General features: G+C 75.5%; 112 protein-coding genes, 1 pseudogene and 1 riboswitch (2 of these 114 cut by a window edge). Of the genes and pseudogenes, 69 read left to right on the top strand and 44 right to left on the bottom strand.

Annotation, left to right across the window (positions count from 1 at the left end; all coding sequences use genetic code 11):
* Window positions 1-324, bottom strand: partial view of a DUF2306 domain-containing protein gene (locus tag HL189_RS11595; RefSeq protein WP_369133851.1) — the start only. The gene continues 405 nt to the left of window position 1, outside the view; the window shows 324 of its 729 coding nt (coding positions 1-324); it begins with the start codon at window positions 322-324; the stop codon falls past the left edge of the window.
* Window positions 325-517: 193 nt separating this feature from the next.
* Between HL189_RS11595 and HL189_RS11600 the strand changes: the two genes are divergently transcribed.
* Together HL189_RS11600 and HL189_RS11605 are read left to right on the top strand one after the other, a co-directional pair.
* Window positions 518-799, top strand: coding sequence for an isoamylase early set domain-containing protein (locus HL189_RS11600; protein WP_369133852.1), 282 nt, complete (start codon window positions 518-520; stop codon window positions 797-799).
* 219 nt (window positions 800-1,018) lie between these two features.
* The gene (locus HL189_RS11605) at window positions 1,019-1,831 is read left to right on the top strand and encodes a hypothetical protein (RefSeq protein WP_369133853.1); all 813 of its coding nucleotides are present in this window, start codon (window positions 1,019-1,021) and stop codon (window positions 1,829-1,831) included.
* Window positions 1,832-1,862: 31 nt separating this feature from the next.
* On the opposite strand, the gene HL189_RS11610 is transcribed toward HL189_RS11605, so the two are convergent.
* Window positions 1,863-2,174 (bottom strand): YdhR family protein, encoded by a 312-nt coding sequence (locus tag HL189_RS11610; RefSeq protein WP_369133854.1) that lies wholly within the window; start codon window positions 2,172-2,174, stop codon window positions 1,863-1,865.
* Between the two features lie 154 nt (window positions 2,175-2,328).
* Here HL189_RS11610 and HL189_RS11615 point away from each other — a divergent pair, with 154 nt between their 5' ends.
* Window positions 2,329-3,522 carry an acyl-CoA dehydrogenase family protein gene (locus tag HL189_RS11615; RefSeq protein WP_369133855.1) on the top strand — a complete coding sequence of 398 codons (1,194 nt, stop codon included), beginning with the start codon at window positions 2,329-2,331 and terminating at the stop codon, window positions 3,520-3,522.
* 3 nt (window positions 3,523-3,525) lie between these two features.
* Here the strand turns inward: HL189_RS11615 and HL189_RS11620 are convergent, their stop codons facing one another.
* A complete protein-coding gene (locus HL189_RS11620) occupies window positions 3,526-5,415 on the bottom strand; it encodes a LuxR C-terminal-related transcriptional regulator (RefSeq protein ID WP_369133856.1) in 1,890 nt (629 codons plus the stop codon).
* Window positions 5,416-5,462: 47 nt separating this feature from the next.
* Window positions 5,463-6,407, bottom strand: coding sequence for an NAD-dependent epimerase/dehydratase family protein (locus tag HL189_RS11625; RefSeq protein WP_369133857.1), 945 nt, complete (start codon window positions 6,405-6,407; stop codon window positions 5,463-5,465).
* A gap of 99 nt (window positions 6,408-6,506) precedes the next feature.
* Between HL189_RS11625 and HL189_RS11630 the strand changes: the two genes are divergently transcribed.
* Window positions 6,507-7,067 carry a hypothetical protein gene (locus HL189_RS11630; RefSeq protein ID WP_369133858.1) on the top strand — a complete coding sequence of 187 codons (561 nt, stop codon included), beginning with the start codon at window positions 6,507-6,509 and terminating at the stop codon, window positions 7,065-7,067.
* Here the strand turns inward: HL189_RS11630 and HL189_RS11635 are convergent.
* Window positions 7,008-9,719: an AAA family ATPase gene (locus tag HL189_RS11635; RefSeq protein WP_369133859.1), complete on the bottom strand. Its 2,712-nt coding sequence runs from the start codon at window positions 9,717-9,719 to the stop codon at window positions 7,008-7,010. The genes HL189_RS11630 and HL189_RS11635 overlap by 60 nt on opposite strands.
* 125 nt (window positions 9,720-9,844) lie before the next feature.
* Between HL189_RS11635 and HL189_RS11640 the strand changes: the two genes are divergently transcribed.
* The 9 genes from HL189_RS11640 (at window position 9,845) to HL189_RS11680 (ending at window position 19,908) form a co-directional block, all read left to right on the top strand.
* Window positions 9,845-11,500, top strand: a complete 1,656-nt coding sequence (locus HL189_RS11640; RefSeq protein WP_369133860.1) for an FAD-dependent monooxygenase — start codon at window positions 9,845-9,847, stop codon at window positions 11,498-11,500.
* 38 nt (window positions 11,501-11,538) lie between these two features.
* Complete coding sequence (locus HL189_RS11645) at window positions 11,539-12,522, top strand: NAD-dependent epimerase/dehydratase family protein (protein WP_369133861.1); 984 nt, start codon at window positions 11,539-11,541, stop codon at window positions 12,520-12,522.
* 129 nt (window positions 12,523-12,651) lie between these two features.
* Window positions 12,652-13,593 (top strand): phosphoglycerate dehydrogenase, encoded by a 942-nt coding sequence (locus HL189_RS11650; RefSeq protein ID WP_369133862.1) that lies wholly within the window; start codon window positions 12,652-12,654, stop codon window positions 13,591-13,593.
* A complete protein-coding gene (eda, locus tag HL189_RS11655) occupies window positions 13,590-14,231 on the top strand; it encodes a bifunctional 4-hydroxy-2-oxoglutarate aldolase/2-dehydro-3-deoxy-phosphogluconate aldolase (protein ID WP_369133863.1) in 642 nt (213 codons plus the stop codon). Before HL189_RS11650 ends, eda begins: the two co-directional genes overlap by 4 nt.
* Before the next feature lie 37 nt (window positions 14,232-14,268).
* Complete coding sequence (locus tag HL189_RS11660) at window positions 14,269-15,552, top strand: alpha-hydroxy acid oxidase (protein WP_369133864.1); 1,284 nt, start codon at window positions 14,269-14,271, stop codon at window positions 15,550-15,552.
* Between the two features lie 98 nt (window positions 15,553-15,650).
* Complete coding sequence (locus HL189_RS11665; protein ID WP_369133865.1) at window positions 15,651-17,096, top strand: Nramp family divalent metal transporter; 1,446 nt, start codon at window positions 15,651-15,653, stop codon at window positions 17,094-17,096.
* Complete coding sequence (locus HL189_RS11670; RefSeq protein ID WP_369133866.1) at window positions 17,089-18,054, top strand: sugar kinase; 966 nt, start codon at window positions 17,089-17,091, stop codon at window positions 18,052-18,054. The genes HL189_RS11665 and HL189_RS11670 overlap by 8 nt, the downstream gene beginning before the upstream one ends.
* Before the next feature lie 2 nt (window positions 18,055-18,056).
* Window positions 18,057-18,944 carry a dihydrodipicolinate synthase family protein gene (locus HL189_RS11675; RefSeq protein ID WP_369133867.1) on the top strand — a complete coding sequence of 296 codons (888 nt, stop codon included), beginning with the start codon at window positions 18,057-18,059 and terminating at the stop codon, window positions 18,942-18,944.
* Window positions 18,945-18,954: 10 nt separating this feature from the next.
* Window positions 18,955-19,908: a C-terminal binding protein gene (locus HL189_RS11680; RefSeq protein ID WP_369133868.1), complete on the top strand. Its 954-nt coding sequence runs from the start codon at window positions 18,955-18,957 to the stop codon at window positions 19,906-19,908.
* 34 nt (window positions 19,909-19,942) lie between these two features.
* Here the strand turns inward: HL189_RS11680 and HL189_RS11685 are convergent, their stop codons facing one another.
* Window positions 19,943-20,590, bottom strand: coding sequence for a maleylpyruvate isomerase family mycothiol-dependent enzyme (locus HL189_RS11685; RefSeq protein ID WP_369133869.1), 648 nt, complete (start codon window positions 20,588-20,590; stop codon window positions 19,943-19,945).
* Between the two features lie 76 nt (window positions 20,591-20,666).
* A complete protein-coding gene (locus HL189_RS11690; protein ID WP_369133870.1) occupies window positions 20,667-21,236 on the bottom strand; it encodes a hypothetical protein in 570 nt (189 codons plus the stop codon).
* Window positions 21,237-21,387: 151 nt separating this feature from the next.
* Here HL189_RS11690 and HL189_RS11695 point away from each other — a divergent pair, with 151 nt between their 5' ends.
* Window positions 21,388-22,332 (top strand): quinone oxidoreductase, encoded by a 945-nt coding sequence (locus HL189_RS11695; protein WP_369133871.1) that lies wholly within the window; start codon window positions 21,388-21,390, stop codon window positions 22,330-22,332.
* A 76-nt stretch (window positions 22,333-22,408) separates the two neighbouring features.
* Entirely contained in the window at window positions 22,409-23,404 is a 996-nt protein-coding gene (locus HL189_RS11700; protein WP_369133872.1) for a hypothetical protein, read from the top strand.
* A gap of 39 nt (window positions 23,405-23,443) precedes the next feature.
* Here HL189_RS11700 and HL189_RS11705 read toward each other — a convergent pair whose 3' ends face one another.
* Window positions 23,444-26,296, bottom strand: a complete 2,853-nt coding sequence (locus HL189_RS11705; RefSeq protein ID WP_369133873.1) for an FAD-binding and (Fe-S)-binding domain-containing protein — start codon at window positions 26,294-26,296, stop codon at window positions 23,444-23,446.
* Window positions 26,283-27,995 (bottom strand): IlvD/Edd family dehydratase, encoded by a 1,713-nt coding sequence (locus tag HL189_RS11710; protein WP_369133874.1) that lies wholly within the window; start codon window positions 27,993-27,995, stop codon window positions 26,283-26,285. The genes HL189_RS11705 and HL189_RS11710 overlap by 14 nt, the downstream gene beginning before the upstream one ends.
* A 148-nt stretch (window positions 27,996-28,143) precedes the next feature.
* Between HL189_RS11710 and HL189_RS11715 the strand changes: the two genes are divergently transcribed.
* The gene (locus tag HL189_RS11715; protein ID WP_369133875.1) at window positions 28,144-29,175 is read left to right on the top strand and encodes a zinc-binding dehydrogenase; all 1,032 of its coding nucleotides are present in this window, start codon (window positions 28,144-28,146) and stop codon (window positions 29,173-29,175) included.
* A gap of 33 nt (window positions 29,176-29,208) precedes the next feature.
* On the opposite strand, the gene HL189_RS11720 is transcribed toward HL189_RS11715, so the two are convergent.
* Window positions 29,209-30,054 carry an SDR family oxidoreductase gene (locus HL189_RS11720; RefSeq protein WP_369133876.1) on the bottom strand — a complete coding sequence of 282 codons (846 nt, stop codon included), beginning with the start codon at window positions 30,052-30,054 and terminating at the stop codon, window positions 29,209-29,211.
* A 39-nt stretch (window positions 30,055-30,093) separates the two neighbouring features.
* Between HL189_RS11720 and HL189_RS11725 the strand changes: the two genes are divergently transcribed.
* From HL189_RS11725 to HL189_RS11735, 3 genes are all read left to right on the top strand, one after another.
* On the top strand, window positions 30,094-30,783 hold the full coding sequence (locus HL189_RS11725; protein ID WP_369133877.1) for a class I SAM-dependent methyltransferase: 690 nt from the start codon (window positions 30,094-30,096) through the stop codon (window positions 30,781-30,783).
* 236 nt (window positions 30,784-31,019) lie between these two features.
* Window positions 31,020-32,237 carry an aldose epimerase family protein gene (locus tag HL189_RS11730; protein WP_369133878.1) on the top strand — a complete coding sequence of 406 codons (1,218 nt, stop codon included), beginning with the start codon at window positions 31,020-31,022 and terminating at the stop codon, window positions 32,235-32,237.
* Window positions 32,238-32,538: 301 nt separating this feature from the next.
* On the top strand, window positions 32,539-33,423 hold the full coding sequence (locus HL189_RS11735) for a hypothetical protein (protein WP_369133879.1): 885 nt from the start codon (window positions 32,539-32,541) through the stop codon (window positions 33,421-33,423).
* Window positions 33,424-33,440: 17 nt separating this feature from the next.
* On the opposite strand, the gene HL189_RS11740 is transcribed toward HL189_RS11735, so the two are convergent.
* The 3 genes from HL189_RS11740 to HL189_RS11750 form a co-directional block, all read right to left on the bottom strand.
* On the bottom strand, window positions 33,441-33,734 hold the full coding sequence (locus HL189_RS11740; protein WP_369133880.1) for a hypothetical protein: 294 nt from the start codon (window positions 33,732-33,734) through the stop codon (window positions 33,441-33,443).
* 71 nt (window positions 33,735-33,805) lie between these two features.
* Complete coding sequence (locus tag HL189_RS11745) at window positions 33,806-35,065, bottom strand: FAD-dependent oxidoreductase (RefSeq protein WP_369133881.1); 1,260 nt, start codon at window positions 35,063-35,065, stop codon at window positions 33,806-33,808.
* Entirely contained in the window at window positions 35,062-35,562 is a 501-nt protein-coding gene (locus tag HL189_RS11750; protein ID WP_369133882.1) for a thioesterase family protein, read from the bottom strand. The genes HL189_RS11745 and HL189_RS11750 overlap by 4 nt, the downstream gene beginning before the upstream one ends.
* 128 nt (window positions 35,563-35,690) lie before the next feature.
* On the opposite strand from HL189_RS11750, the gene HL189_RS11755 reads away from it, so the two are divergent.
* The 6 genes from HL189_RS11755 (at window position 35,691) to HL189_RS11780 (ending at window position 40,419) form a co-directional block, all read left to right on the top strand.
* Window positions 35,691-36,155: a RidA family protein gene (locus HL189_RS11755; RefSeq protein ID WP_369133883.1), complete on the top strand. Its 465-nt coding sequence runs from the start codon at window positions 35,691-35,693 to the stop codon at window positions 36,153-36,155.
* Window positions 36,152-36,928, top strand: a complete 777-nt coding sequence (locus HL189_RS11760) for a creatininase family protein (protein ID WP_369133884.1) — start codon at window positions 36,152-36,154, stop codon at window positions 36,926-36,928. The genes HL189_RS11755 and HL189_RS11760 overlap by 4 nt, the downstream gene beginning before the upstream one ends.
* 127 nt (window positions 36,929-37,055) lie before the next feature.
* Window positions 37,056-37,826, top strand: a complete 771-nt coding sequence (locus tag HL189_RS11765) for a PIG-L deacetylase family protein (protein ID WP_369133885.1) — start codon at window positions 37,056-37,058, stop codon at window positions 37,824-37,826.
* Between the two features lie 65 nt (window positions 37,827-37,891).
* Complete coding sequence (locus HL189_RS11770; protein WP_369133886.1) at window positions 37,892-38,473, top strand: DUF6529 family protein; 582 nt, start codon at window positions 37,892-37,894, stop codon at window positions 38,471-38,473.
* 325 nt (window positions 38,474-38,798) lie between these two features.
* Window positions 38,799-39,410: an MFS transporter gene (locus HL189_RS11775; protein WP_369133887.1), complete on the top strand. Its 612-nt coding sequence runs from the start codon at window positions 38,799-38,801 to the stop codon at window positions 39,408-39,410.
* The gene (locus HL189_RS11780; protein ID WP_369133888.1) at window positions 39,403-40,419 is read left to right on the top strand and encodes a ribokinase; all 1,017 of its coding nucleotides are present in this window, start codon (window positions 39,403-39,405) and stop codon (window positions 40,417-40,419) included. The genes HL189_RS11775 and HL189_RS11780 overlap by 8 nt, the downstream gene beginning before the upstream one ends.
* 53 nt (window positions 40,420-40,472) lie before the next feature.
* Here HL189_RS11780 and HL189_RS11785 read toward each other — a convergent pair whose 3' ends face one another.
* Window positions 40,473-40,769, bottom strand: a complete 297-nt coding sequence (locus tag HL189_RS11785; RefSeq protein WP_369133889.1) for a hypothetical protein — start codon at window positions 40,767-40,769, stop codon at window positions 40,473-40,475.
* Between the two features lie 421 nt (window positions 40,770-41,190).
* Window positions 41,191-41,607, bottom strand: a complete 417-nt coding sequence (locus HL189_RS11790; protein WP_369133890.1) for an HPP family protein — start codon at window positions 41,605-41,607, stop codon at window positions 41,191-41,193.
* A gap of 476 nt (window positions 41,608-42,083) precedes the next feature.
* On the opposite strand from HL189_RS11790, the gene HL189_RS11795 reads away from it, so the two are divergent.
* A complete protein-coding gene (locus tag HL189_RS11795) occupies window positions 42,084-42,689 on the top strand; it encodes a dihydrofolate reductase family protein (protein ID WP_369133891.1) in 606 nt (201 codons plus the stop codon).
* A 134-nt stretch (window positions 42,690-42,823) separates the two neighbouring features.
* Here HL189_RS11795 and HL189_RS11800 read toward each other — a convergent pair whose 3' ends face one another.
* Both HL189_RS11800 and HL189_RS11805 read right to left on the bottom strand, forming a co-directional pair.
* A complete protein-coding gene (locus HL189_RS11800; protein ID WP_369133892.1) occupies window positions 42,824-43,081 on the bottom strand; it encodes a hypothetical protein in 258 nt (85 codons plus the stop codon).
* Window positions 43,082-43,227: 146 nt separating this feature from the next.
* Window positions 43,228-46,065, bottom strand: a complete 2,838-nt coding sequence (locus HL189_RS11805; RefSeq protein WP_369133893.1) for a BTAD domain-containing putative transcriptional regulator — start codon at window positions 46,063-46,065, stop codon at window positions 43,228-43,230.
* Window positions 46,066-46,222: 157 nt separating this feature from the next.
* Here HL189_RS11805 and HL189_RS11810 point away from each other — a divergent pair, with 157 nt between their 5' ends.
* The 5 genes from HL189_RS11810 to HL189_RS11830 all read left to right on the top strand — a co-directional run bounded on the left by HL189_RS11810 (window position 46,223) and on the right by HL189_RS11830 (window position 51,261).
* Window positions 46,223-47,269, top strand: coding sequence for a class I SAM-dependent methyltransferase (locus HL189_RS11810; protein ID WP_369133894.1), 1,047 nt, complete (start codon window positions 46,223-46,225; stop codon window positions 47,267-47,269).
* Between the two features lie 147 nt (window positions 47,270-47,416).
* Window positions 47,417-47,992, top strand: a complete 576-nt coding sequence (locus HL189_RS11815; RefSeq protein WP_369133895.1) for an OsmC family protein — start codon at window positions 47,417-47,419, stop codon at window positions 47,990-47,992.
* Between the two features lie 48 nt (window positions 47,993-48,040).
* Window positions 48,041-49,306 (top strand): NAD(P)-binding domain-containing protein, encoded by a 1,266-nt coding sequence (locus HL189_RS11820; RefSeq protein WP_369133896.1) that lies wholly within the window; start codon window positions 48,041-48,043, stop codon window positions 49,304-49,306.
* Window positions 49,303-50,472, top strand: coding sequence for an NAD(P)/FAD-dependent oxidoreductase (locus tag HL189_RS11825; protein WP_369133897.1), 1,170 nt, complete (start codon window positions 49,303-49,305; stop codon window positions 50,470-50,472). Before HL189_RS11820 ends, HL189_RS11825 begins: the two co-directional genes overlap by 4 nt.
* 168 nt (window positions 50,473-50,640) lie before the next feature.
* Complete coding sequence (locus tag HL189_RS11830; RefSeq protein WP_369133898.1) at window positions 50,641-51,261, top strand: hypothetical protein; 621 nt, start codon at window positions 50,641-50,643, stop codon at window positions 51,259-51,261.
* A 19-nt stretch (window positions 51,262-51,280) separates the two neighbouring features.
* On the opposite strand, the gene HL189_RS11835 is transcribed toward HL189_RS11830, so the two are convergent.
* Window positions 51,281-51,988 (bottom strand): class I SAM-dependent methyltransferase, encoded by a 708-nt coding sequence (locus HL189_RS11835; RefSeq protein ID WP_369133899.1) that lies wholly within the window; start codon window positions 51,986-51,988, stop codon window positions 51,281-51,283.
* 146 nt (window positions 51,989-52,134) lie between these two features.
* Between HL189_RS11835 and HL189_RS11840 the strand changes: the two genes are divergently transcribed.
* Entirely contained in the window at window positions 52,135-52,500 is a 366-nt protein-coding gene (locus HL189_RS11840; protein ID WP_369133900.1) for a cupin domain-containing protein, read from the top strand.
* Between the two features lie 40 nt (window positions 52,501-52,540).
* Here the strand turns inward: HL189_RS11840 and HL189_RS11845 are convergent, their stop codons facing one another.
* Window positions 52,541-52,726, bottom strand: a complete 186-nt coding sequence (locus HL189_RS11845; RefSeq protein ID WP_369133901.1) for a hypothetical protein — start codon at window positions 52,724-52,726, stop codon at window positions 52,541-52,543.
* Window positions 52,727-52,969: 243 nt separating this feature from the next.
* On the opposite strand from HL189_RS11845, the gene HL189_RS11850 reads away from it, so the two are divergent.
* Window positions 52,970-53,140 carry a hypothetical protein gene (locus HL189_RS11850; RefSeq protein WP_369133902.1) on the top strand — a complete coding sequence of 57 codons (171 nt, stop codon included), beginning with the start codon at window positions 52,970-52,972 and terminating at the stop codon, window positions 53,138-53,140.
* 4 nt (window positions 53,141-53,144) lie between these two features.
* On the opposite strand, the gene HL189_RS11855 is transcribed toward HL189_RS11850, so the two are convergent.
* The 3 genes from HL189_RS11855 to HL189_RS11865 form a co-directional block, all read right to left on the bottom strand.
* Window positions 53,145-54,608, bottom strand: coding sequence for a YdiU family protein (locus HL189_RS11855; protein ID WP_369133903.1), 1,464 nt, complete (start codon window positions 54,606-54,608; stop codon window positions 53,145-53,147).
* A 90-nt stretch (window positions 54,609-54,698) separates the two neighbouring features.
* Window positions 54,699-55,265 carry a hemerythrin domain-containing protein gene (locus tag HL189_RS11860; protein ID WP_369133904.1) on the bottom strand — a complete coding sequence of 189 codons (567 nt, stop codon included), beginning with the start codon at window positions 55,263-55,265 and terminating at the stop codon, window positions 54,699-54,701.
* Between the two features lie 71 nt (window positions 55,266-55,336).
* Complete coding sequence (locus tag HL189_RS11865; protein WP_369133905.1) at window positions 55,337-55,609, bottom strand: YciI-like protein; 273 nt, start codon at window positions 55,607-55,609, stop codon at window positions 55,337-55,339.
* A gap of 136 nt (window positions 55,610-55,745) precedes the next feature.
* Between HL189_RS11865 and HL189_RS11870 the strand changes: the two genes are divergently transcribed.
* The 3 genes from HL189_RS11870 to HL189_RS11880 all read left to right on the top strand — a co-directional run bounded on the left by HL189_RS11870 (window position 55,746) and on the right by HL189_RS11880 (window position 58,468).
* On the top strand, window positions 55,746-56,930 hold the full coding sequence (locus HL189_RS11870) for a cytochrome D1 domain-containing protein (RefSeq protein ID WP_369133906.1): 1,185 nt from the start codon (window positions 55,746-55,748) through the stop codon (window positions 56,928-56,930).
* Between the two features lie 180 nt (window positions 56,931-57,110).
* On the top strand, window positions 57,111-58,163 hold the full coding sequence (locus HL189_RS11875; RefSeq protein ID WP_369133907.1) for a YihY/virulence factor BrkB family protein: 1,053 nt from the start codon (window positions 57,111-57,113) through the stop codon (window positions 58,161-58,163).
* Window positions 58,164-58,276: 113 nt separating this feature from the next.
* Window positions 58,277-58,468, top strand: a complete 192-nt coding sequence (locus HL189_RS11880) for a hypothetical protein (protein WP_369133908.1) — start codon at window positions 58,277-58,279, stop codon at window positions 58,466-58,468.
* Window positions 58,469-58,474: 6 nt separating this feature from the next.
* On the opposite strand, the gene HL189_RS11885 is transcribed toward HL189_RS11880, so the two are convergent.
* Window positions 58,475-59,197 (bottom strand): PIG-L deacetylase family protein, encoded by a 723-nt coding sequence (locus tag HL189_RS11885; protein WP_369133909.1) that lies wholly within the window; start codon window positions 59,195-59,197, stop codon window positions 58,475-58,477.
* Between the two features lie 117 nt (window positions 59,198-59,314).
* Window positions 59,315-62,479 (bottom strand): AAA family ATPase, encoded by a 3,165-nt coding sequence (locus tag HL189_RS11890; RefSeq protein WP_369133910.1) that lies wholly within the window; start codon window positions 62,477-62,479, stop codon window positions 59,315-59,317.
* Between the two features lie 198 nt (window positions 62,480-62,677).
* Here HL189_RS11890 and HL189_RS11895 point away from each other — a divergent pair, with 198 nt between their 5' ends.
* The 8 genes from HL189_RS11895 (at window position 62,678) to HL189_RS11930 (ending at window position 70,298) form a co-directional block, all read left to right on the top strand.
* Window positions 62,678-63,172, top strand: coding sequence for a MaoC family dehydratase (locus HL189_RS11895; protein ID WP_369133911.1), 495 nt, complete (start codon window positions 62,678-62,680; stop codon window positions 63,170-63,172).
* On the top strand, window positions 63,169-63,600 hold the full coding sequence (locus HL189_RS11900; RefSeq protein WP_369133912.1) for a VOC family protein: 432 nt from the start codon (window positions 63,169-63,171) through the stop codon (window positions 63,598-63,600). Before HL189_RS11895 ends, HL189_RS11900 begins: the two co-directional genes overlap by 4 nt.
* A gap of 203 nt (window positions 63,601-63,803) precedes the next feature.
* Window positions 63,804-65,204 (top strand): TonB-dependent receptor, encoded by a 1,401-nt coding sequence (locus HL189_RS11905; RefSeq protein ID WP_369133913.1) that lies wholly within the window; start codon window positions 63,804-63,806, stop codon window positions 65,202-65,204.
* Between the two features lie 93 nt (window positions 65,205-65,297).
* Entirely contained in the window at window positions 65,298-66,521 is a 1,224-nt protein-coding gene (locus HL189_RS11910; RefSeq protein WP_369133914.1) for a cytochrome P450, read from the top strand.
* Between the two features lie 53 nt (window positions 66,522-66,574).
* A complete protein-coding gene (locus HL189_RS11915) occupies window positions 66,575-67,210 on the top strand; it encodes a hypothetical protein (RefSeq protein WP_369133915.1) in 636 nt (211 codons plus the stop codon).
* A gap of 40 nt (window positions 67,211-67,250) precedes the next feature.
* Entirely contained in the window at window positions 67,251-68,027 is a 777-nt protein-coding gene (locus HL189_RS11920; protein ID WP_369133916.1) for a cyclase family protein, read from the top strand.
* Complete coding sequence (locus HL189_RS11925; RefSeq protein WP_369133917.1) at window positions 68,024-69,655, top strand: thiamine pyrophosphate-binding protein; 1,632 nt, start codon at window positions 68,024-68,026, stop codon at window positions 69,653-69,655. The genes HL189_RS11920 and HL189_RS11925 overlap by 4 nt, the downstream gene beginning before the upstream one ends.
* A 421-nt stretch (window positions 69,656-70,076) precedes the next feature.
* Complete coding sequence (locus HL189_RS11930) at window positions 70,077-70,298, top strand: hypothetical protein (RefSeq protein WP_369133918.1); 222 nt, start codon at window positions 70,077-70,079, stop codon at window positions 70,296-70,298.
* Between the two features lie 42 nt (window positions 70,299-70,340).
* Here the strand turns inward: HL189_RS11930 and HL189_RS11935 are convergent, their stop codons facing one another.
* Window positions 70,341-70,484 (bottom strand): RGCVC family protein, encoded by a 144-nt coding sequence (locus tag HL189_RS11935; protein WP_369133919.1) that lies wholly within the window; start codon window positions 70,482-70,484, stop codon window positions 70,341-70,343.
* A 252-nt stretch (window positions 70,485-70,736) separates the two neighbouring features.
* Between HL189_RS11935 and HL189_RS11940 the strand changes: the two genes are divergently transcribed.
* The 5 genes from HL189_RS11940 to HL189_RS11960 all read left to right on the top strand — a co-directional run bounded on the left by HL189_RS11940 (window position 70,737) and on the right by HL189_RS11960 (window position 76,115).
* Window positions 70,737-71,720, top strand: a complete 984-nt coding sequence (locus HL189_RS11940) for a universal stress protein (RefSeq protein WP_369133920.1) — start codon at window positions 70,737-70,739, stop codon at window positions 71,718-71,720.
* Between the two features lie 35 nt (window positions 71,721-71,755).
* On the top strand, window positions 71,756-72,235 hold the full coding sequence (locus HL189_RS11945; RefSeq protein WP_369133921.1) for a hypothetical protein: 480 nt from the start codon (window positions 71,756-71,758) through the stop codon (window positions 72,233-72,235).
* A 234-nt stretch (window positions 72,236-72,469) separates the two neighbouring features.
* On the top strand, window positions 72,470-73,021 hold the full coding sequence (locus tag HL189_RS11950) for a CPBP family intramembrane glutamic endopeptidase (protein WP_369133922.1): 552 nt from the start codon (window positions 72,470-72,472) through the stop codon (window positions 73,019-73,021).
* A gap of 109 nt (window positions 73,022-73,130) precedes the next feature.
* Window positions 73,131-73,409, top strand: a complete 279-nt coding sequence (locus tag HL189_RS11955; RefSeq protein ID WP_369133923.1) for a hypothetical protein — start codon at window positions 73,131-73,133, stop codon at window positions 73,407-73,409.
* Window positions 73,410-73,463: 54 nt separating this feature from the next.
* A complete protein-coding gene (locus HL189_RS11960) occupies window positions 73,464-76,115 on the top strand; it encodes a PEP/pyruvate-binding domain-containing protein (protein ID WP_369133924.1) in 2,652 nt (883 codons plus the stop codon).
* 59 nt (window positions 76,116-76,174) lie between these two features.
* Here HL189_RS11960 and HL189_RS11965 read toward each other — a convergent pair whose 3' ends face one another.
* Entirely contained in the window at window positions 76,175-76,378 is a 204-nt protein-coding gene (locus HL189_RS11965) for a cold-shock protein (protein WP_222263130.1), read from the bottom strand.
* A gap of 225 nt (window positions 76,379-76,603) precedes the next feature.
* On the opposite strand from HL189_RS11965, the gene HL189_RS11970 reads away from it, so the two are divergent.
* From HL189_RS11970 to HL189_RS11990, 5 genes are all read left to right on the top strand, one after another.
* Complete coding sequence (locus tag HL189_RS11970; protein WP_369133925.1) at window positions 76,604-76,861, top strand: hypothetical protein; 258 nt, start codon at window positions 76,604-76,606, stop codon at window positions 76,859-76,861.
* A gap of 59 nt (window positions 76,862-76,920) precedes the next feature.
* A riboswitch (SAM riboswitch) is annotated at window positions 76,921-77,015 on the top strand.
* A 6-nt stretch (window positions 77,016-77,021) separates the two neighbouring features.
* The gene (locus HL189_RS11975) at window positions 77,022-77,096 is read left to right on the top strand and encodes a putative leader peptide (RefSeq protein ID WP_368858512.1); all 75 of its coding nucleotides are present in this window, start codon (window positions 77,022-77,024) and stop codon (window positions 77,094-77,096) included.
* 197 nt (window positions 77,097-77,293) lie between these two features.
* Window positions 77,294-78,322: a methionine ABC transporter ATP-binding protein gene (locus HL189_RS11980; RefSeq protein ID WP_369133926.1), complete on the top strand. Its 1,029-nt coding sequence runs from the start codon at window positions 77,294-77,296 to the stop codon at window positions 78,320-78,322.
* Complete coding sequence (locus HL189_RS11985; protein WP_369133927.1) at window positions 78,319-78,978, top strand: methionine ABC transporter permease; 660 nt, start codon at window positions 78,319-78,321, stop codon at window positions 78,976-78,978. Before HL189_RS11980 ends, HL189_RS11985 begins: the two co-directional genes overlap by 4 nt.
* A gap of 72 nt (window positions 78,979-79,050) precedes the next feature.
* Window positions 79,051-79,869 carry a MetQ/NlpA family ABC transporter substrate-binding protein gene (locus HL189_RS11990; protein ID WP_369133928.1) on the top strand — a complete coding sequence of 273 codons (819 nt, stop codon included), beginning with the start codon at window positions 79,051-79,053 and terminating at the stop codon, window positions 79,867-79,869.
* A gap of 48 nt (window positions 79,870-79,917) precedes the next feature.
* Here the strand turns inward: HL189_RS11990 and HL189_RS11995 are convergent, their stop codons facing one another.
* From HL189_RS11995 to HL189_RS12020, 6 genes are all read right to left on the bottom strand, one after another.
* A complete protein-coding gene (locus HL189_RS11995; RefSeq protein WP_369133929.1) occupies window positions 79,918-80,859 on the bottom strand; it encodes a DUF6625 family protein in 942 nt (313 codons plus the stop codon).
* On the bottom strand, window positions 80,856-81,611 hold the full coding sequence (locus tag HL189_RS12000; protein ID WP_369133930.1) for a succinate dehydrogenase/fumarate reductase iron-sulfur subunit: 756 nt from the start codon (window positions 81,609-81,611) through the stop codon (window positions 80,856-80,858). Before HL189_RS12000 ends, HL189_RS11995 begins: the two co-directional genes overlap by 4 nt.
* Window positions 81,608-83,404, bottom strand: a complete 1,797-nt coding sequence (locus HL189_RS12005) for a fumarate reductase/succinate dehydrogenase flavoprotein subunit (RefSeq protein ID WP_369133931.1) — start codon at window positions 83,402-83,404, stop codon at window positions 81,608-81,610. Before HL189_RS12005 ends, HL189_RS12000 begins: the two co-directional genes overlap by 4 nt.
* Entirely contained in the window at window positions 83,404-84,228 is an 825-nt protein-coding gene (locus tag HL189_RS12010; RefSeq protein WP_369133932.1) for a hypothetical protein, read from the bottom strand. Before HL189_RS12010 ends, HL189_RS12005 begins: the two co-directional genes overlap by 1 nt.
* On the bottom strand, window positions 84,225-84,476 hold the full coding sequence (locus tag HL189_RS12015; RefSeq protein WP_369133933.1) for a hypothetical protein: 252 nt from the start codon (window positions 84,474-84,476) through the stop codon (window positions 84,225-84,227). Before HL189_RS12015 ends, HL189_RS12010 begins: the two co-directional genes overlap by 4 nt.
* A gap of 95 nt (window positions 84,477-84,571) precedes the next feature.
* On the bottom strand, window positions 84,572-84,808 hold the full coding sequence (locus tag HL189_RS12020) for a PLDc N-terminal domain-containing protein (RefSeq protein WP_369133934.1): 237 nt from the start codon (window positions 84,806-84,808) through the stop codon (window positions 84,572-84,574).
* Between the two features lie 204 nt (window positions 84,809-85,012).
* Here HL189_RS12020 and HL189_RS12025 point away from each other — a divergent pair, with 204 nt between their 5' ends.
* Window positions 85,013-85,837 (top strand): sulfite exporter TauE/SafE family protein, encoded by an 825-nt coding sequence (locus tag HL189_RS12025; RefSeq protein WP_369133935.1) that lies wholly within the window; start codon window positions 85,013-85,015, stop codon window positions 85,835-85,837.
* Window positions 85,838-85,846: 9 nt separating this feature from the next.
* Here the strand turns inward: HL189_RS12025 and HL189_RS12030 are convergent, their stop codons facing one another.
* From HL189_RS12030 to HL189_RS12040, 3 genes are read right to left on the bottom strand one after another with little or no spacing between them, the layout of a single operon-like run.
* Window positions 85,847-86,803: an FkbM family methyltransferase gene (locus tag HL189_RS12030; protein ID WP_369133936.1), complete on the bottom strand. Its 957-nt coding sequence runs from the start codon at window positions 86,801-86,803 to the stop codon at window positions 85,847-85,849.
* A gap of 41 nt (window positions 86,804-86,844) precedes the next feature.
* Window positions 86,845-87,219: a 6-pyruvoyl tetrahydropterin synthase family protein gene (locus tag HL189_RS12035; RefSeq protein ID WP_369133937.1), complete on the bottom strand. Its 375-nt coding sequence runs from the start codon at window positions 87,217-87,219 to the stop codon at window positions 86,845-86,847.
* A 4-nt stretch (window positions 87,220-87,223) separates the two neighbouring features.
* A complete protein-coding gene (locus tag HL189_RS12040; protein WP_369133938.1) occupies window positions 87,224-88,207 on the bottom strand; it encodes a zinc-binding dehydrogenase in 984 nt (327 codons plus the stop codon).
* Between the two features lie 93 nt (window positions 88,208-88,300).
* Here HL189_RS12040 and HL189_RS12045 point away from each other — a divergent pair, with 93 nt between their 5' ends.
* Window positions 88,301-89,062, top strand: a complete 762-nt coding sequence (locus tag HL189_RS12045) for a RibD family protein (protein WP_369133939.1) — start codon at window positions 88,301-88,303, stop codon at window positions 89,060-89,062.
* Between the two features lie 81 nt (window positions 89,063-89,143).
* On the opposite strand, the pseudogene HL189_RS12050 reads toward HL189_RS12045, so the two are convergent.
* Window positions 89,144-90,013: pseudogene (locus HL189_RS12050) on the bottom strand (lysylphosphatidylglycerol synthase transmembrane domain-containing protein); the annotation flags it as partial.
* The gene (locus HL189_RS12055) at window positions 90,010-91,071 is read right to left on the bottom strand and encodes a glycosyltransferase family 4 protein (RefSeq protein WP_369133940.1); all 1,062 of its coding nucleotides are present in this window, start codon (window positions 91,069-91,071) and stop codon (window positions 90,010-90,012) included. The gene HL189_RS12055 and the pseudogene HL189_RS12050, both read right to left, overlap by 4 nt.
* 152 nt (window positions 91,072-91,223) lie before the next feature.
* On the opposite strand from HL189_RS12055, the gene HL189_RS12060 reads away from it, so the two are divergent.
* Both HL189_RS12060 and HL189_RS12065 read left to right on the top strand, forming a co-directional pair.
* On the top strand, window positions 91,224-91,964 hold the full coding sequence (locus HL189_RS12060; RefSeq protein WP_369133941.1) for a CDP-alcohol phosphatidyltransferase family protein: 741 nt from the start codon (window positions 91,224-91,226) through the stop codon (window positions 91,962-91,964).
* Complete coding sequence (locus tag HL189_RS12065) at window positions 91,957-93,606, top strand: sulfatase-like hydrolase/transferase (protein WP_369133942.1); 1,650 nt, start codon at window positions 91,957-91,959, stop codon at window positions 93,604-93,606. The genes HL189_RS12060 and HL189_RS12065 overlap by 8 nt, the downstream gene beginning before the upstream one ends.
* A gap of 279 nt (window positions 93,607-93,885) precedes the next feature.
* Here the strand turns inward: HL189_RS12065 and HL189_RS12070 are convergent, their stop codons facing one another.
* The gene (locus HL189_RS12070; protein ID WP_369133943.1) at window positions 93,886-94,575 is read right to left on the bottom strand and encodes a hypothetical protein; all 690 of its coding nucleotides are present in this window, start codon (window positions 94,573-94,575) and stop codon (window positions 93,886-93,888) included.
* 924 nt (window positions 94,576-95,499) lie between these two features.
* Here HL189_RS12070 and HL189_RS12075 point away from each other — a divergent pair.
* The 3 genes from HL189_RS12075 (at window position 95,500) to HL189_RS12085 (ending at window position 98,709) form a co-directional block, all read left to right on the top strand.
* Entirely contained in the window at window positions 95,500-95,655 is a 156-nt protein-coding gene (locus HL189_RS12075) for a hypothetical protein (RefSeq protein WP_369133944.1), read from the top strand.
* Between the two features lie 298 nt (window positions 95,656-95,953).
* The gene (gene gdhA / locus HL189_RS12080; RefSeq protein WP_369133945.1) at window positions 95,954-97,303 is read left to right on the top strand and encodes an NADP-specific glutamate dehydrogenase; all 1,350 of its coding nucleotides are present in this window, start codon (window positions 95,954-95,956) and stop codon (window positions 97,301-97,303) included.
* Between the two features lie 83 nt (window positions 97,304-97,386).
* Complete coding sequence (locus tag HL189_RS12085; protein ID WP_369133946.1) at window positions 97,387-98,709, top strand: ATP-dependent 6-phosphofructokinase; 1,323 nt, start codon at window positions 97,387-97,389, stop codon at window positions 98,707-98,709.
* A gap of 12 nt (window positions 98,710-98,721) precedes the next feature.
* On the opposite strand, the gene HL189_RS12090 is transcribed toward HL189_RS12085, so the two are convergent.
* Window positions 98,722-99,723: an NAD(P)H-dependent glycerol-3-phosphate dehydrogenase gene (locus HL189_RS12090; protein ID WP_369133947.1), complete on the bottom strand. Its 1,002-nt coding sequence runs from the start codon at window positions 99,721-99,723 to the stop codon at window positions 98,722-98,724.
* A 234-nt stretch (window positions 99,724-99,957) separates the two neighbouring features.
* Here HL189_RS12090 and HL189_RS12095 point away from each other — a divergent pair, with 234 nt between their 5' ends.
* The gene (locus HL189_RS12095; protein ID WP_369133948.1) at window positions 99,958-100,590 is read left to right on the top strand and encodes a superoxide dismutase family protein; all 633 of its coding nucleotides are present in this window, start codon (window positions 99,958-99,960) and stop codon (window positions 100,588-100,590) included.
* 19 nt (window positions 100,591-100,609) lie between these two features.
* Here the strand turns inward: HL189_RS12095 and HL189_RS12100 are convergent, their stop codons facing one another.
* Entirely contained in the window at window positions 100,610-101,407 is a 798-nt protein-coding gene (locus HL189_RS12100) for a hypothetical protein (protein ID WP_369133949.1), read from the bottom strand.
* Window positions 101,408-101,499: 92 nt separating this feature from the next.
* Between HL189_RS12100 and HL189_RS12105 the strand changes: the two genes are divergently transcribed.
* Together HL189_RS12105 and HL189_RS12110 are read left to right on the top strand one after the other, a co-directional pair.
* Window positions 101,500-104,352 (top strand): BTAD domain-containing putative transcriptional regulator, encoded by a 2,853-nt coding sequence (locus tag HL189_RS12105; RefSeq protein ID WP_369133950.1) that lies wholly within the window; start codon window positions 101,500-101,502, stop codon window positions 104,350-104,352.
* 117 nt (window positions 104,353-104,469) lie between these two features.
* Window positions 104,470-105,081, top strand: coding sequence for a GNAT family N-acetyltransferase (locus HL189_RS12110; protein WP_369133951.1), 612 nt, complete (start codon window positions 104,470-104,472; stop codon window positions 105,079-105,081).
* A 434-nt stretch (window positions 105,082-105,515) separates the two neighbouring features.
* Here the strand turns inward: HL189_RS12110 and HL189_RS12115 are convergent, their stop codons facing one another.
* The 4 genes from HL189_RS12115 to HL189_RS12130 all read right to left on the bottom strand — a co-directional run bounded on the left by HL189_RS12115 (window position 105,516) and on the right by HL189_RS12130 (window position 107,171).
* Window positions 105,516-105,869: a hypothetical protein gene (locus tag HL189_RS12115; RefSeq protein WP_369133952.1), complete on the bottom strand. Its 354-nt coding sequence runs from the start codon at window positions 105,867-105,869 to the stop codon at window positions 105,516-105,518.
* A 125-nt stretch (window positions 105,870-105,994) separates the two neighbouring features.
* The gene (locus HL189_RS12120; protein WP_369133953.1) at window positions 105,995-106,546 is read right to left on the bottom strand and encodes a DsbA family protein; all 552 of its coding nucleotides are present in this window, start codon (window positions 106,544-106,546) and stop codon (window positions 105,995-105,997) included.
* A gap of 44 nt (window positions 106,547-106,590) precedes the next feature.
* Window positions 106,591-106,788 (bottom strand): DUF6186 family protein, encoded by a 198-nt coding sequence (locus tag HL189_RS12125; protein ID WP_369133954.1) that lies wholly within the window; start codon window positions 106,786-106,788, stop codon window positions 106,591-106,593.
* Window positions 106,785-107,171: a hypothetical protein gene (locus HL189_RS12130; protein ID WP_369133955.1), complete on the bottom strand. Its 387-nt coding sequence runs from the start codon at window positions 107,169-107,171 to the stop codon at window positions 106,785-106,787. Before HL189_RS12130 ends, HL189_RS12125 begins: the two co-directional genes overlap by 4 nt.
* Before the next feature lie 86 nt (window positions 107,172-107,257).
* On the opposite strand from HL189_RS12130, the gene HL189_RS12135 reads away from it, so the two are divergent.
* The 5 genes from HL189_RS12135 to HL189_RS12155 form a co-directional block, all read left to right on the top strand.
* Window positions 107,258-107,890 (top strand): CPBP family intramembrane glutamic endopeptidase, encoded by a 633-nt coding sequence (locus tag HL189_RS12135; RefSeq protein WP_369133956.1) that lies wholly within the window; start codon window positions 107,258-107,260, stop codon window positions 107,888-107,890.
* A 36-nt stretch (window positions 107,891-107,926) separates the two neighbouring features.
* Window positions 107,927-108,634 (top strand): GDSL-type esterase/lipase family protein, encoded by a 708-nt coding sequence (locus HL189_RS12140; RefSeq protein WP_369133957.1) that lies wholly within the window; start codon window positions 107,927-107,929, stop codon window positions 108,632-108,634.
* Window positions 108,635-108,749: 115 nt separating this feature from the next.
* Window positions 108,750-110,123 carry an ABC transporter substrate-binding protein gene (locus tag HL189_RS12145; RefSeq protein ID WP_369133958.1) on the top strand — a complete coding sequence of 458 codons (1,374 nt, stop codon included), beginning with the start codon at window positions 108,750-108,752 and terminating at the stop codon, window positions 110,121-110,123.
* 11 nt (window positions 110,124-110,134) lie between these two features.
* A complete protein-coding gene (locus tag HL189_RS12150; RefSeq protein ID WP_369133959.1) occupies window positions 110,135-111,088 on the top strand; it encodes a carbohydrate ABC transporter permease in 954 nt (317 codons plus the stop codon).
* On the top strand, window positions 111,088-111,152 hold the beginning of the coding sequence (locus HL189_RS12155) for a carbohydrate ABC transporter permease (protein WP_369133960.1). Its footprint extends 883 nt past the window's final position; the window shows 65 of its 948 coding nt (coding positions 1-65); its start codon is at window positions 111,088-111,090; its stop codon lies beyond the right edge, outside the window. The genes HL189_RS12150 and HL189_RS12155 overlap by 1 nt, the downstream gene beginning before the upstream one ends.

The following is a 111,152-nucleotide window of genomic DNA, read 5'->3' on the forward strand; positions in this document are numbered from 1 at the left end:
CCCCAGGACGACGCGGCCGACCGCCCGGTGCGCGGCGACGGCGCGGATGCGCAGCCGGGTGGCGAACTGCAGCGGGGACAGCAGCAGGGCGATGCCCCCGCAGGTGATGTGCAGGTAGAAGGCCAGTTGGACGGCGGACGACCGGCCGGCGTAGTTGGTGGCCAGCTGCTGGTCCTGGGCGGCGAGGTCGGTCAGGGAGGTCAGCGCGTACGGCAGCGGGGCGAGGACGGCGATCGCGAGCGCGCTCAACGCGATCCACCAGAACGCGGCGCGCGTGCGCCAGGTGCGGGGCCGGATCGCCGTCGTGGGGTCGGTCAGCGTCATGCCGGAACTCCGAACTCCCCGTGCGGATCCGAGGCTCCTCCGCCGGCGATGGAGCCCACAAGCCTGGGGGTGACGATGCTCATGGCCGGGGGGTGCTGCATCGGCCCCGGTCCGGCGCGTCGCGCCGCTACCCTGCGGCGCAACCGCAGAGCGGCCGGACGGCCGACCTGCCCGGGCACCGATCACCGGAGACATGAGCATGATCCGCCGCAAGAAGGCCGCCACCGGCGTCAACGTCACCTTCGTCCTGGACCAGGACACCAGCCCCGGGCACGTCTCGGTCGTGGGTGACTTCAACGACTGGACGCCGGGGACGCACGTGCTGCGCAAGCGCAGCAACGGCACCCGCAGCGTGTCGATCACCCTGCCGGTGGGCCACCGCACCCACTTCCGCTACCTCGGCGAGGGCGGCCACTGGTTCGACGACCCGCAGGTCGACGGCCACGACGCGCAGGGCGCGTACCTGGTCCCGTGACCCGTCCCGTCGGCTGACGGGTGGGGCACCGGTCGCGGAGGCCGGGGTGCGGACGACGCCCCCGGCCTCCGCGCTGGGTGCGGCCGCGTCGGAACGTCTCGGGGTGGTGACGCAGGGGGACGGGATTGCCGTCCGCGGCCGCGGGGTGGGTCCCGAACGGCGCAGCGACCGGGACACTGCGTGAACTGCCGACCGCCGGCCGAACGCAGGAGGCGCCCGATGATCACCGCCGACGCTGGGCCCCGGACACGCGACCGCTCTGGGCCGGGGAAGGCGCTGGTACTGACCGCGGCGCTCCTGGGCTTCCTCATCCACCCGCTGGCCTCGCCGGCCCGGGCCGACACGATGTTCGGGCACGACATCTCCTGGCCGCAGTGCTCCTCGGCCGACGGCGGCTACGGACTGCCCATGCCGCCGGAGGAGACCGACTTCGTGATCGTCGGCCTGACCCGCGGGCGGGCGTTCACCGAGAACCCGTGCCTCGCCGATCAGGTCCGCTGGGTGCGCGACCACGACAAGCCGAACCACGCCTACGCGATGGGCACGTTCCCCACGCCGGCCCAGTTGGAGGCCCACGGCGACGACGGGCCCTGGGAGACGACGCGGGCGGGGCAGCTGCGCAACGTCGGGTACGCCGCGGCGGAGTTCGCCGTGGAGTCGATGGACGATCTCGACTGGCGCCCGCCGATGGTGTGGATCGACGTCGAGGCGCAGCGGGCCCAGCCCTGGCCCATGGGATCACCGGCGCGCGAGGAGGAGAACCGCTTCGTGCTCGAGGGCCTCATGCGTGGGCTGGAGGACAACGGCTTCGCCTACGGCCTCTACTCGTACAGCGCCGGGTGGCGGGAGATCACCGGCGGCTGGGACCTCCCGACCGTCCCGGTGTGGGCGACGGCCGGGAGGGTGCAGCACCCGGACGAGGCGCTCGAGCGCTGCTCGCAGCCCAGCTTCTCGGGCGGTCCCGTCCACATCGCGCAGTGGTACGACGACACCCGCGACTACGACCGCACCTGCAGCGGGTTCTCCTTCTGACCGCTGTAGACCCGGGCGGGCACGCCAAGGGTCACGCCGCCCGGAGGCTCGGCGCGGTCACGGCGGTCGGTGCGTCCAGGACGTCGAACTCCCGCACGGTGACCTCGCGCAGCGCCGGGTCGGCCGCCATGCCCCGGAACACCTCGGTGTCCCGGGACCGGTCGGCGTCCTCCCGCGAGGCGAAGAGGTACACGCCGCCGTAGGTGCCGGACGCGGCGTCACCGAGCCACCACTTGGCCAGCAGGCCGGGCCACTCGGCGAACGCGGGCGCGACGGCGACGGCCGCGCGGGCGTAGTCCTCGGCCGGGACGGACAGGCCGAAGGTGACGATGCGGACGTACATGACGGTCCCTCCTCGCAGTCGGTGCTGACGGGACCGACGCTAGGAACACCTCCCCGGCCCGCTCATCGGCCGGACGCTCCATGCGTGGATGGAGCGGAGGATGGAGCGTCCGCCGGATGAGGGCGGGTGGGCGCCGCTCCTAGCGTCGCCGGCCATGGACACCACCGCTCGCACCCCGACCCGCACGAGGACCCGCTCGCTGCCCGAGGAGATGCTGCTCCGGCTGCAGGAGCGCTCCGCGGACGCCGACGCCGACGGCATCTACCCGGCCGAGGACCTCGCGGACCTGCGGGCCGCCGACTGGTTCCGGGCCGCGCTGCCCGAGGACCTCGGCGGCCTCGGCCTCGACCTGGCCGGCCTGGCCGGGGAGCAGCGCCGGATGGCGCGCTACTCGCCGGCCACCGCGCTGTCGACGTGCATGCACCACTACTGGGTGGGCCTGGCCGCCGACCTGCACCGGATGGGCGTGCCCGGCGCGGAGCTCATCGCGGGGTACGTGGCCGGCGGCGAGCTGCTCGCCTCCGGGCACGCCGAGGCCGGCAACGACGTCCCGGTGGCACTGTCCACCGCGTCCGCCCGCAAGGTGGCGGGCGGCTGGCGGATCACCGGCCGCAAGATGTTCGGCTCGCTGGGCGACCACTGGGACCGCCTGGGGTTCCACGCCATGGACTCCGCCGACCCGGCCGGGCCCGTCGTGGTGCACGGGTTCGTCCCCCGTGCGGCCCCCGGTGTCACGACGGTCCGCAACTGGGACGCCCAGGGCATGCGGGCCACCGAGAGCCACGACACCGTCCTCGACGACGTCTTCGTCCCGGACTCCGACGTGCTCTGCGTCGTCCCGGCCGGCCCGGCCGCGCACCCGGCGGTCGCGGTCATGCAGGTCTGGGCGCTCACCCTGATCGCCAACGTGTACGTCGGCATCGCCGAGCGCGCGCTGGAGATCGCCCTCGCGCAGGCGGCCCGGCGCACGTCCATCGCGATCCCGCGCGGCACCTTCGCGCACCACCCCCTGGTCCACTCCCAGGTCGCGGACATGTACCTGGCGCTGGACGCGGCCCGCGGCTGCGTCGACGCGGTGGCCCGGGATTGGGTGGCGGGCGTCGACCACGGTCCGCTGTGGGGCCCGAAGGTGCTGGCGGCCAAGTGGCAGGCCACGGTCGCCGCCAACCGGGTGGTGGACCTGGCCTGCGAGGTCGTCGGCGGCGCGTCGTACCGGCGGGGGACCGAGCTGGAGCGGCTGTCCCGGGACGTGCGCGCGGCGCGGTTCCACCCGGGCAGCGACGCGTTCACCCACGAGGTGATCGGCAAGGCGCTGTTGGGCGTGGACCCGGCCGGGCCCCGCTGGTGACGGTCAGCCGACCAGCCCCGCGGCCACCGCCGCCCGCGCCGCCTGGGTGCGGTTGTGCACCCCCAGCTTGGTGAAGATGTTGCTGACGTGCCGGTTGGCGGTGCGCTCGCTGATGAAGAGCGTGTCCGCCAGCTGCACGTTGGTCATCCCGTCCGCGAGCAGGGCGAGGACCTCCTGCTCCCGGGCGGTGAGGGTCAGCACCGACGGCCGGGCCCGCCCCTGCGGGCTCCCGGAGGAGGGCGTGGCCTGCTCGGCCAGCACGTGGCGGCCGATCCAGCCGTCCACCCCACCGGCGCCGAGGTCCAGGCAAGCCAGGACGAGGCGCCGGTTCCCGACGGCGACCTCACCGACGACGTCGAAGCCCATGACCCGCAGCACCGGGGCGGCGGCCGTCCAGTCGGCGACGACGGAGTACACCCGGCGCAGCGTGGCCCGCATCTGCAGGTAGGTGCGCTTGAGGTCGACGACGAGCGTGCCCACCTCCGGGCTGCTCCGCTCACCGGCCCGGCGGCCCAGCGCCCACCGGAACACGATGGCGTCCGCCCCCGGCGGCATCGGCTCACGGCGCAGGTGCGCCACGGCGGCGGCGACCACGGGGTCCTGCTCCAGCTCGCCCTGGTGGGCGCCGAGCACCGCGGTGGCCGAGAACGCGGCGACACCGCCGTCCGCCCCGCGGACGACCGCGAACGCGTCCCGCCGGGCACGCCACCACCGCTCGGCGAGCCGGGCGGACTCCGGCCCCTCGAACCGGCCGGCGATCGCGATGACCGCGTCGTGGTCCTCGGCGCGGGCCTGCTCGGCGGGGTGCTGCAGCAGCCCGGGCGGCGCGTACGCGTTGCGCACCAGGGGGTTCTGCACCAGGTGCAGCAGGTCGGCGGTGCCCTCCCAGTCCGGGGCGGAGGCGAGGCCGGCCAGGATGGTCCGGGCGGCGCGGGCCCGCAGCGCCCGGACCCGGACGGGGTCCCGCAGCTCGAGCGCCTCCAGCAGCACGGTCGCAGCCACCCCGGCGAACTCCAGGCCGGTGCGGGTGACCGTGGTGAAGGGGAGCGACCGCAGCGTCCGCCAGGCCTCCTGCGCGTCCTGCCCGTCGACCACCGCGGCGAGCAGCGGCAGGGTCACCCGCCGCAGGACCGCCGCGGCCTCCACCGTGGCCCGCTCCTCGGGCCCGAGGTCGTCGAGCAGGACGGCGAACAGCTCCTCGACCACCTCGGCCGGCGCGCCGGACCCGAGCGGCAGCCCGGGGCGTCGGGCCAGTGCCTCGGCGGCCACGACGGCGGCAAGGGGGTGCCCGCGGGCGAAGCGCCGGATCCGCGCGGCGTCCTCGCCCACCACGCCGCGGGCGGCCAGGAGGTCGCCGACGTCCCCGGGCGGCAGCGGCCCGATGGCGAGCTCGGCCAGCAGGGGGCGCCAGCCGGGTGCGGTGCGCCAGGCGACGTTGGGGCCGCGCCGGCCCACCAGCAGGACCGTCACCCCGGCGGGCAGGGCAGCGGCCAGGTCGTTGCGGATCCAGCCGTCGAGCAGGTTGAGCCGCTCGAAGGCGTCGATCGCGAGGACGTCGACCCCCGCACCGGCGATCGCGTCGACGGCCGCGGCGACCGACGGAGGGGTGGGCCCGCCGAGCGCCGTGCCGAGTGCGGCCAGCGCCCCCGGGACGGTCGGTTCGGTGTGCCTGCCGTCGAGGTGCACCGCGTGCAGGGGGAGCGCCGCCAGGGTCGACTCGACCAGGAACGTCTTCCCGATGCCGCCGGGGCCGTGGACGAACACCGCCGCCGGCCCGTCCGGCCGGAGCAGCTCGGCCAGGCGGGCGCGCTCGTCGGCGCGGCCGACCAGCGCGGTGGCCGCGGCAGCCGCGAGCCGGTCGGAGACGGACCCCCGGGGCGGCAGGACGCCCATCCGGCGATGCTAGGGCGGCGGCCGTGGCGGGGGAACGCGCCGCTGGCTCAGCGGTTCGGAAGCGCCTGGCACCCCATGACCGCCGCGCGGGCGAGCGGCAGCCCCTCCCGGGCGCTCTGCACCCGCGGCGCCCAGCCGGTCGCGTCGCTGAACCGCTGGTGGGACACCCGCTGGCTGCGGAGGAAGAACTCGAGCCGGTGCCCCAGCACCAGCCGGACGAGCGGGGTCGGCGGTCGGCGCACCCGCTCCCGGCCCACCGCGGCGGCCAGTGCCGCGGCCAGCTGCGCCCGGGTGAGGGGCTCGTCGTCGACGACGTCGAAGGTGCCGGACAGACCCGGCGTCTCGACGGCGGCGACGAGCGCGGCCGCGGCGTCCTCGTCCCACACCAACGGCTGGAAGGCGCCGGCGGGCCCGACGAAGCCCGAGATGCCCCGCTCGGCGAGGGCGAGCACGTCCCGCGTCGCCGCCGAGTGCGGCCCGTAGACCCCGGCCATCCGCAGCACGACGCCGTGGCCGCCCGCCGCGGTGGCGCGGGCCACCTCCTGCTCGGCGACCACCGTGGACCGCAGGACGTCGGTCGGCGCGACCGGGGAGCCGGCGGAGAGCCAGGTCGCCCCGCCGTCCGCGTAGACCGGCGCGAAGCTCGGGTACACCAGCACCCCCACCCCCTGGGCCAGCGCGGCGTCGACCAGCAGCCGCGTCCCGTCCGCCCGCAGGCGGTCGTTCTCCGCCCAGGCGGAGCGCCGTCGCGCCCTGGACAGCGGCGCGATCCGCGTCGCGAGGTGCAGCACCGCGTCGGCTCCGGCCACGCCGGCGGTGAGCACCTGCGGGTCGAACAGCGAGCCCTGGACCGGCGTGGCCCCCGTGGCCCGCAGCCTGGCCGCCGAGGCGGACGTGGTGGCGAGGGCGCGCACCTCGTGCCCCCGCTCGCGGAGCAGGGCGACGGTGGGCGTCCCCAGGGCGCCGGTCCCGCCGGTCACGAACGTCAACACGGGGTCCTCCTCGCGGCTGCCTTCCCGTTGCCCGACGGGGCCGACGGTAGGGGCCGAGGGACCGGTGCGCCCCGGCGAGATCGCCGGGTCCGGGAGCCGGTGGAGTCGCGGATCCCGGCGATCCTGCCGGTCCACCGGAGCAGCGTCCTGGGCCATCCTGCGGGCGTCCCCGACGACGAGGAGGCACCCGCGATGCGCCGCACGGTCACCGTCCTGCTCGGCTGGTTCACGTTCTTCGGCCTGGGCGCCGGGATCTGGCAGATGGCCGCGCCCGAGTCGTTCTACCGGGACTTCCCGGGCTGGGGCCGGCACTGGGTCAGCGTCGACGGCCCCTACAACGAGCACCTGCTCCGCGACGTCGGGCAGGGGAACATCGCCTTCGGGGTGGTGGCCCTGGTGGCGCTGCTGACCGGGGGCGTGTGGCTGGCCCGGGCGACCGGTCTCGCCGCCGTCGCGGCCAACCTGCCGCACCACGTCTACCACCAGGGGAACCTGCACGTCCTGGAGAGCACCACCGACCAGGTCCTGCAGACCGTCACCCTGAGCCTGGTCTCGGTCACCGCCGTCGCGCTGGCCGTGCTGGCCTTCCGCCTGCCCACCTCACCCCGAGCGGGTCGCGGCCAGCCGGTCGAGGGGCAGGTGGGCCAGCTCCGTGCGTGAGGCGATGCCGAGCTTCGCGAAGACGTTGCGCATGTGGAAGTCGACGGTCCGCTGGGAGATGAAGAGCAGCGCCGCCACGTCCCGGTTGGAGCGGCCGAGGGCGGCGTACCGGGCGACCTGCAGCTCCTGCGGGGTCAACCGCGCGTTCGGGCCGGGCTGCTCGGTCCGGATCGACCGTCCGGCGGCGCGGAGCTCGCGCCGGGCCCGGTCGGCCCACCGATCGGCACCCAGCGCGCCGAACCCCTCGACCGCCACCTCCAGCGGCCCCCGGGCGTCCACCCGGCGGCCGTGCCGGCGCAGCAGCTCCCCGGCGGCGAGGGCCGCCCGGGCCCGGTCCAGCGGACGGCCCGGCGTGTCCGGCCGGCAGGCGTAGGCCAGGTAGCGCTCGGCCTCGGCGGGGTCGCCGACGAGCGCCCGGGCGTGGGCCTGGGCGGTGGACAGGTCGGCCGACGCCGGCTCACCTCGCGGGACCACGGCGTCGACCCACCGCAGGGCGAGTTCCGCCTCGCCGCCGTGCACAGCGGCCTCGACCCGGTCGACGAGCGAGGCGGCCAGGACGGCGGGATGGCCGATCGCCCGCATCGCCACCACCGCCTCCGCGGCGCGGCCCTCGGACAGCCGGAGGTGTCCCCGGGCCCAGGCCACCTGCTCCTGCGGCAGGACCAGCCCGCGGGGCCCGGCCACCCGCCCGAACTCGTCCGAGAGCGACAGCAGAGCCGGCTCGTCGCCACGGAAGGCGGCCAGCTGCGCGAGGCCGCCGAGGAGGTGGCCGACCACCTCCTCCTGCCCGGTCGCGCGGGCCAGCTCCAGCGCCTCCTCGTAGTAGGCGGTCGCCGAGCCCCACCGTCCGGCCGCCACCTCGCAGGCCGCCAGCCGGTTGAGCGAGTACGGCAGCAGGCCCGGCTGCCCCGCGTCCCGGGCGACCTGCACCGACCGCTCGAACAGCGTCTGCGCCGTCCCCTCCTCGCCCAGGTACCACGCCGCGCGACCCGCCTGCGCCAGGGGCACCGCCCCGGCCAGGGACCGTCCGGCGTCGACGACCCGGCGGAGCAGGGGGGCCGCGCGGTCCCGGTCGCCGGCCAGGAACGCCCCCATGCCGACGACGAGATCGCGGAGCACCCCGTCGTCCGGCTCCGGCGGCGGGCCGCGGCGGCCGGCGATCGAGGCTGCCTCCACGCACCCGGCGACGTCGCCGGCGATGGAGGCCGCCTCGGCGGCCTCGGCGAGCAGGCGCACGGCCTGCCCGTCGTCCTCGACCTGCTCGGCGGCCCGGACGAGGACGCCGAAGGCCTCCGCCGGGCGACCGCAGCGGAACTCGATCGTCCCGGCGAGCCGGTCGAGCTCGCGGCGCTGCGGCCCCGTCGCCCGGGTCCGCGCCCGCGCGGCCAGCTCCCGCGCGCGACCGGTCTGCCCGGCCAGCCAGGCGTCCACGGCGGCCCGCACGAGGTGGCCGCTGCGGTCGCCCGCGGCGGCGAGGCCGGCCGCCCGCTCGGTCGCCGCGGAGGCCGCGTCGAAGGCGCCGCGGGCCCGGGCGCGCGCGGCCGTCGCCACCAGCTCCGCCACCGCCCCCGGGTCCGGGGGCACCGCGGCACCGGCGCGGTGCCAGGCGCTGCGGTCGGGGTCCCCGGCCAGGGCTCCGGCCAGCGCCCGGTGGGCCGCGCGCCGGTCCGCGGACGCGGCGTCGCGCAGGATCGCCGACCGGACCAGCGGATGCCGGAACGCCAGCCGGTCCTCGGCCACCGTCACCAGCCCGCTGTCCTCCGCGGGGCCCAGCGCGTCCGGGGCGACCCCCAGCGTGCGGCTCGCGGCCAGCGCGGTGCCGGCGCTGCCCGTGTCGTCGGCCGCGGCGACCAGCAGGAGGGTGCGGGTCGCGTCCGGCAGCCGGCGGAACTGCTCGAGGACCAGGCCCACGAGGTCGTCGGTCAGCGGCAGGGCGACCGGGAGCGGAGCGACCCCCCGCAGCGCCGCTGCCGGGAGGACGGACCGCAGCTCCAGCAGCGCGAAGGGGCTGCCGCCGGTCGCCCGGACCAGGCGGGCGGCCACCTCCGGGGGCGCGGCGGTGCCCAGCGGCTCGCCGAGCAGGGCGGCGGCCGCGGCGGGGTCCAGGCCGGCCAGCCGGTGCTCGGGCAGCCCGCCTCGGGGGAAGCGGCGCCGGTCGCCGTCCCGCGCCGCGAACAGCACCGCGATCCGCTCGGCCCGCAGGCGCCGGGCGGCGAAGACCAGGGCGTCGGCCGAGGCGACGTCGAGCCAGTGCGCGTCGTCCACCAGGCAGAGCACCGGCCGTTCCTCGGCGGCCTCGGCGAGGAGGCCGAGCACGCCGACCGAGACGAGGAAACGGTCCACCGGACCGCCCCGCGCCAGCCCGAGCGCGCTGCGCAGCTCGTCGGCCTGGGGCGGGGGGAGGCCGGGCAGGTGGGCGAGCACGCCGCGCAGCAGTTGGTGCAGCCCGGCGAAGGCCAGCTCCGACTCCGACTCGATGCCCTGGGCGCAGAGCACGGTCATGTCCCCGGCCCGCTGCCGTGCGGCGGCCAGCAGCGCGGACTTGCCCATCCCGGCGGGGCCGCGCAGGACCAGCGCCCGGCCGGTGGAGCGACGCGCGTCGTCCAGCAGCCGGTCGATCAGGGCCAGCTCTCCCGCCCTGCCCGCGAGCACGGCGCCACGCTAGCGAGATCGGCGCAGGAGGACCGGCCGGACGAACCCGGCGATCCTGCCGGTCCGCGGGCCCCCCTCCGGGTGCAGGGTGGCGCGGCGAGGACGGCGGACCGAGGGAGGCTGCGATGGGGACCACCGACGTCCAGGTGCTCGTCGTGGGAGCCGGCCCGACCGGCCTGACCCTCGCCTGCGACCTGCTCCGGCGCGGGGTCGGCTGCCGCGTCGTCGACCGCGCGGTCGCGTTCCACCGGCGGTCCCGCGGCAAGGGCCTCCAACCGCGGACCCTCGAGGTCTTCGACGACCTGGGCGTCGCGGAGCAGGTGCTCGCGGTCGGCCGCCGGGCCCACCGGCTGCGCCTGTACGCCGGGGGCAGGCAGGTCGCCGACCTGTCGATCCCGCCGCGGCCGCCGCGCCCCGGCGTCCCGTACCCCGACCTCGTCGTCCTCCCGCAGTGGCGGACCGAGGAGCTGCTGCGGAACCGGCTCGCCGCGCTCGGCGGGGTCGTGGAGCGCGGACGCGAGCTGGTGGCCCTGTCGCAGGACGACGACGGGGTCACGGTGACGGTCGCCTCGGGAGGCGCGGCCGAGGTCGTGCGGGCCGGGTACGTCGTCGGGTGCGACGGCGGGCACAGCCGGGTGCGCGAGCTCCTCGGCCTGGTGTTGCGGGGGGAGGGCAGGCAGGAGCGCTTCGTGCTGGGGGACGTCGAGGTCGACGGGCTGGAGCCCGGGGTCGCCGTCGCCTGGTTCGACGGACGCGAGTACCTGGCGGCCGATCCGCTCGACGGCCGCGGGACCTGGCAGGTGCAGGCCCGCGTCCCCTCCGACGGCCGGCCTGAGCCGGTCACCGTCGAGCTGCTCCAGCGGCTGTTCTCCGAGCGCGGCTTCCCGGGCGTGCGCCTGCACGACCCCACCTGGCTGTCCGAGTTCGCCCCGCGGGCGGCCCTGGTGGACAGGTACCGAGCCGGTCGCGTGCTGCTGGCCGGCGACGCGGCCCACGTGCACAGCCCCGCCGGCGGGCAGGGGCTGAACACCGGCGTGCAGGACGCCTACAACCTGGGCTGGAAGCTCGGGCTGGTCGTGGCCGGCGCGGCGCCGGGGGACCTGCTCGACACGTACCAGGAGGAGCGGCTGCCGGTCGCCCGGGCGGTGCTGGCGGGCAGCGACCGGGGGCACACCGTCGTCTTCTCCGCGCACCCGGTCGTGCGGCGGCTGCGCGAGCGGGTGCTCGCCCCGCTGCTCCGGCTCGACGCCGTCCAGCGGGCGGTGCTCGACCGGTCCGCGGAGCTGGCCATCTCCTACCGGGGGAGCTCGCTGTCCGGGGGGCGCGTCGGCCCCGCCGGCCGGCTCCGCTCCCGGCGCGGGCCGCACGCCGGGGACCGGGCACCGGACGCCCGGTGCCGGGCCGCGGACGGCAGCGGCCCGATGCGGCTGTTCGACCTCTTCCGCGGCCCGCACGCCACCCTGCTGCTGTTCGCCGGCCGGGCGGCACACCGGGAGCGGCTGGCCGCGCTGGCGCGCGAGGTCGGCGAGCGCCATGGCGACGACGTCCGGCCGGCGATCGTCGTCCCGGCCGACCGGGTGCCCGTAGGGCTGGACGCCGGTGCCGCGGTGCTCGACCCGGACGGGGAGGCGCACCGGCTCTACGGGGCCGACGCCGGGGCGCTGGTCCTCGTGCGGCCGGACGGGTACATCGGGCACCGGTCGACCCCGGCCGACGCGGTGGCGCTGCGGGAGCACCTCGGCGCCGTGTTCCCCGGGCGGGGCCGCACGGTGGTCCACTGACGCCCCGCGCCTGTCCGTACCGAGTCGAGGAGGTCCAGATGTCACGAGCGCCGGGAGCCGGCCGGGACGGCGTCCACGTGGTGGTGGGCGCCGGGGGAGCGGTCGGCCGGCTGGTCGTCGCCCACCTGTCCGCGGCCGGGCTCCCGGTCCGCGCCGTGACCCGGGACGGGCGGGACGTCGGCACCCCGGGCGTCGAGGCCGTGTCGGCGGACGCGGCCGACGCCGCGGCGCTGACCGCGGCCTGCCGCGGGGCGGTCGCCGTCCACCACTGCGCCATGCCCCCGCTCCTGCGGTGGACCCGGGACTTCCCGGCGCTCACCGATGCCCTGGTCGACGCCGCGAGCACGGTCGGTGCCCGGCTGGTCTACGCCGACGACACCTGGATGTACGGCCGGGTCGAGGGCGCGATGACCGAGGACACCCCGTGGCGGCCGGTCAGCCCCCTGGGTGTCCTGCGTGCCTGGCTCGCCGAGCGGATGCTGCACGCGGCCGCCGCCGGGCGCCTGCAGGTCAGCATCGCCCGCGCCGGGGAGCTGTACGGGCCCGGCGTGCGGTCCCTCATCGCCGGCAACGTCTTCGGCTCGGCGCTGCGGGGGCGTCCCGTGCACTGGGTCGGCGACCCCGACCTCCCGCTGACCCCCACCTTCGTGGACGACTTCGCCCGGACCGTCGCCGCGCTCGGCATGGCGGACACGTCGGACGCCGCGGTCTGGCACGTGCCCCACCCCGCGCCCACCACGGGCCGGGCGCTGGCGGCGGAGGCGTGCCGGCAGGCCGGCACGCGGCTGTGGCTGCTGCGGCACGGGACGAGCCGGCTGCGGGCCGTCGGCCGGGTCGTCCCGCTCGTCCGGGCGGGTGCCGAGCTGGTGTACCAGTTCGAGCAGCCGTTCGTGGTCGACGGCAGCCGGGCGGGGAGGGCCTTCGGGCTGACCCCGACCACCTACGAGGAGGGGGTGCGCAGGACGCTGTCCGCCCTGCGCACCCCGTCCGCGGACCGCCCGGACGCCGCCCGGGTCCGGTGAGGGGCGGACGAGACGCGTGGCCGACGGGGACGTGCGCCGTGGACGGACGCCGTACCGGTCCCCGGGTTGCTTCCCGGCGCGGGTCGCGGTTCGGTCGGCACATCCCCACGACGGAGGCGGACACCTGCGATGAAGCTGCTGCTCCCGGACTCCCTCCCGCTGGAGCCGGCGCTGCCCGACGGCGTGCGGGCGGTGGTCTACGACGCCTCCGCCCCGGTGCCCGAGGAGCACCGGGACGCCGAGGCGCTGGTGGTGTGGGGCAGCTCCGGTGACGACCTCGCCGCCGTCGCCGGACGGATGCCACGGCTGCGCTGGGTGCAGACCCTCGCGGCCGGGCCGGACGTGGTGCTCGCCGCGGGGTTCCCCGAGCACGTCGTCGTCACCGCCGGGATCGGGCTGCACGACCGGCCGGTCACCGAGCACGCCCTGGCGCTGGTCCTCGCCCTGGTGCGCCGGCTGCCCGCCGCCGCGCGGGCGCAGGCCGAGCACCGCTGGGACGGTGAGCTCGGCGGGCTCCAACCGCTGCACCCGCCCGGGCAGGTCACCACCCTCCTCGGCGCCCGCGTGCTCGTCTGGGGCTTCGGGAACATCGGGCAGACGCTCGCGCCGTTCCTGCAGCACCTCGGCGCGGAGGTGCGGGGCGTGGCACGGCGAGCCGGGGAGCGGTCCGGCTTCCCCGTGGTCGCGGAGGACGAACTGGACGCCGAGCTCGCGCGGACCGACGTCCTGGTGATGATCCTGCCCTCGACGCCGGCCACGGCGAACGCGCTGGACGCCGGCCGGCTGGCGTGCCTGCCCCCGCACGCCCAGGTGGTCAACGTCGGGCGGGGCTCCACGGTCGACGAGGCGGCGCTGGTCGACGCCCTGGCCGGCGGGCGCCTGGCCGGGGCAGCGCTCGACGTCACCCAGACCGAGCCGCTGCCGGCCGGCTCGCCGCTGTGGGAGGCGCCGAACCTGCTGCTGACCCCGCACGCCGCGGGCGGGCGGCCGGTCGGCGCCGACGCGCTGATCGCCCGGAACCTCACCGCGCTGCTGGCCGGCGGCGAGCTCACGAACGTGGTGCAGCGGTGACGACGTCCGACGTCGCGGCTGCGCTGGGGCGGGCCCGCCTGGTCCCGGTCGTCGTCCTCGACGACGCGGCCGACGCCGGGCCGCTGGCCGACGCCCTCGTGGCCGGGGGGCTCCCCGTCGCCGAGGTAACCTTCCGCACCGCGGCCGCCGCCGACGCCATCCGGGTGATGGCCGACCGGGGGGACCTGCTGCTCGGCGCCGGCACCGTGCTGACCCCGGCCCAGGTCGACCAGGCCGTCGCCGCCGGGGCCCGCTACGTCGTCTCCCCGGGCCTGAGCCGGGCCGTGGTCGAGCGGTGCGCCGAGCACGGCGTGCTCGCGCTGCCCGGGGCGGTGACCGCGACCGAGGTGCAGGCCGCGCTCGAGCTCGGCCTGGGCACCGTGAAGTTCTTCCCGGCCGGCACGTCCGGCGGGGCGCCCGCGATCGCCGCGCTGACCGCACCGTTCGCGGACGTCCGGTTCATCCCGACCGGCGGCATCGGTCCGGCTGACCTGGCCGACTACCTGCGCATCGACGCCGTCGTCGCGGTCGGCGGCTCGTGGATGGTGCCCCGCGACCGGATCCGGGCCGGGGACTTCGCGGCCGTGCGCCGGCTGACCGCCGAGGCGGTCGCCCTGGCGCGGGCGGACCAGGGCTGACGACGTGCCCGACACCGGAGGAGGGGGAACCAGGGCCATGACGGACAGGGCGCCGCTCACGCCGGTCACCACCGCCCGGCAGGTACCGCGGTGGTCGGAGCTGCGGGACGTCGTGCAGTTCAAGAAGCCGCAGCTGAACCGCACCGCGCGACGCCTGACCAACGCGCTCTCGGTGCGCGACCTCCGCGAGGCGGCGCGGCACACGACCCCGCGGGCGGTGTTCGACTACGTGGACGGCGCGGCCGAGGAGGAGATCACCGCGGCGCGGAACGTCGCCGCGTACCGGCGGGTCACGTTCCACCCGGACGCGCTGCGCTCGGTGGCCGAGCCCGACCCGGGTGTCGAGCTGCTGGGCCGGCGGATCGCCCTGCCGCTGGTCTTCGCGCCCACCGGCTACACCCGGATGATGCACCACCACGGGGAGCAGGCCGTGGCCTCCGTGGCCCAGCACGTCGGCATCCCGTACGCGCTGTCGACGGTCGGCTCCACCTCGATCGAGGACGTCCGGGCCGCGGCGCCCGACGGCGACCTGTGGTTCCAGCTGTTCTTCACCGGCGACCTGCGGGTGAACGAGGACCTGCTGGCCCGGGCCGAGGCGGCCGGGTACTCGACGGTGCTGCTCACCGTCGACACCACGGTCTCCGGGATGCGGCTGCGGGACGTCGTCAACGGCCTCACGATCCCGCCGACCCTCACCGCCCGCACGGTGCTCAACATGTCCCGGTTCCCGGGGTGGTGGTTCAACAAGCTGACCACCGGGGGGATGACCTTCGCCTCGCTCGCCGACGTCCCCGGCAACCCGACCCCGGGCGAGGTGGCGAGCATGATGTTCGACCCCGGCCTGGACCTGACCTCGCTGGACTGGCTGCGCGACCGGTGGCCGGGGCGGCTGGTCGTCAAGGGCGTGACGACGCCCGGGTCGGCCCGCGAGGTGATGGAGCACGGCGCCGACGGCGTGGTGGTCTCCAACCACGGTGGCCGCCAGCTGGACCGCTCGGCCGCCACCCTCGACGTCCTCCCCGCCATCCGGGCCGCGGTCGGCCAGCAGGCCACCGTGCTCATCGACGGCGGGATCCTGCACGGCCAGGACGTCCTGGCCGCCCGCGCGCTCGGCGCGGACGCGGCGATGATCGGCCGCGCCTACCTGTACGGCCTCATGGCCGGCGGCCGGGACGGCGTGCTGCGGACCTACGACATCCTCGCCGAGGAGTACCTGCGGTCGATGCAGCTGCTCGGCGTGCGCCGCAGCGAGGACCTCACCGACCGGCACGTGGCCTTCACCCCGCACGGCACCGGCGACTACCCGAACGTCTCGGTCTGATCGCGCCGCCCTGTTGGTCTTGCGGGGCGGGCCGGGACGGTGGAGTAATCCCTGTACTGCCCCCAGCAGTGACGCAGCTCACAGACGAAGGAGGCGCCATGGTCAGCACCCGTCAGCCGGGAGGCAACAGCTCCTCGGTGGTGGACCTGTTCCCGACCAAGCACCTGGAAGCGCCCAAGGTGCGGGACATGCCCGAGGCCCCGGCCCGCTTCCGGAGCGTCATCGGCCCGGGGATCATCGCGGCCGGCGTCGGCATGGCCAGCGGTGAGTTCATCCTCTACCCCTACATCGCCTCGCAGGTCGGGCTGGTCTTCGTCTGGGCCGCCTTCGTGGGTCTGGCCACCCAGTACTTCCTCAACATGGAGATCGAGCGCTACACGCTCGCCACCGGCGAGACGGCGTTGACCGGCTTCAGCCGGTACTGGCGGCACTGGGGCCTGGTCTTCGCGATCCTGGCCTACTTCGCCAACATCTGGCCGGGCTGGGCCACCAGCTCGGCGACCCTGATCACCTACCTGGTCGGCGGGAGCGTGCCGCCGATAGCGATCGGCATCCTGCTGCTGATCGGCGTCATCCTGACCATGGCCCCGGTGGTCTACCAGGCCCTCGAGAAGATCGAGATGGTCAAGGTCGCCGCCGTCCTGCTGCTCATCGTCGTCGCCTCGTTCGCCGCGATCAGCGCCTCCACCTGGGCCGACGTCCCGCACATCGTCACCAGGGCCGGGCTGCCGTACCAGGAGCTCGGGTTCGCGCTGCTGATGGGCGCGCTGGCGTTCGCCGGCGCCGGCGGCGGCCAGAACCTGTGCCAGAGCAACTGGATCCGGGACAAGCGGTTCGGCATGGGCGCCTACGTCCCGCGGATCGTCAGCCCGGTCACCGGCCACCCGGAGGCAGCGCCGTCGACCGGCTTCGTGTTCGAGCCCACCCCGGAGAACCTGGGCCGGTGGCGGCGCTGGTGGAAGTTCGCCAACATCGAGCAGCTGAGCACCTTCGTGGCGATCAGCTTCCTCACCATCCTGTTCACCTCGCTGCTGGCCTACGCCACGGTCTTCGGGCAGGAGGGGCTGGCCAGCGACATCTCCTTCCTCGAGGCGGAGGGGAACGCGCTCAACGAGACCGTCGGCGGCTGGTTCGGCACGTTCTTCTGGATCATCGGTGCGTTCTCGCTGTTCGCCGCGGCGCTCGGGATCGTCGACTACACCAGCCGGTTGGGCGCCGACGTGCTGAAGACCGCGTACCTGAAGGGCGCGAACGAGAGCAAGATCTACTTCGCGCTGGTCTGGGGCCTGGTGGTGATCGGCATCATCGTGATCCTGTCCGGGCTGTCGCAGCCGCTGGTACTGCTGGTCATCTCCGCGGTCACCGGCGGGCTGATGATGTTCATCTACTCGGCGCTGCTGCTGCTGGTGAACAAGCGGGTGCTGCCCAAGGAGATCCGTCCGGGCATCGGCCGGGTGGCCGCCCTGATCTGGGCGTTCCTGCTGTTCGGCTTCCTGTCCGTGCTGACCTTCAACCAGCAGCTGCAGAACCTGCTCGGTGGCTGAGCGGGGCGGGGGCTCCCTGCCGCGGGTCGTCACCGCCGGGGAGACGATGGTGCTGGTCGTCCCGCCGTCGCCGGGCCGGCTCCGGCACGCCGGGGCGGTGACCATGTCCATCGGCGGGGCGGAGAGCAACGTGGCGATCGGGCTGTCCCGGCTCGGCGTCCCGGCCAGCTGGGTGAGCGTCCTGGGGGAGGACGAGCTCGGCGAGCTGGTCCTGCACCGGATCCGCGCGGAGGGCGTGGACACCAGCGCCGTGCGCCGGGTCGCCGACCGGCCCACCGGCCTCTACCTGCGGGAGCAGGTCGCCGGCGCGCTGCGGGTGTACTACTACCGCCGGGGGTCGGCGGCTTCGACCCTGGCGCCGGGTGCTTTCGACCCGGCGGTCCTCGACGGCGCCGCCTTCCTGCACCTGACCGGGATCACCGGGGCGCTGTCGCCGGAGTCGGCCGAGTTCCTCACCTGGGCGGCGCGGGCCGCTCGGGCGGCCGGCGTCCGGGTGAGCTACGACGTCAACTACCGGAGCCGGCTGTGGGAGCCGGCGGCGGCCCGGGCCGCCAGCGAGGCGATGCTGCCGCACGTCGACGTCCTGCTGGTCGGGGACGAGGAGGCCCGCGCCCTGTGGGGCTGGGACGACGACACCGTCCTGGACCGCCTCGCCGACGCCGGACCCGCCGAGGTGGTGCTGAAGCTCGGGGCGCGCGGCTGCGCGGCGGTGGTGGACGGCGAACGGCTCACCTCACCGGGGTTCCCGGCCCGCCAGGTCGACCCGATCGGGGCGGGGGACGCGTTCGCCGCCGGCTACCTGGCCGCGACCCTCGAGGGGCAGGACCCGGCGGGCCGGCTCCGGACGGCGAACGCCATGGGTGCGTTCTGCGTGCAGAACCTCGGCGACTACGAGGGCCTGCCCAGCCGCCGCGAGCTCACCGCGTTCCTCGACGATGCCGTCGACCTCGGGAGGTGACGATGCAGCAGCCGCAGGACCCGGCCGGCGTCCTGGAGGGCGTCTACGTCGCGAACGTGACGCCGTTCCGCGACGACGAGCGCTTCAGCATCGACGTGGACGCCTACCTCGGCCACGTCCGCTGGCTGGCCGAGCAGGGGGTCACCGGCGTCATCCCGTTCGGGACCAACGGGGAGGGGCCCTCGGTCACCACCCGGGAGAAGACGGCGGTCCTCGACGCGCTCGTCCCCGCGTCGGGGTCGCTGCACGTCGTCCCGACGGTCGCCGAGGGGAACCTGCCGGACACCCTCGACCTGCTCGCGTACCTGGACGACCAGCCGGTGGACGCGGTCATGGTGCTGCCGCCCTACTTCTTCAGGCCGGTGTCCCCCGAGGGGCTGCGGCTGTTCTACGACCGCGTCCTGGCCGCCACCCGGCACCCGGTGGTGCTCTACCACATCCCGAAGTACGCGGTCCCGCTGCCGACCGAGCTGGTGACGGGCCTGCCGGTGTGGGGGGTGAAGGACTCCGGGGGAGAGGCGGGCTACGCGGCGGCGGTGCACGCCGCCGGGAAGGGGGTGCTCGTCGGGACGGAGGACGACCTGCCCGGCCGGCTGATGACGGCGCACGGGTCGATCTCCGCGCTGGCCAACATCGTCCCCGAACACGTGGTCGCGCTCTACGGGCACGTCCGCGAGGGGCGGTCCGCGAAGGCGGCCGCGCTCTCCGCGCACCTGCTCCAGGTGCGGGCGATGACCAAGCAGTACGCAGCCCCCGGGGTGCTCAAGAAGGTCGCCGAGCAGCGGCACGGGCACCCGATGGGCACCGTGCGCCCGCCGCTGACACCCGTTCCGCCGTCGTTCGACGCCGCGGCCGCGGCCGCGCGCGCCGTCGCCGGTCCGACCAGGTGAGGAGGTCCCGATGCGGGTGCTGGTGACCGACGCCGACTACGGCGCGCTCGACCTGGAGGAGGAGGTGCTCCGCGCCGCCGGGCACGAGCTGCTCACCGCCCGGTGCCGGACGGCGGCGGAGGTGATCGAGGCCGCCCGGGACGTCGACGCCGTCCTCGTGCAGTACGCCCCGATCACCGCGGAGGTGCTGGACGCGCTGCCCCGGCTGCGGCTGGTGAGCCGCTACGGCGTGGGGGTGGACGTGGTCGACCTGGACGCCGCCCGGGCGCGGGGCGTCTGGGTGTGCAACGTCCCCGACTACGGCACCGCCGAGGTCGCCCTGCACGCCGTGGCGATGCTGCTCGCGCTGATGCGCAACCTGATCGGGCACGACCGCGAGGTGCACGCCGGGCGCTGGGACCACCGGCTCGGGGGACGCCTGCCGCGGCCCGGCGGGCTGACCCTCGGCGTGGTCGGCCTCGGCCGGATCGGGCGGACGACGATGGAGGGGGCCGCGCCGTGGTTCGGCGGCGTGGTGGGCTACGACCCGTACCTGCCCGACGACGCCTGGCCCGCCGGGGTGGAGCGGCTCGGGCTGGAGGAGCTGTTCACCCGGAGCAACGCGGTGACGCTGCACCTGCCGCTGACGCCGGAGACCCAGGGCCTGGTGGGGGCGGACCTGCTGGCCCGGATGCCGGCCGGGTCGTTCCTGGTCAACACCGCCCGGGGCGGGCTGGTCCAGCTCGACGCCGTCGCGCAGGCGCTGGCGGACGGCCGGCTCGCCGGGGTCGGCCTCGACGTGCTCCCGCAGGAGCCCCCGCCGGCGGACCACCCGCTGCTCGCCCACCCGCGGGCGCTGCTCACGCCGCACGTCGCCTGGTACTCGGAGGAGGCAGAGGTGGAGCTGCGGCGCAAGGCGGCGCGCAACGTCGTCAGCTGGGCGGAGACCGGCCGGCCGGACCACGTCGTCGTCGAGGGGCGCTGACCTCCCGCGCGCACGTGCTGCCTGGCGGTGCAGATCAGGACGGCGTGCAGCGGGCGCGCAGGGTGGGCACGCCCGGGCCGGTCAGGTCGTCGCAGTAGGCGCGGCGGCCGGCCATCGCCATGGTCAGCGCCAGCGTCGTCCCGCGGACCTCGGGCCCGGATCCCGTGCCGAAGGGGCCGTCGGTCGCCTCCAGGCGCAGTCCGTCGACCGCGCTGCGGCTGGGCACGGTGAAGTCCCGCCGGGCGAAGGACCGGGCGACCTCGGTGACCGCCTCCACCGAGGGTGTGCCCGGGAGCCCGAGGGGGCGACGGACGTCCTGGGCGTGCACGACGACCTTCCCGAGCCAGGCCGCGGTGGAGCCGGACGCCGCCGTCGTGCTGCCGATCGCCTGCCGGAACCGGTCGAGGGTCTCGGCGGGGGTGGCGCCCCGCTGCTCGGCCAGCCGCCGCTCGTTGTGGAGATCGAAGTCGAACCGGGCACCCACGACGCTGGCGATCCACCGCCACCGGCCCACGCTCGCTGCCGCCGTCAGGTGGGCGACGACGTCCTGGACCACCCACCGGCCGCACAGCGACGGCTGCGCCCACTGGACGTCGTCCAGGTCGGCGAGGTCGTCGGCGAGTGAGGCGCGCTCGGCGTGGGTGAGCGACCACAGGGTCTGGCGGGTGGGGGCGTCGTCCACGGGCACCTCCGGTCGGCAGGGAGCTGGCGCCGATCAGACTGCCCGGGCCGGTGCGACTCATCGGTCCCTCCGCGGGCTACTGCTCCCCGCGTTGCTCCTCGATCCGCGCGAGCACCGTCCTCCGCCCCTTGCCGAGCTGCTCCTCGGCCCGTTCGGCCCGGTCCAGCTGCGCCTCGCCGTGCATCTCCGCGACCCGGGTGCGCGCCTCGGGGGCAGGGACGTCGATCAGCTCGGCGGCCCTCCTCGCCTCCCGGGCCGCCTCGGTGTTCGGCACGTGCTGGCCGTCGCCGGTCCGCTTCTGGTGGTCGGCGGCCCGTCGTTCCTCCGCGCTGAGCAGCTCCCACGCCGCGTCCGGGAGGTACCGGGCCGTCTCGTCACCGTCGCGTGCGTCTGCGCCGCCGTCGGCGGTGCGCCAGTCCTGCCTCGTCCACTCGCGGAGGTGCTGCTGCGACCCGGTCCGCTCACCCTCGTGCCGGTAGCCGCCCCCCTGCGCCTCGTACTCGCGCGTGAGGAGCTGGCTCTTGCGGGCGCTCCACTGACCCGGTCGGCCACCGCGGTCCCCGGCCTTGATCTGCTCCTCGAGCCGAGCGCGCAGCTCGGGATCCGTGTAGTCGTCCTCGTAGTCCTCCGCCGACTTGCCGCTCATGCCGTCGGCGGTACCCCTGGAGCCGGCGTGCACGCGGGGGATGCCCCACGACCGGTCAGCGGGCGAGGACGTGAGGCCCAGGTAGACCGCCGCGGAGCGCCGTCCCCGGCCGCGTGGTCAGATGTCCAGACGGCCGACGACGGGAGTGAACGTGCAGGCAGTGGTCTACGAGCGCACCGGCGGACCCGAGGTGCTGACGGTCCGCGAGGTCCCCGACCCGGAACCGGGGGAGGGGGCGCTGCTGGTCGACGTCGAGGCCGCGGGCGTCAACTTCCGGGACGTGTACGAGCGGGAGGGCCGCCGCCCCTACACCGCGACCCCACCCGCGGTGATCGGGGTCGAGGGCGCGGGCACCGTCGCCGGCACCGGGGAGCGCGTCGCCTGGCTCGACGTCCGGGGCAGCTACGCCACCCGGGTCGCGGCGCCGCGCGACAAGGTGGTGCCGGTGCCCGACGGGGTCGACACCGACGTCGCCGCGGCCGCCATGCTGCAGGGCTGCACCGCCCAGTACCTGGTCTCCGAGTCCTACCCCGTCGCCGAGGGCGACTGGGTGGTCGTGCACGCCGGGGCCGGTGGGGTGGGCCTGCTGCTCACCCAGCTGGTGCGCGCCCGTGGCGGCCACGTGCTGGCCACGACCTCGACCGGGGAGAAGGCGGAGCTCGCCCGCGCCGCCGGCGCGGATGAGGTCGTGGTGGGTTACGAGGGGTTCCCCGAGCGGGTCCGCGAGCTGTCCGGCGGGGTGGGCGCGGCCGTCGTCTACGACGGGGTGGGGCGGACGACGTTCGCCGCGGGGCTGACCGCGCTGCGACCCACCGGGCGGATGATCCTGTACGGCGCCGCCAGCGGGCAGCCCGAGCCCCTGGAGCTGCACTCGCTGGCCGGCCACGGCTCGCTCTACGTGCAGCGTCCGACGCTGGCCACCTACACCCGCACGCCGGAGCTGCTGCGCACCCTGGCCGGCGCGGTCCTGGACCACGTCGCCGCCGGCCGGCTGGACGTCCGGATCGGCGGGCGCCGGCCGCTGGCGCAGGCGAGGGAGGCGCACGAGGACCTGGAGGCCCGCCGCACCACCGGCAAGCTCCTGCTGCTGCCGTAGTGGTGGCCGGAGGGGCAAGGTGGGCGCAGGACGGGCGGACGGCGTCGGCGGACGCCCCGAGCCGGAGGTGAGGACCGTGGCGCGGGTGCAGAACTGGGTCCCGGTGGTGGAGGCGGCCACCCGGGCCCCGTCGATCCACAACACGCAGCCGTGGCGGTTCACCGCCGCGCCCGACCGGCTCGAGGTCTTCCTGGACACGAGCCGGGAGCTGCCCACGCTGGACCCCACGCACCGCCAGCAGGTGATCAGCTGCGGCGTCGCGGTGGACTTCGCCCTGGTGGCGTTGCGGTCCGCCGGGCACGAGGCCGAGGTGGAGGTGGGCGGGGCGGGGGACGACGACCACCTGGCCACGGTCCGGGTCACCGGCCCGCACGAGCCCAGCGGCGCCGACCAGGCGCTGGCCGGCGCGATCGTGGAGCGGCACACCCGGCGGGCGCCGTTCCTGCCCCGCGCCGTCCCCGACGAGCTGCTCGAGCAGCTGCAGCAGGCGGCCGGCCCCTACGGCGTCTGGGTGCAGCAGGTCAGCGAGACCGACGCCGAGCTGGTCCTGGCCCACCTGCTCGACCGGGCCGAGCGGGCCGAGCAGTCCGACCCGGCCTACCGGGCGGAGCTGGAGAGCTGGCTGCGCACCGACCCGGACGCCCCGGACGGCGTCCCGGTGGCGGCGGTGCCCGCGGACGACCCGGCGGCCCGGCCGACGAACTGGACGGTCCGTGACTTCCTGGTGGGGCAGCGCACCCCGCAGCCGGCCGCCCCGGTCGCGGACGACGACCCGCCGCCCCCGGTCGAGCGGCCGGCCGTCGTGCTCCTGGGCACTGCCGGTGACGACCGGCCCGCCTGGGTGCAGACCGGGCGGGCGCTGGGGCGTGTGCTGCTGGTCCTCACCGCGGCGGGGATGGCGGCCTCACCGCTGACCCAGGCGCTGGACTGGCCGGCCACCCGGACCCGGATGCAGGTCGACCTGTCCCTGGTCGGGCACCCGCAGATGCTCATGCGCATCGGCTGGAGCTCCGCGCAGCCGACGCGGACCGGCCGCCGTCCGGTCGCGGAGGTCCTGCGCACCGTCGACTGACCCCCGGCGCGGGGTCGCCGCGCCGGGGACGTCGGTGGTTCAGGCCGGGCGGGTCCCGTCGGCCAGCACCTCGAGCAGGTGGCGGTAGGGGTGGCCGGTCGCCCGGGTCATCCCCAGCTCGCAGGTGCGGTTGACCGACGCGTAGGCCGTGGCCGGGTGCCGGCCGACGGCGGCGGCCTCCGGTGCGGTCGCGGACGCGGTCAGCTCCGGGTGCAGCAGCCCGCGGTCCCCGGCGAAGGCGCAGCAGAGCCAGTCCTCCGGCTGCACGACCTCCTCGGCGGCGGCCGCGGCCACCCGCAGCAGCGCCGGGTTGATCCCCAGCTGGGTGGAGGAGCAGGTCGGGTGCACCATGATCGACGGCACCCGCCGCGCCGCGGGCAGCTGCGCCAGGACGGCGGAGTCGACGAACGCGACCGCGTCCACGACCCGGATGCCCTCCTCGTCGGCGAGCAGCCGGATCAGCCCCTCGGTGCAGGAGGCCGCGTCCACGACCACCGGCAGCGCGCCGTCGTCGGTGGCCTCGCGCAGCGCCGGGACCACCAGGTCGCGCATGGCCTCCCAGCCCTCGCCCAGGCCCTTGGACTTCCACGGCGTGCCGCAGCACAGCCCGCCGATGGCGTCGGGCACCCGCACCTCGACGCCGGCCCGGTCGCACAGCGCCAGGAAGGCGTCCTGCACGCCGGGACCCTCGGTGGGCCCGAACATCGTCGAGATGCAGGCCGGGAAGTACACCGCCTGGGGGGCCGCCGCCGCGCGGGGCCGGCGGCGGCTGCCACCGCCGGGGAGCTCAGGGGACCAGGCCGGCACCGTGTCCGCGCCGAGCAGCGCCCGGCCGGCCGCGGTCGCGGCGCGGGGGAGGGGCGGAGGCACGGCGCGGGCGACGGTGAGCGCGGCCGCGGCCGCCCGCGTCGTGCCGTCCCAGTGCTTCGCCGCCGTCTTCCACACCTTCTGCTCGACCCGGCCGCTCTGCTCGCCGCGCAGCCGGCGGGTCAGGTCACCGGTGTCGATGAGCACCGGGCAGGCGGTCTGGCACATGCCGTCGACGGCGCAGGTGTCGATCGCGTCGTACTGGTACTCGTCCTCCAGCCGCTGGAACAGCGCGTCGTCGCCGCCGTCCCGGGCGCGGATCATCTCCCGGCGCAGCACGATCCGCCGCCGCGGCGTGGTGGTGAGGTCCTTGCTCGGGCAGACCGGCTCGCAGTAACCGCACTCCACGCACCGGTCGACCTCGACCTCCACGGTGGGCGTGGACTTGAGGTGGCTGATGTGCGCCGACGGGTCCTCGTCGAGCAGCACGCCGGGGTTGAGCAGCCCCTTGGGGTCGAGCAGCCGCTTGACCTCCTGCATCACCTCGTACAGCTCGTCGCCGTACTGGCGGCGCACGAACGGGGCCATGATCCTCCCCGTGCCGTGCTCGGCCTTGAGCGTGCCGTCGTTGCCGAGCACGAGGTCGACCATGTCGTCGGTGAAGCGCAGGTAGCGCTCGATCATCTCGGGGCGGTCGAAGTCCTCGTTGAGCATGAAGTGGACGTTGCCGTCCTTCGCGTGCCCGAAGATGACGCTCCCGGCGTACCCGTGCCGCTCGAAGAGCTCGGTGAGGTGCTCGCAGGTGGGCAGCAGCTGCTCGACCGGGACGGCGATGTCCTCGAGCAGCGCGGTGGTGCCCGAGGGCCGGGCTCCGGCGACCGCGGTGTACAGGCCCTTGCGGATGTGCCACAGCGCGGCCCGCGTCACGGCGTCGCTGCTCAGGCCGGCCGGGGAGGCCAGCGGCAGCCCGCCGAGCACGTCGGTGGCCGCGGCGACCCGGTCGGCGAGCTCCTCGCTCGTCGGCTGCTGGTGCTCCACCAGCAGGGCGGTGTGGTCGCGGACCTCCAGCTCGCGCAGCTCGGCGGTCGCCTCCGGATCGCCCTGGGCGACCCGCAGGCTGGTGGCGTCCAGCAGCTCGATGGTGGCGAAGCCGGCGTCGACCAGGGCCGGCAGGGAGCCGGTGGCCGCGGCGAGGTCGGGGAACATCAGCAGCCCGGTCGCGGCGAAGGGGTGGGCCGGCACGGTGCGGAACGTGGCCTCGGCGACGAAGGCCAGCGTGCCCTCGCTGCCGACCACCAGGTGGAGCAGGACGTCGACCGGCCGGGTGTGGTCGACGAAGGAGTTGACCCCGTAGCCCATCGTGTTCTTGATCGAGTAGAGGCTGCGGATCCGGTCGACCGACACCGGGTTGCCGCGCACCCGGTCGCGCAGCCGGGACAGCCCCTCGTACACCTCGGGCTCCAGCGCCCTCAGCCGGTCGTCGGCGTCCGGGGCGCCGGTGTCGACCACCGTGCCGCTGGGCAGCACCAGGACGGCGGACTCCAGCGTCCGGTAGGTGTTCAGCTCCGTGCCGCAGGCCATGCCGCTGGAGTTGTTGGCCACGACGCCGCCGATCGTGCAGGCGCTCTCGCTGGCCGGGTCGGGCCCGAGCTTGCGCCCGTACCGGGCCAGCCGGGTGTTGACCGCGCGCACGGTCGCGCCGGGCTGCACCCGGACGCGGGCGCCGTCGTCGAGCACCTCGATGCCGCGGAAGTTGCGGCGGGTGTCCACGAGCACCCCGTCGTTGGTGGCCTGGCCGGACAGGCTGGTGCCGCCGGACCGGAAGGTGAGCGGCACCCCCTGCTCGGCGCTGACCCGCAGCAGCGCGGCCACCTGACCGGCGTCCCAGGGGGCGACCACGGCCTGCGGCACGAGCAGGTAGTGGGACGCGTCGTGGGCGAAGGACAGCCGGTCGGAGGCCCGGGCGGCGACGGCACCTGGTGCTGCCTCCTCCAGCAGGGCCACCAGCGGGCCGGGCGGGTGCAGCAGGTCGTCGTCCCGGTCCTGCTCCAGGGCGTGCCGCGTGCGCCGGTCAGTGAGACTCACGGTTGACCTCCGAACCGCTCGAGCCGACGAGGAAGTCCAGGTCCGCTCCGGTGTCGGCCTGCAGCACGTGGTCGACGTACAGCCGCTCCCAGCCGCGCCGCGGGTCGGCGAAGCCGGCCACCGTCGCCGCGTCCGGTCTGCGCCGGGCCAGCTCTCCCATGGGGACCTCCAGGTCGATGCGACGCGCTTCCACGTCGAGGCTGATGACGTCGCCGGTCTGCACGAGCGCGAGCGGGCCGCCGGCGGCGGCCTCGGGGGTGACGTGCAGGACCACGGTGCCGTAGGCGGTGCCGCTCATCCGACCGTCACAGATCCGGACCATGTCACGGATGCCCTGCTCCAGCAGCTTGGTGGGCAGCGGCATGTTCGACACCTCGGGCATGCCGGGGTAGCCCCTCGGGCCGCAGCCGCGCAGCACGAGCACCGAGTCGGCGTCGACGTCGAGGTCGGGGTCGTCGATCCGGGCCGTGAAGTCCTCGATCGAGTCGAAGACGACCGCCCGCCCGCGGTGCCGCAGCAGGTGCGGCGAGGCGGCGGCCGGCTTGACCAGCGCACCGCCGGGGGCCAGGTTGCCGCGCAGCACGACGATGCCGCCCTCGGCGACCAGCGGGGCCGACCGGGGGCGGATGACCTCGGCGTCCCAGATCGCGGCGTCGTCGAGGTACTCGACCAGCGGCTTGCCGGTCACGGTCAGCGCGGTCGGGTCGAGCAGGTCGCGGACCTCCCGGAGGACGGCGAGCAGGCCGCCGGCGCGGTGGAGGTCCTCCATCAGGAAGCGGCCGGCCGGCAGCAGGTCGACCAGCACCGGCACCCGGGAGCCGATCCGGTCGAAGTCGTCGATGGTCAGGTCGATGCCCAGCCGGCCGGCGATGGCCAGCAGGTGCACCACCGCGTTGGTCGAGCCGCCGATCGCGGCCAGCGCCACGATCGCGTTGCGGAACGACCCCTGGGTCAGGAACGTGCTCGGCCGGCGGTCGGCGGCGACCATCTCCACGGCCAGCCGGCCGGTGCCGTGGGCGGCCGCCAGCAGGCGGCTGTCCGGCGCCGGGGTGCCCGCGACCCCGGGGACGACGGTGCCCAGCGCCTCGGCCACCAGCGCCATCGTCGACGCGGTGCCCATCGTGTTGCAGTGCCCGCGGCTGCGGACCATCGCCGACTCCGAGCGGGTGAACTGGTCGGCGGACAGGGTGCCGGCCCGGACCTCCTCCGAGAGCCGCCACACGTCGGTGCCGCAGCCCAGCGGCACGCCGCGGAAGGTGCCGGTGAGCATGGGCCCCCCGGGGACGACGACGGCGGGCAGGTCGACCGAGCCCGCGGCCATCAGCAGCGAGGGGATGGTCTTGTCGCAGCCACCCAGCAGGACGACGCCGTCCACCGGGTTGGCGCGCAGCATCTCCTCGGTGGCCATCGCGGCCATGTTCCGCCAGAGCATCGCCGTCGGCCGGACCTGGGTCTCACCCAGGGACACGACCGGCAGCTCCAGCGGGATGCCACCGGCCTCGTAGACGCCGTTCCGCACCGACGCGGCGACCTCGGTGAGGTGGGCGTTGCACGGGGTGAGGTCGGACGCCGTGTTCGCGATGGCGATCTGCGGCCGCCCGGTGAAGGCGTCGTCGGGCACACCGCGGCGCATCCACGCCCGGTGGATGTAGCCGTTGCGGCTCTGCCCGGCGTACCAGTGTGCGCTGCGGAGCTCCACGTCGAGCACCTCTCCCACCGTCGGCCCGATGGTCTACTTTCCGGAACGACATGGAGCGTACGCAGGCGGTTCGCGGCCCGGCACAGTCCGGGGACGGCGCCGGCGCCCCCCTCGGCGGGGAGACCCGCGTCGACGTGGTCGCGCCCCGGTGAGCGCGCCGACGATGCGGGCGTTCGTGCTCGACGCGCCGGGCAGGTGCTCGGTCCAGGAGGTCCCCGCGCCGGTGGCGGTCCCCGGCGAGGTGGTGGTGGACGTGGAGCGGGTGGGCGTCTGCGGCACCGACGTCGAGTTCTTCACCGGTGAGATGGCCTACCTGGTCGAGGGCGACTCGACCTACCCGATCCGGCTGGGGCACGAGTGGGCCGGGACCGTCGCCGCGGTGGGGGACGGCGTCGACCGGTCCTGGCTCGGCCGGCGGGTCATGGGCGACACCATGCTCGGCGACCGGACCTGCCGCCGCTGCCGGCGCGGGCACCAGCACGTCTGCGCGCACCGGCAGGAGGTCGGGGTCCGCGGCCGGCGGCACGGCGCGCTCGCCGAGCAGGTCGCCGTCCCGGCCTGGTCGCTGCACGCGCTGCCGGACGCCGTCGACGCCGTCCTGGGCGCCCTGGTCGAGCCCGGCGGCAACGCGCTGCGCGCCGCGCGGGCCACCGGCGCCGGGCCGGGTGACCGGGCGCTGGTCCTCGGGCCGGGCACGATCGGGCTGCTGGTGGCGATGTTCCTGCGCGCGGCCGGCGCCGAGGTGCACCTGATGGGCCGCACCCCGGAGTCGCTCGCCTTCGCCCGGGGCCTCGGCTTCCCGCACGTCTGGACCGAGGCCGGCCTCCCGGACCTGCCCTTCGACGCGGTGGTCGACGCCTCCACCGCCGAGCACCTGCCCGCACTGGCGCTGGACCTGGTGGAGCCGGCCGGGCGCGTGGTCTACATCGGCCTGGCCGGCCGGCCCAGCACGGTCGACACCCGGACGCTGGTGCTCAAGGACGTCACCGCGGTCGGTGTGCTGTCCGCCTCTCCCGGGCTCGCCGACACCATCGCCGCCTACGCCGGCGGCGCGGTCGACCCGCGCCCGCTGGTCGCGGCCACGGTCGGCCTCGACGAGGTCGGGTCCGTGCTCGCCGGCCGCCCGCCCGCGGGGGCCGGTCCCGGACCGAAGGTCCTCGTCGACCCCCACCTGCGCTGACCAGCCGGGGAGACGACCGACCGGCGTCCCCCGTCAGCCGAGGCGGTCGGCGACGCTCCGCTCGGTGATCCGCCGGATCCGGTCGGTCTGCCGGGAGAGCGTCATGTCCAGCAGCCGGTCGACCGGCGGCACCTCACCGAGCCGGGCCAGCCCCATCCACCGGGGTACCGACACCGACCGCGACCAGTACGAGGTCAGGCTGCGGGCCACCTGCTCGGCGACCCGCTCGCTGCGGACGCCGCGGGAGAGCCTCCCCTCGGCGTCGTCGTCGGAGACCGGGGCCGCGCCGCGCCCGCGCACCAGCCACTCGGTGGCCACCGGGCCGGGCGTGACCGAGTGCACGCGGACGCCGCGGGCGGTGACCTCGCGGCGCAGCCCCTTGACGAAGCCGTGGGCGCCGGCCTTGGTCGCCGAGTAGATGGTCAGCGGGGGGACCTGGGACAGCGCGGCGACCGAGGCGATGACGACGAGGTCACCGCGGCCGCGCTCGGCGGCGGAGGCGAGCAGGTGGGGCAGGGCCAGCCGGGCCAGGTCGACCACGCCGGTGAGGTTCGTGTCGACCATCGCCGTCACGGCGTCGGCCGGGGTGTCCTCGACCAGAGCGGCGTACCCGACCGCGGCGTTGAGGACGACGGCGTCCAGGCGGCCGTGCTCCTCGACGACGCGCTGCACCAGCGCGACGCGGTCCGCCGCGGAGGTCACGTCGGCCGCCATCCCCGTGACGCCCGGGACGCCGGCGAGCGCCTCGGTCAGCCGGGCCCCGTGCCGGGCGCAGGTCACCACCCGTGCGCCGGACGCGGCCAGCCGGTGGACGGCGGACCTCCCGATGCCGGCGCTGCCGCCGGTGACGAGGACGACACGGTCACGCAGATCGGTCACCGGGCGGTTGTTCCCATCCGGACGGGGAACAACCGCGTCGTGACCGACGAGTCCGCCCAGCAGAGCACCGGCGGGGACGCACCTGTCCCCGGCCCGACCGACCGCCGTCCCGCACGTGCCGTCCCACCCACGTACGTGGACGCCAACCGGCTGTGGGTGGACTCGCGCGTCCGGGCCCTCGTGCAACGCCGCGTGGAGGCCCCCGTGCTGCTGCGCCTGGGCGGTCGCGTGGACGGCGGCCGGGTCCTGGAACTGGGCACGGGCCGCCGCGGCACCGGTCTGCGGCTGGCCCTCGAGGTGTTCGGGGCGGCCCGGGCCGAGGGGGTCGAGCGGTACCCGGCGAGCGTCGTCGCCTGCCGGGCCGCGGTCCGCGACCTGGCCGACCGCGTCGAGGTGGCGCACGGCGACGCCACCCACCTCTCCGCGCCCACGGCGACCTACGACGCGGTGTTCGGCTTCCACGTGCTGCACCACGCCGTCCACTGGCGGGCGGCCGTGGCCGAGGCGGCGCGCGTGCTGCGCCCCGGCGGGCGCTTCTACTCCTGCGAGATGACCGCGCGGATCGTCGACAGCCGTCCGCTCCGGGCGGTCTCCCACCATCCGGCGGACGGCGACCGTCCCGACCCCACCGGGCTGGCCGCTGCCTGCGCGGACGCCGGGCTGACCGTGCTCGCGCAGGAGACGCGGCTCGCCGGCTGCTGGACGGCCCTGGTCGCGACCAAGACCTGACCTGGCGGCCCGCCGGCCCGGGGGGCCGTTCTCGTGCCGGTTCCCCGACGGGCGGCAGCGGCGCGCCGACGCAGGGACCGCCGGCCGTTGACACCTCTCCCGCCGCGTTCCTACGGTCGCCGCGTTCAGGACCGCACCTGGGGGCACGACCCCGTACGCCGTTCCTGCTCCGGGTTCGGTGGCCCCCTGCCACCGTGCGACGACGCCGGTGGACCGCCACGGACACCGGAGTCCCCATGCGCGCACGCCCAGCCCTCTCGTCCCTCGGCGCGCCGGGCCTCCCGGGGCGCCGCTGGCCGCTCGCGGCGGCGGTCGGCGTCGGTGTCCTGGTCAGCGCCGGCACGACCCCGGCCGCCGCCCAGGACGGCCCGAGCACCTCCGTCGAGTCCTTCGGCACCGCACCCGACGGCACCGCGGTCGACCGCTGGACGCTGAGCAACGGGGACATCACCATGCAGGTGCTCACCTGGGGCGGGGTGATCCAGACGCTGGAGGTCCCCGACGCCGACGGGGAGGTGGAGAACGTCGTCCTGGGCTTCGCGGAGCTGGACGGCTACGTCGGGGACGACGACCCGTACTTCGGGTCGCTCATCGGCCGGTACGGCAACCGCATCGCCGGCGGCAGCTTCACCCTCGACGGCACCACTCACCAGCTGCCGCTCAACGACGGCCCGAACACCCTGCACGGCGGGCCCACCGGCTTCGACGACCAGGTGTGGGAGGCGACCGACGTCTCCGACGACGAGGTCGCCGCCCTGGAGCTGCGGCTGGTCAGCGAGGACGGGGAGGAGGGCTTCCCCGGCACCCTGACCACGACGGTCACGTACACCCTCGACGCGGACAACCGGCTGGAGGTGCACTACGAGGCCACCACCGACGCGCCGACCGTCGTCAACCTGACCCAGCACACCTACTGGAACCTGGCCGGCGAGGGGTCGGGGAGCATCTACGACCACGAGCTGCAGATCGACGCGGGCGGCTACACCCCGGTCGACGAGACGCTCATCCCGACCGGGGAGATCGCGCCGGTGGCGGACACCCCGTTCGACTTCCGGGAGGCCACCCCGATCGGTGAGCGGATCCGCGAGGACGACCAGCAGTTGCTGTACGGGCAGGGCTACGACCACAACTGGGCGCTCGACCGTGCGGACGACGGGGCGCGCGAGGGCTCGGACGGTGAGGACGCCCTCGAGGAGGCGGCCGTGCTGACCGACCCGGACAGCGGCCGGACGCTGACCATCTCCACCACCGAGCCGGGCCTGCAGTTCTACTCGGGCAACTTCCTCGACGGCACGCTCGTGGGCACCGGCGGGAGCGTGTACCGGCAGGGTGACGGCCTGGCGCTGGAGACCCAGCACTTCCCCGACTCGCCGAACCAGCCCGACTTCCCGTCGACCGAGCTGCGCCCGGGCGAGGTGTACGACAGCACCACGGTGTTCGAGCTCTCCTACTGACACCGCACCTCACCGCACCGGGGGCGTGCCGCCACCGCGGCGCGCCCCCGGTCGCGCGACACGCATCACTCGACGAATCCGGCACTCCCGATTGTCACGTTGCGATAACGCTGGGTACGGTGGAGGAGTCCGGACGGTCTCCCGGACCCCATCCGGGGAGACCGATCGTCGCCTGGCTGGTCACCCTCGCCGGTGCGCCGGCACGAACCGGACGGGCCGCGGACCACGCGGCCGCACATCCGCCGCAGCCCACCGCACCGGGGGTCGCTGCTGCGCTCGCACCCTCGGAGCACCCGCACCCATGCACCTCCGCACCACCGTGTCCGGCCGCGCCGCCGACCGCCCCGCCCGGACTCCCGGCCGGCACCGCCGCCCGCCGGCGCCCCGCCTCCGCCCCACGCTCTACCTGGGTGCTGCCGCGGCCGGCGCCGTGCTGGTCAACGTCGTGATCGGCGCCGGTCCCGGCGCCCAGGCCGAGGCCACCGCCGCCGACCCGACCAGCGTGGCCGCTCAGCTGGGGCTCACCTCGCAGGCCGTTCCGGCCGACGCGACGCCGGACCTCGAGCCGCTGGAGCAGCTCGCGGCCAGCCGCAGCGCCCGCGAGTCCGCCCAGACGGCGGCGCAGCAGGAGCAGGCCGCCGCCGTGCAGGCGGAGGCCGAGCGGCAGCAGGCCGAGGCGGCGGCCGCCGCACGCGCCGCTGCCGAGGCGTCCGCGGCCGCGGAGGCGGAGGCCCGGGCCGAGGCCGAGGCCGCCGAGGAGTCCGAGGAGCGGGCACCCGCGCCGACGAACGCCGCGGCCCCGACCGTCGCGGCGGGCAACGCGGTCGCCCGCATCTCCAACAGCGCGGGCGGGATCAAGCAGCAGGCGCAGGCCGCCGCCAACGCCGTCGTCTCCAACGTCCCGGGCGCCGCCGGCATCACCCTCGGTGGCACCCGCCCGAGCGCGGCCGACCCGGGCGGCCACCCGTCCGGCCTCGCCGTGGACTACATGGTCCTCGAGGACGCCGCCCTCGGGAACGCGATCGTCGCCTACCACGTCGCCCACTGGGACGAGCTCGGCGTGGACTACGTCATCTGGCAGCAGCGGATGCTCAGCTCACCGGACGGCGCCTGGAAGTCGATGGCCAACCGGGGGAGCGCGACGGCGAACCACATGGACCACCCGCACGTGAACTACCTGGGCTGAGCCCGCCGGGGCGGCGGTCAGGGGCGCGGGTTCGTCCGTGTCCAGCCGCGCTCGTCCCGGCGGGCGCCCATGCCGGCCCGGCAGCGCCGGCACACCGCCTGCACCTCGTCCGCGTGCCGGCCCGACTCCGGCTGGGCGTCGGCCCAGCTGACGTGCGGGAAGCGGGTCAGCCGGGACCTGCTCAGCGACAGCCCGCAGACCGTCTCGTTGCGCCCCGGCTCCCACGCGTGGACCTCACCGGCGGGCCGGCGGATGCCGTCGGGGTCGGTCCAGGTGTCGGCGGCCGCGACCGCGGCGGTGCGTGCTCCCATGCGCGCACCGGTACCCGCGTACGGGAGACCCTGACCGCCGAGTGCGGGGGGACCGGGCGGGCTACAGGTGGTCAGCGCCCGGGATCCGCGTCCTCGGCGCGCAGGGACGGGCGCCGGGCGAAAGGCGGCGCGTGCTCGGGCCGCAGGCCGACGCCGATGAGGAAGGCGGGGACGAAGGAGACCTGGGGGATCCGGCGCAGCAGCGCGAGCACCGGCCCCGGTGGTCCCATCCGCCGCCCGTCGACGATGGGCGCCACGAAGCCCCGGTGCATCACCCGCTGCAGGGCCTGGACGAGGACGGTCGCCAGGACCCGGCGGCGGCGGACCGCGGCCAGCTCCTCCGGGCGCACGCCTCCTCGCCGCAGCGGTGCCGCCAGCAGGGTCGCCGCGGCCACGGCGTCCTGGACGGCGAGGTTGATGCCGACCCCGCCGACCGGGGACATCGCGTGGGCCGCGTCGCCGATGCACAGCAGCCCGTCCACGTGCCAGCGGTCGAGCCGGTTGACCCGCACGTCGAGGTGCTTGACGTCGTCCATCGTCGCCAGCGCGTCGACCCGCTCCCGGAGGTCGGGCATCAGCTCCGCGACGTCCTCCCGGAACCGCTCGATGCCGCGGGCGCGGATCTCCGGATCGGCGCCCTTGCGGCCGACGTAGGCCAGCTGCAGGAACGTGTCGCGGGGGATGACCAGCGCGAACCGGCCCCTCGCCGCCCGCGGGGTGAGCGAGGTGGGGCGGTCGTCGGGGGTGCGGGGGAGCCGGAACCACCAGACGTCGATCGGAACGGGGAACTCCCGGGGCCGCAGCCCCGACAGGCGGCGGGCGATCGACCAGCGGCCGTCGCAGGCGATCGTCAGCTCGGCGCGGATCTCGCCGGTCCCGCCGTCGGCGGTGCGGTAGCGCACGCCACGCACCCGGTCCCCGTCGCGGATCAGGTCGGTCACCTCGGTCTGCATCCGCAGGGTGAAGCACACCTCCTCCCGCCCCGCCTCGGCGAGCAGGTTGAGCAGGTCCCACTGCGGCACCATCGCGATGTAGGGGTACCGGACGGGCAGCCGGCGGAAGTCGGCGACGGTCACGCCACGGCCGCCCCCGGCCGGGAAGACGACCTGCTCCAGCTTGCTGTAGGGCAGCCTCGAGAACTCGTCGGCGAGGCCGAGCTCGTCGAGCAGCTGGAGCGTCGAGGGGTGCACGGTGTCGCCGCGGAAGTCGCGCAGGAAGTCGGCGTGCTTCTCCAGCACGGTGACCTCGACGCCGGCGCGGGCGAGCAGCAGACCCGCCACCATCCCGGCCGGGCCGCCGCCGACGACCACGCAGGTGCTGTGCTCGCTCATGGCGGGTCTCCCGTCCGGCCGTCCGTCGGCGCGGGGTCCGGTCGGGGTCCCCGCCCCCGGTCGGGTGCAGTCTCCACCGCCGGCGGGCCGCTGACCATGCCCTCCGGACCCGCGCGGAGGCGGGCCTCCAGGACGTCCCGGGGCAGCACCACCTGGACGGTCGTGCCCCGGCCGAGCAGCCGACCCCCGGCGTCCAGGGCCGAGCACTCGCACGTCAACCGGGTGCCCTGCAGCTGGGAGCACCGGGCCGTCACGCGGATCCTGTCGCCCACCCGGCTCGGTGCCAGGTGGTCCACCGACACCGCGCGCCCGATGCCTGCCTCGCCGTCCTCCAGGTGGCGGAGGAGCAACTTGCGCCCGGCCTCCTCGAAGTGCTTGGCCATCGAGTAGGTGGCGTACACCGGGTGCACCGGTCCGAGCTCGTCGAACCGGACGGTCATCTCCGCCGTCACCACGACGTCCAGGTCCGCGGTCGCACCGATCGGGACGGGCTTCATCCGGCCACCTCGCAGCTCTGTGCCGGGACCGCGGGCGTCCCCCCGGGCCGGTGCACGACCGAGGACCGTAGTGCCGCGCCCGGACGGCCGGCTGCCCGAACCCGTCGGGGACAGGCCACGATCAGGTCATGGACGTCGACGCGCGACTGCGCGAACTCGGGATCGAGCTGCCGGCACCGATGGGGCCGGGCGGCAACTACGTCCCGGCCATGGTGGCCGGAGACCTGGTCTTCCTGTCCGGGATGGGGCCGGTGCGACCCGACGGCAGCCTGGTGACCGGCAAGGTGGGCGACGGCGGGCTCGACCCGGACACCGCGCGGGAGGCCGCACGGCTCACCGGGCTGCAGCTGCTGGCCGCGTTGCGGGCGGAGCTGGGCGACCTGGGCCGGGTCCGGCAGGTGCTGAAGCTGTTCGGGATGGTGAACTGCCGGCCGGGGTTCAACCGCACCCCCGCCGTCATCGACGGGTGCTCCGACCTGCTCGCCGAGGTCCTCGGGGACGCCGGCCGGGGCGCCCGGTCCGCCGTCGGCATGGCCGAGCTGCCCTTCGACATCGCCGTCGAGATCGAGGCCGTGGTGCAGGTGGCGTCGTGACGGCGCCCGTGCTGCTCGAGGCGATGACCTACGAGGAGATCCGGACGGCGCTCGCCGAGGGCCGGCGCGACGTCGTCGTCCCGTGCGGAGCGGTGGAGCAGCACGGTCCCCACCTGCCGCTCGACGTGGACGCCGTGCACGCCGAGCGGCTCGGCCGGGAGGTCGCCGAGCGACTCGGGACGGCGCTGGTGGCCCCGACGATCCGGGTCGGCGTCTCGCCGCACCACATGGCCTTCCCCGGGACGATCAGCCTGCGGCCGGAGACGTTCGAGGCGGTCTACTCCGACTACTGCCGGAGCCTCGCCGCGCACGGCTTCCGCACCATCCTGTGCTTCTCCGGGCACGGCGGGAACTTCGCGCCGCTGGCGGACATGGAGCAGCGGCTGGACGACCTGGTGGGGCCGGACTGCCGGGTGATCGTGTTCGCCGACCTGCAGGGCCTGGTCGCGGTGTGGAAGAAGGCCGTCGAGGAGGCGGGCGTGGACCCCGACCACGTCGGCGGGCACGCGGACGTCGCCGAGTCATCGGTCTACTCGTTCCTCCGCCCCGGCGAGGTGCGGACCGACCGGGTCGTCCGGGGCCACGTCGGGCCGGTGGACGACGAGATGCTGCGGCGCCTGTTCGACGACGGGATGACCGCGCTCTCGGCCAACGGCGTGCTGGGTGACGCGCACGGGCTCTCCAGCGGCATCGGCGAGGTGTGCGTGCAGCGGGTGGCGGACATGATCGCCGGCCACTTCGCCCACCGGATGGGCGACGTCGCCGCGTCCTGACCCGGCGGGCTCGGGTGCCGGGGCCTCCGGTGCGCGAGCCGCTCACCCGGCGGCAGCGGCGTGACAGCGCCCTGCCAGCGCCGGCCGCCAGGATCGCTGCCGTCAGCGGCAGCCAGGAGGGACGACCATGACCACACCACTGTCCGACGTCGGGGAGCTGGGCACGATCCTGGGCGTCTGGGCCCATCCCGACGACGAGGCGTACCTGTCCGCCGGCCTGATGGCCGCGGCCCGCGACCGCGGCTCCCGGGTCGTGTGCGTCACCGCGACGCGTGGCGAGCACGGCACCCCGGACCCGGGGACCTGGCCGCCGGAGCGGCTGGCCGAGGAGCGGACCCGGGAGCTGGCGCGCTGCCTGGCGGTGCTCGGGGTGACCGAGCACCACTGGCTCCCGTACCGGGACGGGACGTGCGCGGCGGTGCCGACCGCGGACGCGGTCGCGCGGCTGTGCGCGGTGATCGAGGAGGTGGAGCCGGACACGGTGCTGACCTTCGGACCGGACGGCATCACCGGTCATCCCGACCACCAGGCGGTCTCGGCGTGGACGGCGGCCGCCTTCGACCGGGTGGCCCCGGCCGGCGCCCGGCTGCTGCAGGCCGCGTTCCCCGAGCAGCGGGTGGCCCGGTGGCGCGACCTGGACTCCGACCTCGGGGTGTACCTGCCCGGCTACCCGATCGTCGTCCCCGCCGAGCGGCTGGTCGTCGACCTGCAGCTGCCGCCGGACCTGGCGGAGCGCAAGGTCCGGGCGCTGGCCGCGCAGGAGACCCAGACCGCCGGCCTGATCTCGGCGCTCGGGCTCGACCGCTACACGGCCTGGGTCGGCGAGGAGGGGTTCGTCGAGCGCCCCCGGCCACCGGTCGTCGCCGCCGCGGAGGTCGCCCGCGCCGGGACCGGGTGACCCGCCGGACGGCGACGCGCGGTGAGCCCATTCCCAACCGGCAGCGCCCGGAGAATCCTGGTCCGATGGCGCACATCACGGCTCAGAAGGGCAAGTCCATCCCTCTGGCGGCCTTCGCCGCCGGCGCCGTCGTGGCGGTGCTCGTCGGGGTGTTCGGGCGGCTGCACGAACCGACCCTCGACGGCACGACCACCCTCGGCTACCCGACCGTCCTGGCCATGAAGACCGTGGTGTCGACGGGGATCGGGGTGCTCGCCGTCGTCCAGCTCCTGGGCGCGCTGTGGATGTACGGCAAGCTCGGCGTCAAGGCGCCGTCCTGGGTGGGCACGGCGCACCGGACCACCGGGATCATCGCCGTCCTGCTGTCGGTGTTCGTCGCCTACCACTGCCTCTGGTCCCTGGGGCTGGAGGTCGGGACGCTGCCGGACGGCACGCCGGTGTCCACGCGCTCGTTCGTCCACGGGCTGCTCGGCTGCGCCGTCGTCGGCGCCCTGGTCGTGAAGGTGACCGCGGTCCGGTCGCGGCGCGCTCCTGGATGGTTCCTGCCGGTGGCCGGCGGACTGCTCTTCACGCTGCTCGTCCTCGCCGTGCTGACGTCGGTCACCTGGTACGTCGGCACGAAGGGCTGGCCGAGCCAGGCCGGGTAGCCCAGAGGTTCGAGAACCGGACCACCACCCCATGATCGAGACCCTGTGCCTCGTCCCGGCACAGCTGCGCTCGATGGATCCGTCGCCGGAGGCTGGCCATGGCTCGCAAGATCATCCTCGACTGCGACCCCGGTCACGACGACGCGGTCGCCCTGCTGCTGGCCACGGGAGCCCTGAGGTCGACCTGGTAGCGGTGACGACCGTCGCGGGCAACCAGACCCTGGAGAAGGTGACCCGCAACGCGCTCTCGGTCGGCCGTGATGGGCATGACCGGGGTGCCGATCGCCGCCGGGTGTCCCCGCCCGCTGGTGCGGGACGTGGAGCCATGACCGGCGTGTTCGCGGTGATGAACGGGCTGCTGCCCACCCTGGTGCAGGACCCGGAGGCCAGTCTGGGGCTCAGCGCCGGTGAGTCGGCCTGGTGGATCCTGACGCCGTACGCCCTGGCGGGGCTGGCGATGGGGCCCATCGCGGGACGGCTGGCCGGGACCATCGGCTACCGCACCGTCCTGCGGGCCGGCATGCTCGGCACGCTCGTCTTCGTGCTGCTGCTGGCCTTCACCGCCGGCGCCACGACACGCGTGCTGGTGCTGCTGCTGTCGATCGCCGTCGGCATCACCTATGCCGGCACCGTGAACATCATGCTGAACGGCCTGGGGATCGTCCTCTCGCCCAAGGAGAACCCGGGCTTCCTGCCCGGCCTCAACGCCGGCGCGTTCAACCTGGGCGCGGGGCTCAGCTTCGCCCTGCTCTGCGCGGCCGCGGCGGCCTTCGAGTCCGACGACCCGGGCTCCGCGGCCGGCTACTCGGCGGGCATGTTCGCCGGCGCGGTGATCATCGGGCTGGCGCTCGCCGCCTCGTTGCTCATCCCACGTCCCGTCGACGCCGAGGAGCACACGCCGGTGTCCCGGTCCGCTGCCGGGACGGGTCGTGCCTGACCGCGCCCGCGGCCCGCTGCTCGTGGTCGGGTCGATGAACGCCGACCTGGTCGTGCGGACCTCCCGCCTGCCCCGGCCCGGGGAGACCGTGACCGGCTCGGATCTGGTGGTCTCGCCCGGCGGGAAGAGCTCGAACCAGGCGGCGGCGGCCGCGCTGCTCGGTGCCGACGTCCGGCTGCTGGGCCGGGTCGGCGACGACGGCAACGCCGACCTCCTGCTCGCACGCGCGCGGGCTGCCGGGGTCGACATCCGCCGTGTCGAGCGGCTGCCCGACGTGGCGACGGGCACGGCCATGATCGCGGTCGACCGGTCCGGGGAGAACTTCATCATCGTGTCCCCGGGCGCCAACGCGCAGTTCGCCGCAGCGGACGTCGTCGCCGCCGCTGACTTCTTCGCCGACGGCAGCGTCCTGTGCTTGTGCCTCGAGGTCGACCTGTCGGTCGTGCAGGCCGCGGCGGAGGCGGCGAACGCCGCCGGTGCCACGGTGGTCCTCAACCCCTCACCGTTCCAGGACCTGGACGAGCGGCTGCTGCGGCTGGTCGACGTGCTCGTCGTCAACGAGCACGAGCTGGCGGACCTCGTCGGTGGCGAGGCGCTCGGGAGCCCCGACGCGCCGGACTGGGAGCGGGTCCTGGAGGAGCTCGGCTCCATCGGCCCCCGTCACGTGGTGGTGACGCTCGGCTCGGCGGGTGCGGTGGTGCTGGCCCTGGACGCAGCCGGTGCCGCACGGGTGCACGCCGAACCCGCGCCGAGGGTCGAGGTGGTGGACACCACCGGCTGCGGCGACGCCTTCCTGGGGGCACTGGCCTCCCGGCTCGCGCTGGGCGAGGACCCCGGCACCGCCTGCCGGTTCGCGGTCCAGGTCGGGTCGTTCGCCGCCACGCGACCCGGGGCCCAGGAGTCCTATCCCACGGCCGCAGAACTCGACCGTTTCACCGGTTCCCTGGCGGGGGCCCGGTCGTCGGCCGCCGAGGTCGTCGCCGAAGGGGCGTCGCGCTCCGCGGAGTAGTGCGCCCCGGACGGGGCACGACGGCGGCCAGCCCCACGGCACGCGGCAGCTGGTCAGCCCCTTCCGGCCGTTCCGGTCCAGCCGATCGCGCCCGTCGGATCGTGGATGGCCGCCCCGGCGGCGGCCAGAGCGGCCTCGTGCTCACGGCCGTGGTGGGCGCAGAAGATGAGGTGCCTGCCGCTGGGCAGCACGGCCTGGACGCAGCCCTGCGCGCCACAGGCGCCTCGGCCGGTGCTCCCGTCCTTGCCGCCCACGACAGCGGGGGCGTCGCAGCGGTCGCTCAGGGTCAGGGGAGCGACGACGGCCGGGGCCGGGGACGGGGCCGTGTCGTGGTCGAAGGTGGTGGGCACCGGGTTCCTCCGTCAGGTGTCGATCGTTCAGGTCGGGCGCACCGCGGGACGAGCGGACTCACCCGTTCGGCCGTCCCTGCCCGACGCTCTCGCCCGGGACCGCCTGGGCGTCCGCCCCGCCAGGTCCGGGGTTCTCGGCGGGGCGCGGACGCGATCCGGCAGCCGTGGTCCGCTCCCCGAAGGGCCGGATCACGGCCGACGCGACCGCCAAGCCCAAGGTGGAACGCAGGGCGGACAACGGGGGCGCCTCCAGTTCCCGCTTCGGATCGGTGAATGCGCGACTGTGCACGTCGTTCATGCGTTCCCTCCTTCGTCGTCGTCGCCGTACGGCCGCGGCGACAGTTCGGTCCGATGCGGACTGCCGGTCATCCCGACAGGCAGCCGCGCTGGTGGCCAGCATCGGCGGTGCGCACCTCCCGCGTCAGCTCCGCTCCGACGACCCGCTGGCGGCTCCGACCGCTGCTGGGTCACGGTCACCGCCGGCGGCCAGTTCGGCGAAGTGCCGCAGCGTGACGAGTCCCTCCAGCCGTCCGGCCTCGTCCACGACGGGGACGGCGTCGGTCGGGGCGTTCAGCAGGACGCGCGCGGCATCCCCCAGGTCGTCCTGAGCGTGCACTCCCGGCTGGGCGCCGTCGCGGAACAGGGAGTGCAGGGGCGTGCGGTGCGCGCCCATCGGTTCCGGCGGCCATTCCTGGGCGATGGTGCGGTCGTCGAGCACCCCGACGGGGCGCTGGTGGTCGTCGACCACCACCAGGTGGTGCGATCGGGTTCGCTGCAGGTGCTCTCGCGCCGTCCACAGCGCGGCGCTCTGGTGCAGCGCCGGAGGGGTCCGGTCCATCGTCCGTGCGACGGTGCTCGCACGGCGACCGGATCGCGTCGTCGGCCCCCGTGGACGGGCCGGCTGGGTCTGCGCCATCGCCACGTCCGCTCGGTCGATCGCCGCTCTGTGCAGGTGTGCCGAGGCTCTCATGGTCGTCTTCTCCTTCGTCGTCGTCGTCAGCCCCCGCTCGCCCTACACCATGCGCTGAAAAGGTGCCGGTCCACAGGTCGGGCACCGGACGATCTCGACCCTCCTGCTTGCCGGTCGCAAGCAATGCCCGCATCAGGCACGCTCGATCTACCTGCGACAGGCTGTCCGTGGCCTTGCCGAGCCTCGGAAAGTGAGTCGCGCAGCTCCCGGCTGCCGCCGACATGAGGCGAGGGTGGCTCCTCGATCGAGACGACGATCGCCAGGCGGTCATCCCACAGCGCGGCCGATGAGCTCGTGGCTGCCGGCCGGTCCAAGCTCGTGACGCCCGAGGGAAGGACACCGCCATGTCAGAGCTTCTCGTCGACTTCATCACCTCACTCGACGGCTACGCGTCGGGAGAGGGATGGCCCGGGTTCTGGGGCCTCGAGGGCCCGGAGTACCTCGCATGGCTGGGCGCGCAGCCCGAGGTCACCTACCTGATGGGAGCGAACACCTACCGCCTGATGTCGGGCTTCGCCGCCGGCCAGGTCCCTGATGGCCAGGACGGGTTCAGGCCCGAAGAAGAGGCGTCCGTCGACGAGCTCACGCGAGCGTCCAAGGTGGTGTTCTCCTCCTCGCTCGAGGAGCCACTGACGTGGGCCAACTCCACGCTCGTCCGCGACGACGCCGCCGAGGCGGTCCGCGCCCTGAAGTCGAGCGGCTCGGGGCTCCTCAGCACGATCGGCAGCCTCAGCCTGTGCCGGTCCCTGCTACGAGCCGGACTCGTCGACCGCTTCCGGGTCGTGATGTTCCCGGTGATCACCGGGGCCACGGGCGAAGAACGCATCTACGACGGCTATCCGGACGTCGCCCTCGAGATGATCGAGCACCGCACCTTCGACGGCCGCATCCAGCTGGTCGAGTACAAGCCCCGCGTGCTCGAGCACCCGCCGCTCGGCGCCCCTGCGTGACGTCGCCCCGTCCGCCGGTCCGGACCGTCGCCGGGCCGTGCCCTGGGGATCGCGATCAGCGGATCCGTGTGGAACCGGCGTGGCCTGGCGGCGGGCGGTGCCGAACGTCTGTCGCGCCGGGGAACCGGCTCGGCTCAGGCGGGGATCGGCAGCTCGGCCTCGTCCGCGAACGCGTCCGCGTGCCGGTGGCCGAGCTCGATCAGGCCCAGCTCCTGCTCGACGTGCTCGAAGCGGTGCAGGTCCTCGAGGTCCAGGCCCACGAGCTCCCGCTCGGTCCGGCCGTGCTCACGGATCAGGTGGTCGCGGAGCCAGGCATTCCGCGCAGCGGCCTCGTGCAGCGAGCGCGGACGGCGTGACGCCGGAACCAGCGACCTCGGCGAGTGACGCACCATGGGACGACCTCCTGGTCGGGCTGGCCCACCGGACGCCCCGGTGGTGACCTGACTCAACGGTCGGGCACCGCCCGTCCCGCCAGTAGCCACCCTGGGTGGCGGGAGCCCGCCACCTGCGGGTCGACCCTGCACACCTGCGGGGCCGGTCACGGCCGGGCGAGGTTGCGGGCGATGGCCTCCCGGGCCAGCTGCAGGACGGCGCCGCGACCGGGCGCCGGCCCCGTCAGCGGCACCCGCGGCCGCCGGTCGTCCGCCGGGGCGTCCGGCGCCGCGTCGGCCGCCGCGTCGATCAGCCCCGCCGGCCGCTCCTCACCGAGCCCACGGAGCAGGTCCGCGAGGTTCCGCAGCGTCGCCCACAGGTGCGTCCAGTTCCCGGTGCGCTCGAAGTAGTCGATGACCTCGCGGTAGCCGTTCAGCGCCTCGCGCGTGCGGCCGCTGCGTCCCCGTCCGGCGAGCAGCCCGACCATCGCCACGCCCGCCAGGAAGGTGCCGCCCGAGCTCCGGGCCAGCTCGATCGCCCGCAGGTACGCCTCCTCGGCGGCGCCGCTGTCCCCGGCGAGGCTCTCGATCTCACCCTGCACGTAGGCGGTCCACGACTGCATCGAGGGCGACCGCACCCGCCCGCGTCCCAGCTCGTTCAGCGCCCGCGCGCCGTCCAGGTCCCCGGCGTACGCCGTGGCCAGGGCGGCGATCCCGTGCGTCCCGCGGGGCCGCGAGGTCAGCCCGGTCGCGGCCAGCGCGTGGCGGGCCGAGTCGGCATGGGCACCCTGCGCGAGCGCCACGACCGACAGCACCATCCGGCAGATCCAGGAGCCGGGGTCGTCCTCGGTCGTCAGGGCCAGGCCCGCCCGCGCCAGCCGCTCCGCGGTGGCGCGGTCGCCGCGGTGGTAGGCGGCCTCGCCCGCCGTGCCGAGCACGACGGACGCCTCCGGGTGGGTCAGGATCGCGGGGTCCCCGGCGAGCTCCTCGGCCCACCCACGGATCTCGGTCAGGTCCCGGTAGGCGACCGCGTCGAACAGGTCGCCGACGACGGCGGCGCACTCGTCCAGGCGACCCCGCTCCCGGGCCAGTCGCCAGGCGGTCCTCAGGTTCGCCAGCTCCCGCCGCAGGACCCGGTCCGCCCGCGGCTCGCGCTCGGTGTCCATCGCCGCGCCGAACTCCGCGGCGAGGTCGACGGCCCAGCGGATCAGCCGGTCGACGGCGTCCGCCTCCTCACCGGCCGCGGTCAGCCGGTCCATGCCGAACGCCCGCAGCGTCTCCAGCATGCGGTACCGGGTGCCGCCGCTGAGGTCGGCGTCGAGCATCGACGCGTCGACCAGGTGGGCCAGCAGGCTGCCCGGGTCACCCTCCAGGTGCAGGTCGGCGGCGATCCGCTCCGCGGTGTCCAGGTCGACGCCGTCGGTGAAGACCGACAGGTGGCGGAACAGCCGTCGCTCGTCCTCGTCCAGCAGCTCGTAGGACCAGGCCACCGTGGCCCGCAGCGTGCGGTGCCGGGCGTCCCCGCTCGGCCCGGCGCCGCCGCCGAGCAGGTCCAGCGAACGGTCCAGCCGGTCGCGCAGGTCGGCGGGGGAGAAGCTGGACAGCCGCCCGGCGGCCAGCTCGATGGCCAGGGGCATGCCGTCCAGCCGGTGCACGATGTCGGCGACCGTGTCCAGCTCGCCCGGCGACAGCGGCGGACCGGGACGCACCCGGCGGGCCCGGTCGAGGAAGAGCGTCACGGAGGCGACCCGCAGCGGGTCCTGACCAGGGCTCGGCACCGGAAGGGGCGAGAGGCGGAAGGCGTGCTCGGCGGCGAGCCCGAGCCGCTCGCGGCTGGTGCCCAGCACGGAGACCCGGGGGCAGGCAGCCAGGACGGCCGCGACCGTGTCGCGGACCGGGTCGAGCAGGTGCTCGCAGTTGTCGACCACCAGCAGGCAGGGGCGGTCACCGAGGACGGCGAGGCAGGCCGCCAGGACGTCGCCCTGGACCACCCGGAGGTCGAGGGCCGCCGCCAGGGCGTGCGGCACGGCGCCGGGGTCGGTGACCGGCCCCAGCAGCAGCACCGTCGCCGGCCCGCTCGCCCGCGCCACCTCCAGGGCGACCCGGGTCTTGCCGACTCCACCGGGCCCGACGACGGTGACCAGCCGTTCCGACGAGAGCAGCCGGTGCAGGGCCGCCACCTGCGCCTCGCGGCCGATCAACGCGGTCGCCGGCCGCGCGGACGACCCGGACCGGACCGGCGCCGGCCCCAGGGCTCCGCCGGCGATCTCCCGCTCGAGCTCGTCCAGCGCGGGCGACGGGTCGAGGCCGACCTCGTCGGCGAGCCGGCGGCGGTGCTCCCGCCCGACGCGCAGGGCGTCGGGCGCCTGGCCGGCCGCGGCGAGCGCCCGCATCAGCAGCAGGACGGCGGGCTCGCGCAGCGGGTCCTCGGCGGCGGCGGCCTCGGCCAGGCCGAGCACGTCGGCCGCCTGGCCGGCGGCGACCGCGGTCGCGACCAGGGCGTCGGTGACCTCGCGACGCAGCTGCCCGCACTCCGCGACCGCCGCCGCGATCGGCGCGACGTGCACCAGGTCGGCGAGCACCGGCCCCCGCCACAGCGCGTGCGCCTGCCGCAGCAACGCGGTCGCGGCAGCCGGGTCGGCGGGCGCCCGCGAGCGCGCCGCGGCCAGCAGCGACCGCGCCTGCGCCAGGTCCAGGTCCTCGCCGTCGACCGCGAGCCGGTAGCCCTCGGGGCCGGTCTCCAGCCGGGCCGCCGCCGCGCCGAGGTGCCCCCGCAGCCGGGACACGTGGCTGTGCAGCGCCTGCCGGCCCGAGTCCGGCACCTCCGCCGGCCACAGCGCGTCGACGAGGGAGTCGACGGTCACCGTCCGGCCCTCCGCCAGGGCCAGCAGGCCCAGGACCGCCCGCCGCTTGGTGCCGGGCACGTCCACCGGTGACCCGGACACGGTCAGCCGCAGCGGCCCGAGCACCTCGATGCGCATCGGGGGCACCTGCCTCGCGGCCATCCTCCACCTCCCCGGAGGAGAGCATCCCGCGCTGCCGGCACGGCCGGGAACCCGTCGGCAGCGCGGCGACAGCGGGTGCGAGCGCCGTGACAGCGCCGGCCCGCACCGTTCCGCACGTCCCGGCAGCGGTCGGGACCCGACGACCAAGGAGATCGACATGGACCACGGCAAGGTGCACGAGTTCCTCGGGCAGTTCGTTGCGGACGCGGGCGCGGTCGGCTCGGCCGGCGCGGTGGTGATCGGCCACCGGCTGGGCCTCTACACGGCCCTCGCCGAGGGGCCCGCGACCCCCGCGGAGTTCGCCGAGCGCACCGGGTGCGTCGAGCGGTACCTCACCGAGTGGCTGCGCAACCAGGCGGCCGGGGGGTACGTCACCTACGACCCGGCCACGGGCGCCTTCTCCCTGACCGAGGAGCAGGCCTTCTGCCTGGCCGACCCGAACGGGCCGAACCTGCCCGCCGCCTTCCTGGTCGGCGTGGGCTACCTGAAGGCCGAGGCCAAGCTGACCGAGGCGTTCCGGACCGGGGACGGCATCGGCTGGCACGAGCACGACGACGACGTGTTCGTCGGCGTCGACGCGTTCTACCGGCCCGGCTACGTGGCCGAGCTGGTGTCCTCCTGGATCCCGGCGCTGGACGGCGTCGAGGAGAAGCTGGCCGCAGGGGGCCGGGTCGCCGACGTGGGCTGCGGCCTCGGCTCCACCTCGGTGCTCATGGCCCAGGCGTTCCCGCGCACCACCGTCGTCGGGTCGGACTACCACGCGGAGTCGATCGGGCTGGCGCGCAAGCACGCCGCGGAGGCCGGGGTCGGTGACCGGGTCGACTTCGAGGTGTCGACCGCGCAGACCTTCACCGGCTCGGGCTACGACCTGGTGACGACGTTCGACGCCCTGCACGACATGGGCGACCCGGTGGGTGCCGCCCGGCACGTGCGCGAGGCGCTGGCCCCGGACGGCACCTGGCTGCTCGTCGAGCCGTTCGCCCCGGACCGGGTCGAGGACACCCTCAACCCGGTGGGCCGCCTCTACTACGCGGGCTCGCTGTTCCTGTGCACGCCCAACGCGCTGTCCCAGGAGGGCGGCTACGCCCTGGGCGCCCAGGCCGGGGAGGCGCCGGTGCGCCGGATCGCCGAGGAGGCCGGGTTCACCCGGTTCCAGCGGGTGGCGCAGACCCCGTTCAACGTGGTCTACGAGATCCGCCCGTGAGCGGCGGCGGCGGCCGGCTCCGGCCGGCCGCCGCCTTCCACCGCGCGTCGGGCCGCCCCGGCCCGGTGGAAGGACGCCGGAAGACGCCGTTCCTAGCTTCTCCGCCGAGGGGCCGCCCCGGCCCCCGACGATCCGGAGGAGCACGACATGACCAGCACGACCACCCCGCGCGCGGCCCGCAACGGCGTCGACGTCCCGACCCTGTTCGCGACGCTGGACGCGGTCCAGCAGACCCCGGAGATCGCCGCCTTCCAGTTCCGCGCCCGCAACCGCTGGGTGAGCGGCACCCACAGCATCAGCACCATCCGCGGCTTCTCCGGCGCCCTGCAGGAGGACACCAGCCGCACCGAGGACTTCGTCTACGACGCCGACCACCCGACCGTGCTCGTCGGCACCGGCCACGGGCCCACCCCGGTCGAGTTCCTGCTGCACGCCATCGCCGCCTGCCTCACCGCCGGCGTCGCGAACATCGCCGCGGCCCGCGGGATCACGCTGCACGAGATCACCTCCACCGTCGAGGGCGACATCGACCTGCGCGGTGTCCTCGGCCTGTCCGGCGAGGTGCGCAACGGCTACTCCGCGATCCGGGTGCACCTCGAGGTGGCCGGCGACGCCAGCGACGAGCAGCTGCGCGCGGTCGTCGAGCAGTCCCGCCGGCGGTCGGCCGTCTACGACGTCCTCACCCACGGCGTCCCGGTGCACGTCGACGTCTCCACCGCCTGACCCGCCCCACCCCGATCGGCCGGCCGCGGCCGAGGAAGGAGCAGCGCCATGAACGCCGTCGACACCGTCGTCGTCGGAGCCGGCCACGCCGGCCTGGCGATCAGCGCACACCTGACCGCCGGCGGGCGTGACCACGTCGTCCTCGACCGCGGCCGCACCGCGGAACGGTGGCGGAGCGAGCGCTGGGACTCCCTGCGACTGCTCACCCCGAACTGGATGGTCCGGCTGCCCGGCTACGACTACGGCGGCCCGGACCCCGAGGGCTACATGACCGCCGGTGAGCTCGTCGAGCTGCTCGACCGCTACGCGCTGGCCTGCGGTCTCCCCGTCCTGGAGAGGACGCCGGTGCGGTCGGTGGCCCGCGCCCGCGACGGTTTCGTCGTCACCACCCCGGACGACACCTGGTGGGCGGCGAACGTCGTGGTCGCGACCGGCGCCTGCGAGGTCCCCCTCGTTCCCCGAGCCGCCGCCGGGATGGACCCGGCGATCACCCAGCTGACCTCCTCGACCTACCGCAACCCCGGCCGGCTGCCCGACGGTGGCGTCCTGGTCGTGGGCGCCTCGGCCTCGGGCCTGCAGATCGCCGACGAGCTCCGGCGGGCCGGGCGCGAGGTCGTCCTCGCCGCCGGCAGCCACACCCGGCTGCCCCGCCGCTACCGGGGCATGGACGTCATGTGGTGGCTGGAGGCCCTCGGTGCGCTGGACCGCAGCGTGGACGACGTCGGCGACGTCGACCGGGCCCGGCGCGAGCCCTCCCTGCAGCTGGTCGGTCGCCCGGACCGCGCCCGCCTGGACCTGGGCACGGTCAGCGCCGCCGGCGTCCGGGTCACCGGCCGGCTCACCGCGGTCCACGGCGCGGTGGCGAGCTTCGACCGCGACCTGGCCGACGCCGTCCGCGCCGCCGACGCGCGGCTGCACCGGCTGCTGCGGCGGATCGACGAGTACGTGACCGCGCACGGGTTGGGGCAGGAGGTCGGCGAACCGGACCCGCCGCCGGCGGTGGCGCTGCCCGAGCCGGTCGACCGCCTGGACCTGGCCGCGGCCGGGGTGCGCACCGTCGTCTGGGCCACCGGCTACCGCCGCGACCACCGCTGGCTGCCGGCCGAGGCCCTGGACGGGCACGGCGAGCTGCGGCACCGGTACGGCATGACCCCCGTCCCCGGTCTGTTCACCGTCGGCCAGCGCTTCCAGACCCGCCGGAACAGCACCTTCATCGGCGGCTCGCGGCACGACGCGGCACTGGTCGCCGCACACCTCGACGTGGTGCGCCCGGGCCGGCCCCGGACCGACGTCGCGCTGCGGGGCCGGTCATGACCGCCGGGTACGACGTCGTGGTGGTCGGCGGGCGCGTCGCGGGCGCGGCGACGGCCCTCCACCTGGCCCGCCGCGGCGTCCGGGTGCTCGTCCTGGACCGCGGCTCCGCCGGCAGCGACACGCTCTCCACCCACGCCTTGATGCGCGCCGGCGTCCTCCAGCTCCACCGGTGGGGGCTGCTGGACCGGCTGGTCGCCGCGGGCGTCCCGCCGGTGCGCAGCACGGTCTTCCACCACGTCAGCGGGGACACGCACATCTCGCTGCGGCCGGCGGCGGGCGTGGACGCGCTCTACGCCCCCCGCCGGACGACGCTGGACGCCCTGCTCGTGGACGCCGCGGTCGAGGCCGGGGCGGAGGTCCGGCACGGCGTGCGGGTCACCGGCCTGCTGCGCGGGGCCGGCGGGCGGGTCGTCGGGGTGCACGCGGAGGACCGGGCAGGATCGGCGTTCGACGTCCCGGCCCGGATCACCGTGGGCGCCGACGGGGTCCGCTCGACGGTGGCCCAGCAGGTCGCCGCCCCGACCGACCGGCAGGGCAGCGCCGCCGCGGGTGTGCTGTACACCTACCTCGCCGACCTCCCCGCCGAGGGCTACGAGTGGTTCTACGGCCATCGGGCGTCCGCCGGTTTCATCCCCACCGAGGACGGTCTGACCTGCGCCTTCGCCGCCACCGGAGCGCCCCGGTTCCGCGGCCTGCCCGGTAGGGGCGCCGACCGCTTCGCCCAGCTGCTGGCCGAGGCAGCCCCGGCCGCCGCCGCGCGGGTCGCGGGCGGGCAGCAGGTCGAGGGCCTGCGCGGCTTCGGGGGCGTCCCCGGCCGGCTGCGGCGTGCCGGCGGCCCGGGCTGGGCGCTGGTCGGCGACGCCGGCTACTACAAGGACCCGCTGAGCACGCACGGCATGAGCGACGCGCTGCGCGACGCGGAGCTGCTCGCGCTCGCCCTGACCGGCGCGCTCGACGGCGCGGTGCCGGAGGCGGCCGCGCTGGCCGCGTTCCAGCAGCAGCGGGACCGGCTGTCGACGTCCCTGTTCGAGGTCACCGAGCAGGTCGCCGGGCACACCCTGGAGGAGGAGCGGCTGCGCCACCTGCTGCGGGAGCTCAGCGCCGCCATGAGTGACGAGATCGAGGCGCTGCTCGCACTCGACCGCCGTCCGACGGCGGTGGCCTGACCGGCGGCTCGGGTCGACCCGGACCACTGGACCCTGAGGCCGGGCAGGCCCCCGAGGGCTCCTGCCGCGCGCTGCCCGAGGGCGCGCGCTGATCCGTTGTGCTGTCGGGCCGTCCCCGGTACACCCGGGGGTGCGCGGCCCGCGCCGCCTGATCCGGGGGAGTCGGAGATGTCCCGTGTGCGCGTTGCCGTCCTCGTCGCCGTCCTCGGCACGGTTCCGTTCCTGGGGGCGGCACCGGCCGCGGCCGGTGAGCCGGCTCCCCGCTCGCCCGTCACCGTCAACCGCTACGACCACGTCGTGGCCGACTTCGGTGCGCAGCCGCGGGAGGGCGTCAGCGTGGCGGCCCTGCTGGACGCCTTCCGGTTCACCGACGAGAACGGTCAGCCGGCGGCCACCGCCGGTATGCACGCCGACATCACGGTGGACGGCGCCGGCTACGTCTGCGAGCTCGACGCCCCCGCCGAGGTCGGCGTCGCCCGCGACCTGGCGACCGCCGACCTGACGACGAGCCTGGCGGGTGAGTGCGGCGGGCCGGCCGGCACTCAGCCGTTCTCGCTGCGCGCGGAGGTGACGCTGGTCGCCACCGGCGCCCTCGAGGAACGCCGGGAGGTGATCCGGACGGACTCGGGGATCTGCGTGCAGCGGTTCCGCGAACGCCCCGCGGCGGCCAGCGGGACGGCGTGGATCCGCTTCGGCGACGTGCTGGACGAGACGGTCGCGATCGGTGCCGGGCCCACGCAGCGCATCGAGCACGTCGACGAGGTCTGCGTGACCACCCCTGACCTGTGAGGGGACCGGCGCGACGACGTCAGGCGGCGACCGCGGTGACGAACGTGCAGATGCCGTCGCCGTCGTCGGCGCGGGTGCGCAGCCCGAGGACCGCCAGCAGGGCCAACTCGACCCGGTGGACCCGGCGCCGGAGGCCGGAGTAGTCCATCGTGCCGCCGGCACGGACCTCGATCTGGTCGAACCCGGCCTGACGGACGTGCTCGGTCAGCATCCAGTCCGGGAGCATCGTGATGTGCCCGGGTTGGTAGTAGTGCTTGGGGCCGAAGAACACCGGCGCACCGCGCAGCACCGTCTTCAGCAGCGAGTGCGGGTGCGTGACGTTCGGCGTGCTGACCACCAGCCGGTCGCCGGGCCGGAGCATCGCCCGGATCGACCGCAGCACCTGCCGCGGGTTCTCCACGTGCTCCAGCGTCTCGACGCTCACGACCATGTCGAACGGGCCGCGGGTGTCGTCGGTCCACTCGGGGTTGTCCAGGTCCAGCCGGTGGATCCAGTCGTGCGGCGGCTCGAGGTCGGTCGGGACGACGTCGAAGCCGGCCTCCTGCAGCCGCACGGCGAGTGCGCCGCAGCCGGCGCCGACCTCCAGCACCCGCCCGCCCTGCGGGAGCGCGGCGCGCACCAGGGTCACCGCGTACTCGTGCACGCCGGGCGCGGCGTGGACGGAGTGCCCCCTGTAGGACCGGGTGCTCGCCGTCCGCTGGATGGTCTGCCGCTCCTGTTGCGTCACCCGCGCAGGCTCTCACGGACGGCGCTCCGACGGTGGGGTGGAGCAGCGGCGCGCGACGTGGTGCGGGGGGCGCGCGGTGCCCATTGACGCGCGGGGCGGTGGGGAGGACAACGAGGTACCTGCACACATCGTCGGGAGGGGGAGTCATGACCCAGCCGCTCGAGCACCTCACGTTCGACGAGCCGGACGAGGTCCGGCAGGGGGACAACTGGCGGCTCGAACTGCTCAACCTGGCCGGAGGCGCGCAGGTCGGCCGGATCACCGTCCAGCCGGGCTGGCGGTGGACCGAGGACGTCAAGCCCGTGGCCGGGACGGAGCTGTGCCAGGCGCCGCACCAGCAGTACCAGGTCTCCGGCCGGATCCACGTCGTGATGGCGGACGGCACCGAGCTCGACGCCGGTCCGGGTGACGTGACCTCGTTGCCGCCGGGTCACGACGCGTGGGTCGTCGGCGACGAACCGGTCGTGGCCATCGACTGGCAGGGTGCCTCCGTGTGGGCCGCCCGCGGCTGAGCCGGCCCGCTCCCCGGTGGCCCAGCGGCCCCGCGGCCGGTCAGTGGACGGCGTCCTGCAGCTCCGCCTGCAGGCTGCTCATCAGCGCGGCGCGCTCGGCCTTGGCCTGGGCCAGCTCCGTCTCGATGTCCCAGACGACATCGCAGAGCACGTCGAGGTACTCGCGCTTCTCCCGCAGGTCCAGGTGCGCGAAGGAGGTGGAGCCGTCGTTCTGCTGGTCCCTCATGGCCGGTCCTCGGTGGTGGAGTGGCGGACGTCGGTTCGTCCGGTGTCCTCTGGAGAGCCCTGAGGTTGCCAGGCAGGTACGACAGTTCCGGGCGCCGTCGAGGCCACCGTGAGTACCGGGAGCGGCCGCCGGGTAGAGCGCCGGGAGGCCCACTCGCGGGTGTCATCGCGAGCGTCCCGGCGCTCTGCCGGGCCTCGGCGGGAGTCGAACCGGCGGCCCCGCGCCAGCGCCTGGAGGCGCCCCATGACGACTGATCTCTTCCGTCTGCTCTGCACCGAGCTCGGGTACGACCCGGCGTCGGTGCTGGTCATCCGGGTCCGCCCGGACGGAGCCGCGGTCACCTACACCGAGCCCTCGGGCATGCCCCGCGGCAGGTCCCACCGGCTCGGCCGCGACCAGGGCCGGGCCGCGTGAGCCGTCACGTGCCGCAGAAGGTCCGGTAGGCGGCCGATCCCGCCGGGGCCGGCAGCGCGTGCCGCTCGAGGCCGGGCCGCTCGTCGTAGGGCGCGGTCACCGCCTCCAGCAGCCGGCCGAGCGGCGCGAGGTCGCCCTCGGTCGCCGCGGCGAGGGCCTCCTCGACGAGGTGGTTGCGCGGGACGTAGACCGGGTTGACCCGGTCCATCGCGTCCGCGTCGGGGCCGAGGGCACGCCAGCGCGCGAGCCAGCCGTCGATCGCCGCCAGGTCGAGGACCAGGCGGCGGGTCGGCTCGGCGTCCCCGCGGGCGGCCCCGGACAGCGAGCGGAAGAACGAGGTGAGGTCGACGTGGCCGGCCTCCAGCAGGCCGAGCAGCTCCTCCACCAGGGGGGTGACCACGGCGTCGTCGGCACCCGCGGGCAGACCGAGCTTGCGCCGCATCCCGGCCGACCAGGCCGCCTCGTATCGCGGCCGGAACGTGTCGAGCACCTCCACGGCGCGGGCGATCGCCTCGTCCTGGTCGTCGGACAGCAGGGGGAGGAGCGCCTCCGCCAGCCGGGCGAGGTCCCACTCGGCCGCCAGTGGCTGGTTGCCGTAGCGGTACCGCCCGCCGGAGTCGATAGAGCTGTAGACGGTGGCCGGGTCGTAGGCGTCCAGGAAGGCGCACGGCCCGTAGTCGATGGTCTCGCCGGAGATCGTCATGTTGTCGGTGTTCATGACCCCGTGCACGAAGCCGACGAGCATCCACCGGGCGACCAGGTCCGCCTGGGCCGCGACGACCGCCTCGAACAGGGCCGGGTACGGGTGCTCGGCGTCCGCGGCGGCCGGGTGGTGCCGGCCGATCGCGGAGTCGGCGAGCCGGCGCAGCAGCTCGACGTCGCCGGTGAGCCGGGCGAACTGGAAGCTGCCCACGCGCAGATGGCTGCTGGCGACCCGGGCGAGCACGGCACCGGGCAGCAGGGTCTCCCGGCGCACGGCCCGCCCGGTCGCCACCACGGCGAGTGAGCGCGTCGTCGGGATGCCCAGGGCGTGCATCGCCTCGCTGACCACGTACTCGCGCAGCATCGGGCCGACCGCGGCCAGCCCGTCCCCGCCGCGCGCGAACGGTGTGCGACCGGAGCCCTTCAGGTGCAGGTCGCGGACCCGGCCGGCGACGTCGGTGACCTCGCCCAGCAGCAGCGCCCGGCCGTCCCCGAGCCGGGGGACGAGGCCGCCGAACTGGTGCCCGGCGTAGGCCTGCGCCACCGGCGTGGCACCCGGGGGCACGGCGGTGCCGACCAGCAGGCGCACCCCCTCGTCGCTGCGCAGCCGAGCGGGGTCGAGGCCGAGCTCGGTGGCCAGCGGCTCGTTGAGCACGAGCAGCTGCGGCTCGGGCGCCTCCTCGGCCTGCCACGGGACCGCCATCTCCGGGAGCTCGCGGGCGAAGCGGTTGCCGAGGAGGACGGTCGGTGCGGGTGCGACGCTCACCCGCCCGAGGGTACGAGCGGCACAGCCTGCGGGCAGGACGGCCGGGAACGGGCCGGGGCTCTCCTCGCCGGCGGCGTGCCCGCCGCGGGGTCAGGTCTTGTTCGGCCGGCCGGTCAGCTTGTCCCGCAACCGGTCCACCAGGCCGACGCCCGGGCCGACCAGCTTGTGGAACAGCGCGCTGTGCGGCGCGCTCGGGTGCGGCCGGGTCGGGGCCGCCTTCTTCGCCGCCTCGACCTTCGCGCCGATCTCGACCAGCTGCTCACGGGTCAGGTGCGTGCGCAGCTTCGGGAACTGGTCGCTCTCCTCGTCGGTGACGTGGTCCCGCAGGATCGTCTCCAGCCGGCCGAGCCGCTCCAGGAACGCCGGGTCCGCGGTGTCGACGTCCTCGAGCTCCTTCATCACCTCGACCAGCTGCTGGTGCTCCTCGATGTCGTGCTGGACCGCCTGCTCCCCGTCGGGCAGGTGATCGCGCATCGCCGGGTAGACGTACATCTCCTCGGCCACCGAGTGCCGCATCAGCTCGGCGATGACGGTCTCGATCATGTCCCGGCGCTGGCCGGCGTCGGCGCGCGGGATCTGACCCAGGAGGTCCATCACCTCGTGGTGGTCGGTGGTCAGGATGTCGACGACGTCGCGGTCGCCGGTGCTCGTGGTCATCTCGTCCACTCCCTCGGCATGCGTCACCATGTGGTGCTCGACCCCGGCGTCCTACCCGGGCCCCGGACGGCTCAGTCGCCGATGACGACGTTCCACTCCCGGACCGACCAGCCGGCCACCAGCCCGTTCGTCACGTACGGGTCGTGCTGCGCGAAGCGCTCCACGACCTCACGAGGGGCCCGCCAGATCAGCAGCGCCCGGTCGTAGGGATCGGGCAGCGCCCCGGCGAGCACCAGCTCGCCGCGCTCGTGCGCCGCCCGGGCCAGCGCGAGGTGGTCCTCGCGCAGCGCCGCCCGGCGCTCCAGGTAGTCGTGGACCAGCGTGTACTCCAGGACCTGGTACATGCGGCCACTCTCACACGGCCCGCCGGTGGCCGGGACGGCGGCCGCCGCGGCGGCTCCCCGGGGGCCGGACCCATTGCGGCCCGCCGCCGGCCATCCGACGATGCACGTCCGGACCGCAACGGGAACGAGGACCGCGATGGACCTCCACCACACCGCCGCGCACGGCAGGCACCGCCGGAGGAGGGCACACCGGCGGCTCGCCGTCCTCGGCCTCGCCCTGGTGCTGGTCGCCGGGGCGGCCGTCGTCGCGGCGCTCTGGCCGCGGGGGTCCGAGGAGTCCGCGGGTGCCGTCGGGTCGGCGCGGACCTCCGCGGCGGCGGCCGGCACCCCGGACGCCGCAGCCACCCCGGACGCCGCAGCCACCCCCACCCCGCAGGAGGCGGCTCCGGCGGCCAGTGCGGCCGAGCCCGGGGTCGGGCCGGCCGTCGCCGTCGGGATGGCGCCGCACCACATGGCCGTGGCGCCGGACGGCTCCTTCGCCTACGTCGCCGACCCCGCCGCGGGGGCGGTCCTCCGGTTCGACACCGCCACCGCCACCGCCACCGCGACGATCCCGGTGCCCGGCGCCCCGCCGCAGCTGGTGACCTTCGCCCCCGACGGGACGCGGGCCTACGTCTCCGCCTACGAGGAGGGCTACGGCGCCAACTCCGTCATCACCCTCGACACCGGCACCGACACGGTGGTCTTCTCCGTGCCGGCGGCCCGGGGCCCCTACGCCGCCGGCACGACCCCCGACGGGCGCCTGCTCTACGTCCCGTACTTCGACGACGACCACCTCGACGTCCTCGACACCGCGACCGGCGCGATGGTCGCCCGCATCCCGGCCGCCCCCTGCCCGCACTGGGTGGACTTCACCGCGGACGGCCGGTTCGCCTACACGACCAACCACTTCACCGACGTGGTGACCGTGCTGGAGGTCCCGGCGAACACGGTGGTCGCGACCGTGCCGGTCGGGGACGGCCCGCACAGCCTCGAGGTCTCCCCGGACGGCACCCGCGTCGCGGTGGTGAACTACATCAGCGGGGACGTCTCGATGATCGACACGGCGAGCAACACCGTGGTCGGCACCGTGCCGGCGGTGGGTGCCGGCCCGCAGGACGTCACGTACGCCCCGGACGGCCGGCACTTCTACACGGCCAACGTCGACGACGGCACGGTGTCGGTCGTGGACGCGGCGACCGGCACGGTCACGGCCCGGATCCCGACCGGCGCGAGCCCGACCGGCGTCGTCGTCACCCCCGACGGCCGCCGGGCGTTCGTCAGCAACTACGGGGACGGCACCGTGCGGGTGCTCGACACCGCAGCCGGCCCGCCCGGCTGAGCCGCAGCCGGCCCGCCCGGCTGAGCCGGCTGCCGGGACCCGGTCGTGGTGGTCAGGGGCTGGGGCCGCCGGAGGGCACGGGACGGAACGGGAGTGCCGCCGCGGAGACGAGTGCGGCTCCTGGGTGGCGGAACCGCCGCGCGGGTATGCCGTCCCGGCGCCGACGGACCGAGGTGACACGTGACGCTGACCGAGCGGCTGGACCGGTTCCAGCAGCGGCATCCCGGCGCGGGGTTCCCCATCGCCGTGCTCTACAAGTTCCTCGACGACGACGGGCACTTCCTGGCGGCCCTGATCACCTACTACGGCTTCCTCGCGCTCTTCCCGCTGCTGCTCCTGCTGTCCACGGTGCTCGGCCTGCTGCTGCGCGGGAACCCGGACCTGCAGCAGCAGGTCCTCGACTCGGCGCTGCGCGAGCTGCCCGTCATCGGGCCGCAACTGGGTCGCCCGGAGGAGCTCGGGGGCGGCGTCACCGGGCTGGTGCTGGGCACCCTGGTGGCCCTCTACGGCGGCACCGGTCTCGGCCAGGCGCTGCAGCACACGATGAACACCGCCTGGGCCGTGCCCCGCCACCGCCGGCCGGACCCCATCCGGGCCCGCGGCCGCAGCCTCCTGCTGCTGTGCAGCCTGGGCCTGCTGGTGGTGGGCAGCACGGTGCTGTCGGTGGTGGGCAGCGTCGCCGCCGCGGGGGACACGCCGTTCAGCGGCGGGGTCGACGTGCTGCTGATCGCGGCCTCGGTGGTGGTGAACGCCGGCGTCTTCGTGCTCGGTTTCCGGCTCACGACCGCCCGCCGGCTGACCGTCCGGCAGGTGGCCCCCGGCGCGCTCGCGGCGGCGGTCGCCTGGCAGCTGCTGCAGTCCTTCGGCGGCATCTACGTGACCCGCGTGGTGCAGAGCGCCAGCGCGGTGAACGCCGTCTTCGCCCTGGTGCTGGGACTGATGGCCTTCATCTACCTGGCCGCCGTCGTCCTCGTGCTGTGCGTGGAGATTAACGCCGTCCGGGTGGACCACCTGCACCCCCGCTCCCTGCTGGCGCCCTTCACCGACGACGTCGAGCTGACCCGGGGCGACGAGCGCGTGTACGCGGACGCCGCGCGCGCCCAGAGCGCGAAGGGCTTCCAGCGCGTGCACGTCCACTTCTCCGGGCGCGACGGCAAGGCCGGTGCGCCGGACGAGCCGCCCCCCGACCCGCCGGTGGAGCCGGCCCGGCCCGAGGTGCCCGAGCAGCGGTGACCCGCCGTCCGCGGAGGGCCTTGCGGCGCGCGGGGGCCGCGGAGGAGCCTCGGACGGACACCGGCCCGGCAGGTCGCCGCCAGGGCAGGGGGCCGGCGACACGAGGAGTCCGGATGTCGGAGCGGGACCAGGACAGCGCGGGGGACTACGGCTACGACCTGGTGCACGAGGAGGTCGGTCAGGGCCGGACGGCCGGCGACCCCGCCGCCCACCACGCCGACCCGCCCCGTCCCAGCGGCCCGCCGGCCGGCGTGGAACCGGGGTCGGCCAACGACCTGGGCTACGACGAGGCGCACGGCTTCTGAGGCCGGTCAGGCCGCGGCCGCCGCCAGGGTGGCGCCCGCCTGCACGAACGTCTCCTCGGCCCACCAGCGCAGCAGCGTCTCGTCGCCGACCGCCGCGCGCAGCCCGGCGGTCTGCGAGGTGTGCGCCTGCAGCGCCGCCAGCTTCCGGTGCCCGGTGTGCCCGTGGACGGAGACCCGCAGCGCCACCGCGTGCTCCGGGACGGCGGGGGGCTCCGCGCCGGGCATCCACACGCCGGTCCGCGCGCACAGCGCGCCCCAGCGCCGGTGGAACCGCTGGGTGAGCGTGGCCTGCAGCAGCCGGGCGCGGCAGCCGTCCGCGCGCCAGGCGTCCTCGACCCAGCGCCCGACGGCGATGTGGTCGGGATGCCCGGTCAGCCCGTCGGGCCCGAAGGTCAGCAGGGTGTCCGGGCGGACCGCGTCGATCAGCGCCCGGACCGCCGCCGCGCCGACGGCCGGGTCCACCGCGGGGCACCGCCCGTCCCGGAACCCCAGCCACCGGTGCTCGGTGACCCCGACCGAGGCCAGGCTGTGGGCCAGCTCGTGCCGGCGCACCTCCGCCACCGCCTCGTCGCCCCCCAGCTCGCCGTCGGTCGCGGTCGCCACGACCACGCGCTGACCGGCGCTGCAGGCCAGGGCCATCAGCCCGGCGGAGAGGTAGGCCTCGTCGTCCGGGTGCGCCCAGACCCCCAGCACGGTGCCCAGGTGGCGGACCGCCAGCGTGTCGTCCACGGCTCCTCCTCGACGCTCGTCGGCCGGATGCCGGAACGCTAGGAGGCGGGCCTTCCGCGGACCTTCCTGTCGCGTGCCCCGGGGACGGCGGCGCGGAAGGCCCCAGGACGGGCGGCCTCAGGTCGCCAACCGCTGCCCGACGCCGGCGGGCGGCGCCGGGGCGGCCGGGGTCTGCGCGGTGCGGCAGCGGTCGGCGTCGAGGGGCTGGCCGGCGGCGTCGAAGCTCTCGGCGGCGCGCAGCAGCAGGCTCCGCCACCCGGCCTCGTCGCCCTGCGCGCGCACCAGGTGGGCGCGGGCCTCCAGCACCGCCCCCTGCCAGGCGGTGCCGTGCCACAGGGCTGCCGACTCCTCGGCGGTGGCCAGGTGCCGCTGCGCCCGGTCGACGTCGCCCACGTCGGCGCAGGCGATGGCGCACGGCACCGACACCATCACCTGGCAGAAGTGGCACTGGTCCTCGGGCCCGACCGTCGCCTCGGCCCGGCGCACCGCGGCGTAGGCGTCCTCGGGGGTGTCGGCGGCGAGGACGGTCGTGCCGTCGATGCGCTGCATGAGGTGCATCGCGATCGGTGACCAGCGGGCCAGCGGCAGAGCCCGTTGCAGCAGCCGGCGCGCCTCGGCCCGGTCGCCCTGCAGGACGCGCAGTTCGGCCAGCCGCTGGAGGGAGTGGGCCTCCCCGGCGGCCGCGCCGATCTCGGCGTGCTGGTCCACCGCCTCCAGCAGGTCGTGCTCGGCGGTGGCGAGGTCGCCGGAGAGCAGCGCGGCCTCGCCGGTGAGGGCCGCGGCGAACGCGACCGCGCGCACCGCGCCGGCGCGCTGCGCGGTCTCCCGCAGCGCTCGGCCGAGCTCCATGACCTCGGCGTAGGGCGTGGGCCCGTACAGGAGGTACTCGGCGACGCACAGGTGCGCGTCGAAGACGGCGGTGGCCACCGTCGGCGCCTCGCGGGTGCGCTGCAGCTCGTGGCGGAGCCGGCGGAACCACTGCCCGTCGTTGTGCGCGATCAGCCCCTGCAGGGCGATCAGGTCCAGCAGCCGCCAGTCCGTCGCGTCGCCGATGCGGGCGCGCGCCTCGTTCGCGGCCGCCCGGGCGGCGGCGATGTCGCCGGTGAAGTAGGCGACGTGGCCGCGGGCGAGCAGGATCATGCCGTCGGCCGGGCCGCCGTCGGTGCCCAGCCCGGCGAGCGCGTCCGCCGCGGTCTCCAGGTCGCCGGCCATGCTGGACGCCTGCGCCAGCCGCGCCAGCACGACCCGGCGGGTGTCGCCGGTGCAGACGGCGGCCGCCTCCCGGTAGGCCGCGACGGCACCGGGGTCCCCGACGGCGAGCAGCAGGTCGGCGCGCAGGGCCAGCAGCCGGGCCCGGTCGGCGCCCGTCGCCACGTCCCGGATCTGCCCCACCAGGTCGAGCGCGTCCCGGTAGGCGCCCACGGCTGCCGCGCTCTCCGCCGCGGTCAGCAGGTGGGGGACCGCGGCGGCCGCGGCGCCGGCGTGCAGCAGGTGCGAGCCGATCCGCGCGGGTGCGGCGCCCAGCGTCCCCAGAGCGGCGGCGGCGTCCCGGTGCAGCCGCTGGAGCCGGTGCGGCGGCAGCTCGGCGATCAGCCGCTGGCGCAGCCGGCTGCTCCGGAACCGGTAGCCGATGTCGGCCGGCTGCACCAGGCCCACGGTGAGGGCGGCGTCCAGGACGGCGAACGCCTCCTCCTCACCGGTGCCGGCCAGCGCGACGAACTCGTCCGTGCTGACCGCCGTGCCGGCGACGGCGACGCGGCGGAGCACCTCCTCGGTGCCCGGTGGGCAGGCAGACAGCAGCCGCTCGATCGGCAGCGGCACCGTGTCGCCCCGGCCGACGCCGGCGTGCACCTGCAGGACCCGTTGCGGGAGCCCGCCGGACCAGGCGTACACCTCCTCGACGAGGCGGTCGTCGACGGGTGCGCCGAGGTGGTCGGCGAGCAGCGCCGCCGTCCCGGCGGGCGAGAGGGGCGGGATCGGCAGGTCGGCCACGCTCGGCTGGCGCACCAGGCTGGCGCGCACCCGGCCCAGCCGGGTGTCCTCGGGGACGTCGTGGTGCCCGGCGACCAGCACGACCCGTTCGGTGGCGGCCACCCGGGCGAGGTAGTGCAGCAGGCGCAGGCTGCCCTCGTCGGCGTCGTGCAGGTCGTCGACGGTGAGCACCGCCCCGGCGCCCGCCGCGGCCAGCCGCAGCAGCTCGGCGACCGAGACGAACAGGCGCTGGTGGGCGCCCTCACCGGACCAGGTGAGCTCGCCGCCGCGCAGGGCGCGCTCGATCTCGTCCCGGTAGGCGTCGTCCAGGCCGTCGAGCAGGGTGGGGTGCGCCCGGCACAGGTCCGACAGCGCCTCCAGGACCGGCGCGTAGGGCCAGCCGCCCTCGGCCGCCGACGTCCCGCCGGCCCCGGTCCGCGCCCCGACGGCGGCCGCGCGGGCGCGTGCCCAGGCGAGGACCGCCGACGTGCCGGCCCCGCCGGGTCCGTGCACCAGGGCGGTGGTGCCCCGCCCGGTCCTGATGTCCTGCAGCGCCCGGTCCAGCCGCTCCAGCGCCGGCCGGCGGCCCACCAGCCGGGGCAGCCGGGCCGCCGGGGGAGGGCTCGCGGCAGCCGGGGTCAGCCGGTCGCGGAGGGCGACGGCCTCCGCGGACGGGGCCACGCCCAGCTCGGCGCGCAGCGCCCGGTCCAGCCGTTCGAACTGCCGCAGCGCACCCCGCCGGTCCCCGCGGTCGGCGAGCTCCCGCATCAGCGCCAGGTGCGCCTGCTCGTCGGCCGGCTCCTCGCGCAGCAGGTCCTCCCAGCGCCGTCCCGCCCGCAGCAGGTCCAGGTGCACCTGCCGCACCCGGTCCCGCTCCACCCCGGTCCAGGGCTCGAACAGGTCGTCGGGGAGCAGCGGCCCGGGATGGGCCGCCAGGGCGGCGTCCACGTCGGCGGCCGTGCCACCGGCCAGCGCCGTCCGGGCGAGGGCCAGGAAGCGCTCGACGTCGACCTGCACGTCGTCGTCCGGGAGCAGGGTGAGGACCTCGCCGCGCAGCACCAGGCCGGACCGCTCGCCGAGCGCCCGCCGGGCGTAGTGGGCGGCGGTGTGCAGCCGGGGGGAGGCGTCCTCGGGCGCCAGGTCCGGCCACAGCGCGTCCAGGACCTGCTCCCGGTGCAGCCGCCGGCCCGGCGCCAGCGCGAGCAGCTTGACCAGTGCGGACGCCGAGCGCCGCGTCCACCCGCTGCTCGGCACCTCCCGGCCGTCGACGCGGACCGAGAAGCTGCCGAGCAGGCCGATCTGCACGTCCACGAGCGGGTCCGTTCCCTGTGGCGTCGGTCCCGAGGACTCCGGTACCGCGGGCCAGCGTAGGACCGCGGCCGGAGGCCGAGAAGGGGCCTCCACGGCCCGGCGGGCACCGCATCCGGGGCTGCCGTGGCTTCCGGGGCACCTCCCGTCCCGGCGTCCGCGGGAAGGTCCGTGGAAGACCGCGGTGGGACGCTCCCGGCCATGACCGACGCGACAGCCCTCCGCCCCGGCGACGTCGCCCGGCGCACGCGCACGGTGCGGGCCCGGGACATCGAGCTGTTCACCGAGCTGACCGGTGACCGGAACCCGGTGCACTACGACGCCGACCTCGCCGCCCGCAGCCGGTTCGGCGGCATCGTCGTCCAGGGCGGGGTCACCACCGGCCTGCTGAACGCGCTGGTGGCCGAGGACCTGCCGGGTCCGGGCAGCGTCTTCCTGCACGTCGACTGGCGCTTCCCCGCCCCGGTCCGGCCGGGGGACGTGCTGACCGCCGAGGCACGGGTGCTCGAGGTCCGGGCGGACAAGCCCGTCTGCACCCTGGCCACCACCGTCCGCACCGCCGAGGGCGTCGTCGTCGTGGACGGCACGGCCGTCGTCTGGCGGGACCCGGTGGTGCGCCGCGAGGTCGAGCAGCAGGGGACGAGCCAGCGGGCGCCGGAGCAGCCGGCGCCCACGATGGAGGAGGGATCTGCATGACCATGACCGACGCGGCAGCCGGCCGGAGCACCACCCCGACGCTCGGCGCGATCACCCACGTGGCGCTGACCGTCCAGGACCTGGGCGTCAGCGTGCCCTTCTACCGGGAGCTGATCGGCGCGGACCCGGTGCTGGACGAGGACACCGGGCCGTTCCGGCACGTGGTGTTCGCCATGGGCGACACCCTGCTGGGTCTGCACCACTTCCCGGAGGGCATCGAGGACGTCGCGCACACCCCCCGCCGGCGGGGGCTGGACCACGTGTCCTTCGGCTGCGCGGACCGCGGCGAGCTGGAGGCCTGGCAGCGCCGGCTGGACCGGATGGGCATCGAGCACGGCGGCATCGTCGACGCGCACTACGGCTCGGGGCTGTCGTTCAAGGACCCCGACGGACTGCCGCTCGAGCTGTTCTGCCCGCCCTCCGCCTGATCCGCGCCCACCCGTCCACCCGCCCCGCCGGACGGCGCCGGTCGCCGTCCGGCAGGAGCCGTCCGGACGCTGGGAGACCGACCGGTCACCCGTCCGACCGACCCGCGCCGCCGGCGGACCACGGGACACGGCGCGCCGCGACGGGGGGCAGCGGCTCGCTAGCCTGCCGCCGTCCCTGGCCGGCGACCGAAGGCGGAGCGGGCATGGAGATCCACGCCGACACCCTGCAGAAGGCGTTGCAGATTAACCTCGACCTGCGCTGGTACGGCACCATCGCCGAGATCGGCGCGGGCCAGGAGGTCGCGCGCTGGTTCTTCCGCGCCGGCGGGGCGGCCGGCACGGTCGCCAAGTCGATGTCGGCCTACGACATGGCCGTCAGCGACGCGGTCTACGGCAAGTCCGACCGGTACGTCTCCAAGGGCCGCCTGCAGGCCATGCTCGACCGCGAGTTCCAGCTCAACATCGACCGGCTCGGCGAGGAGCGGGGCGACGAGACGGCGTTCTTCGCCTTCGCCGACACGGTGGTCGCCCGCAGCTACCGGGGCGGCAACGAGTGCCACGGCTGGATGGGCGTGAAGTTCCAGGCGCACCCGCGGGACGAGCCCAGCCAGATCGTGCTGCACGTCCGGATGCTGGACAACGAGGCCCCGCAGCAGCAGGAGGCGCTCGGCGTGGTCGGGGTGAACCTGCTGCACGCCGCGTTCTTCCAGCACCACGAGCCCGACCGGGTCATCGAGCGGCTGCTCGACCAGCTCACCACGGGCCGCATCGAGATCGACATGATCGAGTTGAAGGGCATCGAGTTCCGCGCGGTGGACAACCGGCTGATGGCCCTCAAGCTCGTGCAGGTGGGGCTGAGCGGCGCGGCGATGTTCGGGGCCGACCGCCAGGTGCTGCAGCCCAGCGAGGTGCTCCGGAAGAAGGCGATCCTGGTGGAGCGAGGGAGCTTCCGCCCGCCGACCGTGGTGAACATCGACATGCTCGAGGCCGCCCGGGAGAAGTTCGAGGGCGATCCCGCCGTCGCCGGGCGCGACGTGCTGATGCTGACCGAGCTGACCATGGCCAACCTGCGCGCCGGGGGAGACGTGGTCGACCGCAAGGACTTCCTCGCCCGCGCCGACCTGCTCTCCGCCTGCGGGATGACCGTGCTCATCTCCGACTTCCTCGCCTACCACCGGCTGGCCGCCTACCTGACCTGGCGCACCGACGGCCGGATCGGCATGGTCATGGGGGTCCCCAGCCTGCTCCAGCTGTTCGACGAGTCCAGCCACGCCGACCTGCCCGGCGGCATCCTGGAGGGGTTCGGCCGGCTGCTGAAGAACGACCTCCGGCTGTTCGTGTACCCGATGCTGCAGGACGGCGAGGTCGTCACCGCCGACACCGCGACGGTCGGGGAGGAGCTGCAGCCGCTCTACGACTACCTCACCCGCCGCGGGAGCTTCGTCGCGCTGGACAACTACAAGCCGGACTACCTGCCGATCCTGAGCCGGGACGTGCTGCGCCGCATCCCCACGGACGACGGGACGTGGGAGGCCCAGGTGCCGCCGGAGGTCTGCGCGGTGATCAAGAAGCGCGGGTTCTTCGGATACCCCCGAGGGCGCTGACCTCCCGCGCCGGGAAATGACCTGTCGCGTACGACCGGGCGGTGCCAGCCTGGAGGCGTTGCACGGAGGCCGCCGACCCAGGGAAGAGGCGCCATGGCCGCACCGGACACCCTCACCGACATCTCCGACCTCGCCGGGCTGGCCGATCCGTTCCCCGCCCTCGCGGCGCTCCGCGAGGCCGGCCCGGTGACCCGCATGACGATGAACCGGGCCATCCCCGTCTGGGTGGTGACCCGTCCCGACGACGTGCTCGCCGCCCTCTCCGACCCCCGGCTGAGCAGCGACCCGCGCACGTCCGCCGCGATGACCGAGCTGATGGGCGACGACGTCCTCAGCCGCAGCATGCTGATCTCCGATCCGCCGGAGCACACCCGGCTGCGCCGGCTGGTGTCCAAGGCGTTCACCGCCCGGCGGGTCGAGGCGCTCCGGCCCCGGATCGAGGAGGTCACCGACGAGCTGCTGGACCGGATCGCGCAGCGGGGCCGGGCCGAGCTGATCTCCGAGTTCGCCCTGCCGCTGCCGATCACGGTCATCGGCGAGCTGCTGGGCGTGCCGCCGGCCGACCGCGAGCGCTTCCGGGCCTGGACCGACGAGATGCTCGAGACGCCGCTGGAACGGCGCATGGAGCCCGAGCAGATGGCGGCCGCCGTCGCCCAGCTGCGCAGCTACGTCGGCGACCTCATCACCGCCAAGCGCCAGGCCCCGGCGGACGACCTGCTCACCGGCCTGATCGAGGCCAGCGACGAGGACGGCGGCCTGGACGGGCAGGAGCTGCTCTCGATGACCTTCCTGCTCCTCGTCGCCGGGTACGTGACCACCGTCAACCTCATCGGCAACGGCACCCTGGCGCTGCTGCGTGCCCCGGAGCAGCTGGACCGGCTGCGGGCGGACCCGTCCCTGGTGCCGGGCGCCGTCGAGGAGTTCCTGCGGTTCGACGGCCCGGTCAACGTCGGCATCACCCGGTACGCCGCCGAGGACCTCGAGATCGCCGGCGTGCCGGTCGCCCGCGGGGACGTCGTGATGCTGGCGACCGCGGCCGCCGACCGGGACCCGGACCGGCATCCCGACCCGGACCGGCTCGACGTCACCGCCGGCTCCCGCCACCATCTCGGCTTCGGCCACGGGATCCACTACTGCCTCGGGGCGCCGCTGGCCCGGCTGGAGGCCCGGATCGCCTTCACCGCGATCCTCGCCCGGCTGCCCGACCTGGCCCTGGCGGTCCCGGTCGAGGAGCTGCGCTGGTCGGCCGGCGGGCTGCGCGGGCTGCGGGCGCTGCCGGTGGTCTTCCGCCCGACCGTCCGGCAGGCTCCGGCCTGACCGGGATCCCCCGGCGGGCGTGGACGCCCACGGCCGCCGGGTAAGGAACCCCCGTGGACGTGCGGCGGCTCGTGCTGGGCGACTGGTCCCCGCTGATCAGGGACGGCATCGACGTCCTCCGGCTGGTCATCCTGGGCGGGGCGGTGGCCTACGCGCTCGCCGGCCGCCCGGGTGCGGCGTCGCTGCTGGCCGGGCTGGGGGCGGTCACGCTCCTGGCCCGGCTGGTGAACCTGCCGCGGGTGTACGACCTGTCGCTGACCCTGGGGATGGCGCTGCAGGGGTTCGGCGAGACGCTCGGGCTCTACGACCAGTTCGTGCGCTTCGACGACCTGGTGCACTTCACGCTGCCGATGCTCACCGCCCCGGTCGTGTACATCGCCCTCGCCCGTCTCGACGTCGTCCCCGACCCGCGGGACGAGACCCACCTGCGGCACTACGTCGGCATCGGCGTCGTCACGCTGGCGCTGGGCATCTCCATCGGCGCGCTGTGGGAGATCTACGAGTGGCGGTCCGACGCGTGGCTGGGCACCGCGCTCTCGGAGGGCAACGACGACACGAACGGCGACCTCGTCCGGGACACCCTCGGCTCGCTGGTCGGCGCCGGGCTGCTCGTCGCGTGGGCCCGCCTCGGGTGGGGGTCGGTCCGCCGGATACCCGGCGTGAACACGCACGAGGAGGTCAGCGCCTGACCGTGGTTGGCTGAGCGCCCTCCGCCGAGAAGGGACTGCGATGCCGATCCTCGCCAGCTTCGCCGAGGCACTGATCACCGGCCGGGTCGAGGTCGTCGACCTCACCGCGCCGCTGTCGGCCGAGACGCCGGTCATCCAGCTGCCACCGCCGTTCGCCCAGACCGCCCCCTTCGAGCTGGAGGAGCTGAGCCGGTACGACGACCGCGGCCCGGCCTGGTACTGGAACAACTTCCGCACCGGCGAGCACACCGGCACGCACTTCGACGCGCCCAACCACTGGGTGACCGGCCGGGACGGCGACGACGTGGCGTCGGTGCCGGCGCGGCGGCTGATCGCCCCGGCCGCCGTGCTCGACTTCTCCGCCCAGGCCGCCGAGGACCCCGACTTCCTGCTCGAGCCCGAGCACGTCGAGCAGTGGCAGGCCGCGCACGGCCCGCTGCCCGAAGGCGGCTGGCTGCTGTACCGCACCGGCTGGGACGCCCGGTCGTCCTCCCAGCGCGCGTTCGTCAACGCCGACGACACCGGCCCGCACACCCCGGGACTGTCCCCGGCGTGCGCGCGGTGGCTGGCCGAGGAGACGCCGGTGATCGGGCTGGGCGTGGAGACCGTCGGCACCGACGCCGGCGCCGCGCACTCGTTCGACCCCCCGTTCCCGTGCCACGCCGCGCTCATGGGCAGCGGCAAGTACGGGCTCACCCAGCTGCGGAACCTCGCCCAGCTGCCGCCGACCGGAGCGCTGGTGGTCGCCGCGCCGCTGCCGATCGTCTCCGGCTCCGGCTCGCCGTCGCGGGTGCTGGCGCTGGTCGACCGCGGATGAACGTCGCCGCCGCGATCGGGGGCGCGCTCGCCCGGAGCGGGGTCGGCACGGTCTTCGGGGTCGTGGGGTCGGGCAACTTCGAGGTGACCAACGCGATGGTCGCCGCGGGCGCCCGGTTCGTGGCCGCGCGGCACGAGGGCGGCGCGGCCACGATGGCCGACGCGCACGCCCGGATGACCGGGGCGGTGACCGCGCTGAGCGTGCACCAGGGCTGCGGGTTCACCAACGCGCTGACCGGCGTCACCGAGGCGGCGAAGAGCCGCACGCCGATGGTGGTGGTGACCGGGGAGGCCACCTCCCCGCGGTCGAACTTCTTCGTCGACCAGCCGGCCCTGGCCGCCGCCGTCGGGGCGGTGCCCGTGCGGGTCACCTCGCCCGGGGACGCGGTCGCCCAGGCCGTCGCGGCGGTCGCCACGGCCCGCGACGAGCGGCGGGTGGTCGTGCTGAACCTGCCGCTGGACGTGCAGGGGCTCCCGGTGCCGGGAGCGCACGTGCCGCTCCCGGCGGCCCGGGCCGCGGCGGCTCCCGACCCGGCCGAGGTGGCGCGGCTGGCCGACGCCCTCGCGCGGGCGCGGCGGCCGGTGTTCGTGGCCGGCCGCGGGTCACGCGGCCCCGGCGCCCGGGCGGCGCTGGAGCTCCTCGCCGACCGCTGCGGAGCGCTGCTGGCGACGTCCGCCGTCGCCAGGGGGCTGTTCCGCGGCACCCCGTGGGACCTCGACGTCTCCGGCGGGTTCGCCACGCCGCTGGCCGCCGAGCTGATCAGCGGCGCCGACCTGGTCGTCGGGTGGGGCTGCGCGCTGAACATGTGGACGACGCGGCACGGGCGGCTGATCGCCGACGACGCCGTCGTCGTCCAGGTGGACCTGGAGCGCGAGGCCCTCGGCCGGCAGCGGGACCTCGCGTTCGGCGTCGTCGGGGACGTCCGCGCGGTCGCCGGGGCGGCGGCCGCCGCCCTGCCCGGCGAGGCGGCCGGGTACCGGACGCCGGAGGTCCGCCGGGCACTCGCCGAGCGGCGGCGGTGGCGCGACGAGCCGTTCCGCGACGCCGGGGGAGCGGGGCAGGTCGACCCCCGGGCGCTGACGATCGCCCTGGACGACCTGCTGCCCGCCGAGCGGGTGGTCGCGGTCGACTCGGGCAACTTCATGGGCTACCCGAGCATGTTCCTCGACGTCCCCGACGAGCACGGCTTCTGCTTCACCCAGGCCTTCCAGTCGGTGGGCCTGGGGCTGGCGACGGCGATCGGCGCCGCGCTCGCCCGGCCCGACCGGCTGCCGGTGGCCGCCCTCGGGGACGGCGGCGCGCTGATGGGCGCCGCGGAGCTGGAGACCGTCGTCCGGCTGGGGCTGCCCATGGTCGTGGTCGTCTACGACGACGCGGCCTACGGCGCCGAGGTGCACCACTTCGGCCCGGCCGGCCACCCGTTGGACACCGTCCGCTTCCCGGAGGACGACTTCGCCGCGATCGCCCGCGGCCACGGGTTCGCGGCGCTCACCGTCCGGGACGTCGCGGACCTGGCCGGGGTGTCCGACTGGCTGGCCGGCCGGCGCACCCGGCCGTTGCTCATCGACGCCAAGGTCACCCGGCAGGAGCCGTCGTGGTGGCTCGAGGAGGCCTTCCGGGGCCACTGAGCCGGTTCAGCGGCTCGGGTGGCCACCCTCGGAGTCCCGGACCCCGGTCTGCCCGACGTCGGTCGGGTCGGCCGCGGAGCGGCGGACCGGTACCGGTGGATGGACCGCCGGCCGGACGGAGCCGTCGCCGGCGGCCTCGGGCGGGGTGACCGGGATCGTGTCGACGTCCGTCGCGGAGCCCCCCGGTCGGCGAGTGACCCGGATGGTGGTCATGACAGGACCGCGGCGAGGAGGCGGGGCGTCTGGGTGCTGGGGAGTCCCATGGCGGGGACCGCCGATCTCCTCCGCCAGCGGAGGGGCTGGGCGCCGAACTGACGCCACTGCTGACCCTACGCCCCGCGAAGCGTCCTGGTGACCGGCCGATCCGGGAGCTCATCCGGCTCGCCACCTGCTTTGCTGAGACATGCCGAAGATGCTGCGGATGGCCGGAACGGATCTCGTGTGGGAACTGGACGACTCCGTCGACATCGCGAGTCGGGCGAAGGAGATCGTGACCGCCCGGGCGAGCAACCAGTTCGTGACGCTCATGGCGCGCCTACCGGGCCAGGCCGAGTTCGCCTACCTGACCCTGGCCCCCGGACAGCTGGCGTGGTGGTCGCTCGGTGAGGAGAGCAACCCGAGCGCGATGGGCTGGGGCCAGTAGGCCCCTGCGGGCAGAGGCCTCGATCCCGTCACCGGGCGGGCGTCAGGAGGACGGGCAGACGCAGCCCCGGGTCATGGCGCCGTCGAAGGTGGCCGAGCAGAACCGGAGACCGATGGCGTCGTGGCTCGCCACGGGGTGCGGGCACACGTCGCAGACCGCGACGACGCTCGGGCGTTCGGTGGTCACGGGGAGGGCGGGAGATGTCACGGCGGCAGCCGCCTGACTCCGCCGGGAGGGCGGTGTAGGGAGAGGTCGGACGGCCGAGCCGTCCACGGGTCCGCAGGAGCGGACCGACATCCCCACGCTACGCCCGGCCCCGCTGCCGGTGTCCCGGACGACCGCCCGACGGGCGGTGACGACGCCGGCTCCACGCGGACTCCCCGGGGCGAGAATGGACGACGGACCCGCTGCGGCCCCGGGCACGACGGAGGAGGCCCCATGGACAGCGAGGACGCGCAGGAGGGCACGGCGGTGGCCCGGCCCCGCGTGGTCGCGGGCGTGGACGGGTCACCGGGCGCGCGGGAGGCGCTGGTCTGGGCGTTCGCCGCCGCAGCCCGGCGCGGGGCGGGGCTCGACGTCGTGTCCGCGTTCCCGTCCGACCTCTCGTGGAACGCGCCGTCGCTGGTCGACCCCCAGCGCATCGCCGCGCTGCGGGCCGGCACGGAGGCGCGGGCCCGGGAGCTGGTGGCCGCGGTCCGGGCGGACCCCGTGGTTTCGGCGGTCGACGGCATCGACGACGTGCCCTGCGAGGTGCGCGTCGTCCCCGGGGCGCCGGCCGAGCAGCTCGTCCAGATGGCCGAGGGGGCCGCGCTGCTGGTGGTGGGCAGCCGCGGCCGGGGCCTGGTGCGCAGCACCCTGCTGGGGTCGGTGGCGCTGCACTGCGCCGCCCACGCACCCTGCCCGGTGGTCGTCGTCCACCCCGGCACGGCCGCGTCGACGACTCCGGGCCGGAGGGTGGTCGTCGGGCTGGACCCCGCGGAGGCGTCGCGGGTGGTGCTCGCCCACGCCGCCGCGGCGGCCGAGGAGCTCGGCGCCGAGCTGGAGGTGGTCGCGGCCTACCACCTGCCGCACTACTGGACCGACCTCTACGTCGCGCTCGACCAGGCGCTCGCGGAGATCCGCGCCTCCGCCGACGGGCGGGCCCGGCACCAGGTCGACGAGGTGCTGGGGGCGGAGCCGCCGGTGCCGGTGCGGGTGGTGACCGAGGAGGGCCCCGCCGGTGGGCTGCTCGTGCACCGCGCGGCCGGCGCGGCGCTCCTGGTGATCGGCAGCCGGAGCCGCAACCGGCTGCCGGGCATGGTGCTCGGCTCGGTCGCGCTGCACGGCGTCGTCCACGCGCCCTGCCCGGTGCTCGTGGTGCACCCACCGCGGCGCACCCACCGGCACGCCGAGCCGCCGGCTCTGGCGGGCAGCGGCGGCTGAGCGCGGCCGCCCGGGCCGGCCAGAGAGGAGGAACCGTGCTCGCCGAGATCGGTCTGGGGCTCGCCGTCGTCGTCGCGGGGCTCTGGTCGGGCCTGCTGCTGACGCTGACCACGATCCTGCACCCGATCTACGCGGGGCAGGACGGACGGGGCTTCGCCACCGAGCTGCGCCTGTTCCTGCCGGTCGCGCGCCGGTCCCCGACGAACCACGTGCTCGTGAGCGGACTCGTGCTCGCGCCGGCCCTGGCCCTGGTCGGGCTGCGCGACGAGCCGGCCAGCACGGAGTTCGTGCTCACCGCCACCGGCCTGGCGCTGACCGTCCTCGGCCCGCTCCTGGTCTCCCGGTTCCTCGCCGAGCCCAACTACGAGGTGATCCTGGGCTGGGACCCGGCCGCCGTGCCGGCGGACTGGCGGGACACCCGCCGCCGCTACTTCACGCTCAACTGGCTCCGCGCCGCCCTGACCTGGATCGCGTTCGGGCTGTTCCTCGCCGCCGCCCACGCGCACCTCACCTGACACCGGGGGGGCGTCGGCCGTGGACCTGCGGGCGTGGCTCCGGTTCCTGGCCGGGTTCGCGGTGGTGTACGGGGTCCTCGCCGGGCTGGCCGGGCTGGACGCCACGGCCCGGCTGGGCCCGGCGGTCCTGGCCGGGGTGCTGGTCGCCGCTGTGCTCGTCGAGCAGGCCCTCGACGGCGGGGGACCGGCGGCCGTCGTGCGACGCCTGGGCCTGGGCCGTCCCGGCGGGCGGGCGTGGTGCTGGCGGTCGGGCTGTCCGCGCTCGTGCTGCTGGCCCACCCGCTGTCGGCCGCGATCACCGGGGTCGTACCGGCGTTGCGGCCCGGCTGGCCGTGGCTGCTCGTCGGGGTCTTCGCCCTCCACGGCGTCGCCGAGGAGATCGTGTGGCGCGGGTACGCCTTCCGGAGACTGCGCGCCGGGCGGTCCTTCGGCCGGGCGGTCGTGCTCACGATGCCGCTGCTGGTGGCCGCGCACGTCCCCGTCCTGGCGAGCAACGGCCCGGCGGTCGGCGGTGCGGCGATGCTCGTCGCCGCGGTCACCTCGGTGCCACTGGCCTACCTCTACGAGACCGGCCGCAGCACGGTGTGGGCGCCCGCGCTGGTGCACGCCGCCATCGACAGCTTCAAGCTGGTCGACCTCCCTCCCGCGGCGCAGCCGACGTTCTCCCTGACGCTCGCGGCGGTCGCGCTCCTGGTGCCCCTGCTGGCGCTGGCCGTGCCCCGCCGGGTGCTCGCGGACCGGCACCCGGCCGGAGCGCGCCGCGCCGCCGCCGGCCGGCACGACTGAGGGCACTCGAGGGGGTGTCCAGACGGCGCTGAGGGGAGCAGGCTCGACCGGGTGATGCCGGGCCCCCGAGTCGGGGGGCCGGCCGGACGGGACGGTGGGAGGAACCGACATGGGACGGACGAGCGGGCGCGGGCCGGTGGAGGTGCGGCGGGCGGTGCTGCTGCGGCGGCAGGTCGCCGCCCCGGCGGTGGCCATCGGACGGACGGCGATCGGGGCGACGGCGTTCGGCGCGTTCGCCGTCGGCGCGCTGGCGATGGGCGCGGTCGCGATCGGGATGGTGCGGATCGGCCGCCTCACGGTGCGCCGCGCGGAGATCGCCGACCTGCGGGTGGGCGAGCTGTGGGTCGGCGGGCAGCGGGTGCCGTCCCTGGGCCCGGCCACCGGGTGACCCGTCGGTGCCCGCGCACCTGAGGGTTCGTCCGCCCGGTGCCGGCGGCCGGCGATGACCCGGGCACCGCAGCAGACGCCCCGCACCGACGCCGCCGCGGTCGTCGTCCCGCTCCGGGACCTCGACGCCGGCTCGGTGCCCGTCGCGGGCGGCAAGGCCGCCAACCTGGGTGAGCTCCTCCGGGCCGGCTTCCCGGTGCCGGACGGCTTCTGCCTGACCACCGCCGCCTACCGGGAGATGGCCGCGGCCGCCGGCCTGACCGACGTCCTCGACGGGCTGGCCGCCCTCGCCCCGGACGACGTCGACCGCTCCGCGGAGCTGGCCCGGCAGGCGCGTGAGCGGATCCTGTCCACCCCGATGCCCCGGCGCACCGCCGACGCGGTCACCGCCGCCTACCGCGCCCTCGGCGAGCCGAGCGTGGCGGTCCGGTCCTCGGCCACGGCGGAGGACCTCCCGTCGGCCAGCTTCGCCGGGCAGCAGGACACCTATCTGGAGATCACCGGGGTGGACGCCGTCCTCGACGCCGTGCACCGGTGCTGGGCGTCCCTCTGGACCGACCGGGCCGTGCTGTACCGGGCCCGCAACGGGGTCGACTCGGCGCAGACCTGGCTCGCGGTCGTCGTGCAGGAGATGGTGGACGCCGCGGTGGCCGGCGTGCTGTTCACCGCGAACCCGGTGACCGGGCACCGCGGCGAGAGCGTGGTCGACGCGAGCCCCGGGCTCGGCGAGGCGGTGGTCAGCGGGGCGGTGGACCCCGACCACTTCGTGGTGCGGACCGGCACCGGCGCGGTCGTCGAGCGGCGGATCGGGGACGGGACCGGTCGTCCCGCCTGCCTGACCGACGAGCAGGTCGCCGAGCTGGTCCGGCTCGGCGGACGGGTGCAGCAGCACTTCGGGGCGCCGCAGGACATCGAGTGGGCCTTCGACCGGGACGGCGGGGCCTGGCTCACCCAGGCCCGGCCGGTGACCACCCTCTTCCCGCTCCCCGACGGCGCGCCACCGCCGGACGGGCTCCGGGTGTACTTCTGCTTCAGCCTCGCCCAGGGGCTGACCCGCCCCTTGACCCCGCTCGGCATCGCCGCCATCCGGGTCGTCGCGTCCGGGGCCGGGCGGCTGTACGGGTACCCGCCGGCCGATCCGGTGGCCGGGCCGCCGGCGGTCCGCGCCGCCGCCGGCCGGTTGTTCTTCGACGTCACCCCGATGCTGCGCAGCGCCCCGGGGCGGGCGATCGTCCCGCGCGTGCTCGACGTCATGGAGGCGCGCTCGGCGGTGGTGCTGCGCAGCCTGTTCGACGAGCCCCGGCTGAGCGTGGTGCAGCCGTCGTGGCGGCCGGTGGTGCGCCGCGTGGCCTTCGTCGCCGCCCGCTACGGCATCCCGCTGCGGGCGGCGCAGGCGCTGGTCAGCCCTTCGGCGGCGCACCGCCGCCTCGGCCGTCTCGTCGCGGAGCTGCGGACCCGCGCGCGGGCGCCGCAGGTCGCCACCCCGGAGCAGCGGTGGGACGACGTCGTCGCCACCCTGCTCGCCGCGGCTCCGCTGCTGCCGCGGGTGGCGCCCCCGGGTGCCGCGGGGTTCGCCATGCTCGGGCTGGCCGCGAAGGTCCTCGGGCCCGACGCGCGGCCGGGTGACCTGCCGACCGTCCTGCGCGGCCTGCCGGCCAACGTGACCACCGAGATGGACCTCGACCTGTGGCGGCTGGCCACGACGGTCCGCGCCGACGAGCCTGCCGCGGAGGTGCTGCGCGCGGAGCCGGTCGCGGACCTCGCCGGGCGGTACCGGGTCGGCGCGCTGCCGCCGGTCCTGCAGCGCGGGCTGGCCGGCTTCCTGGACCGGTACGGCTCCCGGGCCGTCGCCGAGATCGACCTCGGGCTGCCCCGCTGGGCCGAGGACCCGGCCCACGTCCTCGGCGTGCTGGCCAACTACCTGCGGGTCGAGGACCCGGACCGGGCTCCCGACGCGGTGTTCGCCCGGGCCGTCGCCGAGGCCGAGGCGATGGTCGCCACGCTGACCGGCCGGGCGCGGCGGCGCGGCCGGGTGCGGGGCGCCGTCGTCCGCTTCGCCCTGCACCGGGCCCGGCGGCTCGGCGGGGTACGGGAGCTGCCGAAGTACTGCATCGTCCTGCTGCTCGCCCGGGCGCGGGCCCAGCTGCGGCTCCTCGGCGCGGACCTGGTCGGCAGCGGCGTGCTCGACCGGCCGGAGGACGTGTCCTTCCTCGACCTCCGCGAGGTCAGGGAGGGGTTGCGCGGCCGGGACCTGCGCGACGTCGTCCGGGAGCGCCGGGCCGTGCACGACCGCGAGCTGGGCCGCCGGCGGGTGCCGCGGGTGCTGCTCAGCGACGGCACCGAGCCGGAGGACCGGGTGGCCCGGCCACCGGCCGGGGACGGCGTGCTCGTCGGCACCGGCGCGTCGGCGGGGAGGGTGACCGGCCCGGCCCGCGTCGTGCTGGACCCCACGGGCGCGCACGTGGCGCCCGGGGAGGTCCTGGTGACGCCGTCCACCGATCCGGGCTGGACGCCGCTGTTCCTCACCGCCGGTGGGCTGGTCATGGAGATGGGCGGGGCGAACTCGCACGGGGCGGTGGTCGCCCGCGAGTACGGCATCCCGGCGGTCGTCGGTCTGCCCGGCGCCACCACCCGGATCACCACGGGGCAGCTGGTCACCGTGGACGGCACGGCCGGGGTCGTGACCGTCGCGGAACCCGGGGCGTAGCGGCCCCGGAGACGACGGAGCCCCTCCGGTCAGCGACCGGAGGGGCTCCGTCAACGCGATCAGATCGCGCGGACGTTCTCCGCCTGGGGGCCCTTCTGGCCCTGCGTGATGTCGAACTCGACGCGCTGCGCCTCGTCCAGCGAGCGGTAGCCGTTGCCGGAGATCGCCGAGAAGTGGCAGAAGACGTCGGCGCCGCCGCCGTCCTGCTCGATGAAGCCGAAGCCCTTCTCCGCGTTGAACCACTTCACAGTGCCCTGAGCCATGTCGTTCCCACTTCCGTGCTGTCGCGTCAGCACCGATGGACATCGGTCCTGGGTCGCCGTACCGACCGGCAGGACCGAGAGGAACGTCAGGCAGAGACGACTGCGGACGTCCGGGAACGAGGCAGAGGCACAACAGCGACCGCGGCCGACTGTACGTGGTCGTCGTCAGGAGTGGGGACGGCGGCGATCAGTGTCACCGTGTACCCCTCGAAGGAGGCTGTTCCGATGGACATCACCACCGTCAACGACCGGCACCTCTACCAGGCCCGGGTCGTGGTCGAGGACCCGGCGCACCCGTCCGGCCGGCTCGAGCTGCCCGGGAGGGTCGTCCGGTTCGGTCCCGCCGGGTGGCTGACCGTGGTGGCGGGGCTCGGCGAGGACGCCGAGATCGAGCTGTACCCGACCGGCCGCATCCTGGCGGTCACCGATCTGCGGGAGGTCGGGGCCGCCGCCCACCACCATCCGGACGGCGGCACGGGGTGAGCCACCTCCCAGGCCCGGCCGGTCGCCTTTTCCTACCTGCTGGGTAGAGTTGACCTCGGATGCCATCCGGAGCGGCCGAGAGACCTGGCTCGACGACGCCGCAGCAACCCCCCGCCCCGGCGGACGAGGGTGCTACTGCCAGGACCGATGGAGGAACGCCATGAGGCACGCCGGGCTCACCTGGGCTCGCCGGCACATCGACCTGTGCCGGACCGCCACCGCGCTGTGTCGCTGATCCCGACCCCCGCATCCCGGTAGCCGCCCCGTTCCACGGGGCATCCACCTGCCGCGGGCCGGCGCGGTCGGCCCGGGCCACCGCCGCCGGTGCCCGAGCCGCTCCACCGGTCCGCTGACGTGCAGGCCGGCCGGCCGGAACCACCTGCGCCGCCTCACTCCACCCCGGAACCGCTCACCTCGAGGACACCGAACCCCGTGATCGAACTGACCGACGTCCGCAAGGTCTTCCCTGCCCGGAGACGCGCCGGGGAGGTGGTCGCGGTCGACGGCGTGAGCCTGCGGGTGGAGGCCGGGGAGTTCGCCGGCGTGGTCGGCCCGAGCGGGTCCGGCAAGAGCACGCTGGTGCGGCTGGTCAACATGCTGGAGCGGCCGACCTCGGGATCGGTGACGGTGGACGGCCGGGTGCTCAGCGACCTGCCCGACGACCAGATCCGTGAGGCCCGTCGGTCCATCGGCATGGTGTTCCAGCACTTCGAGCTGCTGGACTCCCGGACCGCCGCGGGCAACGTCGAGCACCCGCTCGAGCTGGCCGGGGTCGGCCGGGCCGAGCGACGCCGCCGGGCCGCCGAGCTGCTGGACCTGGTGGGCCTGGCGGAGCGGGCCGACGCCCATCCGCGGCAGCTGTCCGGTGGGCAGAAGCAGCGGGTGGCGATCGCCCGCGCGCTGGCCGGCCGCCCCGCGGTGCTGCTCTGCGACGAGGCGACCTCCGCCCTGGACCAGGCCAGCACGACCAGCGTGCTGGAGCTCCTGCGCCGGGTCCGGTCCGAGCTCGGCCTCACCGTGCTGCTCATCACCCACGAGATGGCCGTGGTCAAGGCCGTGTGCGACAGCGCCGTGCTGCTCGACAAGGGCCGGGTCGTCGACGGCGGCCGGCTGTCGGAGATCCTGACCCGCGAGCACTCGCCGCTCAGCGACGCACTGCTGCCCGCGCCGCTCGCCGACGCCGGGGCCGGCCACGCCGGTGTGCTGCTGCGGGTGACGGTCACCGACCGCACGCCCGAGACGCTGGTCCTGCAGACCCTCATCGGTCGGCTCGGCCTCTCCGTCGAGGTCGCCGGCGGCTCGGTGGAGACGGTCGCCGGCGGGCGCTACGGCCGGCTGCTGCTGCGCGTGACCGGGGACCTGGCGCAGCTGGACGGCGCCGTCCGCGGGCTGCGGGACGACGGCGTGCTCATCGAACAGGTGCCCGGGACCCCCGGCGCGGTGGCGGGGGCGGCCCGATGAGCGACTGGGCGCGCATCTACCCGCAGCTGGTCGAGGCCACCGGCGAGACCCTCTACATGGTCGGCGTCTCGGCCCTGCTGACCGTGCTGTTCGGCGTCCCCCTCGGGGTGCTGCTGACCGTCACCGCCCCCGGCGCCCTCGCGCCGCGGCCGACGCTGTACCGGCTCCTGGGGCTGGTGGTGAACCTCGGCCGCTCGCTGCCGTTCATCATCCTGCTGTTCCTGGTCGCGCCGGTGACCCGGGGCATCGTCGGGACGACGATCGGCTCGACCGCGGCGATCGTGCCGCTGACGATCGGCGCCGTCCCGTTCCTCGCCCGGCTGGTGGAGACCAGCCTGCGCGAGGTCGCCCCCGGCAAGGTCGAGGCGGCGCTGTCCATGGGCGCGCGCCGCCGGGACGTCGTCCGCACCGTGCTGCTCCCCGAGGCCCGGCCCTCGCTGATCGCCGGCACCACGGTCACGGTGGTGGCCCTGATCAGCTACTCGGCGATGGCCGGGGCCGTCGGCGGCGGCGGGCTGGGGGACTTCGCGATCCGCTTCGGCTACCAGCAGTTCCGGACCGACATCACCCTGCTGACCGTCGTCCTGCTGCTCGCCGTGGTCCAGGCCCTGCAGTGGGCCGGGGACCGCTGGGCGCACCACGCGGCCCGCGCCTGACCACCCGCACCGACCCCGATGGCCGTCCGGCCACCGCTCCCGTCGCACCACCCGTGAAGGAGAACCACCACCATGCGCTCCCGCCTTTCCCTGATCCTGGCCGCGTCCGCGGCGACGGCCCTCCTCGCCGCCTGCGGCGGCGGGGACGCCGAGCTGTCCGGGGCCGACGAGCCGCTGCGGGTCGGCGCGTCCCCGGTCCCGCACGCCGAGATCCTGCGCTTCATCGACGAGAACCTGGCCGCCGACGCCGGCCTGGACCTGGAGATCGTCGAGTTCACCGACTACGTGCAGCCCAACGTGGCCCTGGACGACGGGTCGCTGGACGCCAACTACTTCCAGACCGTCCCGTACCTGGAGGAGCAGGAGGCCAGCGCGGGCTACGACTTCGCCCCGCTGGAGCCGGTGCACATCGAGCCCCTGGGCATCTACTCCAGCACGCTGACCGACCTCGCCGCCCTCCCCGACGGCGCGACCGTGGCCATCCCCAACGACCCGACCAACGCCGCGCGGGCGCTGCGGCTGCTGGAGGCCAACGAGCTGATCACCCTCGCCGACACCGGGGACGCGGCGCCGACGTCGCTGGACGTCGAGGGCAACCCGAAGGACCTCGAGATCTCCGAGGTGGAGGCCGCGCAGGTGCCCCGGTCGCTGGCCGACGTGGACATCGCGGTCATCAACGGCAACTACGCCATCGAGGCCGACCTCGTCCCGGCCGAGGACGCCCTGGCGCTGGAGGAGGCGGAGGGCAACCCCAACGCCAACCTGCTGGTCGTGCGGACCGGTGACGAGGGCGACGAGCGGATCACCCAGCTGGAGGAGCTGCTGCACTCCGACGAGGTCCGCCAGTTCATCGAGGACGAGTACCAGGGCGCGGTCATCCCCGCCTTCTGACCCCCGTCGCGCGGAGTGCCGGACGTCCGGCCCTCCGCGCGCCGCTGGTCAGCGGGACCGTTGGACGGCCGCCCGCTGGGCGGCGCGGCGTCGCAGGCCGCGCCGGATCCTCCGCGCGTAGAAGGGCAGGAGCTCCCGACCGACCGGGATCCTGGCAGAGCGGACCGCCACCTTCGACACCCGCTCCTGGACGGCGAAGCCGTTCGCGAGGATCCAGTACCGGTCCGCCGCGAGCACGGCCTCCGAGGGCGGTCGCATGGTCCGCTTCTGGAGGTGGGCGAGCAGTGCGCTGCGGCGCACGACGACCCCGTCCTGGAGCCGGTACTCGCAGATCTCGCCGTCCTCCCAGGCGTAGCGACGGGGATCGCGTCCGGCCGGGTGCTCGGCACGGGTGCGGTATCTCCGGAAGGAGAGGTCGAAGATGGTGTGCTCGTCCCAGAGCCGGACGCCGAGGTGGCGCAGGACGTGGTGGATGCCCGCCATCTCGTCGAAGTACATGGCCGCGGGCTCCGACATCACCTCCCGGTAGCTGACGCCGGCCACCTCGTGGCGGAACCACCCGGCCGCCTCGGCGGTGTTCCGGTACAGGGCGAAGTTGCCCTGGATGAGGATCTTGTCGGCCTCGAACGCCTCCGGCGGGAGGTGGTCCCGGACCCGTCCGAAGATCACGTCGAGGTCGCTGTGCCCCCAGAAGTCCCAGCCCCGCAGCTCGTCGGCGAACACCTCCCCGAACGCGGGTCGGAAGTCGCACAGCTTGTAGGGGCGCTCGAGGGAGATCGGGAAGTCGAAGTGGCCCTGGATGCGCGCGGCCAGGTCGGAGAACTCCCACCGGTGCACGCTGACGTTGGGCGGTGCGTCCGGCACCGGTTCGTCGGTGAGCAGCAGCCAGTGCACGTCCGGGTTCGCGGCCATGCTCTTCACGGCGAGGGGCAGGTACGACGGGCGCGGGCCGAAGTAGGGGACGACCAGCCGGATGGAGGGCCCGGTCACCGCCCCGGACGCCGTCCGATCTTCGACCCCAGCCAGGTGAGCGGGTCGTACCTGCGGTCCACCACCCGCTCCTTCAGCGGGATGATGCCGTTGTCGGTGAGGTGGATGCCCTCCGGGCACACCTCGGTGCAGCACTTGGTGATGTTGCAGTAGCCGAGCCCGAACTCGTCCTGGGCCGCGGCCCGGCGGTCCTGCGCGTCCAGCGGGTGCATGTCCAGCTCGGCCAGCCGGATGAGGAACCGGGGTCCGGCGAAGGCCTGCTTGTTCTCCTCGTGGTCCCGGACGACGTGACAGGTGTCCTGGCACAGGAAGCACTCGATGCACTTGCGGAACTCCTGCGAGCGCTCGACGTCGACCTGCTGCATCCGGTGGTTGCCGTCCTCGTCCCGCGGCCGCGGGACGAAGGCCGGGACCTGAGCGGCCTTCGTGTAGTTGTAGGAGACGTCGGTGACCAGGTCGCGGATGACGGGGAACGTCCTCATCGGGGTCACCGTGACGGTCTCGTCCTCGGCGAAGGTGCTCATCCGGGTGAGGCACATCAGCCGCGGGCGGCCGTTGACCTCGGCGCTGCACGAGCCGCACTTGCCGGCCTTGCAGTTCCAGCGGACGGCGAGGTCACCGGCCTGGGTCGCCTGCAGCCGGTGGATGACGTCGAGCACCACCTCGCCCTCGTTCACCGGCACGGTGTAGGTCTGCAGGTCACCGCCCGAGGCGTCCCCCCGCCAGACCCGGAACCTGGCGTCGTACGTCATGAGACCTCCTCGAAGATCTCGGCCAGCTCGGGCGGCATGGGCGGCAGGGGCTCGCGGGTGATGCCCACGCCGTCCGGCTCGAGTGCGCAGAGGACGTTGACCTTCGCCCACTCGGGGTCGGCGGCCGGGAAGTCGTCGCGCGTGTGCCCACCGCGGCTCTCTTCCCGCTCGAGCGCCGACCGGGCGATGCACTCGCTCACGAGGAGCATGTGCGGCAGGTCGAGAGCCAGGTGCCACCCGGGGTTGTACTGCCGGTGCCCCTCGACCGAGAGGTCCGCCACCCGCTTCTTCAGCCCGGCGATGCGCTCCAGTGCCTGTTCCATCTCCGTGCGCGTGCGGATGATGCCGACGAGGTCGTGCATCGTCTCCTGCAGGTCGTGCTGGACGGCGTACGGGTTCTCGCCACCCTCCCGGTCGAACGGTGCGAGCGCGGCGCGGGCCGCGTCGGCGACCGCGTCGTCGGGCACCCGGACCGAGGCTCCGGCCCGTGCGGCGTGCTCCCGGGCGGCCAGCCCCGCGCGCCGGCCGAACACGAGCAGGTCCGACAGCGAGTTGCCGCCCAGCCGGTTCGATCCGTGCATCCCGCCGGCCACCTCGCCGGCCGCGAACAGGCCGGGCACGCGGGACGCCGCGGTGTCCGGGTCGACATCCACGCCACCCATGACGTAGTGGCAGGTCGGCCCGACCTCCATCGGTTCGGTGGTGATGTCGACGTCGGCCAGCTCCTTGAACTGGTGGTACATGGACGGCAGCCGCTTGCGGACGTACTCCGCCGGCCGTCGGGAGGCGATGTCCAGGAAGACCCCGCCGTGCGGCGAGCCGCGGCCGGCCTTGACCTCGCTGTTGATCGCCCGGGCGACCTCGTCGCGGGGGAGCAGCTCCGGCGGGCGCCGGTTGTTCTTCTTGTCGGTGTACCAGCGGTCGGCTTCGTCCTCGGTCTCCGCGGTCTCCTTGCGGAAGAAGTCGGGGATGTAGTCGAACATGAACCGGTTGCCCGCGGAGTTGGTGAGGATCCCGCCGTCCCCGCGGACGCTCTCGGTGACCAGGATCCCGCGCACCGACGGCGGCCACACCATCCCGGTCGGGTGGAACTGGACGAACTCCATGTTCACGAGCGAGGCCCCGGCCTGGAGTGCGAGCGAGTGGCCGTCGCCGGTGTACTCCCACGAGTTCGAGGTGACCTTGTAGGTCTTGCCGATCCCGCCGGTGGCCAGCACGACGGACGGCGCCTGCCAGACGACGAAGCGCCCGGACTCGCGCCAGTACCCGAAGGCACCGCTGATCGCTCCGGCGTCGTCCGTGAGCAGCCGGGTGACCGTGCACTCCATGTACACGTCGATGCCCGCCGCCACGGTGCGCTGCTGCAGCGTGCGGATCAGCTCCAGTCCGGTCCGGTCGCCGACATGGGCGAGCCGGGCGAAGCGGTGCCCGCCGAAGTCGCGCTGGCTGATCAGGCCCTCGGGCGTGCGGTCGAACAGCGCGCCCCAGTCCTCGAGCTCGCGGACCCGCTCCGGCGCCTCCTGTGCGTGCAGCTGGGCCATCCGCCAGGAGTTGAGCATCTTCCCCCCGCGCATCGTGTCGCGGAAGTGCACCCGCCAGTTGTCCTCCGGGTAGAGGTTGCCCATGGCCGCGGCGATGCCGCCCTCCGCCATCACCGTGTGCGCCTTGCCGAGCAGCGACTTGCACACGACGGCCGTGCGTGCCCCCGCCTCGTGCGCCTCGATCGCGGCCCGCAGCCCCGCGCCGCCCGCCCCGACCACGACGACGTCGTACTCGTGCCTCTCCAGCTCCATCAGAAGAACCTCAGGTCGGGGATCGTGTCGGTGGCGAGCAGCAGGACGTAGAAGTCGGCGAACGCGACGCTGAACAGCGAGGCCCACGCGTACTGCATGTGCCGGGCATTGAGCCGGGAGACCAGTGTCCAGAACCGGTAGCGCAGCGGGTGCCGGGAGAAGTGGTTCAACCGGCCCCCGACGATGTGCCGGCAGGAGTGGCAGGACAGTGAGTACAGCGCCAGGAGGACGGCGTTGGCCAGCAGGATCACCGTGCCCAGCCCCATGTGCCCCCACTCGCCGGTCTCGTCCCGGAAGGCCAGGACGGCGTCGTAGAAGAGGACGACGTTGATGACCAGTGCCGCGTAGAGGAAGTACCGGTGCACGTTCTGCCCGATGAGCGGGAAGCGGGTCTCACCGGTGTAGCGGGAGTGCGGCTCGGCGACCGCGCAGGCCGGCGGTGAGAGCCAGAACGACCGGTAGTACGCCTTCCGGTAGTAGTAGCAGGTCAGCCGGATGCCCAGCGGGAAGATCAGGATGTAGATCGCCGGGGAGATCCAGCCGGGTCCGGTGAACAGCTTCGGGAAGGTGTCGCCCTCGCACGCCGTCGTGATGCAGGGCGAGTAGAACGGCGAGATGTAGGGCTCGGCGAAGTAGTGCGCGTTCTGGAACGCGCGGATCGACGAGTAGACGACGAACGCCACCAGGGCGGCGGCCGTGAGCAGGGGCGGCACCCACCAGCGGTCGGTGCGCAGCGTCCGGGACGCGATCGCCGCGCGGCCGGAGGTGCCCCTTCCGTGTCGCGGCGCCGCGGTCCCGGCCCCGCGCGGCGCGGTGGTGGTCACCGCCCCGTGCGGCCGGCCCCGCCGAAGCCCTCGTCGTCGCCGTCGCCGTAGACGCCCGCGAAGGGCTCGTACGCCGAGTACGACTGCTGCCCGGCCATCAGGTCCAGGTCGTCACGGACCCGGCTGAGGTCGCCCCTCAGCCGCCGGGCGTCCACCGTCTCCCCGACGTGCTTCGTGACCGACGCGCACGCCCTGTCCAGGGCCTCGAGCGCCTGCCGAGCCGTGGCCACGTCCTGCTCCAGGGACATCGCTGCCTCCAGGTCGCTGCCGGCGCCTCCGGGGAGGCGAGGGCAGCAGTCGACCACTAACGTGCCGCCGACGAAAGGGCCTTGGCCCCGGCTCTTCAGCGGCGGGCGGAGCCGTGGCCCGGTCGCCGACCCCAGCGGAACCAGGCCAGCGGCCCGACCCAGTTGATCGCGATGATCGCCGCCCACCGGGCCTTGCTGCCGTTCACCGCGGAGGCCGGGCGGGAGGCGAGGTCCTTCCACGCCACGGCTGCCAGACACCACTGCAGCAGGCCCACCGCGAGGAGCCCGGCGCGCTGCCGGGACGTCAGGTCCTGCCATCGACGCGATCCCATGCCCCGACCCTGGCAGACAGGGGGCTCCGGCCGGCGGGCCTCCGGACCCGGACGTGTGGGGAGCCGCGCCCCTGGTCGAGCCCCCCGACGGTCGTCCGGTGGTGCTCGTCGCGGATCATGTCCCGGGCTGACGGACGGGGGACGGGTCGTGCAGGTGCGCTGGACGGGTGCTGGCGGCGGACGGACGGCGGAGTCCCCACGCGCATGACGGACCTCCTGCCCGCCGGGTTCCTCCCGGACGGGCTCACCGGGACGACGCTGCTGCTCGTGCTCGTCGCCGCGCTGGCGGCCGGCTGGATCGACGCCGTCGTCGGCGGCGGGGGGCTGCTGCAGCTGCCCGCGCTGCTGCTCGTGCCGGGGTTCAGCCCGGTGCAGGCGCTCGCCACCAACAAGCTGGCGTCGATCTTCGGGACGACGACCAGCGCCGTCACCTACTACCGCCGGGTCCACCCCGACCTGCGGACCGCGCTGCCCATGGCCGGGGTGGCGCTGCTGGGCAGCTTCGCCGGTGCCTCGGTCGCGTCGCTGCTGCCGGCCTCGGTCTTCAAACCGGTCATCGTCGTCGCCCTGGTGGGCATCGCGGCGTTCACCCTGCTCCGGCCGTCGCTGGGCGGGGTGACGGCGCTGCGCCACAGCGGCCGCAAGCACCACGGCGTCGCCGGCCTGCTCGGCGCCGCGATCGGGTTCTACGACGGGATCCTGGGCCCGGGGACGGGATCGTTCCTGGTCTTCGCGATGGTCTCCACCCTCGGCTATGACTTCCTGTCCGCCAGTGCCAAGGCCAAGATCGTCAACGTCGCGACCAACCTCGGGGCGCTGCTCTTCTTCGCGCCGAACGGGGCGGTCCTCTGGGGGCTCGGCCTGCTCCTGGGCGCGGCCAACATGATCGGCGGCTACCTCGGGTCCCGGATGGCGACCGCCCGCGGCAGCGGCTTCGTCCGCGCGGCGTTCCTGGTCGTCGTGACGGCGCTGATCGTCCGGCTCGGCTGGGACGTCTGGACGGAGAACCTCCGGCCGCTCCTCGGCTGACCGGGCCCGCTACGGGAGCGGCGGCAGCTCCGTGGCGGTGAGCAGGACGTCCTGGCACCCGAACTCGTCCATCAGCCGGGCGGTGGCCAGCCGCTCCCGGGACAGCTCCACGGGCCCCTGCCGGCTCAGCGCGTAGCACCGGTAGCCGTCGGTGTCGCACAGCTCGGCCAGCACGGCGCGCAGCTGCACCGTCCCGGCCAGCACCTCGACGAACAGCGTCGGCCGCGCCGCCCGGAGGTGCTCCCGCATCGCGGCGAGCAGGACGTGCTCCTGCCCCTCGACGTCCATCTTCACCAGGTCGACACCGTCGAGCAGTTGTCGGACGTCGACGGCCGGCACGTCGAGGGCGACCGGGACGTCGCGTCTCATGTCGGCGGGGAGCTCGGTGTCCGCGGCCAGGAAGGCGACCGTCGGGGTCGCCGCCTGGTCGGCCGGGACGTGCAGGCGCACCGACGGAGCGGCGGGGCCCACGACCGCGGCGGCCTCGACGACCTCGACGTTGGTCACCCCGTTGAGCCCGAGGTGCGTCCGGCAGACCTCGGCGGAGACCGGGTGCGGCTCCACGGCGACGTAGCGCACGCCGGGCGCGGCCCGGCCGCCCTGGACCGCGAAGTACCCGACGTTCGTGCCCAGCTCGAGCACCGACCGGGAGCTGCGGCAGTAGGCGCGCCACCAGGGCAGCAGCTCGGGCTCCCAGCCGTCCACGCCGCACCAGTAGAGCTGCTCCAGGACCTGCGAGTCGACGGCGACGAACTCCAGGCCCGGGTCGTCGGCCAGCCGGAAGGTGGACACCGCGCGGGGGATGCCTCCGCGGAACAGCGCGCGCAGCACCGCCCGGCGGGCCCGGGGCGGGCCGGCGCCGCGCGTCAGCGCGCGCCGCAGCGCGTCGGCGACCGGAACGGGCAGCGGACCGACCACCGCGCGGGCGAGCCGCCGGTCGAGGGGCCGGTCGGCACCGCGGATCACGCCGGGTTCACAGCGACGCCGGGTTCACAGCGACGCCGGGTTCACAGCGACGCCGTGTAGCCGCCGAAGGCGTCCGGGGACTCCCAGATCCGCACGGCCAAGGTCGCCCCCGGCAGCGGGCCCAGCGCGGCCGCGAGCTCGTCGTGCAGCCACCGGGCGAACACCTCGACCGTCACCGCCTCGACGTCCGCCGGCCGGATGACCTCCAGGTCCGCGCCCTCGACCCGGGCCGCGGCGTTCCGCAGCGCCCGGTCCAGCACGTCGAGGTCCACGACCATGCCGCGGTCGTCGAGGTCGTCCCGGCGGACGACGACGTCGAGCCGGTAGTCGTGCGAGTGCCGTTCCCCCTCGGGGGGCGGCATGCCCGGCATCACGTGGAAGGCGCGGACGCCGAGCGCGGTCCCGGTCTCGTACACGGCGCTATTGATAGCGCAGCGCGACGTGGACCACACCCGGTTCGCGGGCGTCCAGCGCCCGGTAGGCCGCGGCCGCCTCCTCGAACGGGAACTCCGTGGTGGCCAGCGCGGCCAGCGGCAGCTCGGCGAGCAGCCCGACGGCGACCTGGCGGCGGCGGCCGACGTCCCACCGCGCGCCGAGCGCCGCGGGGATCGTGGACACCTGGCTGCTGCGGATGGTGAGCCGCCGGCGGTGGAACGCGCCGCCGAGCGGGAGCCCGACCTGCTGGACGCCGTACCAGGAGCCGACCAGCGCCGTCCCCTCGTGGGCCAGCAGGTCCAGCGCCCCGGCGAGCGCCGTGGGGGAACCGGACAGCTCGAGCAGCAGCGGCACCCCGGCGGGCGGCAGGTGCCGCGGCAGCTCCGCCGGGTCGACCGCGGCAATGCCCAGCCGGCCCGCCAGCTCCCGGCGGTCCGCCGCCGGATCGGCCGCGACCACGGTCGCGCCGGCCCGCTGCAGCAGCAGCGCCGTGAGCACGCCGACGACGCCGAGCCCGAGCACGGCGACGGTCTCCTGCGCCACCTGGCCGGCGTCCAGGCTCAGCTGGAGCGCGGTCTCCACGAACGGCAGCAGCGTGGCCGGTCGCGGGTCGGTGCCGCGTGGGAGCGGGACGACGTCGTCCGCGCCGACCACGAACCGGTCCTGGTGCGGGTGGAACGCGAAGACCAGCGTCCCCGGGGGCAGCGGGCCGGCCGGGCCCTCGACCTCGCCCACGCAGCTGTAGCCGTAGGGGAACGGCGGGCGGAACGTGCCGCCGAGCGCGCCGATCCGCTCGTCGAGCGGGAGGTCGGGATCCAGCAGTCCGCGGTAGGCGAGCAGCTCGGTGCCGGTGCTGATCCCCGAGTACCGGGTGCGGACCAGCAGCTGGCCGGCGCCGGGGTCGGGCAGGTCGACCGGCGCGAGCTCGACCCGCCCCGGGGCGACGAACAGCAGTCGGAGGGCCCGCACGCCGGCTCACCCCCAGGTCCCGTTCCCCGCTCGTCCCGCTCGGGCGACGGTAGCGTGCACGGACGGACCGCCGCGGCAGCGAGGAGTCGGCGCATGGAGGCTGCACCGTCGTCGCCGGACCGGTCGGCGCCGCGCGAGGTGGCCACCGCGCCGGTCGACGTCGGGGGCCTGCTCGGCCCGGTGTGCGCGCACGCGCACCGGCCGCACGTCGTCCTGAAGTACGCCCAGACGCTCGACGGACGGATCGCGACCCGGACCGGCGACGCGCGGTGGATCAGTGGCGCCGCGGAACGTTCCCTGTCGCACGCGATGCGCGCCTGCTGCGACGCGGTCCTCGTCGGGGCCGGGACGCTGCTGCACGACGATCCGCAGCTCACCGTCCGGATGGTGCCGGGCGCGTCGCCGGTGCGCGTGGTGCTGGACTCGGCGTTGCGCACGCCCCTCACCGCGAAGGTGCTGTCCGACGACGCCGCCACCGTCGTGCTGTGCCGGCCCGACGCCGATCCGGTCCGGCGCGGGGCACTGGAGGCCGCGGGCGCGGCGGTCCGGGACGTCCCGGGCGGACCGGACGGGTTGCGGATCGACGAGGCGCTGCGCCTGCTGCGCTCGATGGGGATCGCGTCGCTGCTGGTGGAGGGCGGGAGCCGGGTCATCACCTCGTTGCTGCGCGCGGCGGTGGTGGACCGGGTGGTCGTGTCGCTGTCACCGACGATCATCGGTGCCGGCGTCGAGGCGGTCGGCCCGCTCGGCGTCGACCGGGTCGCCGACGGCATCCGGCTGGTCCGCCGGTCGGTGGTCCTGGCCGGGGAGGACGTCCTGACCGCCTTCGACGTGGCCGGCGCGCGGCCGCGGTAGCGCGCCGGCGGCCCGGCCGGCGTCGCGGTGCGCGGACCGGCCGACCCGGTCGACGGCCAGCACGATGCCGCCGGGCAGCGTGGCGACCAGCGCCATCACGCCGTAGGCCGCCGCGGCGGCGACGCCCTGGCCCGCGCCCAGACCCGCGGCGCCGAACGCCCACGCGGCCATGCCCTCCCGCGGCCCCCATCCACCGATGCTGAGCGGCACCGCCATCGCCAGCAGCACCAGCACGGCGAGCGGCACCAGCACCGCCGCGGACGCGGTCGACCCGGTGGTCTCGGCCGCGACCAGGAACACGCAGCCGTGGCCGGCCGCGACCAGCACCGAGGTGAGCGTGACCACGGGCCACACCTGCCGGTCGACGAGGCCGGCCCGGACGTCGGCGCGCAGCGCACGCAGCAGGCGTGCGCCGCGGGACGGCCCGCGGTGCGGCAGGGCGCGCAGCACGAGCACCACGCCCAGCGCGCCGAGCACCGCCGCGGCGACCGTCCACCCCATCCCGGCGCGCACCGGGGAGTCCAGCACGAGCAGCAGCGCCAGCGCGGAGACCACCAGCACGACCTGGCCGGCTGCCCGCTCCCACGCCACGGCGCGCAGGCCCCGGCCGAGGTCCCCGGCGTCCAGACCGTGCCGCCAGCCGCGGTGGACGTCGCCGACCACCCCACCGGGCAGCGTGCTGTTGAGGAACTGCGACCGGTAGTACGCGCCGATCGCCGTCCGCAGGGGCAGGCCGACGCCCAGGCCGCGGGCGACGGTCTGCCACCGCCACGCCGCGCAGACGGTGGTCAGCGCGTTGACCGCCGTGGCGGCCAGCAGCGCCCCGGGGCTGATCAGCCGGACGCCGTCCAGGAACGGGCCGGTGCCCAGCCGCCAGAGCAGCACCGCGAGGACGGCGACGCCGCCGAGCGGACGGACCCACGCCCACGCCGCCCGGATGCCGCCGCTCATGGCCGGCCCTGGTCGACGCCGGCCGCGGCCAGCACGGCGGCCACCCGCCGCGCCGTCGCGTCCCAGCCCTCCAGCACCCGGCGCCGCTCGCGGGCCGCCCGGCGCAGCCGCTCCCGCAGCCCGGCGTCGCACAGCCAGCGGCGGAGCGCCTCGCCGAGCGCGGCCGGGTCCTCGGCGGGCACGAGCACCCCGGGCTGCCCGGCGCCGGTCCGCCCCACCGCCTCGCGCACCCCGCCGACGTCGGTGGCCAGGACCGGCACCCCGGCCGCCAGCGCCTCGGTGACGACCATGCCGTACGCCTCGAGCCGGGACGGCAGGACGAGCAGGTCCGCCGCCCGGTACTCGCGGCGCAGCCCCTCGCCCCGGCGTGGCCCGGTCAGCCGGATCCGGTCGGTGAGGCCGGACCGGTCCACCGTCCGGCGGAGGCGCGCGACGAACGTGGGGTCCCGGTCGAGCGCACCCACGACGGTGCAGCTCCAGGGCAGCTCGGCGACCCGGCGCAGGGCCTCGAGCAGCAGGTCGTGACCCTTGTGGGGCACCACGGCGGCGACGCAGAGCAGCCGGCCGCCGCCGGGGGTGCCGGGCGCCTCGTCGTCCGGGTCCGCGCCGGGGCGGGCGACGTGCACCCGGTCGGGCGGGAGCCGGTGGCGGGCGAGCAGCTCCGCCCGGGTCCACGCGCTGGTCGTCACGACGGCCCGGGCGGCGGCGAGGACAGCGCCCTCGGCCTCGGCCGGCACGGCGACGTCGCCGAGCGGCATGTGCACCAGGACGACCAGCCGCACCCGGCCGGCCTGCGGCAGCAGGACGGCGGCCGCGGCGGACGCGATGAGGCCGTCCACCAGGACCGCCGCGCCGTCCGGCACGGTGCCGACGGTGCGTGCCAGCCGGGCCAGGTCGGCCGGGTCCGGCCGGGGCCACGGGCCCGGGACGGCGAGCTCGCGCACGTCCCATCCCAGCGCGTGGAGCCCGTCGCAGGCCCGCCGGTCGTACCGGTTGCCTCCGCTGGGCCGGGCGGGGTCGTCGATGCCGTCGGGGACGACGACGTGCACGGTCCTCACGAGGGCGCGACGGGAACTCGACCGCCGGACCGCTCACGCCGCGAAGATGCACTCGCGTCTCGTGTCACCGGCAGCACCTCCCCGCGCGTGCGATGGACCGCATCGTCGCGCGTTCCGGTGGTCTTGGGCGTGCCCATCGGCACGGAGGAGTCGTGTTGACGGTCCAACGGGGTCTGCTGGCCGGCCTGGTCGCCCACCTGGTGGTGCTCACCGCCCTCGCCGGGGCCGGCGCGGTGGGCGGGATCGGTGCCCTCGCGGGTCTCGTCCACGGGGCCGGCACCGTCGCCCTGCTGGGGCGCGCGCTGGCGCGTTCCGGCGCGCTCGGGGTCGGGCCGGCCGATCTGGTGACGTTGCTGCGGTCCGCGCTCGTCGGCGGCGTCGCGGCGCTGGTGGCGGAGTCGGCGGCGGGGGCGGTCCCGGCCAGCACGCTCGCGCCGCTCGCCGGCCTGGCGCTCGCACTCGACGCGGTGGACGGCCGGGTCGCGCGGCGCACCGGGACGGTGACGGCGACCGGAGCGCGCTTCGACATGGAGGTCGACTCCTTCCTGGTCCTGCTCCTCGGCGTGCACGTCGCCGGCTCGCTCGGCCCGTGGGTCCTCGCGGTCGCCTCGGTCCACTACGCCTACGTCGCCGCCCGGTGGGTGCTGCCCTGGCTGCGCGGGGAGGTGCCGCCCCGGTACTGGTGCAAGGTCGTCGCGGCCGTCCAGGGCATCGTGCTGGTCATCGTGGCCACGGGCGCGGTGCCCCGCGCCGTCGCCGTCGGGGCCCTCCTCGTCGTGGCGGGGCTGCTCGCCGAGTCGTTCGGCCGGGAGGTGTGGGGGCTGTGGCACAGCCGCCGCACCAGCACCGAGGGTGCCGTGGGGCCGCGGGCCGTCGGGTCCGTCCATGGCTGAGCCGGCGGCTGCCCCGGCCCCGGGACGGCGGCGTCGGGTGCTCTCGGCGGTGCTGACGGTGCTCGCCGTCCTCGTCGTCTGGGCGGTGCTGGTCGTGCCCGACCGGCTCTTCCGCCTGACCCCCGAGGCCTTCCTGCGGATCCCGGTCGAGGGACTCGCCATCGTCGGTGTCGGCCTCCTCGTGCGCCGGCACCGGATCCGCGGCGTCGCGGTCCTCCTCGGCCTGGCGATCGGGCTGCTCGCCGTGGTGCGGATGCTGGACCTGGGGTTCCGCGCGGCGCTGCTGCGGCCCTTCAACCCGGTGACCGACTGGCAGCTGCTCCGGCCCGGCATCGACCTGCTCCACGACTCGATCGGGCCAGGTCGGGCGAAGGTGGCCCTCGTCGGCGCGGTGCTCCTCGTCGTCCTCGTGCCGGCTGCGGTGACCGTGTCGGTCGTCCGCATCTGCCGGGTCGCCACCGACCACCGGGCGGCCGCGGCCGGCGCGGCCGCGTCGCTCGGCGCGGCCTGGCTGGTCTGCGCGCTGCTCGCGGTCCACCTCACCCCCGGCGTGCCGGTCGCGTCCCGGGCGGCAGCCGAGCTCGCCGTCGTCCAGGTCCGCGAGGCCGCCCGCAACGTGCGGGACCTCTCCGCGTTCCGCGCCGAGCTGGCGGCCCCCGACCCGTTCGCCGCGTTGCCGGCCGCCGACCTGCTCACCGGCCTGCGCGGCAAGGACGTCCTGGTCGTGTTCGTCGAGAGCTACGGGCGGGTGGCGGTGGAGGGGTCACCGGTGTCCGCGGACGTCACGGCCCTGCTGGACGCCGGCACCGGGTCGCTGCGGGACGCCGGGTTCGAGGCGCGCAGCGCCTTCCTCACCTCCTCGACGTTCAGCGGGATCAGCTGGCTGGCGCACGCCACGCTCCACTCCGGCCTCTGGATCGACAGCCAGCAGCGGTACGACCAGCTGCTGGCCAGCGACCGGTTCACCCTGCCCGCGGCGTTCCAGCGGGCCGGCTGGCGGACCGTCGTCGACGTGCCGTCGAACCGGGACCCGTGGCCGGAGGGGCGCGAGTTCTACGGCTTCGACGACGACCTCGACCGGCACGACGTCGGGTACGCCGGCCCCAAGTTCAGCTTCGCGGCGATGCCCGACCAGTACACGCTGGCGGCCTTCGAGCGGCTGGAGCTCGCCGATGCCCCCGCGCCGGTGATGGCGGAGATCGACCTCGTGTCCTCGCACGAGCCGTGGACCCCGATCCCGCGCATGGTCGACTGGGACGAGGTGGGGGACGGCTCGGTCTACGACGGCATGCCCGCCGAGGGGACGGCGCCGGCCGATGTGCTCGGGGACGCCGACCGGATCCGGGAGCTGTACGGCGAGGCGATCGAGTACTCGCTCACCGCCCTGATCTCGTTCGTGACGACCCTGCACGCGCAGGACGACGACCTCGTGGTGCTGCTGCTCGGCGACCACCAGCCGGCGCCGGTCGTCACCGGGCAGGACGCGACCCACGACGTCCCGGTCACGCTGCTCGCGGCCGACCCGGCCGTGCTGGACCGGATCGGGTCGTGGGGCTGGGACGCCGGGTTGCGACCGGGTCCCGATGCGCCGGTGTGGCCGATGGACGCCTTCCGCGACCGGTTCCTCACAGCCTTCGACTAGTGCCCCGTCCAGCAGCGTCGCCCTGAGGGCGGCCTCAGGGACAGCCTTCGGACAACCGGCTCACCGCCGAACGGATCGCCGTCCTCGAACCCGGCGACACGGTCACCATCGAGTCTGCCGCCGACTTCGCCCGGCCCCGCCACGCCCTCGGCACCGTCGTCCGCGTCGCCGGCCCGCACATCGTCGTGACTGCAAGAGCCCCCGCGGGTGACGAGTCCTCGGCCCAACCCCGGAACCCGCCCGACAGTTGACCGGCCTACGCTCGCTCGCCACCTGCCGTCAGGCCGCCTTGTACAGCGGATCCGAGCCGTGCTCCTCGAAGTTGCAGGGTGAGCCCATCGGGTGGTCGCCGGGCCTCGAGACAGGCGGATGGATGACCCCGTCGGCGCTGAGAGGACGCTTAGCGCGACTTGGCTGCTGCCGGTGCTTCTGGCCGGCCTTCTTGCGCGCCCTACTTCTCCCTCGACCGTCCACGCGCTCGCGTCCGCCTCCTTCTTGAAACGGCCGGGGTGGAGCCGAAGCGCCGCCGCTCGCCGGCGGCCTGGACCTGTCCGCCTCACCGGCGTCGTGGCTGGACGCCGTGGCGGAGGCCGCCACCTCGGCTGGGCGGGCGCCGAGCTCGCTGGGTGCCCTGTCGACCCCGGCGGACAGGGTCGCCCGGGCGCTTTCCAACGCCGGCGTCACGACCTCCCGGGCGGCGGCCCACGGGGCGGTGTACGCCAGGGCCGCGGGCTGCGCGGCCTCGATCCGCGGAACCACCACCAGCCGGTCCGCGTCCCCCGCACTGAGCACCCGCCCGGTCGTAGAGAGCGCGGCCAGCAGCCGATCAGCCTGCTCGCGGAGCAGCCGGGAGGCGGCCGCCTCGAGCTCGCGGAGCACCCGGGAGGCCTCCGCCTCGAGCTCGCGGAGCACCCGGGAGGCTGCCGCCTCGAGGGACTGGGACCACTCGTCCAGGTACTGGGCCCGCATGGCCAGGGCTTCCGGCGGCGGTCCGGCAGGGGGCCGCTCAGGGGCGAGAATGCGGGTCACCATGCCGCAGGGGCAGGACCCGCCGGTCGCCGGGGCCAGATGCTTGCCACCGGTGCATAGCCATGGTTCGTCCATTCTGCCCTCACCTCTCGAGCCTGGCCCTGATCCGTGCGTGGTGGGCCGAGGCACAAGGGTCCCGTGTGTCACTCGCGCCACAGGGCGCGCCACGCGTGGACGTGTCTGTGTCGTGACCTTCAGCACAGGACGCTGGACTGGTGTGTGGACGAGGCCGGGACATCCCTTTCCGACAGGCCAACAGCCTCAGAAGGCGCTGCAGTTGTCGGTCGGTAGCCGGTGGGCGCAGATGAGGGTGATGGCGAGTCGGGCCAGCGCGGTGATCGTCAGGGTGGTGCGGTCAGGCGACGTGGCCGGCATGAGCGCCAGGCGGCTCCGGGTGCGTGTGCGGAGGCGTCATGTCGACACTGTGCTCCGCCGGCCCTCGAGCGGAACCGGTCAGTCCGCGCCGGCCTCGACCAGGCCGAGCTCCACCCACTCGCCACCCCGGCACGCGCCCTCGGTGCACGCGCACGGGGGAGCGTCCTCCCAGCCCTCGGCGACCTCCGCCCACAGAGCAACGACGAGGAGCGTCGAGTCGACGATCGACCCGGCCCTCGATGGCCTGATCGGTCTCCTGATCGTGAGCGCACCACCAGTCCGTCCTGGCTGGAGCATCCTCGTCGTCGGTGACCCTCGATGCCGTGCCCCTGAGTGGGCCGCTCGAGCCGTCCCCCTCTCGGACGCCGTTCAGGTCCGGGGACAACGTCTGGTGGACGCCTCCCACGCGTTCCCGCGCGGGAACGCCTTCGGCTGAAGGTGCCGGGGAGCCTGCGCGAGCGCATCGCCGCACGGGCAGGTCGGCAACGGATGACCGCTGCTGAAGTCATCGCCGAACTGCTCGACGAGGCGGACCGGCGTGCCCGGCTCGAGGCCGTCCGCGAGGCCCACGCGAGCACGGACGCGTCCTACCGCGAGGAGACCGAGGCCCGGGACTCGTTGGCTGACGACGGTCTCGACCCGTGATGGGAAGGCGCCCTCACTCGAACGTGGCGCCATCGTCTGGGTCGACGTCGACCCGACCGCCGGGCGGGACAGCGTGGCACCCGACCCGGTCCGGTCGTGTCCAGCACGGACTACCTGGCCTCACGCGACGCACCGGGACCGCGGGCGTCGAGTAGCGGTACCAGCCGCCCGACGGGCGTGTCCCGCTGCCCGCCGGCCGCACCTGGTGGGCGGGCCGCCGGTGCCGTGCTCGTACGTTGGGGCACAGACCCGGGGTGCGCTGTGCGTCCGCCGGTCCGGACCAGTGAGGGAGACGCGGGTGCAGGCGCAGGAGACGGCGACGGTGGAGCGGATCTACGACGAGGTGCTCCGCCGCAATCCCGGGGAGACGGAGTTCCACCAGGCCGTGCGCGAGGTGCTCGACTCCCTCGCCGTCGTCCTCGCCCGGCACGGCGAGTACGCCGAGATGAAGACGATCGAGCGGATCTGCGAGCCGGAGCGGCAGATCATCTTCCGTGTCCCGTGGCAGGACGACCGCGGCGAGGTGCACATCAACCGCGGGTTCCGGGTGGAGTTCAACTCCGCGCTGGGCCCGTACAAGGGCGGGCTGCGCTTCCACCCGTCGGTGAACCTGGGCATCGTCAAGTTCCTGGGCTTCGAGCAGATCTTCAAGAACGCCCTCACCGGCATGCCGATCGGCGGGGGCAAGGGCGGCTCGGACTTCGACCCGAAGGGCCGGTCGGACGCCGAGATCATGCGCTTCTGCCAGTCCTTCATGACCGAGCTGTACCGCCACCTCGGCGAGTACACCGACGTGCCGGCCGGGGACATCGGCGTCGGGACCCGGGAGATCGGCTTCCTGTTCGGCCAGTACAAGCGGATCACCAACCGCTACGAGTCCGGCGTGCTGACCGGCAAGGGGCTGGGCTGGGGCGGCGCCCTGGTGCGCCCCGAGGCCACCGGCTACGGCGCGGCCTTCTTCGCCGCCGAGATGCTCAACGTGCGCGACCAGTCCTTCGACGGCAAGCGGGTCGTGATCTCCGGCTCGGGCAACGTGGCCGTCTACGCGATCGAGAAGGTGCACCAGCTCGGCGGGACCGCGGTCGCCTGCTCGGACTCCAGCGGCTACGTCGTCGACGAGAACGGCATCGACCTCGAGCTGCTCAAGCAGGTCAAGGAGGTGGAGCGGGCGCGGATCGAGGTCTACGCCGATCGGGTCGGGTCGGCCACCTTCGTCGCCGGCGGCAGCATCTGGGACGTCCCCTGCGACATCGCCTTGCCCAGCGCCACCCAGAACGAGCTGGACGGCGACGCGGCCGGCACGCTCGCCCGCAACGGGTGCGCGTACGTCGTCGAGGGCGCCAACATGCCCTCGACCCCGGACGCCGTGGGGGTCTTCCGCGAGGCCGGGATCGCGTTCGCGCCCGGCAAGGCCGCCAACGCGGGTGGGGTCGCGACCTCGGCGCTGGAGATGCAGCAGAACGCGTCCCGGGACCGCTGGACCTTCGAGCACAGCGAGGCCCGGCTGGCGGAGATCATGCGGGACATCCACAACCGCTGCCACGAGACGGCCGGGGACTACGGCGCGCCCGGGGACCTGGTGCTCGGGGCCAACGTGGCCGGTTTCCTCCGGGTCGCGGAGGCCGTCCACGCCCACGGCCTCATCTGACCCGGCGGTCGGCCCCGGTCCCGCACCACGCCGACCGGTCCCCGCCGACGGGGGGACCGGCGGGGCTGTGGGAACGTTCGGGCATGGTCGGACACGAGGATCTCGCCGTACGGACGCTCGGCCCCTGCCGGATCGACTCGCCGCTCGCCGCGCGGCTGGGGGAGCGGTCGACGACGCAGCACTCGGTCGTGGAGGAGGACCGGGTCCTCTTCGACGACACGATCTCCATGGTCACGTCCCGCGGCGTGCCGGTCGACCAGCTGCCCAGCCTCGAGCCGGGTGGGCCGCGCAAGAAGATCTACTTCGACCCGGCCAAGACCCGGGTCGGGATCGTGACCTGCGGCGGCCTGTGTCCCGGCCTGAACGACGTGATCCGCGGGCTGGTGCTCGAGCTCTCCCGGCACTACGGCGTCCGGCGGATCGTCGGCTTCCGGAACGGCTACCGCGGGTTCATCGCGCGGTACGGGGAGGACGTCGTCGACCTGACCCCCGAGGTCGTGCAGCACATCGACGACGAGGGCGGCACGATCCTCGGCACCTCCCGCGGCCAGCAGGACCCGGAGGAGGTCGTCGACGCCCTGGAGCGCCTCAACATCAACGTCCTGTTCGTCATCGGTGGCGACGGCACCATCCGCGGTGCGATGGACCTGGTCCGGGTCGTCGAGGAGCGCGGGCTCAAGGTCGCCGTGGTCGGCATCCCGAAGACCATCGACAACGACATCCCCTACATCGACCAGAGCTTCGGCTTCCAGACCGCGATGGCGGAGGCCACCAAGTCGATCCACGCGGCGAGCGTCGAGGCGCGTTCCGCGCCCGGGGGGATCGGCCTGGTGAAGCTGATGGGCCGGCACTCCGGGTTCATCGCCTGCTACGCGACGCTGGCCAAGGACGACGCCGACTACGTGCTCATCCCGGAGGTGCCGTTCGCCCTCGACGGCGACCGGGGGTTCCTCGAGCACCTGCGCCACCGCGTGCAGGAGCGCGGACACGCCGTGGTGGTGGTCGCCGAGGGTGCCGGGCAGGAGTTCATCGAGGGGGAGGAGCCAGGCCGGGACGCCTCGGGCAACGTCCGCTTCGGCGACATCGGCCGGCTGCTCCGCAAGCGGATCATCGAGCACCTGGACGCGCACGGCGTGGAGAACAACGTGCGCTACTTCGACCCGAGCTACGCGATCCGCAGCGTGCCGGCGAACCCGTTCGACAGCGCCTACTGCCTGCGCCTGGCGCACGCCGCCGTGCACGCGGCGATGGCCGGGCGCACCGAGGTGATCGTCGCGCGGCGGCGACGGCGGTTCGTGCACATGCCCATGCCGCTGGCGGTCAGCCGCCGCAACCACGTCGACCCGCTGGGGGACCTGTGGCTGTCGGTGCTCGAGGCCACCGGGCAGCCCGTGCGCTTCGAGTGAGCCGGTCCCGGCTCAGCCCGGCTGGGACTCGTGCCCGGCCGGCACCGCCCGGACCAGCCCCCGGTAGGCGTCCGCTGCGCGGATCCGGCCGCTGACGACGTCGGAGATGGCCCGCGCGATCGGCATGTCCAGCCCGTGCCGGTCGGCCAGCTCCACCACCGTGGACACCGTCCGCACGCCCTCGGCGACCATCCGCATCCCGCCCACGACCTCCTCGAGCGAGCGGCCCAGGCCGAGCTGCTCGCCGACGTGGCGGTTGCGGCTCTGCGGGCTCATGCAGGTGGCGACCAGGTCACCCAGCCCGGCCAGCCCGGCCAGCGTGGCGGGCTCGCCGCCCATCGCCACGGCGAGCGTGGTGAGCTCGGCCAGGCCGCGGGACATCACCGCGGCCCGGGTGTTGTCCCCGACGCCCAGCCCCTGGGCCATGCCGGTGGCGATGGCGACGACGTTCTTGAGCGCGCCGCCGATCTCGCAGCCGACGACGTCGTGGTGGGTGTAGACGCGGAACACCCCGCGCTGCACCTCGCGCTGGAGCGCCGCGGCCACGGTCAGGTCCCCGGTGGCGATGACGCTGGCCGCCGCCTGCCCGGCCATGATCTCCCGGGCCAGGTTGGGCCCGGTGAGCGCCGCGGCCGGGCGGCCGGGCAGCACCTCGGTGACCACCTCGGTCATCCGCAGGTGGGTGCCGCGCTCGAGTCCCTTGCTGAGGCTCACCACCGGGATCCACGGCGCCAGCTGCGGCCGGACCCGCTCCAGGGTCTCGCGGAAGGCGGCGGTCGGGACGCCCACCACCAGCAGCTCGGCGTGCCGGGCGGCCTGCTCCAGGTCCGCCGTCGCGCGCAGCCGCGCGGGCAGCCGGGCTCCCGGTAGGTAGGCGGCGTTGGACCGCTGCCCGTTGACCTCGTCGGCCACGGCGGGGTTGCGGGCCCAGAGCAGCACCTCGTGGTCGGGCCGGCACAGCAGCGCGGCGACCGTCGTCCCCCACGAGCCGGCCCCCAGCACCGTCACCCTCATCGTCGCCCCTTCCGACGGCCCGGCCAGGATCATGACCGACCGGCTGGCGGAGCAGGTGCCCTCCGGCCACCGTCCGTGACGACGCCGCGGTGGCACGCCGACGCCGACGCCGAGTCGCGGCGCCGGACGCCCCCGACGAGTTCCGCGGCTGCCTCTCCCGGAGGACGCTTGCCGCCTCCGGGCCCTCGCCGGCTCGACGGCACCGGACCGCGGACCCACCACCAGGAGGACCCCATGCGCCGAACGGCCGCCACCCCCCTCCTCTCGGCGTGCGCACTCGTGCTGCTCGCCGGGTGCGGAGGCACCGAGGAGCAACCGGCCGCGAGCGCCGAGGCGGACACCACGGCACTCGCCGGGTCGGCGACGGCGGACGACGACGGGCTCGAGGTGGCCCTGGTCGACCCCGAGGGCACCGAGGTCGGCACGGTCACCCTCGCCGAGGCCGACGGGGGCACGGAGGTGACGGTGGAGGTCGACGGGCTCCCACCGGGCTTCCACGCGTTCCACGTGCACGCCATCGGCGCCTGCGAACCGGACAGCGCGAGCCCGACCGACCCGGCGATGACCGGCGACTTCCTCTCGGCCGGCGGGCACCTCGGCGCGGGCGAGGCCGACCACGGCGAGCACCAGGGCGACCTGCCGAGCCTGTTCGTCGCGGCGTCCGGCACCGGGTCCCTCACCGCCGTGACCGACGCGCTGACGCTCTCCGACCTCACCGACGAGGACGGCAGCGCGGTCATGGTGCACGCGGACCGGGACAACTACGCGAACATCCCGGACCGGTACGCGGCGGGCGGGCCGGACGAGATGACCAGGAACACCGGGGACGCCGGCGGCCGCATCGCCTGCGGGCTCATCGAGGGCTGAGGTCCGTCCCGCCGTCGGCTCACCGGGCGCGGCGCCAGAGGGTGAGGCGGACGATCGGGACGAAGCCCAGGCGCTCGGCGAGCGGCCGGCTGTGGTCGGAGAAGATGCCGCCGTGCCACAGGTCCGGGCGCAGGCGGAGCCGGGCCCGGGCGTGCCGCGACCAGTGGCCCCGGCCACGTGCGGACGGCAGGGTCGCGGCGAACGCCAGGCTGCCCAGGCCGGCGGCGACGAAGTGCGCCGACGCCGACACCGGCGGCCCGTCCTCCGCGGAGAGCAGCAGGGTGGTCCGGGGATCGGTGAGCAGGGCCGGGCCGGCCAGCGCGCCGCCGTCCAGGGCCAGCGGATAGCCGGTGACCGCCACGTGGTCCCAGGCCGCGAGGTCCGCCGCGGTGCGCACCTCGACCGGCGGGGTCCCCGGCGCGGGCACCGGGACGAGCGCGGCCGGCGGGCGCAGCAGCAACGGGGGGTGGCCCTCCAGGACCCAGCCGCGGAACCGCAGGTCCGGGGTCGGCCACAGGCTCCACAGCAGCACCTCGCCGCTCCCGCCGGCCAGCAGCGGTTCGAGCTCGTCGAGCAGCCGGTCCCAGTTCCGGGGCGGGGCGAGCAGCACCGCTCCGTTGAAGTAGCCGCTGGCCCGGCCGTAGTCGGTGACCACGTACGAGTCGGTGGCCACGACGGTGCCGCCCGCGGCGGCGGCGAACGCGGCGCACTGGGCGGCCCAGTGGTGGACGTAACGCCGGCACATCGAGTCGCCGTCCGGGGTGGTGGGCTCCCACCCGTCGGTGAGGTGATCGGCAGACGCGATCGAGGTCGTCATGACGAGGATGCTGGCGGCCGGCCGTGACGCGGACCTGTCGCGGACCTGTCAGCCCGCTCCGGGGTGTCCGGCCGGGGGAGCAGGGGGCCAGAATGGCCGCCGTGGTGCTCCTCGGGGTGCTGGGCCCGGTGGTCCTGCACGCTCCGGACGGGTCCCCCGTGCGGCTGGGCAGCGCCCGCCAGGCCCGGCTGCTCGCCGCGCTGGCGCTGCACGTGCGCGCACCGGTCGGCTGCGACCTGCTGGCCGAGCTGGTGTGGGGCGAGCAGCAGCCCGCGGACCCCGACGCAGCGCTGCACACCTACGTCGGGCGGCTGCGGCGCGTGCTGCCCCCGGGCCTGCGCATCCGGACCGGCACCCGGGCCTACCTGCTGGACGCCGACCCGGGCGCGATCGACGCGCAGGAGTTCACCGCCGTCCTGCAGCGCGGCCCGACCGACCTGGAGTCGCTGGAGGCGGCGCTGGGGTGGTGGCGTGGTCGTCCGTACGCCGACCTCGAGCACCCGGCGGTCGAGACCGAGGTGGCGCGGCTGGCCGGGCTCCGGGCCGACGCCGCGGAACGGCACGTCACCGCGCTGCTGGCCGCCGCCCGCCCCGCGGACGCCGTGGCTGCGGCGGAGGCGCTGGTGGGCGCGGACCCGCTGCGCGAGTCCGCGACGGCGCTGCTCATGCGTGCGCTGCTGGCCGCCGGCCGGCCCAGCGACGCGGCCCGGGCGTTCGCCGCGCTGCGCACCGCGCTGGCCGACGAGCTCGGGCTGGACCCCGGACCCGAGGTGGTCCGGCTGCACGACCAGGTCCTCCGCGGTGTCGCCCCCCGACGTCCGGCGCTGCCGCTGAGCTCCTTCGTCGGCCGGGACGACGACCTGGACCGGGTCACCACGATGCTGGCCGAGCGCCGGGTCGTCACGCTCTGCGGCCCCGGCGGCGTGGGCAAGAGCCGGCTCGCGCGGCATGCCGCGGCGGCCGTCGCGGACCGGTACCCCGACGGCGTGGTGGCGGTCGGGCTGGGCGACGTCGGGCCGTCGCGGGTGGCGCCGGCCGTGGCGGCGGCGCTGCGGCTCGCCGAGGTGGGCGCGGCGAGCCTGACCGAGCGCATCGTCGAGGTGCTCGCCGTGCGCCGCCACCTGCTGCTGCTCGACGACTGCGACCACGTGGCCGAGCCGGTCGCGGTGCTGGTCGAGGCCCTGGCCGGTGGAGCGCCGGGCGTCGACGTCCTGGTGACCGCGCGCGAGCCGCTGCGCGCCGACGGCGAGCAGGTGCTCCCCGTCGCCCCGCTGCCGGACGGCCCGGCCGCCGCCCTGCTCGCCGACCGGATCCGCGCCGCCGACCCCGCGTCCTCTCCCACCCCCGGGCAGGCGCAGCTGCTCGCCGAGGTGTGCCGGCGCCTCGACGGGCTGCCGCTGGCCCTGGAACTGGCCGCCGTCCGGGTGCCGGGCCTCGGCCTCACCGGGCTCCTCACCGCGCTCGAGGAGCCCCTCGACGTGCTCTCCGGCGGGCGGCGCACCGCGGCGCGGCGGCACCGGTCGCTGCGGGAGGTCGTCGAGTGGTCCTACGGCCTGCTGGGGGAGGAGCACCGCGAGCTGTTCGTCCGCCTGGGCGTGTTCGCCGGCGCGGTCGAACCGGCCGCCGTGACCGCGGTCTGCGGGAGCGCCGCCGGCCTGCCGGACCTCGTGGACCGCTCCCTCGTGGTCCGCCGCGACGGCGACCCGGTCACCTACGGGATGCTCGACACCTTGCGCGCGTTCTGCCGGGCGCGGCTGCGGACCCATCCGGCCGCCGGGGACCTCCGCGCCCGGCACGCGGCCTGGGCGGCGGCGCTCGGCGCCGAGGTCGCGGAGGCGTCCGGCCGGCCGGACCAGGCCGCCGCCGTCCGCCGGTTCGACGCCCACCTGGCGGACCTGCGGCACGCGCACGCCTGGCTGTGCCGGTGCGGGCCGCCGGAGCAGCTGCTGCAGCTGGGCCTGGTCTTCGCCGACCTCGGCTACCTCCGGGCGCGGGCGGACCTGGTCCGGATGGCCGACGAGGCCCTGGTCGCGGCCGGGTGCGCTCCGGACGCGGAGCCGGGCGCGCCCGTCGGCGACGTGCACCCGCTGGCGCCGCTCCTGCTCGGTGCCACCGTCGCCGCGGCCTGGCAGCGCGGCGACCTGGACGGCGGCGAGCGCCGCGGTTGGCGCGCGCTGGCCGTCGCCGAGGCGATCGGCGAACCGCTCGCCGGGCGGGCGGCCCTCGAAGGCCTGGCCAACGTGGCGATGTTTAGGGGCGACCTGGACCGGGCGCGCGAGCTGTGCGAACAGGCCGCCGCCGCGTCCGCGGCCGCGCACGACAGGGGCCTGGAGCTGGTCGCCGCGATCGACCTGACCATCATCGCCGCGTACGCGGGCGACGACGCCGCCGCGGCCCGCGCCGAGCGGCTCGCCGCGGCGCTGGCCGACGAGCTCGGCTCCCCGGTCGCCCGCGCGTGGGCCGCCTACGCGGCCGGGGAACGGCGCGCCGAGTCCGGCGACCGGGCCGCCGTTCCACACCTCGAGCGGGCGGTGGCGCTGGCCGAGGAGGTCGACGCGGCCTTCCTCGCCGGGATCGCCCGGCACACCCTCCTCACCACCGCCGCCCGGACCGATCCGGGACCGGCGGCGGTCGAGCGGTTCGGCCCGCTGCTGGACACCTGGCACGGGCTGGGTGCCTGGACCCAGCTCTGGATCGCGGTCCGCGCGCTCATGGAGGCGCTGTCCCGCGACGGCCGGCACCGGGACGCGGCCCGGCTGCTCGGTGCGCTGCGGACCAGCAGGCGGGCCTCCCAGGCGTACGGGGCGGACTCCGACCGCATCGACCGGGTGGTGGACGCGGCCCGCCGCGCGCTGGGAGCGGAGCTCGACGACCTGCTGGCCGAGGGCGCCGCCCTCGGGGACTCCGGCGCGCTGGCGCTGGCCCGCCGGCTGGCGCACCGCTGACGTCGCGGGTCGCCTCGTCGGCGCCCCGACCGCCGTGTCAGCCGCGCAACACCGGGGCAACAGGCGGCGCGGTCACGGTGGTGGCATCCCGTCGATCCCACCGCTGGAGGGGAATCCATGACCACCGTGCACGCGTTGCGCCACGCCGTCCGCCGGGCCCGGCCCGAGGACGCCGCCGCGGTCAGCGCCGTCCTCGCCGCCGCCTTCACCGACGACCCGGTCTTCCGCTGGCTCGTCCCCGACGACGAGCTGCGCCCCACCACCAACCGGCGGGTGTTCGACCTCCTGGTCGACGTACTCGCGCCGCACGACGACGCGTGGACCACCGCGGACGGCGTCCGCGGTGCCGCGCTGTGGGTCCCCTACGGTCACGAGGCGATGTCAGAGGACGTGGGGGAGTCCTTCGGCGCGCGGATGACGGAGCTGTTCGCTCCGCACGGGGACCGCCTCGGGCAGCTGATGGCGGCCATGGAGGCCGTCCACCCGGCCGAGCCGCACGAGTACCTGTGGTTCCTCGGCGTCGCGCCGGCCGATCAGGGGCGGGGGATCGGCGGCGGCCTGCTGGGCGCGGTCCTCGAGCGCGCCGACCGCGCCGGGCACGCCGCCTACCTGGAGGCGACCAGCCTCCGGAACCGCGCCCTCTACGAGCGGTACGGCTTCGTGGCCGCCGAGCCGATCGCGGCGCCCGGGGGGCCGCCGCTCTGGCCGATGTGGCGGCCGGCGTCCTGACCGGCGCGTCCCGCCCCGGTCACCAGCGGAGCGGGGTGATCTGCCGGGACTGCGCCGTGCGGCAGACCCGGCAGTTCCCCCACGTGACGAGGGCCAGCGGGGTCGTCGGCGCGCCGCACTCGGGGCAGTCGACGGGCTCCTGCGATCGGGCGCGGGCCTCGGTGAGCTCCCGGGACCGTTCCTCGTGGATCTTCTCGTCGCCCCGGCAGGGGCAGCCGAGATGTGCTTCGGCGCAGCGTCCACGTCGTGTGGTGATGGGGTCTCCTCTGTCCGCTCCGACGCGACCGCCGGGCGGCTCCGCGACTTGCAGCTCTGCCGATTGTCCCCCGAAGAGGTCCCCGCGGGCGGGAACACCGACGGCCGGTCCTCCGGCGGGGGGAGCCGGGCCGGTCCCTTCGGGGACGACCGCCACCCGGTCGCCGCGGGTGCCCCGGTCAGCGCCTGCCGCGGTCGACGCGCAGCACCGTGCCGTCGGCGCCGGCCAGGACGACCAGGTCGCCCCGCTGGAACCGGGTCCGCGAGGGGGTGTCCTGATCCGGGGAGACGTCGTCGGGTGCGTCGAGGCAGCGGCGGATGTCGCCGTCGGTGACCTGCAGGCCGGTGGCGGCCTCCCGGGCGCCGCGGGTCATCCGCAGCCCCCCGGGCGAGCTCTCCGTGCGCGGGTGCGCGTCCGGACCGGGACGCGCGGAGGGAGCCGGCCACCCGGGGGAGCGGGTCCCGGCGGTGGAGTCGTCGTGGTCGTCCCCCGACGACGGCGCGGCGAGGAAGGTGAGTTCGGGTGCCGCCATGCGGTGCTCCGCTTCGTCGGTGTGCGGGGGCGTCGGCCTCTGTCCCGTCGTCCGCACGCTACGGGACGGTGCACCGGTCCCGGGGGATCGGCCCCGGTCCCCGACCTGGACGGGTGGGCTCCCCGTCAGGCGCGGACCAGCGCTCCGAGCGCCTCCGGGTCGTAGAGCGAGTCGGAGTCGACCGGCTCGCCGTCGAGGAGGGCCGCCGGCGTGCCGTGCGGGTCCTGGGCCTGGAACGACCGCTCGACCTCGGCCACCCAGGCCTCGTACCGGCCCTCGCGGACGCCGGTCACGAAGTCCGGGTCGCGCAGGTCCACCCTCCGGCCGAGGGCGAGCAGGTCCTCGACGGTGAACCCGCCGCTGTGCTCGGGCGGCTGCGCGGCGAACAGCTCTCGGCGGAAGTCGTCGAAGCGGCCGGCCTCCGCGGCGAGTGCCAGCGCGTTGCCGGCGCGTACCGACTCCGGGCCCAGCATCGACCGCATCCGGTACTCGACCGCGACCGCGCCGGCCGCCACCTCCCGGCGCAGCACGTCCCCGGACGCGTCCTCGAACCGGCGGCAGTAGGGGCACTGCGGGTCCTCGAAGACGACCAGGCGGCGGCGGGCGCCGTCGCTCCCGACGAGCACGCCGCCGTCGGGCGTGTGATGGGAGGGCGCGGGAGGGGTGGCGGGGTCCATGCGGGCGTCCCTACCCCGCGGGGACGCGGAGCCACGCCTGCCGGTCAGCGGGCGAGGAAATGCACGCCGAGCCAGATCCAGGCCGCCAGCACCAGCACCCGCCCCGGGACGGTGCGCATGGCCGCGCCGAGTGCCTGCCCGGCGGTCGCCCGGTCCTCGCTCCGGCGTGCGGCCAGCTCGAGGGCCGCCGCACCGGCCAGCAGCCCCACCAGCGCGAGGACGCCCACCGCGCCGCCGCTCACTTCCGCTCCGGACGGCCCGGCCGGGCGATGAGCCAGCAGCCGGCCAGCAGCCAGCCCACGGTCGCCACCCCCCGCGCGGTGGGGTGCGCCAGCAGCGGATCGGCAAGGTCGCTGAGGGTCGGCAGGTCGTCGTCGATCAGGCTGACGAGCTCCCAGGCCACGGCGGCGGCCAGCCAGGCCAGCCAGGGCAGCCCGCGGCGGCCGACCGGCGGCGCGGTCTCACCGGCCCGGCCGGCCAGTCCCACGGCCGCGACCAGCACGCCGCTGCCCCCGACGGCCAGCAGCGCGCCGGTGGACAGCTCGCCGGACCACACGACGGCGGCGACGCAGGGAACGGCCACGGCCGGCGCGGTGAGCCGGCCCGTGCGGCGGGCAGAGACCACCCGTGCATGCTCGCCCACCCGGCAGGCGGAGGGCACTGGCCCTCGCTGCTCCGCTCCTCCCGGCCCTCTGCGCCTGGAACAACGTCGTGGTCCCGCGACTGCCCGCCCGGCCCGGGGCCTACGTCGCGGCGAACGGGGCGGCCACCGCCGTGCTGCTGGCGGCGGCGCGGTCGAGCGGGCTGTCCTGGGCCGACCTGGGCCTGTCAGGGGACCGGCTGCCCGCGGGGTTCCGGTGCGGCGGGGTGTGGGCCGGGCTGGTCGCCGGCGGCTACGCGGTCGCCCTCACCGTCCCCGGGCTCCGCCCGCTGCTCGCCGACGCCCGGGTGGCCGGCCTGGGTCCCAGGGCGGTCGCCCACCAGGTGCTGGTCCGCATCCCGCTCGGCACGGTGCTGTGGGAAGAGGTCGCGTTCCGCGGCGTGCTGCCGGCCGCGCTGGCCCGGCTCGGCTCGGTCCGCGCGGCGACGGCGACCTCCGCCGTCGTCTTCGGGATCTGGCACGTCCGGCCGACCCGGGACGCGCTCGCGGCCAACGACCTCGGCGACGGGCCGGTCCAGCGGACCCTCGGGGTGCTGCTCGGCTGCCTGGTCACCGGTGCCGCCGGCGTGCTGTTCGGCCGGCTCCGCGCGCGCAGCGGGAGCCTCCTCGCCCCCGCCCTGCTCCACCTGGCCGCGAACACCCTGGGGACCGGTGCCGCCGTGGTGGCACACCGCCTGCGCTGAGCGGCCGCCGACGGGTGTCCGGCGGACCATGGTCGGATGGTCCACCACGTGGCGCTCGGCGACTCGATCTCCATCGACGACTACGCGGGCGGCCCGGGCCGGGGCGGAGCCGCCCTGCTGTTCGCCAACCGCGACGACGACTTCCCGGAGTGGCGGGGACGCGACCTGCGCAGCGCGTGCCCGGACGCGGCGTTCACCCTGCTGGCCACCGACGGCGCGACCACCCGCACCCTGCTGGACGCCCAGCTGCCCCGGCTCGCGGCGCTCCGCGAGCACCCCACCCTCGTCACCCTCACCATCGGCGGCAACGACCTGCTGGGCGCGTACGGGGACACCGCGGCCGCCCGGCGGGTGATCGACCGGGTGACGGCGGCCCTGGCGCGGGCGCTGCCGGAGATCGCCGGCCTCCTCGCCCCCTCCGGCCGGATCGTCGTCGGCACCGTGTACGACCCGAGTGACGGCACCGGCGACGCCGTCCGGCTGGGGCTGCCGCCCTGGCCGGACGCCGTGGCCGTGATCGAGGAGCTCAACGGCGGGCTCCGCGCGGTGGCCCGTGAGCACGGCGCCGGCGTGGCCGAGATCGCCCGGCGCTTCCAGGGCCACGGGCTCCTCGCCGGCGACCCGACCCGGCGGGAGACGCGGCCGGCGGACCGGGACCTGTGGTTCTGCAACCTGATCGAGCCGAACGCGTGGGGAGCCGGCGGGGTGCGGGAGGCGTTCTGGGCGGCGGTCGGCCCGGGGTGATCCCCCGCACCGGGAAGTGGCCCACGTCACACCACGACCGGCTACCGTCCGGCGATCGGTGGCAACCCGGGGGGAGACGTCGATGCACGCCAGGGCGAGACGGGCCCGAGCAGCGGTGGCAGCGGGCGCAGCAGCGGCACTGTTCGCCGCGTGCGGATCGGACGAGCCCGGCGGTGGGGACGGCGGCGAGGCGAGCGGCCCGCTGGTCGTGTGGACGTTGGAGAACCTGCCCGACCGGATCGCCGCCCAGGAGGAGATCGCGGCTGCGTTCACCGAGGCCAGCGGCATCCAGGTCGAGCTGGTCGGCATCGACGAGGACCAGTTCAACCAGCTGCTCACCTCGGCGGCCGCCGCCGGCGAGCTGCCCGACGTCGTCGGCGCCCTGCCGCTGGCGGGCGTCCAGGCACTGGCGGCCAACGAGCTGATCGATGCCGACGCGGCTGCCTCCGTCGTCGAGAGCCTGGGCGCCGACACGTTCTCCGAGCGGTCCCTGGAGCTCACCCGGGACGGGGACAGGCAGCTGGCCGTGCCGAGCGACGGATGGGCGCAGCTGCTGCTGTACCGCACGGACCTCTTCGCCGCCGCGGGACTGGCCGCCCCGGAGACCTACGACGCCATCCTGGCCGCGGCGCAGGCGCTGGACAGCCCCGAGGTCGCCGGCTTCACCGGTGCCAACGTGGCCAACGACGCGTTCACCCAGCAGACCTTCGAGCAGTTCGCCCTGGGCAACGGCTGCCAGCTGGTGGACGACGACGGCACGGTGACGCTGGGCAGTGACCAGTGCGTCGCCGCCTTCGAGTTCTACGACGAGCTGCTCACCGACTACTCGGTGCCCGGCGCGCAGGACGTGGACACCACACGCGCCGCCTACTTCGCCGGGCAGGCGGCCATGGTCGTGTGGTCGTCGTTCATCCTCGACGAGATGGCGGGCCTGCGGGCCGACGCGCTGCCGACCTGCCCCGAGTGCACGGGCGACCCCGCGTTCCTCGCGAAGAACAGCGGGGTGGTGACGGCGGTCGCCGGGCCGGACGGCGAGGGCGGGGCGCAGTTCGGCGAGGTCGTCTCCTGGGCGATCACCGCCGACTCCCAGACCGACGCCGTGACCGAGTTCGTCACCTACATGATGGAGGACGGGTACGAGCAGTGGATCGGCTTCGCCCCCGAGGGCAAGGTGCCGACCCGGCAGGGGACGGCGGACGAGCCGACGCGGTTCATCGACGCCTGGTCGACCCTCCCGGCGGGGGTGGACACCAAGGCGCCGCTCGCGGACTTCTACCCGCAGGACGTCCTCGACGCCCTGCGCACCAGCCCGGACACCTTCTCCCCGTGGGGCATCACCCAGGGACAGGGGGCGCTGGTCGGCGCCGCGCTCGGTGAGCTGCCGGTGCCGCAGGCGATCGCGGCCATGACGGGGGGCGAGGTGGAGCCGGCGGAGGCGGCGCAGCAGGCGGCCGCCGCGGTCCAGGAGATCGCCGACTCCCTCGAATGACCGGGAGCCCGGTGCCGACCGCACCCCGCCGGCGCCGCGGGGCCCTGTGGCGGCGGGAGGCGCGCGCGGGACTGGCGCTGATCTCCCCGACCGTCGTCATCGTGGTGGCGCTGGTGGTGCTGCCGATCGTCTGGACCGTCGCGCTGGCCTTCCAGGACATCCGGCTCATCCGGCTGCGCTCGGCCGGGCTGCTGGGCGACTACACCCTGGACAACTTCGCGCAGGTGTTCACGTCGGCCGGCTTCTGGGACTCCCTGGTGACCACGCTGGTCTACTCCGTCCTCGGGACGGCGTCGGCCGTCGGCCTGGGACTGGTCGCGGCGCTGGCACTGCGCCAGGGCTTCCGCGGCCGGACGCTGGTGCGGGCATCGCTGCTGCTGCCCTACGTGGCGCCGGTCGTGGCGGCCACCTTCGTCTGGGGCGTCATGCTCAACCCCCAGTTCGGCATCGTCAACCAGCTGGGCACCGGCCTGCTCGGCTGGGACGAACCGATCGCCTTCCTGTCCCAGCGCACCAGCGAGGTGTCGCTCCTCGGGCTGACCGTCCCGGTCCCGACGGCGCTGCTGACCGTCATCGCCTTCGAGATGTGGCGCTCCTTCCCGTTCGCCTTCCTGTTCCTGACCGCCCGCCTGCAGGCCGTCCCGGCCACGCTGGACGAGGCGGCGCGGATGGACGGCGCGACGCCGACGCAGGTCTTCCGGCACATCACGCTGCCCCAGCTGCTGCCGACGATCGCCGTGCTGGCGCTGCTGCGCTTCATCTGGACGTTCAACAACTTCGACGACATCTACCTGCTCACCGGGGGAGGGGCGGGCACCGAGGTGATCAGCGTGCGGGTGTTCGACTTCCTGGTCAGCCGCGGCGACATCGGTGCCGCGTCCGCGCAGGCGCTGGTGCTCGCCTCGGTGCTGCTGGTCCTGGTCACCGTCTACTACCGGTTCGCGGCGAAGGAGGAGGTGGGCTGATGGCCGGCGTCGCGACCCTCCCGGCCGACTCCTCGGCCGCACCGCAGTCCCCGGCCGGGCGCAC

Source organism: Modestobacter sp. I12A-02662, assembly GCF_041028325.1.
Classification (GTDB): Bacteria; Actinomycetota; Actinomycetes; order Mycobacteriales; family Geodermatophilaceae; genus Modestobacter.

What these genes read in the sequence shown, in the direction of transcription:
- HL189_RS11600 (WP_369133852.1), top strand. Translation starts at nt 518, where the DNA reads ATGAGCATGATCCGCCGCAAGAAGGCCGCCACCGGCGTCAACGTCACC.
- HL189_RS11605 (WP_369133853.1), top strand. Translation starts at nt 1,019, where the DNA reads ATGATCACCGCCGACGCTGGGCCCCGGACACGCGACCGCTCTGGGCCG.
- HL189_RS11610 (WP_369133854.1), bottom strand. Translation starts at nt 2,174, where the DNA reads ATGTACGTCCGCATCGTCACCTTCGGCCTGTCCGTCCCGGCCGAGGAC.
- HL189_RS11615 (WP_369133855.1), top strand. Translation starts at nt 2,329, where the DNA reads ATGGACACCACCGCTCGCACCCCGACCCGCACGAGGACCCGCTCGCTG.
- HL189_RS11620 (WP_369133856.1), bottom strand. Translation starts at nt 5,415, where the DNA reads ATGGGCGTCCTGCCGCCCCGGGGGTCCGTCTCCGACCGGCTCGCGGCT.
- HL189_RS11640 (WP_369133860.1), top strand. Translation starts at nt 9,845, where the DNA reads ATGGGGACCACCGACGTCCAGGTGCTCGTCGTGGGAGCCGGCCCGACC.
- HL189_RS11645 (WP_369133861.1), top strand. Translation starts at nt 11,539, where the DNA reads ATGTCACGAGCGCCGGGAGCCGGCCGGGACGGCGTCCACGTGGTGGTG.
- HL189_RS11650 (WP_369133862.1), top strand. Translation starts at nt 12,652, where the DNA reads ATGAAGCTGCTGCTCCCGGACTCCCTCCCGCTGGAGCCGGCGCTGCCC.
- HL189_RS11660 (WP_369133864.1), top strand. Translation starts at nt 14,269, where the DNA reads ATGACGGACAGGGCGCCGCTCACGCCGGTCACCACCGCCCGGCAGGTA.
- HL189_RS11665 (WP_369133865.1), top strand. Translation starts at nt 15,651, where the DNA reads ATGGTCAGCACCCGTCAGCCGGGAGGCAACAGCTCCTCGGTGGTGGAC.
- HL189_RS11675 (WP_369133867.1), top strand. Translation starts at nt 18,057, where the DNA reads ATGCAGCAGCCGCAGGACCCGGCCGGCGTCCTGGAGGGCGTCTACGTC.
- HL189_RS11680 (WP_369133868.1), top strand. Translation starts at nt 18,955, where the DNA reads ATGCGGGTGCTGGTGACCGACGCCGACTACGGCGCGCTCGACCTGGAG.
- HL189_RS11690 (WP_369133870.1), bottom strand. Translation starts at nt 21,236, where the DNA reads ATGAGCGGCAAGTCGGCGGAGGACTACGAGGACGACTACACGGATCCC.
- HL189_RS11730 (WP_369133878.1), top strand. Translation starts at nt 31,020, where the DNA reads ATGCGCGCACGCCCAGCCCTCTCGTCCCTCGGCGCGCCGGGCCTCCCG.
- HL189_RS11735 (WP_369133879.1), top strand. Translation starts at nt 32,539, where the DNA reads ATGCACCTCCGCACCACCGTGTCCGGCCGCGCCGCCGACCGCCCCGCC.
- HL189_RS11740 (WP_369133880.1), bottom strand. Translation starts at nt 33,734, where the DNA reads ATGGGAGCACGCACCGCCGCGGTCGCGGCCGCCGACACCTGGACCGAC.
- HL189_RS11745 (WP_369133881.1), bottom strand. Translation starts at nt 35,065, where the DNA reads ATGAGCGAGCACAGCACCTGCGTGGTCGTCGGCGGCGGCCCGGCCGGG.
- HL189_RS11750 (WP_369133882.1), bottom strand. Translation starts at nt 35,562, where the DNA reads ATGAAGCCCGTCCCGATCGGTGCGACCGCGGACCTGGACGTCGTGGTG.
- HL189_RS11755 (WP_369133883.1), top strand. Translation starts at nt 35,691, where the DNA reads ATGGACGTCGACGCGCGACTGCGCGAACTCGGGATCGAGCTGCCGGCA.
- HL189_RS11765 (WP_369133885.1), top strand. Translation starts at nt 37,056, where the DNA reads ATGACCACACCACTGTCCGACGTCGGGGAGCTGGGCACGATCCTGGGC.
- HL189_RS11770 (WP_369133886.1), top strand. Translation starts at nt 37,892, where the DNA reads ATGGCGCACATCACGGCTCAGAAGGGCAAGTCCATCCCTCTGGCGGCC.
- HL189_RS11775 (WP_369133887.1), top strand. Translation starts at nt 38,799, where the DNA reads ATGACCGGCGTGTTCGCGGTGATGAACGGGCTGCTGCCCACCCTGGTG.
- HL189_RS11790 (WP_369133890.1), bottom strand. Translation starts at nt 41,607, where the DNA reads ATGGACCGGACCCCTCCGGCGCTGCACCAGAGCGCCGCGCTGTGGACG.
- HL189_RS11795 (WP_369133891.1), top strand. Translation starts at nt 42,084, where the DNA reads ATGTCAGAGCTTCTCGTCGACTTCATCACCTCACTCGACGGCTACGCG.
- HL189_RS11800 (WP_369133892.1), bottom strand. Translation starts at nt 43,081, where the DNA reads ATGGTGCGTCACTCGCCGAGGTCGCTGGTTCCGGCGTCACGCCGTCCG.
- HL189_RS11805 (WP_369133893.1), bottom strand. Translation starts at nt 46,065, where the DNA reads ATGGCCGCGAGGCAGGTGCCCCCGATGCGCATCGAGGTGCTCGGGCCG.
- HL189_RS11810 (WP_369133894.1), top strand. Translation starts at nt 46,223, where the DNA reads ATGGACCACGGCAAGGTGCACGAGTTCCTCGGGCAGTTCGTTGCGGAC.
- HL189_RS11815 (WP_369133895.1), top strand. Translation starts at nt 47,417, where the DNA reads ATGACCAGCACGACCACCCCGCGCGCGGCCCGCAACGGCGTCGACGTC.
- HL189_RS11820 (WP_369133896.1), top strand. Translation starts at nt 48,041, where the DNA reads ATGAACGCCGTCGACACCGTCGTCGTCGGAGCCGGCCACGCCGGCCTG.
- HL189_RS11825 (WP_369133897.1), top strand. Translation starts at nt 49,303, where the DNA reads ATGACCGCCGGGTACGACGTCGTGGTGGTCGGCGGGCGCGTCGCGGGC.
- HL189_RS11830 (WP_369133898.1), top strand. Translation starts at nt 50,641, where the DNA reads ATGTCCCGTGTGCGCGTTGCCGTCCTCGTCGCCGTCCTCGGCACGGTT.
- HL189_RS11840 (WP_369133900.1), top strand. Translation starts at nt 52,135, where the DNA reads ATGACCCAGCCGCTCGAGCACCTCACGTTCGACGAGCCGGACGAGGTC.
- HL189_RS11845 (WP_369133901.1), bottom strand. Translation starts at nt 52,726, where the DNA reads ATGAGGGACCAGCAGAACGACGGCTCCACCTCCTTCGCGCACCTGGAC.
- HL189_RS11850 (WP_369133902.1), top strand. Translation starts at nt 52,970, where the DNA reads ATGACGACTGATCTCTTCCGTCTGCTCTGCACCGAGCTCGGGTACGAC.
- HL189_RS11860 (WP_369133904.1), bottom strand. Translation starts at nt 55,265, where the DNA reads ATGACCACGAGCACCGGCGACCGCGACGTCGTCGACATCCTGACCACC.
- HL189_RS11865 (WP_369133905.1), bottom strand. Translation starts at nt 55,609, where the DNA reads ATGTACCAGGTCCTGGAGTACACGCTGGTCCACGACTACCTGGAGCGC.
- HL189_RS11870 (WP_369133906.1), top strand. Translation starts at nt 55,746, where the DNA reads ATGGACCTCCACCACACCGCCGCGCACGGCAGGCACCGCCGGAGGAGG.
- HL189_RS11880 (WP_369133908.1), top strand. Translation starts at nt 58,277, where the DNA reads ATGTCGGAGCGGGACCAGGACAGCGCGGGGGACTACGGCTACGACCTG.
- HL189_RS11895 (WP_369133911.1), top strand. Translation starts at nt 62,678, where the DNA reads ATGACCGACGCGACAGCCCTCCGCCCCGGCGACGTCGCCCGGCGCACG.
- HL189_RS11900 (WP_369133912.1), top strand. Translation starts at nt 63,169, where the DNA reads ATGACCATGACCGACGCGGCAGCCGGCCGGAGCACCACCCCGACGCTC.
- HL189_RS11905 (WP_369133913.1), top strand. Translation starts at nt 63,804, where the DNA reads ATGGAGATCCACGCCGACACCCTGCAGAAGGCGTTGCAGATTAACCTC.
- HL189_RS11910 (WP_369133914.1), top strand. Translation starts at nt 65,298, where the DNA reads ATGGCCGCACCGGACACCCTCACCGACATCTCCGACCTCGCCGGGCTG.
- HL189_RS11920 (WP_369133916.1), top strand. Translation starts at nt 67,251, where the DNA reads ATGCCGATCCTCGCCAGCTTCGCCGAGGCACTGATCACCGGCCGGGTC.
- HL189_RS11925 (WP_369133917.1), top strand. Translation starts at nt 68,024, where the DNA reads ATGAACGTCGCCGCCGCGATCGGGGGCGCGCTCGCCCGGAGCGGGGTC.
- HL189_RS11930 (WP_369133918.1), top strand. Translation starts at nt 70,077, where the DNA reads ATGGCCGGAACGGATCTCGTGTGGGAACTGGACGACTCCGTCGACATC.
- HL189_RS11940 (WP_369133920.1), top strand. Translation starts at nt 70,737, where the DNA reads ATGGACAGCGAGGACGCGCAGGAGGGCACGGCGGTGGCCCGGCCCCGC.
- HL189_RS11955 (WP_369133923.1), top strand. Translation starts at nt 73,131, where the DNA reads ATGGGACGGACGAGCGGGCGCGGGCCGGTGGAGGTGCGGCGGGCGGTG.
- HL189_RS11960 (WP_369133924.1), top strand. Translation starts at nt 73,464, where the DNA reads ATGACCCGGGCACCGCAGCAGACGCCCCGCACCGACGCCGCCGCGGTC.
- HL189_RS11965 (WP_222263130.1), bottom strand. Translation starts at nt 76,378, where the DNA reads ATGGCTCAGGGCACTGTGAAGTGGTTCAACGCGGAGAAGGGCTTCGGC.
- HL189_RS11970 (WP_369133925.1), top strand. Translation starts at nt 76,604, where the DNA reads ATGGACATCACCACCGTCAACGACCGGCACCTCTACCAGGCCCGGGTC.
- HL189_RS11985 (WP_369133927.1), top strand. Translation starts at nt 78,319, where the DNA reads ATGAGCGACTGGGCGCGCATCTACCCGCAGCTGGTCGAGGCCACCGGC.
- HL189_RS11990 (WP_369133928.1), top strand. Translation starts at nt 79,051, where the DNA reads ATGCGCTCCCGCCTTTCCCTGATCCTGGCCGCGTCCGCGGCGACGGCC.
- HL189_RS12000 (WP_369133930.1), bottom strand. Translation starts at nt 81,611, where the DNA reads ATGACGTACGACGCCAGGTTCCGGGTCTGGCGGGGGGACGCCTCGGGC.
- HL189_RS12005 (WP_369133931.1), bottom strand. Translation starts at nt 83,404, where the DNA reads ATGGAGCTGGAGAGGCACGAGTACGACGTCGTCGTGGTCGGGGCGGGC.
- HL189_RS12015 (WP_369133933.1), bottom strand. Translation starts at nt 84,476, where the DNA reads ATGTCCCTGGAGCAGGACGTGGCCACGGCTCGGCAGGCGCTCGAGGCC.
- HL189_RS12020 (WP_369133934.1), bottom strand. Translation starts at nt 84,808, where the DNA reads ATGGGATCGCGTCGATGGCAGGACCTGACGTCCCGGCAGCGCGCCGGG.
- HL189_RS12025 (WP_369133935.1), top strand. Translation starts at nt 85,013, where the DNA reads ATGACGGACCTCCTGCCCGCCGGGTTCCTCCCGGACGGGCTCACCGGG.
- HL189_RS12045 (WP_369133939.1), top strand. Translation starts at nt 88,301, where the DNA reads ATGGAGGCTGCACCGTCGTCGCCGGACCGGTCGGCGCCGCGCGAGGTG.
- HL189_RS12065 (WP_369133942.1), top strand. Translation starts at nt 91,957, where the DNA reads ATGGCTGAGCCGGCGGCTGCCCCGGCCCCGGGACGGCGGCGTCGGGTG.
- HL189_RS12070 (WP_369133943.1), bottom strand. Translation starts at nt 94,575, where the DNA reads ATGCGGGCCCAGTACCTGGACGAGTGGTCCCAGTCCCTCGAGGCGGCA.
- HL189_RS12075 (WP_369133944.1), top strand. Translation starts at nt 95,500, where the DNA reads ATGACCGCTGCTGAAGTCATCGCCGAACTGCTCGACGAGGCGGACCGG.
- HL189_RS12085 (WP_369133946.1), top strand. Translation starts at nt 97,387, where the DNA reads ATGGTCGGACACGAGGATCTCGCCGTACGGACGCTCGGCCCCTGCCGG.
- HL189_RS12090 (WP_369133947.1), bottom strand. Translation starts at nt 99,723, where the DNA reads ATGAGGGTGACGGTGCTGGGGGCCGGCTCGTGGGGGACGACGGTCGCC.
- HL189_RS12095 (WP_369133948.1), top strand. Translation starts at nt 99,958, where the DNA reads ATGCGCCGAACGGCCGCCACCCCCCTCCTCTCGGCGTGCGCACTCGTG.
- HL189_RS12100 (WP_369133949.1), bottom strand. Translation starts at nt 101,407, where the DNA reads ATGACGACCTCGATCGCGTCTGCCGATCACCTCACCGACGGGTGGGAG.
- HL189_RS12105 (WP_369133950.1), top strand. Translation starts at nt 101,500, where the DNA reads ATGGCCGCCGTGGTGCTCCTCGGGGTGCTGGGCCCGGTGGTCCTGCAC.
- HL189_RS12110 (WP_369133951.1), top strand. Translation starts at nt 104,470, where the DNA reads ATGACCACCGTGCACGCGTTGCGCCACGCCGTCCGCCGGGCCCGGCCC.
- HL189_RS12115 (WP_369133952.1), bottom strand. Translation starts at nt 105,869, where the DNA reads ATGGCGGCACCCGAACTCACCTTCCTCGCCGCGCCGTCGTCGGGGGAC.
- HL189_RS12120 (WP_369133953.1), bottom strand. Translation starts at nt 106,546, where the DNA reads ATGGACCCCGCCACCCCTCCCGCGCCCTCCCATCACACGCCCGACGGC.
- HL189_RS12140 (WP_369133957.1), top strand. Translation starts at nt 107,927, where the DNA reads ATGGTCCACCACGTGGCGCTCGGCGACTCGATCTCCATCGACGACTAC.